We start from the raw sequence: 112714 nt of genomic DNA, 5'->3' as shown, positions 1-112714 counted from the left end.
TATAGGTAATTCCCTGTTTCCTTTGCCAGATTCAAGAAAGAAAATATCATCACTCTCTACAATACCTTCAAAACCATTAGGAACAGCCCCTTCAAAGGCACTTAATATCTTATGCCGCCAGTCAAATGAAGTTTGGAGACAGATACCTGTCTGTTCAGCACATTTCTTTATCGAATTGCCTAATAGCATATGGTACAAATAAACACTAAGCAAGTTCCCCTTTTTTAAACCAAAAGTAACTTTACCTGTAGTTTCCCTAAAATACTTCTTGCACGATTTACAAAAATAACGTTGCACACCATTAGCCTTGCCATTTGCACGGATATCGATGTCTTGACAATTAGGGCAATGTAGTGACTGGATTTGTTGCACCTCGGAATGAACAGTATACAAGTCAGGCTCTGAAGGATCGACCATAGATAATAGCTCCCTAATTACGGTCTCACGACCCGATTCATCTAGGCTTTTGAAAAATTCTGTGAAAGATTCTGGTACCATTTGCACTTGTTTTAAAACAAAGATAACTAGTTAAGTCGTATTATAGAATATAGCTTTATTATTCTAATAATCCAGAAAAACCCTTTTGCAAAAAATATATTGATCCTAAATTAAAGTTGCTAAAAGAGAAGTATTCTAAAATTGCTAAGTAGCCTACTAATCTATAGTTTCTTCTTCTATTTCTACCTCTTCTATCTCTATCCCATCATTGTTTAATGGTACCCCTTCTGTGTCGATCATTACTTTTTTACCTTTTAGCTTTACTTCTGCCTGTCCGTTCTTAAAGTCTTTTGCATAATTAAACTTGGCTGGGATCACTTCTTCTCCTTTACTATTGATATATCCATAGGTATAAGCATTTTGCGCATATACAGCTAGTCCTTCATGAAAATTGTTAAGACTATAATACTTAGGAGGCAATACTATTTTTCCTGTAAAGTCGAATACTCCGTATTTATCGTTTTCTTTAAAAGTTGCATATCCTTCATTAAATCTAGATATAAACTGATATTTTGGAGCCACTATTTCTTTTCCTGACACATCATATAATCCATATTTCTGATCTTTTATTACTGTAATAATGCTGCCATTGTCATGTTTTGAAGGATAATGTTTTATTCTATCAAAAATAATCGGGATTACTACATTATTTTCTTTATCGATGTATCCGTACTTCCCCTCTTTTTTTACACTGGCAATTCCTTTGGAAAAATTAGATACTTTATCATAAATAAACGGGATTACTTCTTTTCCCTTTTCATCAATAAAACCTCCTTTACCATTCTTTACTGCAGGGGTTATATCAAATAGAAATTCTCCAATATAGTTATACTTAACAGAGGAAAGTTCTTTCATACGTACAGCATCAAATAACGTATATTTATCATCATTTTTAATCGAAAATATTTTTTTACCAGCGATCATTGTCACATAATCATAGGGGCCTCCACTTATTTTTTCTTTATGGAGATCAAATAAAAACTCTTTCCTCTCTTTTCTTACTACTATAATTCCCTGATATGCATTTTGATACGTATGGATTGGACCATACTCTGGTTTTAGAATTAGAGTTCCTTCTGAACTATAAATCCCGTACTTACCTTCTCTATTTTTTACTACGAAAAAGTATTTTCCTTGATCTCTAAAATAAGATACTTTTTTATAGATTGTTGGTATAATTTCTGTTTCTTTTTTGCCAACAATTCCTTGTAATCCTTCTTTTTCTACTTTGTAAAATTCATTAGGCTCAATGATCTTTACCCTCTTATCATAACTATTAGATATTAGTGTATTTGCAAGTGTATCTACCACTCCATACTTTTGATCACTACTAAAGCTACTTAACCAACCTTTATACCTATCAAATCTAGGTGCATGATCAAAAATAAAATCGCTTTGCAATTCTCCTTTAGAATTAACAAAGGAGTATTTATCATCTTTTTTTACTGGAACATGTTTTTTATTCCCATATTCTACCTTATCGAAAATAAAGGGCTGTATGTTCTTACCCTCATAATCCAACAATCCCCATTTCCCTTCTTTTTTTGCAACCAAAAATCCTATTTTATTTTGTAATAGGTCTTCATATAACGTGGTATTAATTGTTTTTCCTTGCGCATTAATCAATTTCCAAGTGGTTTTGCTTTTAACACCTATAAGATTTTTATTAAAGATTTTAACGTCTTCGAATTTTTCTGAGGAAACCAAACTAAAATCTGTATTAAAAACAGTCCATTTTGAACCTTGACTTATCATATAAATCCCATCTTGAAAACTTAGATGGTTTGCATTAAAGGTTTTAATTTTTTTTCCTTCAATAGTAAAAACATCATACCCTTTTTTATTCTTTTTTTCTGCAATGATCCTATCATTCTTCAATGAGATAAATTCATATTGTAACGGTATGATCAACTTTCCTGTTTTTGAAAGTACTCCTTCAAAGTCGTCTATGGTTACAATTCGAATTAGTCCATTTTCTAAAAAAATTGAATCTCTAAGCGTACATTCTGAAATTACCTTTCCATTTTCATCAAAAAAAACAGATTTTTCACCTTTTCGTCCATCAAAAATTGTGTTATCATCATTGTTTCTCACATAATCAAACTCTATAGGTACTATGATTTGAAAAGTATCTGAAACTACTCCTGATTTTCCTGCATTTTCTACAAAGATTTTATTATCATCTCTCCATGTTCTTACTTTATCAAAAGCTACAGTAGATCTCTTATTTATACGTATGTTATAGATATAATTTTTCTGATGTCTTTCTAAAAAAAGAACATTTTTATTGGATATGTAATATCTGTCATATATAGGTTGTTCTATAATTTTGCCTTCAAAATCTTTTATTCCATAGAAGCCATTTTCAAAATAGATATATTCATCATCAAACACAGTCAAGAAGTTTGGTAACTGGTCTTTGATGGTATACTTAATCTTTCCTTGTTGATCGATAACAAAAATCCCCTTTTTGTTTTGTGCTACAGTTGTATTCCCTTTAAACTTCTCGGTTCTAGTGTATTTAAACGGGATTACCTCTTTTCCTTCTGTATTTATAAAACCCCATAAATTATTCTTTTTTACCTGCGCTAATCCTTGAGAAAATGGTCGCACAGCATCATAAATTACAGGAACAACCTCGACTCCTTCCTTATTAACAAAACCTTCTTTATGATTTTTGTTTTCTACTCTTGCAAAGCCATTTTCTAATGTAGAAACAAATAAGTATTTCTTTGTAAGTTCGTTTTTAATACTCTCTTCAAAATTGTTTTCATCTATGGTTTGAGCATAAGAGTTACAAAACATTAAGAAACACAATATCTTACCAAAAAAAATAATCTTAGCAATTCTCATTTGTACAAAGTATATATCTTATTAATATTCAAACACTCCAAACTCACTATTTATGGTAAGTTTTTTACTATCAGAAGCTTCTACACGTCCTACTATCTGAGCATCTACATTAAAGCTTTTAGAAATTGAGATAATATCTTCTGCTATTTCTGGAGAGACGTATAGCTCCATACGGTGGCCCATATTGAATACTTGGTACATTTCTTTCCAGTCTGTTCCAGAATTTTCCTGAATTAATTTAAATAAAGGTGGAACATCAAATAAATTATCTTTTACGATATGCAGATTGTCTATAAAATGTAGAATCTTGGTTTGTGCACCACCACTACAGTGTACCATCCCATGTATCGTTTTGCTATCGTATTGCGATAGTATTTTTTTGATTATTGGCGCATAGGTTCTTGTTGGTGACAACACCAATTTACCTGCATCTATAGGAGATTCTGTAACCTCATCAGTTAGATTTGTTTTACCAGAATATACCAGGTCAGTAGGAACTGATGGGTCAAAACTTTCTGGATACTTTTCTGCAAGGGTTTTATTGAATACATCGTGACGGGCAGAGGTCAACCCATTACTTCCCATTCCTCCATTATATTCTTTTTCATAACTAGCTTGGCCAAAAGAAGCCAATCCTACAATGACATCGCCTTCTTTTATGTTTGCATTATCAATTACGTCTTTACGTTTCATACGAGCAGTTACGGTAGAATCCACAATAATTGTTCGTACCAAATCTCCTACATCGGCAGTTTCTCCCCCAGTAGAATGAATCTCTACTCCAAAATTTTTAAGCTCGATAAGTAATTCTTCTGTTCCATTTATAATTGCCGAAATTACCTCTCCTGGAATTAGGTTTTTGTTTCTTCCTATGGTAGAAGAAAGCATAATATTATCTGTAGCGCCTACACATAATAGGTCATCAATATTCATGATTAGTGCATCTTGTGCTATTCCTTTCCATACAGAAACATCACCTGTTTCTTTCCAGTACATGTATGCCAAAGAGGATTTGGTTCCAGCCCCATCTGCATGCATGATAAGACAATATTCTTCATCACTGGTAAGGTAATCAGGAACAATCTTACAAAAGGCCTTTGGAAACAATCCTTTATCTATATTCTTAATAGCACTATGTACATCTTCTTTTGATGCAGAAACCCCACGTTGCGCGTAGCGTTTACTTACTTCTTCGCTCATGATATTGAAAATTAGAGCGCAAAGATAATTTAATTAATTACGAATTGCGAATTACGTTGTATGAATTATACTTCAAAAATTCATCTCTAAAAATTACTAAACAAGGCGACGTTCTTTGAGTAGTATACGTCTTTACAAAATCACTCCCAGTCTGGCATAGATGCTTTTTCTAATAAAACAGTTCTTCCATCTAAATCTAGAATAGATACCGTTTGTATAATTCTTTCTGAAATACCGTCATTAGAGGTATTTACATAAATCACACTAGCTTCGTTAGGAGAAAATCTAGCATCTAGATCATTGGTTCCTGCGGTTTTATCTGTAGATAAATCTGTACTTGTAGTCGTTCCAAAATCATAGATAAACATATGTGTATCTAATTGTCTGTAGTTTACATTTTCTGAACCTGATATGTCGTGGCTATACAATAATTTGGTTCCATCTACAGATAAATTAATACTTCCTACAGCTCCAGAAATACCTGTAAGCACAACGTCTTGTACTGTTCCTACCTCATCAATAGTAAAAACCTGCACTGCATACCCATCTAAATTACTGGTTTTTAACACAATAATTCCTGTGCTTTCATTTTTATCAACTTCTGTTATCAGATCTCCTGTAGTTTGATAAATTAGGCTCAAGCCACTTCCATCTATATTTATGCTATATAATTTATTTTGATTAGGAAACAATAGTTTTGCTCCATTGCCATCCCAAGAAAAATCAATCTCTTCAAGATTAAACCCTGAGACGCCAACTGTAGAGGTTACTTGTTTTACATCTGAACCATCTTCATTCATCACAAACAAATGGATTTGCGAGCCAACAGATTGTAAAAATGCAATTTTACCATTTGCTGTATTTCTTCTGGGTCTAAAGCTATTTTTTGAGATTGCAGTAAGTGCTATTTCTGTACCTCCACTCTCATCTGCAGAATAAATCACACTATTACCATCAACTAATCTGGTATAAATAATCCTATTATTGGGTGCTGGCTCTGTCTCAAAAGCAAAAACTGTACTATTTACTGGTTCATTAATATCATCATCTGTACTTACTTGCCAAAAGTATTTTGTACTATATGATAATCCTGAAATAGTATATGTTGTGTCTGTAATATTTTCAAATACTTCTTCTGTGGTATTTTCTTCATTTCTCAAACTTAGTTTATAAGTCAGTGCATCATCATCGGGATCACTACCACTCCAAACTAACTTTACTTCTACTGGTTGATCTATAGCGTTATCTATTGGTGTTGATAATATTGCTGCAGCAGGGGCACGATTGGTTGCTGTTGCTATATCCATTTCTAACACAACTTCTAACTCACTATTGGCAATCACAGTAATTCCTTCAAAAATTGCTAATAAGCCTTCTTTTTGTGCCGATAAGGAGTATTCTCCTGAGGGAACATCATTTAATTGATATACTCCATCTTTATCTGTAAAAACTGTACTTGAAGAGGGGTTTGTTGAAATTTTCACATTCTCTATAGGTTCATTGGTTCCTACTTTTACTACTTTTCCTTTTACAGCACCTAAACCTTCTAAATCAATAGTGTCTTCACTACATGAAACGGTAATTAAAATTACAAAGACAGCTATTATTTTTATGATTAACTCTTTCATCTGTTTATTTGTATTGTTTTCTTGCACTAAATAGAATTTACTATTGATTATTTTTGATTGTATTTTTTCTTACACTTCTATTTCTCTTCTTCAACTTATGCAATTCTTGATTTTTCTTTTTTTCTTGTTGTCTATTTTTTCTATCTGTCTTCATCTTGCTGCTCCCAAAATACCAATTAACTCCTAATGAAAAATTAAAGTATTGATCATCCCTTTTTCCTTGTACTACTCCATCTAATTCATCGCTGAGCACTAAGTTATGTACTGCATTTACTGAAACACCTACCTTATCTGATATCAAATATTCTATTCCTACTCCATATTGCAACTTAAATAAAGTGGTCTCAAAATCGTCATTATTAACCACTCCAATTCCACCATACATAAAAGGTGATAGTTTTTCAAAAGGCAATAAACTCAATTCTGTGTTAAGCTCAAATGCATTGAATCCTTGTGAGAATGAGTTTTGGTTAGTGAGTTCAAATTTATGCGCACTTGCATTGACATTGAGATATGGATTAAAATACCATCTTGCTCCTATTTCTGTTGCATAAGTGTATTCTGGTTTATTAAGATCGCCACTCATCAATGCTGTTCCTCCTTTTATAAAAACAGATGCTTTGGATCTTCTTTCTTTAAAATACCTATCGTATAATGCTGTATTTTGCGCTTCTTCTTTTTCTTCATTATACTTTTCTACTAGCGCATCTATTTCTTTGGGCTCAGCATTAACAGCCCATAATTTGTCTTCAATTCCTTCTACAATTAATGATTCTACAGCTTTTTCTATTGCTTCTGATACAGCCATTTGTGCTGGTTCATTTTTTGTAAAACCTGTTTCTGCCTCCAATAATTTCTTAAATCGTACATATCTAAAGAAATTTGCATCTAGTGCTTGTGACAATATCGTTTTGGATATATATACTGTTTTCAATATTTTACCGCTAGAGGTTGAAACAGCTCTTAAATAAATTGTTATTCTATCTTGTCTATATTGAGTAGACCCCCCTACTCCAAAATACCTTGCTCCTAATCCTCCTGTAATAATATTGGAGTCATAAGAAACAATTCCTCCTTCTAGAATAATCCCTGCATACAACAAAGGAGGCAATTGTGGTTCATTAGGGTTTTTATTTTTTCTGTACTCTTTTCTGGTAGAGCGTATAATATTACGTTCATTAAGCAAATTGCTCAAATTCTCTCTTTCTATGGGTACAAACCACTTAGAATCTTCTAGTGCTTTGATCAAAATTGTGGTAGCTCCTTGAGTGACTGCTGTACTAAATGTGCTTCCTGCTTCTGTTGGTTTGTATTGCCCAGTCTGATCTCTGAATTTATAAACTCCTACCACAACGGGGTCTTTTGGTGATGGGAAATCTCTTAAGGTTTTTGTTACTTCTGTATCTTCTCCAATTCGAGCGCTTTCTATAGTAATAGGCTGATTAAAATATGCGCCACATCCCGATAATAAAATTGCACAAGATATTGCTGTAAATATTCTATAAAACTTATGATGCATTAAAAAATTAATTAGGAATTATTACTTGGGACTGATCTCCTGTATTTGTATCTAAAATATTAATTACCAATCCTTCTCCTGATGGGAAAATTTCTACGAATAGTGTTCCAAAACTAAAGGTTCCTTCTGTGAGTCCTTCTTCTCCAAACTGTTCGGTAAATAAAGTCCTTGATATTTGATTTAATAACTGGCTATTTAAATTCTCTGTAAACCTCTCTATGTCTGACCTTTGATCTCTAGATGAGTCACTACCGTCTGTAAATTCATTCTGAGCTTCTGCAGAACTAAGAAGCCATTGATAATTAAATGTATCTCCTCCAAAAGCGGGGTTGACAGGCTTGTATACCAAATTTTGCCCAAAAGAAAAACTGGTAATGGAGCACATAACAAAAAATGTAATTATAACTGATTTCATATATTATTTTAATACTGAAAGATATTGTTCTTCTGTTTTTTTAAATCTTTGAAATATTTATATACTTTTCTTATTGAAACTTTTGACATGTGTTCTAAATATTCTAAATCTGGTTTTCCTAAAAATTCATGAATAACGCTATCTTCTATTTTTACCTGGATGATTGTGCTACGCCCAAAGCTTAATTTTTCATAAATACCTACAACTTTACTCCCGTTTATTTGATTATTTGAGTACATATTGAAAAAGAATTCATAAAAATCTCTTCCAGGCTTAGTCTTTGTTTCTTCTATAACTATTCCTTTTAATTCTATACCATCCTCAGTTGAACTCTCTTCTTTCTGTAGTTGTTTATTGGTTGCTCCTTCATTAAAAACCAATCTATCTTTACCTATAATTACATCTTCTTCATAGATTAATAAAAGCACTACTATTTTACTGGTCTCATCTACATTTATCACTCCTTTTGAGAGTTCTTTTCCTTCATTGGCTTCTAATGTAAACCTTCCTTCTTGTTTATTTTTGGATATATTATTATTGATATTTGTCTTAAAAACAGAGACGATATATTTTAGGCTCTTATTAACTTCTGTAGTGTTTGTAGCCGTTCCTACAACAGCAATTATATCACCAATGGTTTGTGTTTTGATCTTAGCAACTACATCAGTATTTGTGTACTGAGCTGTTACTATTTGAAAAAAAAATAGTGTAAGTATGACAAGCTTAAACTTCATACTAAATCTTCCTTTGTTATTAAAAACTTCTAACTATTATCGTTCTGGCATCACCAGACATTTTAAACTTCAAATTTTTAGATAATTCATTACTACCAAATCGTTCAAAAATAAGGTCATTCCCTTCTTGAAGAAGTTCTAGTTTTGTTGCTATATCAGAATTAAAAGAAAAATCTATTACAGAATTATTAGTTCCTGTTTGAGAAATTACTTTTTCAATCGTTCTTGCTGATTCATTAATATCTATCTTATTATGATCTCCTTTTTGAATTATACGAATATCCGAAGATTCTGCTACAACATTAGAAAATACTGTGTTATCTATTCCTATTTGTTGAATAAAAACTACATTATTTCCTGTAACAACTGATGTCTTATTTCTATCATTTTGAGATAATACGTCATTGACTTGAGATATTGCAATAAACTTATCTTGATTAGTAGTCAAAAATTGTCCTTCTTCTTTTACCTCTTGTGCATGAATAGCAAAAAAGGAGGAAAAAGAAAAAAACATGACCAACTGTATAACGATGATTTTATTCATTTTTAAGGGTTTTAAGAAATCAAGATAAGAGTTACACTCAATAATTGAGCACAACTCTTATCCTGACGTTAAGTTTATTAAATAAAATCTATTTTTTTATTTAGAACCGCTTTGAACTACTTCTGCCATATTATTAGTTCCTGTTTGTAAAATTACACTAGCATTCATATCTCCTGATTGAGTTACATTTGTCATATTCCCAGTTCCAAATTGAGTATCTTCTGCTACGTTCATAGTTCCGAACTGTAGTATATCACTTACATTCCCTACTCCATTTTGAGAAGAAATTGCAGTATTTTCATCTCCAAATTGAATTTGGCTTGTTAAGTTACTCTCTCCTCCTAAATTTAAATCAGAATATCCTTCTTGCGTAGCTTCTGCAACATTACCTGTTCCTATTTGGATTTGAGAAACTGTATTTTCTCCTCCTACAAACAAAATATTTTGAGTAGCAGAGGCATTGTTTCTATCTCCTAATTGCGCTTGTTGTATTGTATTATTGTCTTCTTCATGTCTAGCATAGGCATTATTATCATCACCAGACTGGTACTGATTTACATACCCTCCTCTTGATGTAAAGAAAAACCCTCCTTGCTCAGAAGTTGCAACATTACCAAATCCTGATTGATCTTGAACCAATACATTATCTGCTCCTGATTGTTCTCCTGAAGCAGTGTTTTGTTCTCCTGATTGAGCTTGATCAGAGATATTACTTGTCCCATTTTGCGATACTTCTGCTAGATTTGCACTACCTTCTTGTATTTGTATGGCAAAATTATTCCCTCCAAAAGATCCTAAATTCTGTGTTGCATTCGCTCTGTTTGCATCTCCTGTTTGGCTTTGAAGAATTGTATTATCATCTTCTTCATGATTGGCAAAGGCATCATTTTCATCCCCTACCTGAACTTGTTCTACTATTCCTCCTCTAGAATCAAAAACACTACTTCCTTGTACAGAATTTGCATTATTTCCTCCTCCTTGTTGATCTTGGCTCAAAGAATTATTAGTACCCCATTGCTCTGCTGTAGCAATATTAGCGTCTCCTACTTGAGATTGTGAAGAGAGGTTATTATCACCTTGTTGAATTATAGTAGATATATTAAGATTACCTTCTTGCGCCAATTCGCTATAGTTATCTACCCCCAACTGTTCTGCTGATGCAGAGTTACCATTACCATACTGAGCTTGGTTTGCAACATTGGTTTCTCCTTCTTGAGATACAGTAGCTTCATTCTTATCTCCTTCTTGAAGCTGTTCTGTGATATTACCTCCTCCAAAATATTGTAAATTCTGAGTAGCACTGGCAGAGTTACCATTACCTACCTGAACTTGATACACTTGGTTACCCGACTCTTCATGTTGTGCAAATGCCGAATTTTTGTCCCCTGTTTGTGATTGTTCTACAATTCCATTATTAGAATTAAACAAAGTACTCCCTTGAATAGCTTCAGCTGAATTTGCTGTACCTTCTTGTACCGTTAAAGAACTATTAGAATCCCCTATTTGTACAATGTTTGCTCCATTATCATCTCCTGTCTGATTAACATTACTATTATTTGATTGTGCGACCATTGCCGTAGTACTTAATAAAGTTACCAGGCCAAAAACTAGTTTTTTCATATGTGATATATATTAAAGTGATTAAATTGAGTTATTCTTTAAAAATTACAGCATAAGAGTTAACTAAGACTAGAAAATATCTAATCTTTTATCTTACTTTAAGTAAAAATATATTTTGGGACTTATAAAGGGGTGTATCAAAAGTATGACGACCATTTTGATACTATCAAATTTAGCAAAATATTAAGCTATTATTATGAATTTTTCAATTATTCGATGAAATACATACAAAAAACCCATAGAAAAACATTTTTCTATGGGTTTTAAAGGCTTCAGGAATAGTTAACTTTTTGTTAAATTATTTCCCAAAAAGAGTTAGTAAGTTAATTCTTACGCTTTTATCTAGTAAACAATAACTCTCTATATTTGGTTAATGGCCATAATTCATCATCAATCAATAATTCTAACTTATCACAGCTATACCGAATTTCATCAAACAAAGGCTTCACTTTGTCACAATAACTTGAAGCTTTTTTCTCTAGGTCGTCAAGTTTATTAGCTTTTTTTCGAGCCTCAGTCATTTCATTAACTTTTGTATTGATTTTTCCAATATGTTCAGAAATCTCTTCTATAATCTCCATTTGCTCCTTGGCATATTTTTTAAAATCTTTACCATATAATTCTTTTAATCCAGAAACATTATTTATCAGCATGTTTTGATAACGTATTGCTGTTGGAATTACATGGTTTCTTGCAATATCTCCAAGAACTCGGCCTTCTATTTGAATTCTCATCACATATTCTTCTACTTCTATTTCATATCGAGCTTCTGCTTCTATCTTATTCATCACTCCCATCTCTTCAAAAAGCTTCACGTTCTTTTTAGATATCTTTGCTTTTAAAGCTTCAGGAGTGGTTTTATTATTACTTAACCCTCTCTTTTTTGCTTCTTTTTCCCATTCTTCACCATATCCATTTCCTTCAAAAAGAATATTTTTGGATTGTTTGATATATTCTCTTAATACATTAAAAATTGCTTCATCTTTTTTGAGTCCTTTTTTATCAATTAATGCATCAACTTCTATCTTAAAATCAACTAGTTGTTTTGCAACTATTGTATTAAGTATTGTCATCGGGTTTGCACAGTTTGCTTTTGAACCTACTGCTCTGAACTCAAATTTGTTTCCTGTAAAGGCAAAAGGAGAAGTTCTATTACGATCTGTATTGTCTAGTAATATCTCTGGTATTTTCCCTACAACATTTAATTTTAAATCTGTTTTCTCTTGTGGAGATAATTTACCATCTGTCACTCCTTCTAATTCTTTCAGCACTGCTGTCAATTGTTCTCCTATAAACACCGACATAATTGCAGGAGGGGCTTCATTAGCACCCAAACGATGATCATTACTAGCAGACGCAATACCAGCTCTCATTAATTCTTCATTTTCATTAATTGCTTTGATTGTATTAATAAAAAATGTTAAAAATTGCAGATTACTCATAGGAGTCTTTCCTGGCCCTAATAAATTAACCCCTGTATTGGTTGCCAGCGACCAGTTATTATGTTTCCCTGATCCATTTACTCCTGCAAAAGGTTTCTCATGTAATAAAACCTTTAAATTATGGCGAGTAGCAACTTTATCCATCACATCCATAAGTAAAGAATTGTGATCAACGGCTAAATTTGTCTCTTCATAAATAGGAGCTAGCTCAAATTGATTAGGAGCTACTTCATTATGACGTGTTTTCACAGGAATACCAAGCAACATACATTCTGTTTCCAGATCTCTCATATAATCCAAGGCTCTGGTAGGAATGCTTCCAAAATAATGATCATCTAATTGCTGGCCTTTTGCAGGAGAATGACCTAGTAGTGTTCTACCTGTCATCACAATATCAGGTCTTGAGTATGCCAACGCACTATCAATCAAGAAATACTCTTGTTCCCATCCTAAAGAGGCATTTACTTTTTTTACATTTTTATCAAAATATTTTGCTACCGCTGTAGCTGCATTATCAACTGCCTGCAAAGCTCTCAACAAAGGTGTTTTATAATCTAGTGCTTCTCCTGTATATGCAACAAAAACGGTAGGAATAGAAAGAGTTGTGCCATAAATAAAGGCAGGAGAAGTAGGATCCCATGCGGTATACCCCCTAGCTTCAAACGTATTACGAATACCTCCATTAGGAAAAGAAGATGCATCTGGTTCTTGTTGAACTAATTGACCTCCTCCAAATTTTTCTATTGCTTGCCCATTACCAATAGTTTCAAAAAAAGCATCATGCTTTTCCGCTGTCGCTCCTGTAAGTGGCTGAAACCAATGGGTATAATGAGTTACTCCTTTAGAAAGCGCCCACTCCTTCATTGCAGATGAAATTTGATCAGCAATCTTACGATCAATCTTAGAACCGTGTTCTATTGCATCCATCACACTATTATAAGCATCTTTTGTTAGGTACTGAAGCATGGTCGTTTGATCAAAAACATTTTCACCAAACAACGCAGATCGTCGTTCATCTTCTGTAACTAATACAGGTTCACGATGTAAGGTCTCTTTTAGAGCTTGAAATCTAAGTGTTGACATAATTAATTAAGTTTTTACACAAAGATAAAAGAAGTTTCTATTATAGATATGAAAAATCTTTTCTTTTATATTAACAATTATTCAAAATGCCCTTAAAAAAAACAGGGTATCTTCAAAAATATATGCTTTTTTAGTTTTATCCCCCCTATTTTTTGGGCCTAAAATAAATATAGCCTAATTTTGGTTTTTGTAAGTGTTCAATTTATAAAGTAATAATTATGAATAAGACTAAATTAGAGTACATTTGGTTAGATGGTTACGAACCAACTGCTAATCTGAGAAGTAAGACAAAAGTTGTAGAAAATTTTAGTGGAAAACTTGAAGATTGCCCAATGTGGTCTTTTGATGGTAGCTCTACAAGACAAGCAAAAGGTGGTTCTTCTGACTGCTTACTAAAGCCTGTTGCTATTTATCCTGATCCTGTAAGAAAAAATGGTTATCTTATTATGACCGAAGTTCTGAATGCTGATGGAACTACTCACCCTTCTAATGCAAGAGCTACCATTGATGATGATGACAATGATTTTTGGTTTGGTTTTGAGCAGGAATACTTTATCATGGATAAAAACACCCAATTACCTTTAGGGTTCCCTGTGGGTGGTTATCCAGGTCCTCAAGGTATGTATTATTGTTCTGTTGGCGGAAGAAATACACACGGAAGAGAATTTGTTGAGGAACATGCTGATTTATGTATTGCTGCTGGACTTAATTTTGAAGGCATCAATCAAGAAGTAGCTAGTGGCCAGTGGGAATTTCAATTATTCGCCAAAGGTGCAAAAAAGGCAGGTGATGAAATCTGGATTGCTCGATACTTACTCGATCGTTTAACTGAGCACTATGGATATTATATTGATTATCATCCAAAACCAATAAAAGGAGACTGGAATGGTTCTGGAATGCATGCTAATTTTTCTAATGAACTTCTAAGAACTTGTGGCTCTAAAGAAGTATATGAAACTATTTGTGAAGCATTCAGACCTGTTACCGAAGAGCATATAGCTGTATATGGTGAATTTAATGACCAAAGATTAACTGGATTGCATGAGACACAATCTATAAATGAATTCTCTTACGGAATATCTGATAGAGGAGCTTCTATAAGAATACCTATCATTACTGTAGAGAACGGATGGAAAGGTTGGCTAGAAGATCGTCGTCCTGCTTCTAATGGAGATCCTTATAAGATTGCTGCAAGAATTGTTACTACTGTAAAAACCGCAGATGTAACAGCAGTATTAGCATAAAACATCTATTTACCAACTAAATTAAACGCAAAAGACACCTTTCTTGGAGTGCTCCAAGAAAGGTGTCTTTTTTTATCTCTATTTTTATTTGAATAAACTACCTCAGAGTAACGAAGCATTCCATTTAAACAGATCTTTAATTTCAAAGCAAACTTAAAACCAAAAAGTTTAAATAAGTTCAATGAGTAAAAAGAAAAAACATAGAATCATTCTTCTATTTCAGAAATACTAAGGCTATAAAAACACAATAAGCACCAAAGATTAAAATCCCTTTTGTACGACCAAGCACCATTCTCTTAGGTACAAATGCCAACGGAAGAAGAACCATTGCAAAACCAAGCATCCAATAAATGTTTACATTCATCAATGTCTCATCTTTTACTGCAATTGGCTGAATTAAAGAGGTTATTCCCAAAACTGACGCTATATTAAAAATATTAGACCCGATAAGGTTTCCTAAAGAGATTGCTTTTTCTTGTTTGAGTGCTGCAATAACAGATGCGGCTAATTCAGGAACACTTGTTCCTACTGCAATTAGAGTAACTGCTATAACACCTTCACTAATTCCCATATTAAAAGCAATAGTCTCTGCTCCTTTTACCAATAACTCCGATCCAAAATACAATGTACTACCACCAATAAGCAACCAAATAACAATCTTGAAATTAGAAGTTTTCTCTAAAGAATCATCAACTTCTTCTACTTCTACAGTAGATGCTTTTCTAGCTCTTCTTATTAATATAACAAGGTATACCAATAAAGATAATAATAACACCATTCCTTCTATGCGAGTCAGCACTCCATCATTTTCTAAAACCAAATACAGAGCAAATGACAACAGTACCATCACTGGCCAGTTAAACTTATAAAAATCTTTATCAATAGCCAGAGGACCAATTATTGCTGTGATTCCTAGCACCAATCCTATATTAGCTATATTAGACCCTATCACATTACCTAAAGAAATATCAGATAATCCGTCTAATGCTGCCTGAATACTTACCAATAATTCTGGTGCAGAAGTTGCAAAAGAAACTACTGTCAACCCAATTACCATACGAGATAATTTAAGTCGAAAAGAAAGTGCGACAGACGATCTCACCAAGAATTCTCCTCCTACTACAAGAAGTATCAGTCCAATAATAACATAAAATATGCTAGTAATCATAAATTTAAATTTTGTTTGCGAAGATACTATTATATCAATACTTTTCTTCAAAAAAAATAGCATCCATATTTCAGGATGCTATTTTAAAAACAGCTCTATTGTAGCAAATAAAACTAAGTTGTGTGTATTTTAATATAGATATTCTAAGGCAACGATATCATATTGTCCAAATTCACCTTCATTATAAGGAAAACATGCATTCATTATCGAGGAAGAATCCTGGCTGGCTCCTGGAGTTCCAGGAATATAAATAGCTCCTTCGGGAGCAGCCGGCTCTCCACTCTGACCACAAGATTGTCTTGTATTCCAATCTGTATGTCTTAATCCAAAACAATGCCCTAATTCATGAGTAAATAATCCTTCTAGTAATTGGTCATCACCATGTCTATTTGCGCCTCCATTAATTTTTACTCTCTTAAATGGTTCTCCTGCTCTAGGAAATCCAGCCACTCCTCTAACTCCATCTTGTGGAATTTCATTAGAGTTTACTTGCGTATAGGCTACAATATCATTTGCCGTAAAATTTGTTGAAAAAACTAATTCTATCTGAAAACCAATATTAATGGCATTGTAATTCGCTACTGCATATTGTAATCCTCTTTGGGCAACAGTACTAAGTCCAAAATTATCATTACCATTATATCCAACAACACGATATGTTCTTGGAGTGCTCACCAAATTATTAGTTCTATATTGTTTACTCTGTACTCCACCATAAAGGTCTGTAGCCATAATCTGATCATATGACATAGAGATATCCCCTTCTATAAGATACATTTCTTTTTGAGTACCATCTATATCAGTGATTATTTGTTTACGCACGCCATTTGAATCATAATGTAACTGTTCTATTTTTGCCAATACTTCTTTAGAAACCTCATTGGATACTTCTTCTGTAGTATCAAAAGAAGATTCTTTTTCACAGGATATAAAAACAGTTAGAATTACAGCATTGAATAATACCGTAAGGAATTTGAAATTTTTCATTGAATTTGTGTTTAAAGTTGCACTAATTTATTTGTATCCTTTATTAAAATTAAAACACATTACACCAACTGCTTATTTTTTTACACGAACCGTTACTTTTAACACATAAAACCAATAAAATCACAAAATATAAGTCAAAATTTTAATTCTTTTGTACATTCACTACCCATATAACACCAATATGATAATTAAAAAAACAGCTTTTCCACTACTTTTAACACTACTCTGTTTAATTACTACTCCTATGTCTTCTAGTAGTATAACAAATGTATATTCAAAAAAAACAACACAAGATTCGATACTCGCTAAACTTATAGAAAATCAACAAAAAGCTACGTTACTAAATAATACTGATAGCATTATCAAAAGTGAACTAGCCTTATTACGTTATTATACATACACCCAATTAAAAAGTACAGAAACTAAAGAGTTCTTTAATTTACTTAGCTATTGTAAAGACAATAATAAGGCGAATTGTATTATTGAAATTTACTCTATGTTTGCTTTCTACATGCAAAAAAATGATCAGTTTTTAAAAGCCTTAGAATATTATAGTATAGCAGATGAATTATCTCACGGGTATCCAAAAGGGAAGTTAAAATGGTCTATCCTACTTAATCAAGGTACATTATTCAGTGAATTACTAGAACCAGAAATAGCTAGAAAAAAATTTAAAAAATCTTTTGCATACATTCAACCTGGTAAAGATCACATGAAAGCTATTTCTTTATTAAACATCTCTACTACTTTTGAGAAGACCAATCCTGATTCGATGGCTTACTTTTCTAATCAGGCTATTCAGATACTAGAAAAAAATCCAGATCGTTTTAATTCATTAGAGATTGCAGCTAATAATGTAGCATACGGCTACATAAGACAAAATAAACTCAAGGAAGCTTCAGAGATTATTGATAAATATATTGATCTAGACAATATCTCTAACAATAAAAAGGAATCTTTTGTGTCGTTTTTTTTCAATACAATGGGAGAGTTAAATTATAAGTTAGGAAATTACGATACGGCTATAGAATATTACAAAAAATCAATACGCAAAATCAAAAACGAGCACCCTCCTTCTACTATTATGAGTTTAAACGATCTGGCAGAAATCTTTGAGATCAAAGGAGATTTAAAAAAATCTGTCTATTATTTAAAAGCAAAAGAAAAGTATCTTCAAAAGTTTAATAAAAATAAGCTAAAAAGAGAAATCGCCAGATCAGAGTACAATAAGGTTCTCAAGGAGAAAAATAAATTGATTACAAATCTGGAAACTAAAAATTTAAAAAACAACAAACAGGTTTACAATAGTAAAATTATCGCCTTGAGTTCTGGTATCATTACTTTACTATGTGCATTAGTCTTTTTTACTATTTATCAAAAAAGTAGATTAAAAATTTCTCAACTTAATGAAGAAGTAAGTATTACCAGATTGAAATCACTACGATCAATAATGAATCCTCATTTCTTATTTAATTCATTTAATACACTACAAAGTTTTATTCTTCAAAAAGATAAATTTGAGGCTAGTGAACATATGAGAGAATTATCACAATTAATTCGTAAGGTATTGTCGAACTCTGATAGTTTATACATAAGCTTTCAAGAAGAATTAGAAATTATAAAAACATACATCATTTTAGAAAACAAAAGATTTGACAATCAATTTAAGCTACATATAGACATTGATCAAAATCTAATTGGACTGAACCCAAAAATACCTTCAATGATCATACAACCTCATCTGGAAAATGCAGTTACTCATGGGTTAAGCACTAAAAATAAAAAAGAATTAAAACTATCTTTCATAAAAAAACATAACTGTATCCAATGTATTATTGAAGATAATGGTATTGGAAGAAAAAAAGCTGCTTCGCTAAACAAAAAAGCAAAAAGTAGAAACCATCTGTCTATCGCTTCTGAAAATACTGCCGAAAGAATAAAGCTTCTAAAAAAAATAGGTTATAAAGAAACTTCACTAGAGGTTACAGACTTATTAGATCATACTAATAAACCAAAAGGAACAAGAGTTATTCTTAATTTGCCAATTATAGATCACAATCATGAGTACACCACTAAAATGCGTTATCATTGATGACGAAAAAATGGCTCGTAACAGCCTAAAATTATTATTAAACACCTATTGCCCTTATGTGAAGATCACTGGAGAGGCTTGGGATCAAACATCTATAAAAAAACTATTTAAAGACCAAACTCCTAATGTTGTACTTCTTGATATTCAATTAGGAAACAGCACTGTTTTTGATATAATCCCTAACCTAGATCGTATAAATTCTAAAATAATTTTCACAACAGCTCATGAGGATTATGCTATCAAAGGATATAAATATGATGCTATTGATTATCTGCTAAAACCTATAGATCCAATAGAATTAAAAAAAGCTATGACTAAGGCCTCTCAATTTATCGAAAAAGAAAAAACACCTGAAAACAATATAGAAGAAAACTTAAAAAACTTTTTTCAATTAAGAGAATCCTCTCAAATTATACTATCAGATAGCAGAGGTTCTCACGTTATTAAGGTAAAAGATATTATGTATTGTATTGCAGAAGGTAATTACACTTCTATCATTTTAAATAACCAGCCTCAAATGGTGGTTTCTAAAAACCTTAAATTTTTTGAAGAAAAATTAACTCCTTCCAACTTTTTTAGAATACATAAATCCAACCTAATTAATACTCATTACCTTAAACTACTTAGCAATGATGGAGGATATATTGTAATGAGTGACGGAAAAACATTATCTATATCAAGAGATAAAAAGAGAGAACTATTGAATAGAATCTGATAGATCATCTGCATCTAAAAAAAATGACCTCACAAAAAAGAGATTCATTTTTTGTATTTTTGAATCATGCAACGACAATTCTTTTCGATGATCGCCAAAATTAATAAAGCAATACTTCCTAGCTTTACAAAAAGACATTTAGATATTAGTAAAGCTTCTAAGCTACAACTCCTTATTTTTGGTTGGAGACTTTATATTACTAAAAGAGCTCTTGGCTGATAAAAATATTTTTTTGCAACATCTCTGTCTATTTTTCGTAATTAAGAAAAAATCAATTGTATTTATAAAAACAACCAAAATTTATAGTATGAGAAAGTGGGTCTTTATTGGGATAGGCATACTAGGTATGTTTTCCTTAGCATCATTTACAAAACATCAAAATGATTATTTAACCGTTACTCAAAAAAACACTGATGAGGTAACAGCGATAATTAAGAAAAACACAACAGAAAAAGAATTGGAGGACATAAAAGGATTCTTTTTAGAAAATGATATTGAATTAATTATTAACAAAATAGATTTTAATAAACAAAAGGAAATTATTGGTTTAAGTATTGTTTTAAAAAAAGGAAATTCAAAAACTCAATATTCATCCTCCTCTAATACACCAATTTCAGAAATAAAATTAGGCTACAAAGATGGTGGTTTATACATTACAAACTCAGGAATGTCTGATATTATGGTTTTTAAAAAGCAATCTGGATTCAACAACCCTGCAATGGATATGGATAGCATCATGAGAGGTCATGGATTTGCTTTTAATTTTAATGATCATATGGATATTCAAAAGCTTAAAGATCAAATCATGAAATCCTTTGATTTTGATGAGGATGGAAGCGGAAACTTTATGTTTAATGGTCAGCATGCTACTCCTTTTCATAACTCAAGATCACAAAAATTTAATTTTGTGGATAACCCTGATATAAATAAGCTTATTATTATTGATGGTGAAGAAGCTGATTTTGATACTTTAGATAAACTTGCTAAATCAGATAAACTAGCCGAAGTAGATTTTTTAAAACCTACAACTGCAATTAGTATTTATGGTGACAAAGCAAAAGATGGAGCTATTATTGCAACTACAAAAAAATAGAAAATAATTCTACCATATTATTTAGTAGCCTTCATAAAAATGAAGGCTTTTTTTAATATTCCAAAAGTCTTGCTACAGGAACCCCTAGCTTGCCTCTTCCTTTTAGAAAGCTTAATTCCATAATAAAATTACACTGTACAACTACTCCTCCTAATTCTGTCACCAAATCACAAACCGCTTTTGCAGTACCTCCAGTAGCCAATACATCATCATGTATTAAGACATTCTCTCCTTTTTTAATTGCATCAATATGTATTTCTAAAATATCTTCTCCATATTCCAAGTCATAACTTTTTGATACTACAGAATATGGTAATTTTCCTTTTTTTCTCACGGGTACAAATCCAGCTTCTAATCGTTCAGCAATCATACTCCCCATTATAAATCCTCTAGCCTCTACCCCTATCACTTTATCAATCTTAATACCTTTTGGACTCAAATCAGCCAATTGATCCACGCACGCTACCAAAGCTTTATGGTTACTCAATAGTGGAGTAATATCTTTAAACAAAACCCCTGGTTTAGGAAAATCTGAAATATTCCTGATATAATCTTCTATATTCATCGTTCGAAAATACTGAAAATAAAAAAAGAGGCTAAAAAAAGAATCAACAAATTAATTGTTTTTACACTGGACTCTTCCTTTAACAAACGTACTATCAAGCTATTTGAATCATATTTTCAAACATTGCCTTTCTCAACCCATATAAACCGCATTTTTATCTCTAAAAAAATTAGCGTAAATTTGGTTAATACTATAAAAAACAGTTATATTTGCACCCGCAAAAAGGCCTCGTAGCATAACTGAATAGTGCACTTGATTACGGCTCAAGAGGTTGCAGGTTTGAATCCTGCCGAGGTCACTAAAAAACCCTTTAAAACATTGATTTTAAAGGGTTTTTTGATTTTATGGCAACAGATTTGGTGGCAAGAAAATTTCTAGGTAATTTCATTTCTGATTCGTTTAGCTATCAATTCTAAAATCATTTCCACCAAAAGAAATACGTTCCAACCGCGTCCTACAAAAGTTATATCTGATTCGGAATATATTATTTTATTTTCAATCTAAACCTCTTCTTTTTTAAGTAATTGCCTTCTCTTTACTGTTATAAAACACTAATTTAGTTATATCATAAAAGTATAAACCTATTTATAAAAAAACAACACATGAGTAATAAAGAAAAGGCCAAAGCATATCATACAGCTGTTAGCGAATATGATGAATCAACGATTAAAAAAATGGTTCATGAAGGTTATATCCAACATAACCCAAAGGTACCATCAGGAAGAGCTGCTTTTATTTCTATGATACCTAAGTTAAAAGCTTATGGTAGTAAAATTGAAAATATTCGCATGCTAGAAGATGGCAATCACATCATCATGCATCATAAATGGATAAATGCTATTCCTTTTGGTTTTGATGAAACAGCAGCTTTTCATATCATTCGTTTTGATAATACTGGTCTTATTGCAGAACACTGGAATGTTATGACAGAAATGGGTTTACCAAATGCATCCGATAGATCTTTACTAGATGGTAAAACAGAAATAAATGACTTAAATAAAACTGAAATGAATAAGTCTAAAATCATTGAGCTGTTTAATCTTCTAACAAATGAAGGTGTAGAAAAAATAATAACTACCATCCCTCAATTTTTTCAAACTGATTTTCATCAGCATAATATGATGCTTTCCGATGGAGTTGAAAGTCTTATTAAAGCAGTTCAAGAAGGTTCTCTTTTTCCTCGATACATTAAACAGCATGCCGTCTTTGGAGAAGGAAACTTTGTTCTCTCTATTAGTGAAGGAATGCTTTCAGAAAAAAAGACCGCATTATATGACTTGTTTAGATTAGAAGAGGGAAAGGTAGCTGCTCATTGGAGCATTAGTCAAGATATCCCAACAGAGAATCTTGCCAATAACAATACTATGTTTAATTTTTAGAATGTGTACAAAACAAGATCTTTGCGTATGGAGTCTCTGTTTTATAAGGAGCTTCTCCTTTGAAATCAATATAAAACAGTAAAATGAAAATAAGAAAACTAGTAGCTAACAACAAAGTAGTGACATTCCCAAATATCAAACTGTTAACTACTAGCCTCTTTACTTATTTTTTTAATTCTTTTTTCATTTCTGTTACTGTTTTCCCTCCAACAGCTATATCACCATCTGGAATTTCTTTTATTGATATAAAGAATAGCTCTTTTGGAATTCCAGTAATATCTACTGATACCTCTGTTAGTTGCTCAATTAATTTCTGCTTGATTTTTTTTTCAAGCTTACCTGATTCAAATGATATGTATGGCATATTGATTCTGTTTTTTTATTTGTAGTTACGTTTTATTTTGTTTCCTGTTCCATATTATATGTAACCTTTAGAATATTTAGCAACAAGACCTTTAATTAAAGTATTTATTTCGTTTAGTGTACCTACAGATTCAATATAAGCATCGGGCCTTACTATAATAACCTGATCTTTATAATGTTTACTCTCTGTCCAAAATCCATATTGTGAATTATTAGAATGAATTTGTAGTAAGTTCACAAAATCTGGTAATTCTAAATCTATTCTTTGATCACTAAAATAAAGAAGAGTAAATTTAGTATACTCAAGAAGAGAATAGAGTCGTTTCTTATCTTTTTCTTGGTGTACTATGAGATCATACACTCTTGTTCTAATTATTCCTTTTTCACTGTAGCGAATTCCCATCCCTGTAATATTTCCAGCTCTTTTCTCTACAATCTTCACATAATCTTTTGCATGAGTGCCAGAGTTTGAATATTTTGTAGAACGAACAAGTTCTCCAGAACTTTCAATTACACTTAAAGCGATTGGTTTTCTTTCACTTTCATATGAACTAAGCAGGCTTTGATGAGCTCCATGATTTTTGATCATACTCAATTTCCAAATTAAATTAAATGAATCTGCCAGTCCTGTATTTAAACCTTGTCCTCCATTTACTGAATGAATATGACAAGCATCCCCAGCTAGAATTACACGATCTTTAATGAGGTAGCTTTCGGCAACAGATTCTTTTACAGAAAATTGAGAAAACCAAACAAATTCTTTTATCTTAACTGTATGTGGAGCCATTGCAAGGTTTATTTTTTCTATAGCATCCTCCATAATAAAATCCTTGCGGTCCATTCTGACATAAAATCGGTCAATCTCTCCTTCTCTTGGAATCCAAGCAACATCTGATGTTTCTGCCTGAAAAACAATTATTTCTGGAACCTTTGGAAAATCGGTTTCAAATACTGCATCAATTACCGCCCATATAATTTGAGGGCGTGTGATTTCAAAAGGGATATTGAAGTAGTTTCTTACAAAAGAATTGGAACCATCTGCACCAATAAGATATGTAGACTTTATTATCTCTTTATTAGAGAGCGTACTTATACATCCTTGATCTGTGATTTGAATATCTTCTATTGTTGTTTGTCTAACTACAGGAGCATTAATTGATGTAAGCTTCTCGTCTAAGAGCTTCTCTACAAATGCTTGTCCTAACATTAAAAAATGTTTATGAAAACATCCTTCCAGCTCATTCCACCATGAAGATTGACGAGATACAAACTTCCCTTTTTCCCATACTGAACTTGTATTACAAGGCAAGCCCAACGGGTAAAGCTCTTTGAACAAATCAACAACCTCAAGTAGCTGTAATGTTCTTGCATTAAGAGCATCTGCTCTCCCAACTTCTAATGGGCCTACAGACGTATCTATTATGATAGTTTTCAATCCTGAAAGCTCTGCCAAATAAGCACATAATAATCCTACAGGTCCAGCTCCAATAATAAGAATATCTGTTTCTTTTCTAATCATTTTGTATATATTAAATGAGGATTATCAAGAGGAGTTTTTCCTAATAGCTGTACTCGTCTTATATGTCTGGGTGCCCCTTTAGTAAAAGCTTCTCGACCATGCAACAAAGTATGATTATCAGAAAATACTATATCTCCTGTTTTCCACTGGTGTGTGTATAGGTTTTCAGGAGAGTAGAGTATTTTGTTAAGGTTTTCAATAAAATTTTCTATCTCTTGTTTAGGAATACCTTCAACCTCAAAACCTGGATGATTAATAAAAGATTCATCATTATTATGAGGCGGTTCACAGTAACGAATTACTGAGAAATCTTTTTCAGGGTGTTTTGTAAGAAGTGGAGCAATCGTTTTACTGTCATAAAATTCCATTTTTCTTGAATAAGCGCAAGTAATCTTGTTCCATAACTCACGAACACTTTCAGGAGTTTTTTCTAAAACCAATTTTGTATTGACAAAAGTTGTTCCTCCTTTGTTATCAATACCAGGTGAGTTCACACAATGAAACACCTGAGTTTCTGGAACCTGTTCTCGATACATACCATCCCAGTGAAGAGGGATATAGGTATTATCAAAAATATGATCTTTAGGGTTGTCATGTTCGATCAGCTCCAGTATCTTTCCAAAAGGCCATAAACTAATTTCTCCATACTTTTCGCAATAGTCAGAAAAATCCTCTGCACTATCAAAACTTTGAAATCCCCTTAAAGCAATCAAATGCTCACGTGATAAAACATCTTGTAGTTCATTTACATCTATATCTCTAATATCTTCTTTCCCATTAATGGGCTCAATTAATAAACCAAATGGGTATAATTTTGTTGCTATAAAATTCATAACTTAACTATTTAATTTTTTTATTCTAAAATTGATATTCTGTTTTTAGTTCTTGTTTTTCTGAATAAGTTCATAGTGACTAGGACGGCCATTTACATCTTCAACCAATGTTACATTTAATTTTTGAGCTTCTTTATGCTTCATTAATATAAATTTATCACCAGTATTTACTGCGACTGCATGCCAAGGAGTCATCCATGTTTCTATACCTAGAAGTTGAATTCCAATTTTTTTAGAGCCACAAATCTGTGGATGTATGGATAAACGAATGGCCTCAGGGAATTTTTCTGCAATTAGATCAGTCCACGCATTACTTCTTATAATTGCTTGGTATGCTTTTATTTTACACTCTTTTTGAATGGAACTCTTAGACCTAGTCTGTCCAGGAAATAGTAAATCTTCTACTAGAAATCGTGTAAGCCCACAATAAAGACGATTCGCTTCTTTTTCTTCTGGATCGTTTGAACCGTTTCCTCCTTTTTTTATTTTAGTCTTTAAACTATCCAAATCTTGTCCATACTGTTCTATTAGTTCAGAACGCGCTTGATCAAAATTACCATCTACATATATATTATCAAGATTAAAAACAGAAAGCGCTGTTAGGTTTAATTTTTCTATAATACAATCAATTTCCATCTGGTAAGCTGTCACATCTTTTTCTGGAATCCCAACAACATCACTAAAAACCCTACCATCTGAGCATATAATTACCTCTGCCCCTGGTTCATGTTTTTTTTGAATTTGCTTACAGAGATTATTTAAAAATGTAAGCGCTTTTTTTTCAGCCATATCTGGGAGGTGTCCTAAAACTTTTGCTGGGTTTGGAGATTTACCAGGAAATGCAGGTAAGACAAACTTAATTTTCTTTTTTTCTTTAATTGCCGTAATAATCTTGTCTATATGTTGTTTTTGGCACCTTGTACATGAAGCCGAATCACAGATATCTTCAGATTTTACCATTCGCCGAAATTGCATGACTTCGGTTAAAATATATTTGGCTTGATCTCTAATTTGATCTAAGCTATTAGGCTTACTTGGTTCATTATTTAAAATCTTCATAATTGAGTTTGTGTTTTGAGTCTACTAAGTGAAAGTTAAGTAACTATTTAAAAGGAATTCTACTCTATTTGCGATGTTAACGCGACTTTAGTTCATGTTAACACTCTTTAATAAATAATGCTAAACATTAAGATCGGATTTTTGTATTCTTGGAATATTTTTAATGATTCATCTTCTTGGTATTAACAAAAAAAGTGCTGGGATTTTCAAAAACAAAAAGTCGTTTGTTGTTTAAAATTCTCTCAAAAGAAAAAATATTATTATGAGGGTATTTTTTATAATTTATTATAAAAGTTATAGTTATTGATTGTGAATCCTCTTTAGATATGTTTTAATAGATATAAAGTGTTTAGCAATATATATATTCAAAAACAATGCTTATAATAATATCTCATCTTCAATCCCGTTTTTTAAAATTCCTATTTCAGGAACTTCAACCGTTACAATATCTCCAGGAGTTAAGTATATGGGTGGAGTAAACCTTGCTCCAGCACCATTAGGAGTTCCTGTAGAAATCATATCTCCAGGTTTTAACGTCATGAATGTACTTAGATATGAAATAATATAAGCAAAAGAGAACATTAAGTTTATGGTAGAATCCTGTTGTCGGATTTCTCCATTAACGCGTGTTTCAATAGTAAGATTGGTATAATCTTTAATTTCATCCGCGGTTACCATCCAAGGGCCTATAGCTCCTGATTTTTCAAAATTTTTACCTTGAGTCACATTAAATTTTGCATGTCGAACCCAATCTCGTATAGTTCCTTCATTCATTAATGTTAGACCTGCGATATGTTCAAAAGCTTTATTTTCAGGAATACGTCTTCCTGGTTTTCCTATGATAATGACGATTTCACCCTCATAGTCTAATTGGTTTGATTCTGGTGGACGCACTAAGTTTTCTTTATGTCCTGTAAATGAATCCTGATATCTAAGAAACAAACTGGGATATTTTGGTACGTCAGAATTATCTTTGTATTCTGCATTTCTATTCGCATAATTCACACCAATACACGCAATTTTTTCTCCTGAAAGTATAGGCGACAAATAAACAACCTCTTTTTCTCTATAAGAGATTTCAGTATTTCTTGCTATAGCTATTAATTTATCTAATGCTCCTGTCTTTATCCAGTGACATAGATCATAACCATAATCTTTTCCAATATCTGTTAAGAAAATAGTGTTTTCTTTTTCTATTACAGAGCCGTACGTTATTCTGTTATTGATATTGTAAGATGCAAATCTCATAGGTAAATGTTGATTTTGAGTATCAAAAATAGCGCTCATCACCTTGTTTTTATTGTAATAAAGTGCAGTATTACTTTAGCTTATATGCAAAATACGTCTTAATCAAAAAAAGAAAAGAGCATACACTAAACCAAAAGGAATACTACACTTTTTGTAAAAAAAATTCATAACTAAATAACGAACTATGTACTATACAAAAAAGATATAGTATGCTCAGCAAACAGCAAATAGAAGAAGAAGCAAACCAATTGCATAGTGCAGAAAAAAATAGCTTACAAATAGAAGCTACAACTGTAAGGTATCCAGAAATGGTAATAAAAGATTCTTACGCTATTCAAGAAGAATGGATGAGACTTAAACAAAAAGAAGGACAAAAGGTTATTGGGTATAAGATTGGGTTGACTTCTAAAGTAATGCAAGTAGCAATGGCTATAGATGAACCTGATTATGGAACATTACTAGACAGTATGCATTTTGATCATGGATGTGAAATCAAAGTTTCTGAATTTTCAGACCCTAGAATCGAAGTAGAAATAGCCTTTGTATTAAAGAAGCCTCTGTTTGGTAAAAACTTGACGGTTACAGACGTTATAAACGCTACGGATTATGTAGTTCCTGCATTAGAATTGATAGCCGCAAGAACATATAGAGTACATCCTGATACTGGATATACAAGAACAATTAGAGACACTATTGCTGATAATGCAGCTAATGCTGCAATTATATTAGGAAATAAGAAAATAAAGCCAACCGCAGTTGATTTACGCTGGATAAGTGCTCTTTTATACAAAAATAATGTTATTGAAGAATCTGGAGTTGCTGCCGCTGTACTAGATCATCCCGCAAGAGGAGTTGCATGGCTAGCTCAAAAATATGCAAACCACAATATAGCGCTGGAACCTGGGCAAATTATTTTGGCTGGTTCCTTTACAAGACCTGTAAAAGTCAATGCAGGAGACACCATTGTAGCAGATTATAATGAGCTGGGTACAATTGAATGTAAATTCATATAACATTATGAAATGAGTCATAATAATTCGGCTAACATCAACTGAAAATGATTATTGGCAAATTCTACCTGAGTGATAACAATAAACAAAATAAATAGATGAAACAATTAGGAGATAACATATTCAAAAAAAGCGTTGTAAATAGAGAATTGACCTATGGTATATGGAATGGTTTGGTTGACACAGTAGTTGCAGAGATTATTGCGTGTGCTGATTTTGATTGGATATTGATTGATGGAGAACATGCCCCATTTGATATAAGAAAAATACAATTACAACTTCAAACACTATCAGCATATTCATCTCAGGTTATTGTAAGACCACCCGTTGGAGATTCAGTATTGATAAAAAATCTTATGGATATTGGAGTCCAAAATTTATTAGTGCCAATGGTAGAAACCGCAGAACAAGCATCACAGCTAGTAAAAGATATGCGATATCCACCAGAAGGCATTAGAGGGGTAGGTACTGCCCTAGCGAGAGCATCAAAATGGAACCGGTTGGAAAATTATTTTGCCAAAGCAAACAGCCAGATGTGTTTGATTTGTCAGGTAGAAACCATAAAAGGGCTTAACAATTTAGAAGAAATTTTAGATATAGATGGAGTTGATGGTGTCTTTATAGGCCCTGCTGATTTGGCTGCCTCTATGGGGTATTTAGGAAATCCAGCACACCCCGTAGTAAAAGAAGCTGTTGCCAGTGCACTAATCAAAATTAAAGAAAAGAAAAAAACAGCAGGGGTACTGGCCTTATCAGAAGAACTTATTGAGTTTTATAAAAACAAAGGAGCGAACTTATTAGGGGTTGGTGTAGATACACTAGTATTAGCCAATGGAGCGCAACAACTTAGAGATAAGCTAAAATAAACATACACAAAAGTATAATAATTCTTACACAAAAATACAAAGATGTTCGTTGTAACAAGAATACCTTTATCAAGTGAGCAATCCACACAATTTTAAAACTTTTAGACATAAAATGTTAGATACTAATTTAAAAATACTGAACCAGCTTTTACCTAAACTCAAAAAAGAAGGAATAAAAAACTTTATAAATGGAAAACAGTTAAAAGCTTCATCGGGAAATACTTTTGAAACACATTCACCTGTAGATAAAGAATTTATAGCTAAGGTAGCTTTATCTGATGAAAAAGATATTGATCAAGCAGCTACAGCAGCGATGACAGCATTTAAATCGTGGAAAAAAATGCCTCATCAAGAACGTAGAGATATCTTGTATGCAATTGCTGATAAAATAGAAGAGCATGCCGATAAAATTGCTGTTTTAGAGAGTTATGATACAGGGCAGCCTATTCGCTTTATGAAAAAAGCAGCAGTAAGAGGTGCTGCAAATTTCAGATATTTTGCTGATAAAGTTATAGATGCACCTAATGGATTATCCACTCCAGATACTCATCATATTAACTACACTATACGACAACCTATAGGCCCTATTGGGATAATTACTCCTTGGAATACGCCATTTATGCTTAGTACATGGAAAATAGCACCAGCATTGGCATCAGGCTGTACAGTAGTGCACAAACCTGCAGAATTTAGCCCAGTGACAGCAAGTTATTTGGTGAAATTGGCACATGAGGCAGGTTTACCAAAAGGAGTTTGGAATGTAGTAAATGGTTTTGGTGAAGTGGCAGGAAAATCATTGACAGAACATAACGATATCAAAGCATTAGCTTTTATAGGAGAAACAACTACAGGAAGTCTGATTATGAAACAAGGAGCTCCTACTTTAAAACGAGTACATCTCGAATTAGGAGGACAAAATCCAATTATAGTGTTTGATGATGCAGACCTAGATCGGGCTTTGGATACTGCTGTTTTTATGAAATACAGTCTTAATGGGGAACGATGTACATCTAGTAGCAGACTCCTTCTTGAAAAAAGTATTTACAAAGACTTCGTTGATCAACTTATTAAACGAGTTCAAAATATTACCGTAGGAAACCCACTAGACCCTACTACCGAAGTTGGACCAATGATACATCCTACTCATCAAGAAAAAGTACTAAGCTATGGTAAGATCGGAAAGAAAGATGGAGCGACACTTGCTGTGGGTGGTGGTACACCAGATCACTTAACAAATGGGTGTTATGTAAATCCAACACTTTTTATAAATGCGACCAAAGATATGCGCATTGCTCAAGAAGAAGTTTTTGGCCCTTTTCTTACTGTAATCCCTTTTGATACAGAAGAAGAGGCCATAGAGATTGCTAATAGTGTAAAGTATGGACTTACTGCCTATATATGGACCAAAGATGTAGGAAGGGCACATAGAGTTGCACATGATGTTGAAGCGGGTATGGTATGGATTAATTCTCAAAACATAAGGCATTTACCAGCACCCTTTGGAGGAGTAAAACACAGTGGTATCGGCCGTGATGGAGGCGAATATAGTTTCGACTTCTACATGGAAACTAAAAATATATCAGTTGCATTGGGAGATCATACCATTCCACAATTAGGTAAAAAATAACACATATGGATGCAAAAAAATTAAGACAAGTAGCAGGTGGATTTGCAACGGGAATTACCATTGTAAGTTCAGGGGATATAACTTCTGAAGTTAGAGCAATGACAGCTAATTCTTTTTTATCGGTTTCATTAGATCCACCATTGGTTTTGTTCTCTGTAGATACAAGAACTAAGCTGTTTGAAACGCTTGAAAAAGGAAAGAAAATTACCATTAGCATCTTGTCAGAAAAACAAGAAGAAATTAGTAATCACTTTGCAGGCAAAAATCATTTAGACCATCACGCATTATTTGAGAGTATTAAAAATTATCCAGTAATCAAAGATGCCTTAGGATATTACCTAACAGAGGTTGACCAAATTATTCCTGCAGGAGATCATTACTTGGTACTATGCAACGTAAAAGATTTACAAAGAAATGAAGATGTAAACCCTTTAATGTATTACTCGGGTAAGTATAGAACATATACAAACACATTAATCTAAATTTATTATGATTACAGAACAAAACACTGCACAGAATAAACCATTTTCAAAAGAATATGAAAACAAAATTTTTACAGGTCAGGAATATCTGGATTCATTAGATGATGGTAGAGAAATTTGGTTTAATGGTGAGAAGATTACCAATATAGCAGAACATAAAGCATTTAGAAACTCGGCAAGAAGTATTGCAAGATTCTATGATGCAATGCACGATGAAGAGTATCAAGATGATCTTTTATTGGTTGATAAAAACGGAATTGTAACTCATAAGTTTTTTGCTCCTAGTTATACATCAAAAGAACTAGATGATGCACGAAAAGCCATAGAGATTAGTCAGCGAATAAACTATGGTTGGATGGGTAGAACCCCAGAATATAAAGCCGCTTTTATGGCGCATCTGCAAGATAATGCTGGGTTTTATCAAAAAGAATTTCAGCAGAATGCTATTAATTGGTATAAAAAAGCTGCTGAAAAATGTTTATTTCTGAATCATGTGCTGGTAGATCCACCTGTAGATAGGTCCAAAGATCGAATCAATGTTAGAGATGTTTTTGTAAGCGTAGATAAAGAAGATGATAAGGGTATTTATGTCTCTGGAGCAAAAATGGTAGCAACAGGTTCAGTATTGACTCATGGCACCTTTGTTGGGCTGACAGGTAATATCACTTCTATGATGGAAAAAGATAGAGATGAAGACATGGCTGTCATATTTTTTGCAGATATGAATACACCAGGTCTTAAAATGATCTGTAGACCATCTTATGAGCATGATGCTAATAGCGCATATGATGCACCACTATCATCCAGATATGATGAAAATGATTCTGTAATTATTATGGATAATGCATTTATCCCATGGGAAAATGTATTGGTATATAGAGATATCGATAGATGTAAACAATTCTACAAAGAATCAGGTTTTTTTAACCGATATAACTTACAGGCGGCAGTTCGCTTAGCTATCAAATTAGAATTTTGTATAGGATTATTCTCAGAAGGAACCAAAGCATCAGGGACCGCTCAGTTTAGAGGAGTACAAGCAGGAACAGGGGAATTGATCGGTATAAAAAACACTTTGTGGTCACTAACCACTAGCATGGTAAATGATGTTGCTCCTTGTGGTACAGGAGTCGTTCCTAACGCAGAAGTTGCTGCAGCATTACGATTATATATGTCTAATTGCTGGGATAGAGTACGTGAGATTTTTGAAAGCGTATTAGGAGGTGCACCAGTATATACTATTTCTAGCAATAAAGATTTACAAAACAAAGAATTACGCCCATACATAGAGAGATACTATGTAGGAACAGGGTTAGATGCCAATGACAGGATCAAACTCTTCAAATTAATATGGGATTCTATGTATTCAGAATTTGCAGGTAGACACTCATTATATGAACGAAACTATTCTGGGAGTCAGGATTTACAACGCTTGGACATATTGAGGCAAGCAACTGTATCTAAATCTCTTGACAAATGCACAGAAATGGTGAAAAAATGTATGAGTGATTATGACATGAATGGCTGGACTAATACCTGGTTAACATAAAATAGTTATTAAAAAGATAAAAAAAGATAAAAAAAATAAAAGACAATGAAAATCCTGAAACACAATTTCAATCTTCCGTTCAATATTATTCGTTGTAGTCATGTTGAATACGGCGTTAAAGATTTAGATGCTTCCAGAAAATTTTATGTAGATACACTGGGTCTAATAGAAACCGAAAGAACTAATGATGCTTTGTATCTAAGGTGCCTAGAAGAGCAACAACATCATTCGTATATTTTAAGAAAAACAGAAGAGCCATGTGTCGTGGCAGTAGGATTCAAAGTAGCTTTTGAAAAAGATTTGGATGCACTCAAAAAACATCTGGATCATAAAAATATAAAAACCGAATGGGTAGAAAAATACGCAGAAGACAGAACATTAAAAGTAACCACTCCTCAAGGATTTATATTAGAATTTTATGCTAGAATGAAAAAAGTAGCTCATAAGCTTCGTGAATATAAATCATATCAAGGAATGCATCCACAGCGGTTTGATCATTTTAATATCTTTACACCTAATGCGCAGGAAACCTATGAGTTCTTCGTAAATGAGTTAGGTTTCCGTTTAACTGAATACACCACCACAGAAAAAGGAGAAATGTGGGCCGCCTGGATGCATCGAAAAGGAAATGTGCACGATATGGCTTTGACCAACGGAGATGGCCCTAGACTACATCATTCTGCAATATGGGTACCTACTGCACTAAATATTATCCATTTATTGGATGTAATGGCAACATCTGGTTTTGTTGATAATATAGAGAGAGGCCCAGGAAGACATGGAGTATCCAATGCTTTTTTCTTGTATATCCTAGATCCTGATGGACATAGAATAGAAATATATACCTGTGACTACCTTACAGTAGACCCAGATCTGGAGCCTTTGGGATGGGATTTAGAAAACCCACAACGCCAAACATTATGGGGCGCACCTGCTCCTAGAAGCTGGTTTGAGAATGGGTCTTCATTTATAAATACCCCTATAAGAGAAGCCAAGATGGAAGCAAGACCTATCATAGCAAACTAATACCTATGCCACATATAACCCTAGAATATTCTACTAATGTTTCTATAGATTTTAATCATTTTTTTGAAGAGTTGAAAAATGAACTTATCGCAACAGGTCATGTTTCAGCATTAGGAGTAAAATGTAGAGCTGTAGCAGCTACAGATCATTATATAATCAACGGAAATAATGCTTATAAAATGGTAAACTTATTATTTCGATTAAGAGAAGGCAGGTCACTTGAAATAAGAAAACAAATATCACAAATAGGAATGAAATTATTAGAACAATATTTTCAGATAGAGATCGATAAAAAAGAAATTATTTTGTCTACAGAGATAAAAGAACTTGTAAAAGGATTAGATATTACCAAAAATGCGATCAGATAAACTATGAAACTTAATAATAACGACATACTACAAACTAGAGCCTATATTGATGGACAATGGGTATCTGATTCTAATCATAAAACATTTGATGTCATAAACCCTGTTGATGATTCATTCATTACAGAAGTAGCAGATTTAGGGAAAGTAGCAACCAGAGAAGCTATTGATGCAGCCAATAAAGCATTTATTGACTGGAAATCAAAAACAGCTACAGAACGATCAGAGTTTTTACGTAAATGGTTTGATTTACAAATTGAGCATGTAAAAGATTTGGCAAAAATTTTAACCCTTGAGCAAGGAAAACCTCTAACAGAAGCAGAAGGAGAAATACGTTATGGTGCTTCATTTGTAGAATGGTTTGCTGAAGAAGCAAAAAGAGTGTACGGTGATGTTATTCCTGGTCATACTCGAGATAAACGAATAATCACCTTAAAACAACCAATAGGCGTTGTAGCAGCAATCACGCCATGGAATTTCCCTAATGCCATGATCACAAGAAAAGTAGCTCCCGCTCTGGCTGCTGGATGTACGATTGTAGTAAAACCTGCAAAAAACACTCCTTTATCTGCTTTGGCACTAGCCTATTTGGCAGAAAAGGCAGGAATACCAAAAGGGGTTTTTAATGTGGTAACCTCTAGTGATTCTAGAGCAGTGGGAGGAGAATTGACGAGCAACCCTATCGTTAGAAAATTATCATTTACCGGTTCTACTCAAGTAGGTAAAATATTGATAAAACAATGCGCAGACACTGTTAAAAAAGTATCTATGGAGCTGGGAGGTAACGCCCCTTTTATAGTATTTGAAGATGCAGATATAGATAAGGCAGTTGAAGGAGTTATAATTTCTAAATACAGAAATGCTGGACAAACCTGTGTTTGTACCAATAGAATTTTTGTTCATGAAAGTGTACAGATAGAGTTTACAGCCAAATTAGCCAAAGCTATACAGAAATTGAAGGTAGGAAATGGATTGGAAGAAGGGGTTGAGATAGGTCCAATGATAGATCATCAAGCATTAGAATTTGTAGAAGATTTGGTAAAAGATGCGGTACAGAAGGGTGCAGAATTAGTCTATGGTGGAGCAAGAAATAATAAAGGTATTAATTTTTATAATCCAACATTACTTTGCAATCTTGATACTTCTATGAAAATATATAAAGAAGAAATTTTTGGACCTATAGCTCCTGTATTTTCTTTTAAAACGGAAAAAGAAGTGATACAAATGGCAAATGATACTGAGTTTGGATTAGCATCTTATTTCTATGGTAAAGATTATGCAAAAATATGGAGGGTAGCCGAAGCCTTGGAGTACGGTATGGTAGGCATCAATACAGGGTTGATATCCACAACCCTGGCTCCCTTTGGAGGAATTAAAGAAAGTGGATATGGGCGAGAAGGATCAAAATATGGTCTAGATGATTATCTGGAGCTAAAATACTTGTGTATTGGAGGGATAGAATAAAAATAATACAAACGTTTTTTAATTAATAAGAAAATGGCAATAATAGTAGAACCACAGGTTAAAAATTATATCAACGGCAAGTTTGAAATTAACAATCAAGACATTATGGATATTGTAAGTCCACTAGATGGTAGTATTATTTCTAACTTACCATTGTCTACATATCAAGATGTAGATATAGCTGTAAAATCAGCAATAAAAGCATTTCCATCATGGTCTTCAAAAACACTGAAAGAAAGAGTGCAAATATTTTTTAGATACCGAGTACTTTTAGAAGAAAACATTGACGAATTAACAAAATTAATTCAATTAGAAAATGGTAAAACTTATGCTGAAGCTAAAGCAGAAATCGAAAAAGGAATAGAATTGTGTGAATTCGCAGTGTCAATGCCTCAAATTATAGTAAACGAAATACAAGAAGTTAGCAGAGGTGTTGAATGTAAAATTGAACGTAAACCATTAGGAGTTGTTGCCTCGATAACTCCTTTTAATTTTCCTAACATGGTACCACATTGGACTATGCCAAATGCTATTGTTTTAGGGAATACTATGATAATGAAACCATCAGAATTGGTTCCACTCAGTGTTACTCGTATGGCAGAATTACTTAAAGAAGCAGGGCTTCCTGATGGTGTTTTTAATATTGTGAATGGAGGTAAAGAAGTAGTTGAAGCAATATGTGATCACCCAGATATAGAAGCTGTTTCTTTTGTAGGCTCTACCAAAGTAGCAAAGATTGTTTACAAAAGAGCAACCTCTAATTTGAAACGTTGTGTAGCCTTAGGTGGAGCAAAAAATCACCTAATAGTGTTACCGGATGCTAACCCCGAAATGACAGCAAATAATGTAGTAGCATCTATGGCAGGCTGTGCTGGTCAACGCTGTATGGCAGCATCTGTAATGGTTGGAGTTGATAAGGTGCAGCATATTATAGATAAAATGGTTGAAGAAGGAAAAAAAATGGTTCCAGGAGAAAATCTAGGAGCAATTATTAGTGCTGAAGCTAAGCTAAGAATAGAAAAATATATTACAGAAGCAGAAAAAAATGGAGCGAAAATTTTATTAGATGGTAGAGACGCAACGGTAAAAGGTAAAGAAGGAGGTTATTATGTTGGACCTACTATCATAGATCAAGTAACGGCTGATATGTCTGTGGCAAGAGAAGAGATTTTTGGCCCTGTTATTTCTATCATTCGAGCTAAAAATATTGAAGAAGCTATAGAGATAGAAAATGGCTCTGAATATGGTAATGCAGCAGCGGTATTTACACAAAGTGGTGGGTTAGCAAAACAAGTCATAGAAAAAGCTAGTGCAGGGATGATTGGTGTAAATATTGGTGTACCAGTTCCACGGGAACCCTTCTCTTTTGGAGGATGGAACGAATCAAAATTTGGAATAGGTGATATCACAGGACGTAGTTCAATAGAATTTTGGACACAAAATAAAAAGACGACCACCAAATGGAATCCTCAAGCACAAACCAATTGGATGAGTTAATGGCTTTTTCTTGTGAAAATAAGAATGGATATGTCATGTGAACATGAATCTGAGTTGAACTAATAAATTTTATTTCTAAAAACTAAATATAAATGTCTGACAAAACTATACAAAACAACCTTGATTATACTTTATTTTCTTGGTCTAAACAAGGAGAGCTGAATCCTATTAACGCTTCTTGGGCCAAGGGATCTCATGTATTTGATGAAAATGGTAAAAAATATTTAGACTTTTCTTCCCAATTAATGAATGTAAATATTGGTCATGGTAATCAACGTATTACAGAAGCTGTAACTAAACAAATGCAGAAACTGAGTTTTGTTTATCCAGGTATGGCAACGGATGTTCGTGGACAATTAGGGAAAAAATTATCAGAGATTTCACCAGGTAACCTTAACAAAACATTTTTTACTCTTGGTGGCGCAGAAGCTATAGAAAATGCTATTAAAATAGCAAGAATGTATACTAAACGTCATAAAATTATTACTCATTATCGTTCGTATCACGGAGCTACTAATGGTGCAATGAGTGCAGGTGGGGATCCAAGAAAATTTCCTGTAGATAGTCAGGCAATGCCCAATGTAGTACATGTAGAAAATCCTTATGCCTATCGTTGCCCTTGGAATTCATCCTCAATTGATGAATGTGGTAAGCGTGCTATTGCTCATTTGGAACGAGTAGTACAGTTTGAAAACCCCAACGCTATTGCTGCGATTCTATTTGAAGGTGAATCTGGTTCTTCTGGTTGTATTAAATACCCTCCCATGTATCTGAAAAAAGTAAGAGATATATGTGATAAGTATGGGATACTTATGATTGATGATGAAGTAATGAGCGGTTTTGGTAGAACAGGAAGAATGTTTGGGATTGATCATCATAATGTAACACCTGATATTATGTGCATAGCAAAAGGATTAACCTCTGGTTATTTACCTCTTGGAGGGGTTATCGTTACTGATAAAATTGCAGACTACTTTAATGATAATCCTTTGACCATTGGATTAACCTATTCAGCACATGCAGTTTCCTGTGCTGCAGCATTAGAGAACCTAAAGATTATCGAAGAAGATAATTTAGTGCAAAAAGCTGCCGAAACTGGTAAATATATAGAAGCCCAAATAGAAAAAATGAAAGAGAAACACCCATCTATTGGTGATTTTAGAAATACTGGATTATTGGGATGCATTGAGTTGGTAAAAAACAGAGAAACCAAAGAACCCATTACTCCTTGGAATGCAAAGCCTAATAAAATGGAAGTGACCAATAAAATAGCTGCCAAACTCAAAGAGCTAGGTATGTTTACTTTTGTACGTTGGAACTGGATTTTTGTAGCACCTCCTTTAACGATTAGTAAAGAAGAAGTTGATCAAGGTTTAGAAATTATCTCACAAGCTATTTCTATAGCAGATAAATATTATAATAACTGATTATTTAAATATGCTAGCTCCTGAATTTTAATTTTTCGGGGCTTCGTATGGTAGATATAGAATTAAATAAACATAAAATTATGATTACCAAGTATAGTATACTATTTCTTTATTTCGCAATATTATTTCTAATAGGTTATTTTGCTTCTAAAAAAATAAAAGATACCAAAGATTATTATGTAGGTGGTAAAAAACTTGGTTTTTGGGTAGTGGCGTTTTCTGCTAGAGCAACAGGAGAATCTGCTTGGTTATTATTAGGACTTACAGGGCTTGGAGCTATGGTCGGAGTCTCAGCATTTTGGGCAGTTTTCGGAGAAATAATAGGAGTTATCATTTCTTGGTTTTTAATGGCAGAACGCTTTAAAGAGTTATCAGATAAATATCGATCAATTACCATTCCCGATTATTTGGTCAGCCGTTTTAAATCAAGATCAAATACATTACGAATAGTAGCAGCTACTGCTCTATCATTGTTTGTTGTTATTTATGTCAGTGCACAGATTGATGCAACAGGATCTGCTTTTGAATCCTTTTTAGGATGGGACTATTTTACTGGAGCAATTGTGGGGTTTATTATTGTCTTGGCATATGTATTTACTGGTGGTTTTGTTGCAGTTGCGTGGTCAGATCTATTTCAGGGATTAGTCATGCTACTAGGGTTGATACTTTTGCCGATAGTCGCTTATTTTTCAATAAGTTCTAATGTATCAATATCAGAAGAATTGACAAAGTTAGACCCTTCTTTTTTGAGTATTTGGGGTGGAGGTGAATTTACATTATTAGACTTTTTTACGATTTTAGGGTTTTTGTCTATAGGTATAGGCTTTATGGGGTCTCCCCAATTATTTGTTCGCTTTATGTCAATAAAAGATACAGCAGAAATTAAAAAAGGGCGTTGGGTTGCTATTGTATTTACACTCCTTACAGATTCATGCGCTGTATTAATTGGTGTCTATGGCAGATATTTACTCACTTCTATTGGGCAAGATCCAGAAACTATTTTGGGTAATGGAGCACAAAACGTATTACCCCTTTTGGTTGAACATATAATGCCCCTTACTTTGGTAGGAATTTACATTGCAGCCGTATTGTCTGCAATTATGTCTACTATTGACTCTTTGTTAGTGGTAGCATCCAGTGCTATCTCAAGAGATTTTTATCAGCAAATATTTAAACCAAAGAAAACAGAAAAAGAGTTGGCAAAAATTTCAAAAATTATTACGCTAATATTAGCTTTATTAGCATTAATGATAGCTATGATTGTTGCAATAACAATTCCAGGAAGAACCATCTTTTGGTTTGTAATATTTGGTTGGTCGGGTATTGCTGCTACCTTTTGTCCAACAATGATCTTGTCACTATCTTGGGAAAAATTTAATGAAAAAGGGGCTATTGCATCTATGATTACAGGGTTTTTATCAGTTCCTCTTTTTAAGTTTGTTTTTACTAATCTAGAAGGAGTAGGCGAGTATTTCGAGAAATTAGGAGAATTGGCACCATCATTTCTATTAGCTTTGATAGTTGGGATTATAGTTAGTTTTACTACATCTAGAAAATCATTTTAAAAAAAAGGGTTGATTATGTATGATAAATCCCAATCATCATTTTAAAATCATTTGTATATTTAGTTTCTATAATTACATTATAGAGTTATACAATAAGAATGATAGAAAAAAGAGAGAAAGGTTTGATTAAGAGAAATAATAGAGAAAGTACTTTTGCCATAGAACCTTTACCTACTGTTATTTCTGGTATAGAAAATAAAAATCAGGTTGATAAGCATTTATATAAAGAAATCATCTTTTTGTTTTCTGGAGAAGGTAAGCATAAGATCGACGATAAACTTATTGATTTTACTTCCGATACGCTATACCTTATAAATATTGGTCAAGTACATACTTTTATAGAAGGAAAAAATATAAAAGGCTATTCTATAAAATATAAAAATGAGTTTATCCCTTCTTCGGGATTGAGCTATAAGTCAAGTTTTTATTCTAAACTCAATGGGTATATAGCTGATCTTAATTATATAAAGTTATCCAAGAATGACATAGCAAATATAAAATCCCATTTTCAAAGTATCCTAGAGGAGTATAAACAACCAGATGAAGCATTCACAAGCAAAGCAATCGTTCAATACTTATTTGTGAGCTTTATGCTCAAAATAGAAAGGATAGCTCGTGAAATTGTTATTATAACTTCAAAAACAACAACCAGTAATCATAAAAAAGCATTGTATGTTAAGTTTTTGAGTTTACTCGAAGAAAATTTTATGACCAATCATAGTATGGACTTTTATACAGAAAAATTAAGCCTTTCTAGAAGGAAACTGTCTGATCTGGTTAAAGAATTTAGCGGGATCACTGCCAAAAGATATTTACTTAACCGAATTATCCTAGAAGCCAAGAGATTACTTGCGTATTCTAATCATAATCTAAAAGAGATTTGCTATGATCTTGGTTTTGAAAGCCCTGCTTATTTCTCGACATTATTTAAAGAAATGACAGGGAAAACTCCTAATGAATATCGTAAGATGCAACAGAAACAGTAGTTTTATCATTTTTATAACGATATTCATGCAATGCATGTTTTAAGATTGTAACCGCTTTTTTTATATCTTCCTGATTTAATACATAAGCGATTCTTACTTGATATCTTCCAAAAGATGAATTAGAATAAAATCCTGAAGCTGGAGCTATCATCACAGTTTCATGATTATAATGAAACTCTTCTAACAACCACTGTGCAAAATCGTCTGCATTACATATCGGCAGTTCTGCAATACAATAAAAAGCACCTTTTGGTTCTGCCACTTTTACATGCTTTATTTTCTTCAATTCAGTAATCAAAGTATCTCTACGCTCGCTATATTCTTGAGTGATTTTTTCAAAATATTCCTGAGGTGTATCCAGAGCTGCCTCACTGGCAATTTGTGCATAGGTTGGAGGTGATAACCTGGCCTGTGCAAATTTTAGTACAGTAGCCATAAAATCCTTATTTTTAGAAACAATACACCCGATTCTTGCTCCACACATGCTATATTTTTTTGAAACAGAGTCAATCATAATTGTATGATCTTTTATTTCTTTCTCTCTTAAGATCGAGTAATGCTCTGTATTGTCATAAATAAAGTCTCTATAAACTTCATCAGCAATTAAGAATAAATCATGTTTTTTTACCAATCGTGCTAATGTCCGTATTTCTTCTTTTGTATATAAATATCCTGTAGGGTTTCCTGGATTACAAATCAAAATAGCTTTTGTTTTATGAGTAATTAATTTTTCAAACTCTATAATTGGAGGGAGATCAAAATTAGTGTCAATTTTTGAAGTAACGGGAACTATTTTTAATCCAGATGCTACAGAAAAACCATTGTAATTTGCATAAAATGGTTCTGGAATAATGATTTCATCCCCCGCATCGGCAATACTAGAAAGGGTAAAAGATAAAGCTTCACTACCGCCAGTGGTTACCAAAATATCATCAGAAGATACATTGATATGATATTTTTTGTAATGAGCAGCAATTTTTTCTCGATAGGTTTCAGACCCTTCAGATCTACTATAGGCTAATATCTTTATGTTGTTATTTTTGACTGCATCCAAAGCTATTTGTGGAGTTTTTATATCTGGTTGCCCAATATTAAGATGATATACTTTTACTCCTCTTTTTTTAGCTTTTTCTGCAAAGGGAACTAGTTTTCTAATAGGAGACTGAGGCATAAGGTGCCCTTTTAAGGAAATAGTTGGCATGATAATCGTAATTAAAAAAGTATAATAACACTGGCAAGTGTAGTGGATAAATATATTTTATTTATGAGCCAGTGCTATTATATCTTGGATTAGTAATTAAATCAAATCTAGAGTAGTCTTTGTGGTATTATTCAGCTCCAATTTCAATCAAAGAAGATGTAAAAGCATCTATAAGAACATCCAATTCCTTTTTGTTTATAACCAAAGGAGGTGAAATGATAATTGTATTGCCAGAGGCTCTTACAAAAGCTCCCTTTTCGATCATTTTTTCATGAATTTTTGATACAATTTCCCTATTTGGTTTTTTGCTGGCTTTATCTTCAACAAATTCTATGGCTAGCATCAACCCTTTACCTCTGATATCTCCAATAGTTTTGTATTGGTTTTCTAGAGGTTTTAAGCTATCCATCAAATAAGTCCCCAATGTTTTTGCATTACCAGGTAAATCTTCTTTGATAACAATTTTTAGAGCTGCGATGGCTGCTGCACAAGCAACGGGATGTCCAGCATATGTATATCCATGTCCAATAGCTCCAAAAGAATCATTATTTTCTTTAAAAACATTGTCGATTCTCTCGTTGCATACGGTTGCTCCTAATGGAATATAACCTGAGGATATCCCTTTAGCAAGTGTCATAATATCAGGTTTCACTCCCCAACTTCGGCTTCCAAACATACTACCTGATCGCCCAAAACCTGTAACTACCTCATCTGCTATAAGCAATACTCCATATTTATCACAGATTTCTCTTACTAGTGGCATAAAATTATCAGGAGGTACAATTACTCCTCCAGCTCCCAATATAGGCTCCATGATAAATGCAGCAACAGTATCTGGGCTCTGAAATTGAATTTCACGCTCTAATAATTCGGCACATTTTTTTCCTAATGCTTCGGGATCTTCAGTATATGGATTTCTATAGGTCCAAGGAGCATCTATATGCGAGCATCCAGGTAATAGAGGTTCATAGTTTCTTCTAAAACGTGTATTACCATTTACAGAAGCGGCTCCAAAATGAGTACCATGGTATCCTTGTTTTAAAGAAATAAATTTAAACCGATCCTTCTGCCCCTCCATTTTCCAATATTGACGGGCAATACGCATTGCTGTTTCCATAGCATCAGACCCTCCTGAGCTAAACATAACACGTTTCATATTTTCTGGTTTCATCATTTCGATAAGCAAATGTGCTAGTTCGATAGAACGAGGGTGCGAGGTACCTTTAAATGTAGAGTAATATACCAATTCATCTAATTGATTGATGATGGCATCTTTTATTTCTTGTCGGTTATATCCGCAATTAATATTCCACAACCCAGCAACACCATCGATCATCTTATGCCCATTATTATCTTCTATGTACACACCTTCTCCTTTTTTGATAATTAAAGGTGGTTTTTTAAGCATATCATTTGGATGTCCCATAGGATGCCATTGTTCTTTACCATTCCATTCTTCTATATTTAATACTGTTGTATCCATTTCTATTTTTTTTAATTGTTGATTAAAACAGGTGTATCTATGTTCAATACATTTAGAATATATTGATAGCAAGCATCTGGCTGTGTAATATCAAAATGCAATGTTCTTAACCCACATTTCATAGCTCCTGCTATATTTCTTAATTGGTCATCTACAAACAATACTTCATTGGGTTGCAACTGTAGATTGTTTAAAGCTGTATTGTAAGCTCTAGGGTCTGGTTTTAAAATATCAGAATGTGTTGCGTCATAAAAGGTATCCAGATCATGTCTAAATGGGAGATTGTCTACAAAGTCCTTACCCGTAAATAATTCGATTTCATTGCTTAAAACACCCACTTTTAATCCTGCTTTTTTTACGATACTAATAACTTGTAATGCCTGTGGTCTTAATATTTCATTATAATTTGTTTTATCTCCCATAGATTTTAGTAAATCAAGCATGGACCAGTCTTTTTTTTCTATCAGTTCTCCGATTTCTTTGGCTCGGGTACCCCAATATTTACGTTCTGTGATCTCATCTTTTTGCATAGACATCCATAGAGGATCGCTTTTGGGGTCAAATGGCCCTTTCCATTTTAATATTCCTTTAGGTAAATTTAGATTATTTTCAATACTCTTTTGGCGTTCAAATAAGGATTTACTGATCACGCTACCAAAATCCAATAACAAAGCTTTTATATGAGTTTTCATGGTTGTTATATTATTTTAGAATAATTCCTTTTTCGATCCAGTCATCAAAAACATCTAATACTCTATCTGCAAATATTTGATCATTGATATGGCAATCTATCTCTTCAATATCTATGTTGGGTGTGTTCAGTGATTTCATCTCTTTAAAAAATACATTCAATGTTTCAGGGTCATATAACTCTTGTCCTTCTCTATCCCATTCTAATACACCTTTGAGAGGAAGTAATAATTTTGTTTTTCCTTTTGCTTTAGCAATTTTTTGTGTGATCTTTTTTGCTAGCTTTTGTAATTCTTTTTTATCCAGCACAACAGAAGAAATTAACCTGTTATGTACATGTGATGGCCTGTCTTTTAGTTTTTTTGGTGGTTTTTGCCAAGTAGGAACATCGACTATGTTGATAGAACCTGGTGCAATGATTTGAGGAATCCCATTCAATCCTGTGTTTTCTAAACGATCTTTCCCAGAAGTTACAATTGAATTAAACACATCGTTTACTACTTCTTGTAAACTGAAATCCAAAACGGCTGCAAATCGTTTTTTGCTCGCTAACCATTCTAATGCTCTTCCTCCTTGGCCAGTAGTATGAAATACAACCAATTCGAAACCTCGTTTTTCTAATTCTGGTTTTAAATACACCATGTATTTTAAGGCAGATTTACCCAAAGAACTCATGGCAACCAGTGGTTTATCTATTTTTAGTTTTTGTGAAGCTCTTGCAGCTCCCAAAACAGCACCACAAGCTTGCCTTAATACTGATTTACATATTTTGTTTATTCCGTATAAACCGCCAGACCAAAGCATCATTGATAAATCTGGAGAGATTCTTTCTGGAGGAATCAAGTGAGAAAAAGAGATTGTAGAAACAACGTATTTTGGAACTCCAAAAGGCAATGATGAAGCGACATCTAATGCCAAATCAGTACCCATAGTGCCTCCTAAAGCAATCATTCCATCAATTTCCCCTTCGCTATATAAGTAACTCACTAACTTAGAGGCTCCTTCAGCTGTTTTGGTCATTGCTTTATTTTCATCTCCTAATGCTATAATAGCTTTGTTAGTGGTATCAATGATTTTTGCAACATCATGTTTGCTATAATCTACTGTAAAATTAGGATCTCCTAAGACACCTACATCCATAACTTTAGGGGTTCCGCCTTGAGCTTCGATACAATTCTTCATGAATAATAATTCGTCAGATTTTGTATCTGCGGTACCAACGATAAGTATTGTTTTTCTTTTCATTACTTGTTTATTATTCGAGATTAAAAATAAAAATGATACAGAACTCTTCTTTACACAAAAGTGTAAGTAACATTTATGTTTTGTGTTTATTGACTAAGATTTCTTTCAAAAGTTTGTTAATGAGTATTCTTTTGTAGAACATCTTCTATCTTCAAAGGTGTCCAGAGTGGGACTCTTTGTTTATACTTGAGCCATATAAATGAATAGATGGCACATATAGAGAGTATGATAAAAAATGGGATATATATTTGTGATGGAGTCAAAAAAGGAGGTACCAAATAGAAAAAAGTGATAAACAATCCTGCAATTGCTAATAATTGAGGTATAGGATATAAAGGTGTTTTAAAGGGTCTTGATATATCAGGGTGTCTTTTTCTTAATAAAATAACTGATATGTTGATTAAAATATAAAAAAATATCCATGAACATATGGCGGCAAGAATCAATGCAAAAACACCATTTATGTCTGATCCTATGAGGTAAGACCCTAACATAGGTATTAGGGCGATAAAAATAATACCAACATAAGGGGTATTATATTTCTTATGAGTTTTTAAAAATAGTTTTGGTAAAACTCCGTCTAATGCCATTCCATAAAGGATTCTGGGAATGCTTGCTATAATAGTATTTATCAAGGCTATTGTTGCTATAAAAATAACCAGTACAAATCCCCATTTACCAATATTTCCTAAAACCGCATTGCCGTATACAAGAGCGCTTTCTGGAGTCTCTAATAATCTAGTATTTGTAGCACTATCCACAATCTCGTTTGGCACTAACCTAACGATACTAGTACCAAAAATAAGCATAGCTACTAATGACATGGTTAACCCAATAAACAAAGAATGTTTGATGTTCTTATTAGGGTTTTTCATGTCAGGAGCTAAAGGAGTTACATATTCTGCCCCTACAAAAAGGAATAACGTAAAGCCAACTAGTGTAAAAACAGCAGAGATATCATGACCAATTGAAGAATCACCCCACACAAAATCTAAATTGGTTTTAGGAATAATAATTAACCCAATAATTCCCAAAATTACCATTAAAATATACTTAGAATATGATAATACATTCTCTATGAGGGCAAACATATCAATTCCTCTAACATTTATAATTGCACATAGTATGACAATTCCCCAACCAATAACCCAGGAATTTTCAGGAGATATAAAAGAGGCGACTATAGGAAAATTACTTTGAGCAAATAACCCTGCGGCGGCTACTTCTGCAGATGATGCAAAAAAAGTTACAATCACATAAGATGCTAGTGTTGCGGTTACTCCCCAAAATCTACCCATAGCAATGGTAATATAATCATAGACTGCGCCAACAGTAGGTATAATACCTGCTAATTCTGCAAAACTGGTAGCCTGACACATCATTAATACATATGAAATTAGTAATGCAATAAAGAAAACATAGCCTCCCAAACTTATTCCTTGTGTAATGGTTAATAATGAAGATGCTAATAGCATCAACCCTAAAATAGATGCTATGCCTGTTGCTGTTCCTACCTTTTTATTGCTGTTACTCATATTATGCTAATGGTATTTTAAATTAATAAAAATAATGCCTATGGTAATATACTAATTTGACAGTAATCACTTAGTAAGCTATTACAACTGATTTTGATCTAGTAAAAGCTTCTATAGAAGCTTTACCTAGTTCATTGCCTATACCAGATTGTTTAAACCCTCCCAGTGGTAAATTAGGGTCTGATCGCACAGGAGAATTGACATAAATTATCCCAGCATTTAGTTTAGACAACACATGATGCATATTACTTACATCTTTTGTCCAAATACTTGCTGCTAACCCATAATGTGAATCATTTGCTTTTTGAATTAAATCATCTATCCCATCATAAGCAACGGCCACCAATACAGGTCCAAATATTTCTTGTTTCAGAATATCTATTTTATGATTATCAGGATTAGAAAATACAGTTGGTGCTACATAATACCCTTTATCATATAGTTTTTTCCCTCCAGCAATAACTTCTGCGCCAGCAGTTATCCCTGCATCTATATAATCCATTACATTATCCATATGAGTCTTGGATACCAGAGGCCCCATTTGTGAATTCGCATCCATACCATTACCTACTTTCATTGCCTTTGCTACTTCACCAATATCACTTAACAAGGTATCATATTTTTGTTTGGGCAGGTATATTCTTGATCCAGAAACACATACTTGCCCCTGATTATAAAAAATGCCTTTGGCGGCTCCTTTAGGAATGGATTCCATATCAGCATCATCAAGTACTAATACAGGGTTTTTACCTCCTAGTTCTAATGTAAAATCTTTTAAATTTTGCGCTGCTTGTGTACCAATGGTTTTTCCTACCTGTGTAGAACCAGTAAATGTTATTTTATGAACTTTTGGATGGTTGATCAAGTAATTTCCTACTGTTGCACCTCTACCATTAACAATATTAATAACTCCATTAGGAATACCAGCTTCCTGAGATAATTCAGCGAGTCGTAGTGCGGTTAAAGGGGTTTCTTCTGATGGTTTAAAGACTACGGCACATCCACAAGCGAGAGCTGGAGCTATTTTCCAAGCATACATCATCATAGGCACATTCCACGGAGCAATAGCAGCTACAACTCCGATAGGTTCTTTTTGTGTGTATGCAAAATGCTCTGCACCACTTAAAGATACTCCTAATGTTGATCCTTCGATTTTGGTAGCCCATCCAGCGTAATATCTAAAACAATTTACGGTTGCCCCTACTTCTTTTTGGGCATCACTCAATAGTTTTCCATGTTCTGTTACTAGTAACTGACTTAATTCTGTTGCATGCTGCTCCATAATATCTGCATATTTTAATAAAACAGCTTCTTTTTTATTAGGGAGCATTTTATGCCAGTCACCTTGATAAATTTGGTGGTGTGCAGCATCTATAGCCATGTCTATGTCTGACGTTCCTGCTTCAGAAATGGTTTGTATCTCTTCTTCGGTAGCTGGATTGTATATCGTAAAGGTAAAGTCTGATGAACCATCAACCCATTTACCGTTTATAAAATTTGATTTCATTGTTTATTTAGAGAATTATTATAAATGTCTGGTTTCTGTCATGAGTAGATAAATAGTATCTATCTCATTGTAAATTTCTTTTCTGCCACTATGGCTACTTATTTATACTGATAAGAAAAGGAATGTCTCTGCTCAGATATTATTCTAGTACCTAGATAGTGTAGATAAAATCTGAAAACATCTACATCAAACTTATTCAACATTCTCATAAAGAAACTACATAAAAATAGATGTTTTGTTTAGGTTTTGTGCATATTTTAAATATGCCGTATTATTTTGCTTCTTTTCGTTTAAATAGTAGGCTATATATTTTATTTGTTATCATAAGCAGTTGGTGTATTAGGGAGTATCACATTGTTTGTTTCTTCATATTCTTTCCATATATTTTTCATTTCTTTTATAATTTCTGGAGCTTCTGCTACGATATCGTTTTGTTCACTGATATCAGTTTTCAGGTTATAAAGCTTCCAATTTCCTGAGCCAAAAGGTTTTTCCATTTTATTAGCTTTCCAAAACCCTTTTCTATTCCTATTCCACCATATAGTTCCCATACATGAGCTGTAAATTCATAATGCGAACAGCATTATAAGAGTTCATAATATTTAATAGAGAAACCCCTTCTATTGGATGATTTTTTTTATGATTGTAGGTGTTATTAGCAGGAAAACCTACATTGGTTATTTCTAAAAATGTTGGGGCTAAATCTTTTATTGATACAAATTTATTATATACCTTGTTTTTTGTATCTGAATATGACAAAGGTGGTTTTATAACCATGGGGCAACCTACACCACCTTCTGTACTAAATGCTTTATAATATTTAAAATGAACACTACCTACATACGCCCATTCTTTGCCTAGTAAAGTATATGAATCTTTTTTGCCGATATTTTCGTAGCTGTTATCAAATGTCTGATCAACCCATTGTTTAGTATTTTTATAATTAAGGCTTGAATTCCCTTCGATACTGTTATCAGACAACATCTTTCTTTGATTGCATCTCCCATAATTACGCAAACAGTTGATTTAATTAATTTTCTAATCTGTTATATTTTCTCAGCACTTTTTTTAATAAATCATGAGGTAATGAATATGCTTTATTTCCATTAATACCTTCCATAGTTTCCGCTGCAATCATTGCATTTACAATTGCTTCTTCTACCGCTTGTATGGTTCCTTCAAAGAGAGGAGTTATCATATCATTGGGCAACGTGTATACTTGTGTAGTTTTTGATCTACTGAAAGCCTGTTCATTTGCTGTAGAAAAAGCCAAAAATATGTCTCCAGATCCATTGGCCCCTTTACCTCCTAAGCTTCCTATTCCTATAGGTACTCTATGTGCAATTCTTTTAAGTTGATGAGGTAGTAGAGGAGCATCTGTTGCCACAATCACAATAATAGAACCATCTCCTTCTTTTCTGTTTTTTCTATTGGATGGAGGTCCCTTTAACTCCAGATTAAGTGTATCTTTCAGTTCCTTGCCTACTGGAACACCAGCAATGGTAAGATTTTTTTTTGCCCCAAAATTAGATTGTACTAATACTCCTATTGTATATGTAGTGCTATCAATTGTTATTTTTCTCGAGGAAGTCCCTATACCTCCTTTAAATCCTAAGGTGAGCATGCCTGTTCCACCACCAACATTACCCTCTGCAACTTTACCTCCTGAGGCATTATCAATAGCTTCAATTACATTTTTTTCTTTTACATGAAATCCATAGATATCATTGAGAAAGCCATCATATGTTTCTCCTACTAAAGGGTAGGTATACCACCAATCTTCATTACCATACCAATTGGTATCTACATACCATTTTAAAACAGCATCTCTTACTATGCCTACACTATTTGTATTGGTTATCATAATAGGAGTTTCTAAAAAACCTGATTCAGTTACCCATGTAGTACCAGTCATTTCTCCATTACCATTTAGACTATACCAATTAGCATGTACTGGGCTAAATTTTTTGTTTTTCCCTCTGGGAAATATTGCTGTAACTCCAGTTCTTACAGGACCTTTACCAACTATATTATCTCCTTTTCCTAAAATTATAGTACTATGCCCAACTTCAACACCTTCAACATCTGTAATAGCGTTGTATATTCCAGGTGTCCCAGAAAAAGGAACACCCAAATCTCTTGCTCTTGGTTTTTGAGCGATAATAACCATGGTCTGTATAATCCAAAATGATACAGTAATAAAGAATTTTACTTTCATATTTTATTTATAAAATGAACGAATCGGTTTTCTTGTTATGCTCAAAATAAAGTTTTTTAGGCTATTAAATTGATCTTTTAACAATATTGCTTGAAATATTCTAAAATTTATATCTTAAGCTCATACCGTATGATGATGGTCTTCCTACTGCGTAACGATATCTTCCAAAAGGAATGGCTGACAATGAAGTTATATCACCAAAATTAGCTATTTCATTTGTAAGGTTTTTACCAAATATGGCAATATCAAATTTAGGAGAGGAATATCCGATTCTTGCATTTAAAATACTAAAAGCATCAAAGACAAATTGTGGTTCAGTCTCTGGAGAAAATGTATTTACCCGTTCTCCTGTATGTTGAAAATCTAATCTATAGAACATAGATTTATTAGACTTTATCTCGTGTGAGTATTGAATGTTTGCACTAGCAGTGATATCTGGTACATTGAGTACTTTGTCTCCTTTTTCTGATCCAGTGAGTATACTACCTTCTTCGACCTCGGCTTTTACATACCCTACAGCTCCTCCAATTTGTAAATTCCTAGTCACTTTTCCTTTTACTTCCAAATCAAAACCAGTAATAGTTGCTTTACCAATGTTATCTACAAAAATAAATCCTAAGGGAAGGAATACTCGTTGCTGTAAATCGTTCCATACAGTATGAAATATGGATGCATTTGCCACCAATCTGTTTTGTAAGAACGTATTCTTGCTTCCTACTTCATATGTCCATAAAAAATCTGACTCAAAAGTTCTGGGGGCTTCTTCTAACCCTAAAGCATTTAAGTCTGCTTCGGCAAAGATTACAGGTACAATACCATTTGCCCCTCCAAGACGATATCCTCTGGTAGCACTACCATAGAGTAAGCTTTTATCACTAATTGTATACGTTAAATTAAATTTAGGAGTAAACCCATCATCTGTAATCTCTTCATCAGTTGGGATCCCACCTCCTGCTGCGACAAAACCTCCTAATTTTTGTTTAAGATCTTGCTTATATGAAAAGTACCGTAACCCAAATGTTGCTTTTAATTTGGGGGTAATATCCCAATAGGCTTCTCCAAACAAAGCAAACTCATTTGTTTTAAAATCGGTATCTTGAGAAAACCATATAAAGTTTTCTGCTGCAATAATGTCTTGTAAATCGGGTAATCCTATATTACCAAAAAAGTTTGATAAAGCTCCTAAATATGCATTTCTAGGCTGTACTCCATTAAATTTAGAACTTTCTGAGCTAAAGAATAGTCCAGCTGTAAAATTAAACTTCTTATCTTCATCATTCAAAGAATATCTTAATTCTTCAACAACTTTGGTTAATTCTCCTGTACGTTCCATAAACTCAGGGTAGAAATACGCTTCAGACAGGTCGGCAAAATCTCCGTTTTCATCAAAGGGTGTTAATTCTGTGCTTGAATTACCAGAGTTTTCACGCTCTGTCACATCCTCCATATCAAATTGATTTACCTCACTAAAGGAGAAATTATTTGTTAGTTGACCATGTTCACCCAAAGAAAACTGTGTTAATAAACTACTATGTAATAGTTCTAATTCATATTTTTCGTCAATACCACCAATTCTGTATTGATCAAAATTATCTGGTTTAAAATCTGCAAAATCAAATCCATCTCCTTCAGTTTTTTGGTAGATGAATTTAGGTACGATTTTTATATTCTCATTTGGATATATACCAAGAGCAGCATTAACCCCATAACTAGTTTCATCATCTACATTTTCTTTTATTGCCTCTCCATCTTTCCACCCATGAGCGTCACTTACATCACTGTCTTGTAGCACTATGGGTATAGGTGCTCCAGAAAAAGGAATACGACCACCACTACCATCTGGATTATCCCATACAGCACCTGGATTAGCACCTGTTCCGTCTCCCGTATTTAAAGGGAAGCCATTAAAATGTGTTTGTCTTTTTCTATCAAATACTCCTGTCTCAAAAGCATAAAAAGTACCGAGTCGTAATGCTAATTTTTCTTTAGCAATAGGAATATTAAGTACTCCTTGAAAGCTATAATCTGCATCACCTTCTTTGACCGTAGCTCCTGATACATCAATAACTCCTGAAGTTTTATATGCATTGGGTTGATTAGTGACCACTTTTACTGCTCCTCCCATGGTATTTGAACCATATAATGTTCCTTGTGGTCCTCTCAATACTTCTATTCGATCGGTATCAAATAATCTGGGGTCAGCAAATTCAGGAAGAGGTGTTTCATCCAAATAAAAAGCGGTAGTGTTGGTTCCTGAAATTCCTCTTATTGCTATATTTCTTCCTGATGATCTCCCATCACCAAAACCTGCTCCTCCACCTCCAGAGGCACTCACACTAAGATTCGGAATACTCGGAAAATAATCTTCTGCTTTTACAGAACCTGTTCTTGCTAATTCTTTTGCTCCTACTGCGGTAATACTCAAAGGAACATCTTGTGATCGTTGCGTCGTTTTGTTTGCAGTAACAACAATGTCTTCTAATTGAAAAGCATCTTCTTCTAAAGCTACATTAACTGTAGTCATGTCGTTAGTTACACTTATTTCTTTTGTTCTAAACCCCAAAAAGCTAATGATCAACGTTGGGTTATTACTAGTTGATTCGATAGTAAAATTACCATTGAAATCAGAAGTTGTTCCAGTAGTAGTTCCCTCTATGATTACAGATGCTCCTGGGATTAAATTCCCCGAAATATCAGATACCTGACCAGTAATCGTTTTTTGTGACAATACAGTACTTGCCCATAGTAAGACAAGCATGAGTAATACTTTTTTCATAATGACAAATTATTTTCTTTTTTCTTAACAAAATATCATTTATAAATATCATAAATTATTTTACACATAAATAATAAGTTAAAAAAGTGAGTTAATCAAAACCAAACTTAGATAACTTTATCGCTGAGGCATTACACAAAAATGAATGTTTAATTTAAGTTTTGTGTTAAGCTGTAAGAATTAAAAATAGTAATTGTAACTCATGATATAGAACCCTATACCATTAATTACCTTATAATTCTTATACTTCTATATCTATCTTTTTTATGTACACCTAACCGAATATTGATAGATGATCGGTTATTTTGGGTCAAAAACTGTGTGAAACAATAAAAAAAGCTACTTGGAGTAATTCTCTACTGCAAAAACGCCCCAATTTGCTATTGACTGTATTACAGGGATCAGCGTTTTCCCTAACTCAGTTAGAGAATACTCAACTTTTAATGGTGGTTTAGATCTATATACCTTTCTTTTTATAATTTCATCTTCTTCTAATTTCTTTAGCTGTAAACTCAAAGTACGTTCTGTAACATTTGGCATCTTTTTTCTTAGTTCGTTGTATCGTAAGGTACCCTCAATTAGATAGAATAAAATTACTGTCTTCCACTTTCCTCCTATCACTCCCATTGTTAAACTTGTACAACAGGGGTATTCTTTTCCTTTAAATTTATTCATATTTTCAATTAAAAAATTAAACTATCCTTTTTGACCGTTATTGCAAGGGCAAATTACTATAATTACTTTTACAACTATAATAAGTATAGTATAAAAAATGAAATAAAAATGGATATACCAAATTTCTCTAAAAAAGACATTCTCAGCGCTTTTCAATTTAGACATGCTACAAAAGAGTTTGATCCTCATAAAAAACTATCTGATGATGATATCAACTTTATTTTACAAACCGCAAATTTATCTCCGAGTTCATTTGGGTTTGAGCCTTGGCATTTTATAGTAGTTCAAGACCCTGAATTACGTGAGTTATTAAAACCTGTAGCTTGGGGAGCTCCTTTAAAATTGGATACAGCAAGTCATTTTGTTTTAGGATTAAGTATGAAAACTCCAATGACCAAATGGGATTCTGATTATATTATGCAAATGATGAAAGAGGTAAAGCAATTTCCAGAAGATGTGGTTGAAATGTATTCTAAGTTTTATAGAGAGTTCCAAGAACGTGATTTTGATCTGGATACTGATAAAAAACTATTTGATTGGGCTTCAAAACAAACTTACATAGCACTAGGTAATATGATGACTGCAGCGGCCTTAATAGGAATTGATAGTTGCCCTATAGAAGGATTTCATCAAGCAAAAGCTGAGACTTTATTACATGACAAATTTGGAGTAGATACAGAAAAGTATGGTTTATCTTATATGGTCGCATTTGGTTATAGAAAAGAAGCACCACCACACCCAAAGTCAAGAAGAGATTTTAAAGATATCGTTTCCTGGAAGTAATGATTGTTTCTAAAATAGGAAATTATTATTATATAAACTTTTTCAATTAAACATAGAAAAAGAGGTTTCCCATTCATCATAAATCACTATTTATTTATTCATAAACAACACCATATGACTAACGAAGTTTAATAGTTATTTTATTACAGTTATTAAATCCTTTTAAAGCATTGTTTTTAAAGGGGTTTAATAGCATATTTTTCTTCCTTGAAGTAAAAAATGTACTCTTTTTTTGGTTCTTAAAGCTGATATTGATTTCTATTCATCTTCTCTACACTTGTTAAATAAAATATAATCCTCACAGAACAACTCTTTTTGTTTAATTTTTGTTTATTTTTGTTAAACAAAATACTATATTTTCTTTTTACGAGCATTTATTATGCTATGTCAAAATTATGAAAGAACCTAAACCATCCGTTCTTTATTAGTTTATAGATTTTACAATACAGAGTTGCCAATTCTTGATTCACATAGTATAGGTATTCTCTATTCATTTAATTTTTAACATCTTGAAAAAAGTTTTATGTTTAAAAACAAATTAGTTCGATTCTTTATTTTTTTGTTGTGCAACTTTGCTGCTCTGGGACTCGGTATTTTCTTGATGCAAGATGGTCCAAGAACAAATTGGTACCTAGAATTAAATAAAGCACCTTGGACACCTGCAAACTGGGTTTTTGGTACTGCTTGGTCTGCTATTATGGTTTTCTTTTCATTTTATATGACTAAACTTAGTTTTCAATATCAATTTCTAGACAAGAAACTAATCATATTATATACTATTCAATGGATATTAAATGTCGGATGGAACTTTTTGTTCTTTAATAAGCACCTCATAATAACAGCTTTGTTTGCTATTATTTTTCTTTGGCTATTAATTGGTTATTTTACTTTTGAGCACCAAAAAAAGCTTCGTTTTTATACTTTATTCATACTCCCTTATTTAGTTTGGATGACTATTGCCACTAGTCTAAATGCATACATTGTTTTTAATAATTAAATCAAAATTATGGCTCGAAAAAAAAATATAACATCAGAAAAGATCATAGAATTATACATGGATGAGGTGCTGACAGGTGAGACCTCTTCAACTGTTTATGCTTTTTCCAAAAAACACAATTTTGATGAAAGTGATTTTTACACCTACTTTAGTAGTTTTGAGACTTTAGATAAAAATATTTTTGCAATCTTTTGTTCAAAAACAATTGAAATGTTATTACAAAATGACGATTATAAAAATTATGATTCAAAAAGTAAATTGCTAAGTTTTTATTATACTTTTTTTGAACTTTTGACTGCCAATAGATCTTTTGTTTATATTAAACTCAAGACTAATAAAAACAAACTAGAATCACTAAAGTTATTATCCAAATTACGAGGAGAATTTACTGAGTTCATTCATAGAGAGATTCACACAGACAATATAGATTTTAAGAATAAGACAATTAACAAGATACAAGAACATGGTATTGTAGAAAGTTCTTGGTTACATCTATTATTCACACTCCAGTTTTGGCTAGAAGACGAATCTGTAAATTTTGAAAAAACAGATGTTTTTATAGAAAAATCTGTAAAAGCAAGCTTTGACTTAAAGGATACTACTCCTATACAAAGTGTATTTGATTTTGCTAAATTTTTGTGGAAAGAAAAAATGCCAGCAATATGAAAAACATAGATAATATTCCTACCTCAAAAATTCAACGTGCATCAAAATTGCTAACGACAGGATTAAAAGTCGGGGTTAATTATGCTAAATATTATGGAGAAAAAATTGTAAAAACAGAAGAAGAAGCAAAAGAAAACTTAAATGAAGCAAACGCTACGGATATTTATGATGGATTAAAAACCTTAAAAGGTTCTGCGCTAAAAGTAGCTCAAATGCTAAGTATGGAAAAAAATATTTTGCCAAATGCATATGTAGAAAAGTTTTCTTTATCTCAGTTTTCCGTTCCTCCATTATCCCCTCCTTTGGTCGTAAAGACATTTAAAAAGTATTTTAAAAAAACACCTCATGAAGTCTTTGACACTTTTACAGAAAAATCTGTAAATGCTGCAAGTATTGGTCAAGTACATAAAGCTACAAAAAACAAAAAAGAGCTGGCAGTAAAAATTCAATATCCTGGAGTAGCAGAAAGTATTTCTACAGATTTAGCAATGGTAAAACCTATTGCCATGAAAATGTTCAATATCAAGGGAGAAGGTTCTGATGAGTATTTCAAAGAGGTAGAAAACAAATTAATTGAGGAAACTAATTACGTTTTAGAACTTGCACAAAGTAAAGAAATGGCAGATAAGTGTAGTAAGATATCTAATTTAAAATTCCCTAATTATTACCCTGAGTTGTCTTCAGAAAAGATTTTGACCATGGATTGGATGGATGGCCTTCATCTTTCTGAATTTCTACAGAATAAAAATTCTACCGATGCTTTAAATAAAATCGGACAAGCACTATGGGATTTTTATATGTATCAAATGCATGTGTTAAAAAAAGTGCATGCTGATCCTCATTCAGGTAATTTCTTAGTATCAAAGAACAACGAGTTGATTGTGATTGACTTTGGGTGTATCAAAAAAGTACCAGACAGTTTCTATATTCCTTATTTTGAATTGGCTAAAAAAGAAAACATTGAAAATCCAGCCTTTTTTGAAAAGAAATTATATGAATTAGAGATTTTGAGAAATGATGACTCCCCAAAAGAAAAAGGTTTTTTCAAGTCCCTTTTTCATGAAATGTTATCACTTTTCACACAACCTTTTCATCAAGAAGTATTTGATTTTTCGAATGAAGATTTCTTCAATAAAATAGCGACATTAAGTCAAAAATATTCTAAAAGCACAGAGCTTAAAAAAATGAATGGTAATCGTGGTTCCAAACATTTTATCTATATCAACAGAACCTTTTTTGGGTTGTATAACCTAATGCATGATTTACAAGCAAAAAATATAAAAATAGATAACTACAAAAACTTATAATGCATTTTACAAGAGCGCATATTGATTCCTTAGAACATTTATACAAAATAAATTTTGTGAATAGTTTGTCTGGTTATAAATCAGCAAACCTAATAGCAACCAAATCCAAAGAAAAAATAAGTAATGTTGCTGTATTTAGTTCTGTAGTACATTATGGTTCTAATCCTCCAATTTTGGGTTTTCTACTTAGACCTACAACAGTAAAAAGAAATACATATGATAATATAAAACAAACATTATTTTATACAATTAATCATATCACTTCTTCTATTACAGAAGATGCACATCATACATCTGCAAAATACGCCTCAGAAATTTCTGAATTCGACAAAACAGAACTCTCAGAAGAGTATAAAAATGGATTTTATGCGCCTTTTGTAAAGCAAAGTTCAGTACAAATAGCCATGAAGTTTTTAGAAGAATATCATATAAAATCTAATGGAACTATATTGGTATTAGGAGAAATTATAGATGTGTACATAGATGATCATTTGGTTAAAGAAGACGGTTTCGTTAATCTTACTGATGCAAAAACGATGGCTATCAATGGGTTAGATACTTATGTGCTTCCAACAAAAAAAAACGATTACCATATCAAAGGCCTAAATAATTTAAATATATAAAGCTTGTTATTACTACCTTTATAAGGGATATATCCTTTTAATTAAAAAATTATAAAAGCAAGACAACAACTGTCTTGCTTTTTATTGATTATAGACTTCTATTCCAATCTAATTTTGGATAATGCTCACTTAGGTATTTTTTTACAATCACAATATCGTCTTTGGCTGTTAGGTCAGGTACATGCTCAGAAAGAGGTATTCCTATCATATTTTTGGGGTGATCTTGTAGCATATTCAAAAGAACTGTGGGTAGCTCTTTCTCGTCTCTTTGTGGGTGAATGGGACAATTTTTTAAATAAGGATATATAGTACTTCCATCTAGTTTAAATGCATTCATACTCACTCTCAATTTACCATCTTTATCTTTATACTTATCAGATTCACTGGTTGATGGCTTTTCTATAATATCCAGTAAATGGTCTGCTACATCTAATTTTGCAAGCGCAAATCGAGAAATTCTTTCTGTAGGAAACTCCATAGCATCTCTATCATAGCTAATAAGAGCATTTGTACTTACTGTGGTTCTTAATGAGTTTAATGCTTCATATGAGTATAAGTTATCACTATTACAAACCGTATAGCAATCAGTATTTAATTCAGGATATTGCTCTACCGCTTGAAACAATGCGTCTGCTGTTCCCAAAGGTTTGACTCTTCCTTCTGGTATGTATTGAATGGCATATGATATATTCAACCCATGAAAGTCATTATTCTTATTCTTATCGCCATAGAACTCTTTAAACAATTCTCCTTGCTCACTTATAACTATATATATATTCTTATATCCTGCGAGTTTTATATTATATAATAGATAGTCCATCAGAGGACGGTCATTTGGCCCTACACCAATAAGTCCTTTACTTCTTTTGTTTGCTTGCTCTATTTCTTTATCACTCAGTCCTGCTAACGATGTTTGTTTTTTCATTCTGGATGAAGCACCACCAGCTAGTATAACAAGGTTTGTATGCATTTGATTTTGTTTTTTTAGGGGTTATTCTTAATATATTTTTGCACCAGAGTCTACCTCAACCTGATACGCATCTTTAGCACCTGCTTTTATGATTCCATCAATAACCTGTTGTTCTTTGCCTTCTGGAGCAATGGCAACGATACAACCACCTCTACCAGAACCTACAATTTTGGCTCCATAGGCTCCAGCTTTTAAGGCTCCATAAATCATTTTATCTATTTTGGGTAATGAAACGTTCAAAAAATCTCTTAAAACGGTATGATGCTCATTCATTAACATGCCTATTTTTTCTATATCTAAATCATCTTTTTTAAACTCTAACAAGGCATTTTTGGTGATATGATGATTCGCTACTGCTGCATACAATAAAGGTTTCAATTTATCTGGCAAACTTGGCAACAACGCCTTTACATCTTCTTTTACAGCTTTTTTTATATCAAAGTTCTTTGCTTTTGTTACTATATTAATAGCTTCTCGAGTATTTTCTTTTAATTCGCTCAAGACACCTATGGTTTCTTTTGGAATACCTGATTCTCCTATTATCAACCGTGATAATGGATGATCAAATAACTGATAAGTACTATTTTTTCCTGTTTCTAGATACATAATAGTCCCCAAACCAATACTGTATTGATCCATCTTACCTCCTGGATTTTTATGTTCTAAAACCTCTATTTCATATGCTATCTGTGAGATCAACTCTGGTGTAATTTTGTGTGATGATCCAAAAGCTTTTAGTAAAAACTGAACCCACGACACCAGTACTGCAGAAGAACTAGAAACCCCTGCATTTATTGGTAGATTACCAGAAATAGTAATATCATATCCCGTATCTGGTGTACAACCATATCTCTTCAATACTTTGAGAGCTACTAGTAAATGATCTCCTTGTTTTATATGATCTACTTGTTGATCAATAGAAATAGTTCTTGTAGAATGAATATCTGGCATTGTGATAATGAACTTTTGCTCTTCATTTTCTACTGCCTTCAATTTAATATGCCTGTTTATTGCGCAAGCAATTACAGGTAGTTCTAAATAATCCTGATGGTCTCCAAAAAGACAGATTCTTCCTGGAGCCAATGAAGTTAATTTTCTTTTTTTGTCAACTTTGGCCAAAATCATATTGTTTTATACTATATACAGTTAGTTTAGTGCAACTAACCGAATAAAAAGCCTTTGAATGTTTTTATAATCATCAAAGACTTTAAATTCAGCTAATTCAAAAAAAACAGTATTAAATTTTATACTTCGTTAAATTTGATTACTACGTCAGAACATTATTTAACTCAAATTACAGTACTCTGACTTAGTGTTTTTATATCTTCTTATTTGGTTTTTATTTTGATTTCACTTTTGGTAATACTGATAAATCTATAGTAGGTATTATACCATTGGGGTTTCGTGAGAATTCTGAGTTTATGGTTGTATTCTCATTAAAGAACCCACAGTTTTTCATAAAAAATGCATTGCCCTCTACACCTCCTTTATAATCCAATCTGGCATTATCTCTAGCAGTGTTATCTGCCGTAAATTTGGCATTGGTAATCTCATGCCATTTACCCGTAGTATCATACACCCATTGATTTGCATAGGTTCCTTTTCTTGAGATATTTCCTGTATGAGGGTTGAAATTTTCTAAAAATGAATGAAACCTTTTTAAATATGTTGTTGTATTGGGTCTTTTGAAACTGGCAATTAGTTTCCAATCATTGTCTTCTGGGGCATAAAAATATGCTGTATAATCTGTTGAATTATTAGTTGAAGGTTCTCCTTTCAGTAGAAACTTATAAGTGTTTCCTGCTTTCCAATCAAATACTTTATAACTCTGTCCACCAGAGCCTTCTCCTCCAAAATTACCAGCTGTTACTCCTTCTCCTTTTCCCAAAAGAATTATTTTCTGATCATCAGGAATTGTACTAGGATCATCAGTAACAAAAGGGCTCCATACAGAAAATAATATCCTTCTTTCTGTATCTGAGTTTACCTGCATTCCAAAATATCCTTCACCAAAACCATTGGCCATAAAAAATGAACCTATCACATCCTCCTCTTGTGGTACAGTAATTTCGTTGTAAAAATAGATTATATCTTTACCCTCAGGTAATGTATAGTTGAGATGAACAGAGGGACCTCTTCTACCAAAATAAAAACTAAAATCATTAGGGACAAAGGAAACTCCTTTGGTAGTAGCTGTCCCCCCAATAAGAACTTCATTGATATCACCTATATATCTTCCCGTTTTTTTAAGCCCTTGGATTTCTATATAATTATATCCCGCGGTAGTGATATTAAATATCCCTATATCTATATTTTGATACTCTGTATTAGTGATAGTCACATCTTTGGTTATGTCTCCTACAGTTACACGAATAGTTGCGGGACCTTCTTCTGATTTAATGGTTAGTCCAAGATGTAATTCGCCCGTAGATTTTGTTTGAAAATAGGTACGAATTACATCATCAAAAGATGCCCAGTCATGAATCCCTGAGTCCTGAACAAGAACCGCATCTTGTTGTGTGTTATTAATAACCCAACTATTACCCCCAGAAGGAATGGCTATAGATAGATCTAACTTGTTATCAATTTCTGAATCTCTATTCTTTTTATCGGCATTGCAAGCAGATAAACAAATACTAATTACTAAAAACACATAAACTGATCTTTTATAATATTTTATTTTTTTTACCATGATGAGTTAATTATTTACTGTATATAATTGGGGGGTATCATTATTATTGACTACAATGACTACTTTCTTTTTGGCAGCATCTAGTACTACCATATTTCTAACATCTTTATCTGCATAAAATCCTATTTCATTATTCTTTTGAGGTTGGAACATTTTATTTTCTTTTCCTTTTAGATAGATTCCGATGCCCGCATCTGATCGAGTTGTTTCTACCTCAGCATGGTAATTATTTCCTGCCATGAGTAAATCTTTAATCTTATCATTATCAAAATCTTCATAAAGAATACTATTAATAGGATTCATTTGCGCTTCTATAGGAAATGGTTTAAAATCAAAACTATTATTAGTATTTATAAAAATCCCAGATCTAAACTCGGTAGCTTGGTAGTGGATTGCAGAAGTAAATTTTTCTCCTATAATTTGCTGAATATCACTGGTAGCAAAATCACTATATGTTTTTATTCTTTCTTTTAGATATGGTAATTGCTGTGCTGTACAATGTTTTCCTCGTACAGGAACTTGTTTGTTTTTATAATACTTTGCCAATATGATATCTTCTGTTCCGTTATTATCAAAATCATTTGTATAAACATGAAAGGGTTTTTCAACAGACGCTTTATGCTTGTAGTTTGCCCCCAGATTTCCCGCTATTATATCCTTATCACCATCATTATCAATATCGGCTATTAGAATCTTATTCCACCAACCTTTTACAGAGGCTAACTCATTATATGTTTCTTTTTTTGCAAGTACTCCATTGTTATTAATAAAAACCTCGATTCCCATCCATTCTCCTGTAACGATAAGATCAGGGTCATTATCATTATCGATATCACTCCATTGCGCACTGGTAACCATACCAATCTTTTTTATTTCGGGTGCCAAATCATCTGTTTTGTCTACAAATTGGTTATTTTCATTAAGTAATATATGACTTGATGGGGGGTACGGATATTTCCCTGGTATGATACGTCCTCCTATAAATAGATCAATATCCCCATCATTATCAAAGTCTGAAGCCTTTACCACCGACCCTGAGGTATGCATAATGGGCAGCATTGATGGTGATCGGCTAAAGGTAAAGTTTCCTTTATTTATATATAATCTGTCTTGTAACAGTGGAGAATCAGCATCAAACTCATAGCTCCCACTTACTACATACAAATCTTTATCGCCATCATTATCTGCATCAAAAAAACAAGCTCCTACATCCTCATAAATACTGTCTTTGATAAAATCCCGAACAGGCACCATACCATAACTACCGTCTTTTGAAACAATAATTAATTGCGCTGCCTGATTATGTGCTCCTCCTATAAAAAAATCTTCATAACCATCATTGTTAAGATCAGCCTTTGCTATTGCAGGACCTGTCTGGGATAGTTTCTGGGGTAATAATAATTGTTTATCAAAATCATTAAAAGAAGTTTCTTTATGTTTAAAATCAAACGTCTTTTGAGTAAACATTTTATTCACTTCTTTATCTGTATTTTGATCTGATTTCTCTATGCTTTTTGCATAATCAATATGTAGTAATTGATTTGTTTTTATATTGGTCAAAGATTGGGTATTACCATCGGGCCAAATGATTTCTATTTTGGGAATTATAGTTTCTTTTCCTAACCCAAAATGTAATGTATTTGACATAGAAGAAAGGTAGCCTCTTGCATTTATAAGTTGCCTGGTTTGTACTGTACCATTATCCTGATGGATTTTTACTATTGCTCCTACACCAAACCTATTTCCTTTTGATCCTTTAAAATCTATTTGTAAAAAGTTATGCTGCCCAATTTCTCTTGCATTATTTCTTAATATAGTCGCATCTTCATCTAGATTATTGGTTACAATATCCAAATCCCCATCATTATCTAAATCTACATATACGGCTCCGTTTGAAAAGGTTGGTTGTTGATCTGACCAATCTGTAGTTGTATTCTCAAATTGAAGATTTCCTTTATTCTTAAACAAGTAATTCGTTAATTTCTGTTGGGGTAATTTCTGAGTAAATTCATGGAAATCTTTTTCTTTCAGATTATTTTTTTTCTGATCTATCGTATTATTAATCTCGATATTCATATCTCGATCAACAACATCTCTATAAATACCGTTGGTAACATAAATATCATTTAGACCATCTAGATCAAAATCGGCAAAAAGTACAGACCAGCTCCAATCTGTTTGAGCAAGGCCAGACAAATGCGCTATTTCACTAAAAGTGTTGTTTCCATTATTAAGTTGCATTACATTATGCATGTATTGATGGTGATGATCTTTTTGAGTCATTTGATTAAATCGATCAATAGACATCATAGACATGGTTGTTTTTGATCGAATATGGTCTTCTGGGCTCATATCCAATACCATCAAATCATTAAACCCATCATTATTGATATCACCAATATCGCTTCCCATGCTGTAATAGGAAATATGCTTAAAGAGTGTATTTCTTTGTTCTGAAAAAGTCCCGTTTTTATTATTGATATACGCAAAATCAGGGCTAATAAAATCATTAGACACATAAATATCTGGCCAACCATCATGATTAAGATCCCCTACCTGAGCATTCAGTCCAAACCCCAGATCAGGTAATATGCCTGCTTGTATAGAAACATCTGTAAAGTTTCCTTTTCCATCATTGTTATACAATCGGTCACTGCTTCTGAATGTTTGTGTGTGTTTACTTTTCTGAATCTCTTTTATATCCAGTATTTTACCAGATAAATCAAAATCGGCAGGGGCATTTGCTATATAAACATCTAAATCTCCATCTTTATCATAATCAAAAAATGTTGACGCTATTGATCTATTGGTGTCTGCCAAACCATAGTCTTCTGCTTGTTCTGTAAATGTAAGATCTCCATTATTGATGTATAACATATTTGCTAATTTCTGATCTCCTTGATACCAACCAGCTCTATTAATATATATATCTAGAAACCCATCATTATTAATATCAACAACAGATACTCCTGTATCAAAACCTGCTCTTTTTTCTATTCCTGATGCTAGGGTAATATCTTCAAACTTAAAGTTTCCTTTGTTTAAAAAAAGTTTATTATGATAGATATTAGAGGTAAAGAAGAGGTCCTTTAACCCATCATTATTAAAATCTGCGGCGGCTACCCCACCTCCGATATAGATATACAGATATTTATAATAATGTAATTGTTCTGATTCTAATATCTTATTTTGAAAAGTTACTCCTGTTATTTCTGTGGGAACTTTGGTAAATAACTTTTCTGACGAGAGCTTATCTACAGCATTCTCACAAGAACACAAAAAGAATACTAATAAAAGTGTAATACAGATTTTGTAGGGGTTAATTAGCATAGTCTTGGTATAGATAAAGATAACATAGGTTCCTAAAAAAGGAACCTATGTTATTAAATGTTAATCATTTTGAATCAGCGAGGGTTGTAAAATAATCTGTTGTTCTGGAATGTATTCTACAATTCTGAGATGCGTAGCAGGGATTTCTAGAAAAGCATTCGTACCGTTTAAATGTGTTCCTGGATATTTTCTATCCATAGTACGGCCATTTCTATATACATCATATTTTCTATGTCCTTCATAAGCAAATTCTAATCTTCGTTCTTCTAGAACGATATCTAATATTGTTTTTCCTGCGGGAATATCTGCCAATGCATAGGTAGGAATACCTGCTCTTTCTCTAATAATATTTACATTATCTAGTGCTAATTGATCCATTCCTCTCTTTGCTTGTGATTCTGCAATATTCAGATACATTTCAGATAGGCGAGAAACCATAGGGGACCACATATGTATATCATCTTCTTGTAATGAAGCTTTGAGGATATAGAATTTTGGATGTCCATTACGCTTTTTGAGATCAAACCCTTTGGTAACATCTTGCCTTCCATCAGGGCCATTAAAATAATATACAGTTTTACCATCTACCATTTCAGAAGCTACTGTATATGTGGTTCCATCTTCTTCAAAAGTAACTATTCCTCCGCTTTCAGTTGTATTTCTAAACTCATAGGTATATTCATCATTTACCCAATAAACCGCAGGTATTTTCTCTTCGTTATCATCCTCTTCATATTGAGGTTCTATAAATTCTTTCCTTGCATCTTCAGGATTTTTATCAATGAGTTCCAAATAACTTCTAGAAGCATACATCTCTCCCCACCCATTACCATCTACAGTGGCATAAAAAGATCCTATGGTGTACCAGTCATCAAAATTGCCCAAAAGATCAGATGCAGAAGTTAATGTTACTGCAAAAATAGCTTCGTCATTCTGATCTGGTCTCAAAGTATTCATTTTAGAAAATTGACTTGTTGGTAGCAATGAATAGTTCCCTGATTGAATCACCTTATTTGCATATTCTTCTGCTCTTATATTATCCTCTTTATACAAATATACTCTAGACAACAGTGCTTCTGCTGCCTCCTTTGAGGCAAAAGAAGCCCCTTTATTTACTGTCATTAAAGATGCTGCTTTTTCTAAATCCTTGATAACTTGTGCATACACCTCTTCAATAGTGTTTCTATCTGGCCTGTCTTCTATATCAGATGTAAGTTTTAGAGGAACCGATAATCCAGAAGCTCCTTGATTATATGGTCTACCAAATACATTACCCATTTGGAAATAGGTAAGGGCTCTTAAATAATAATTTTCGCCCAATAATTGGTCAGTTTCAACAGATTCTCCTTCTATAATTTTTTCTATAATTATATTACAACCTACTACTATTTTATATGAATTACGCCAAAATCGTTCTACTCGAGAATTCGTTTTTATAGATTGGTAATTGTATAAAAAGAACAAATGATCGGTTGTCCCCCCGCTAAGGCTGATGTTATCTCCTCCATACTCTGATATTCTATGCAGATCATCTACCCAACCATCAAAACCTTTATCTCCTTTTAGCAATGCATAATTACCAATTGTAGCTGTTTCTATTGATTCTGGATCAGAAAACAGTTCTTCTACAGAAATCTCCTCATATGGATTTGTTTCCAAATCACAAGAGTGAAGTATCAATGCAAAAACTGGCAGTAGTATTATTAATTTTTTCATACTATTAGTTTTATAATATTTTTAAAATGATAAATTGACACCCAACACATATCGTTTTGGTATTGGATATGTTATTCCTGGGTTTCCTGATAAACCAATATTTGTACGGTCATTGGGGTTACCTGTAACTGCTGGATCTACGCCACTATAGTTTGTGAATGTCAATAAATTATCTCCTGAGACATATATATTAAGGTTGCTTATACCTATTTTTTTGAGTACATCTTGTGGTAAGTTGTATGATAAGGTAACATTTGCCATTCTCAGGTAACTTGCGTCTTCCAAATAACGAGAGGAGCGCTTGTTTGAATTGTTATTACCTCCTTCTATAGCCAATGGATGCGTAGCTATGTCTCCTGGTTTTTCCCATCGGTTCCAATCATTTATAAGAACTTGTTGATTAAAGGTGGAGTAGAATCCATCTGAGTCAAATAGTTCTCTGGCGCTATTATAAATTTTTCCTCCTTTGGTAAAATTAAAATTAGCAGAAAGCGATACATTTTTGTAGCTCAGTCTAGAATCGAAGCCTCCTGTAAAATCTGGTGATGATGTATCCACTACTTGCAGGGTTGCTTCGTTCCAATTATTGGTTTCTGTGCGTGCTCCTGTATCGGGGTCTACTACTTCCCAAAGCGGGTCTCCATTATCGGGGTCAACGCCAAGCCATTTTCTTATATACCATGCATTAGAATCTTCTCCTACTTTAAAAATTTTAGAGCCTCTAGGGATTTCTGTTTGCCCATCAAATAACTCTGTAATCTCATTTCTATTTACTCCAATATTAAATCCAAGATCCCAGTCAAAGTTTCTACTTTTTATGACATCTATAGAGACTGAGGCCTCAAAACCTTTATTAGTAAGTCCTCCTACATTCTCCCAAAATCCACTATACCCTGTTACATCTGGTAAATTCACAAAGTACAATAGGTCAGAAGTATCCTTATTATAATACTCAAATGTTGCACTTACTCTATTGAATAGCCTTGTGTCTAGTGCAATATTGGTTTCATAGGTTTTTTCCCAGCTTAGATCAGGATTTCCTAATTGATTTAGGATAGCTCCAGGGGTTCCTGTATAATGAGTATCCAATCGATAAGTTCCTTGATAAGGATATAACGATGATGGTCTATTTCCTACAGATCCATAACTCACTCGTAATTTAAGTTCATTGAAGGCAGAACTATTAAAGAAAGCTTCATTATGAATATTCCACCCTGCACCTAGAGCAAAGAAATTACCATATTGATTATCTAACCCAAAATTGGATGCACCATCTCTACGCACAGATGCTTTTAGAAAATATCGGTCACTATATCCATAATCAGCTGCAAGAAAGAATGATTGCAAAGCATAGTCACTCTTACTACCAACAATATCACCAGCTTCACTGGCAACATTTAATACTTCTGTACCTGCGATAATACCATTACCTGTCACTTCTACTTCTTCAAAATCATAATCGTTATACTCATATCCTGCCAGTGCTACTACAGCATGCTCGTCGAATGTTTTAGAATACTGTAGTGTTTGTGTAGTTAATTTGGTGAATCGTTCGTGTAAAATATCAGTGATATTTCCTTTAGTAGCTTCTCCTGCTATTGACCTAGGATCTATATATTCTTTTGATTTAAAACGGTAATAGGTAAAGTTGTTTACAGATCTAAATAATAGGTTAGGTACAATCTCATATTCAAAATCAAAGTTAGAACTTAAATTAAATACATCTTCTGATGAGTAATTCCATTGTTGATCATATAAGTAATTAACTTCATCTCTACCCAACCAATCAGAATCTTCTTCTGCATTGATTAGTTGTCCTTCTGCATTATATGGATTATCCCATGGTAAATTAAGATATAGTTGATATAGAGGAGCTTGAGCAATTCTATCTCTATTATCAAAACTAAACGATAATTTAGGGCTCAATTTTAAGCGTTTTGTAATATCATAATCCAGATTCATACGATAGGTATACCTATCTAGTTCATTACCTTTTAACGTTCCTGTTTCATTATAATACCCCCCATTGATATAGAGGTTTAGTTTTTCTGTTCCTGAGGTAAATGATACATTTACATCTTTTACAAAACCATCTTGAGTTCCATTACCTAACCAGTCATAATCTCTGTTTAACAATTCTGGGGTAAACCAATCTTGAGAATTTCCAAATTGAGTATGATATTCATATAGTTGTTGAGAATTCATCACCTCAAATTTCCCTGTATTAAAGGTATTTATAGCGGCTTTAGAACTTATTGTTATTTCTGATTTACCAGAAGTTCCTCGTTTTGTAGTCACTATAACAACACCATTTGCTCCCCGAGATCCATATAGTGATGTTGCAGAGGCATCTTTGAGTATCGATATAGATTGTACATCATTTGGGTTTACTATGGGTACGCTGGGTTGTATAACACCATCGACCACCCATAAAGGAGTTATGCTACCTCCCAAAGATGAAGCTCCTCGTATTAATATATTAGGTATCGAACCTGGGCTACCGCTAGATGCTCCCAAACGTACTCCTGCGACTTTCCCCTGTAACATTGTCGTTACATCGGGAGTAGTTATGTCTTTTAGTTCTTCTGATTTAATATTTACTATTGACGAAGTAATGGTTTCTTTCTTTTGTGTCCCATAAGCTACTACAATGATTTCGTCTAACATGCTTATATCTTCTTGTAATACAGCATTTATTTTTGTTTGACTGGTAACACTTATTTCTTGGGTAAGATATCCCATGTATGATATTTCAAGAATATCTGCTTTACTTGCTTCTATGGTATAGTTTCCATCAAAATCTGAAGTAACTCCTTCAGTTGTACCTTTAATTATGATGGAAGCTCCAACGATAGGCATATCGGATTTGTCATAGACAGTTCCTGTTATTGTTTTCTTTTGAGCTATTATGCTACTAGTAATTGTACACATAAAGATCAATAAAAGGGTCCTTAGTTTTTCCATATAGTAATGTGATTTAGTTATTTAGTACTTATTATTCACCCAGTTATGAGGGGTACGTTTTACCCACATACCTCTGGTGAAATCAGGAAAGTCCTGTGGTTCTCCATTGTTTTCGATGGATAGTTCAGAAAGAGGGGTAATTGCGCTCCATGCGGCAGCATCATACACATCAAGAGGCGGAGCTATATTTTCTTTTGCTGCTTCTACAAATGCATTGAGGACAAAGAAATCCATTCCTCCGTGCCCTGCACCCATAGCAAAATCTCCATATTTTTGCCATAAAGGATGGTCATATTTTTTCAGCCACTCATCAGCAGCATCCCATTGATGTGGTTTTGATTGTCCTTCTATATACATCCGGTTTCCATCTACCTCCCACAATCCATTGGCTCCTTGCACTCTAAATCCTAATGAGTAAGGTCTGGGTAAATTACAATCATGCGTTACAATAATGGTCTCCCCTTTGGCGGTTTCTATAGTAGTAGTAATGACATCTCCTTGCTTGAATTTTACTTTTGCATTTGGATGTTCTTTGCCCCCGTGTTTTACTATATAGTTGTGCAGTCCTATAGATTTGGAGGCATTTGAGCTTAACGATACAAAACGATTTCCTCTGTTTATATCACACATCGTGGCAACAGGGCCGACACCGTGAGTAGGATATACATCTCCGTTCCTTAAAACAGAATGCTGTGTTCTCCATTTGGATTCTGAGATTCCTTTTTCTCCAAACTCTACACCTTTACCATAGGCTGTTTTGCCATCGTTTAATTTTACAAAACGAAGATCATGCTGATAACCACACCTAAAATGTACTAGTTCGCCAAATACATTTTGCTTTACCATATTCAAAACAGCAAGTATATCTCTGCGGTAGTTTACATTTTCTAGGATCATCAAATGAGAGCCAGTGGCTTCATGCGTATTTACCAAATCCCAGCATTCTTCTATTGTATTGGCAGCAGATACTTCTAGACCAGTATATTTACCTGCTTTCATTGTATCTACAGCCATTTTGGTATGCCATAACCATGGGGTGGATATGATGACCGCATCTACATCGTCTAATGCGAGTAAGTTTTTATAATCGTAATCACTTTTCCCAAATACCTTTGGTTTAGAGAAACCAGCTTCTTCTATTTTTTTTAATGCTATCTTGATTCGCTCAGGGTCGATATCACAAACAGCTGTTATATCAACATCTTTTCTATTGATAGCATTGTTAAAATGATTCATTCCTCTTAATCCAACTCCTATAAAAGCAAGTTTAAGCTTCTCATCTGTGGAGTTCATTATCCCACCAAAAGATAAATTAGAAAGTAGAGATACTCCTGCGCTGGCAAGAGCTGTTTTTTTAACAAAATTTCGTCTGGAATTCATGTATGTTCTTTTAATATTAAACTACTGGAATTCAAATATGATGGTTACATTTTGTTAAAAAGATGATATTTTGAGCAATTAGGAGGGTTATTTGATATTTGAATCTATCAATGCTTATTTTGTCCCCCTTTTTGACGAATTAGACTACTACATTACATCGCTTTCCAATCTATAGCCTCTTTTTTTTGTAAAATTTATTAATATCTTTAACATTATTTCACACAATAATTTATCTTCTCTGTTAAAATCTTTATCAAAGAATATATATTCTTATTTTGTTTACATCGTTCATCATTGATATTATAGTAAATAAGTGATATACAAATGAATCGATGTAGTTCAAAAAGAAGGCTTACCAATTAAAAAAAGTCATTTTTATGTTCAGATCAAAGAACTTTTATTTATTGAGCATCTTCATAGGGTGTTTTGCTTTTTCATATAGTCAAAATCATACAAATTTCAAGCATTTATCGCCTGTCAACGATAATAGGTTTGTTCTTCCTTCCAAAACAATTCAGGATTCATTGGGTACTATATGGATATTATGTGATAATGGAGTATTAGTATATAATGGGTATGACTATAAATTGATTAATGACAGAGTCATTTTTCCTGATATTGAACATGATGATTTTATAAACAATCTATTTGTTGATCATGATAAGAATATCTGGATCACATCACAGTCTGGTTTGTTATCAAAATATACATCAAGTTCTGAGCAGTTTGAGGATATGACTCCTTGGTTGCCAGAAAATGAAATTATAAATTCTATTGTTGTAAAGGAGAATAATGTTTGGTTAAGCTCTAAACAGGGAAGTATATACAGATACACCAACTCCAAACTACATTACATTACTACTATCTCAGATATAGCACCTAATATCAAAAACATTACGGATATAGAGGTTATAAATTCCTCTGATATATATATGAGTACTAGTAAAGGCGCTATCTATAAGTATTCACTAATATCAGGACAGACAACCGAACTAATAGGTGCATTTTCTAATTACCCTGGGAGTATTATTCTTACTACAGATAACAATAATAAACTTTGGATAGGTACAGAAACATACGGGTTGTTTGTTTATGATCCCATACAAGAACGGTTTATTCAAGATTCTTTTTTTGAGCAAGAACGGTTTAATATTAATAAAGAAATGTTTCTTACCTTGTTTTGCAGTAAGGATGGATATATATGGGGAGGAACTGATGGTGGTGGGTTATACAAAATAAATAGTATTACTGGTGAGATCGATTTGTTTACACGGCAGTATTCTAATGAGTTTTCTTTAAGCAGTAATACTATCGTGAATGTAAATGAAGATAATCATAGTAATATATGGATAACTACTAATTATGGGGGACTTAATATTCTTCCTAATAGTAATAATGATATCAAATATCATGAAGGTTCAGAAAACAATACACCGCTTAGAGTATTGAGCATTTTCAAAAGCTCTAAAGGTGTATTGTGGGTAGGAACAGATGGCTCTGGATTAACGAGTATAACTTATAATAGTGATGGAACCACGCATGAAACACAATATTTTAATGATTTACCATTAAATAAAGGATTTTACATTCAATCTATTACAGAGGATAACCAATCAAATATTTGGTTTGGAACTTATAAAAATGGTTTGTGGCGTTATAGTACAGTCAATCATACTTTTCAAAAAGTAAACGTGTATAATTCTAATCAACAAGAAGCCAAAGATGTACGTACTGTTTTTTGTGATTCTAAAGGACGTATTTGGGTGGGATCAAACCTATCAATCAATTTATACACTCCAGATTTAAAGCCTATTGCCATTTTTGATCATAATGTTAATGGATTAAAAGGAAGTAATACAGAGAGTATTCTTGAGGACAATACGGGTCTAATTTGGCTAGGACAGTATAACGGAGGGTTGTTTCAATTTGATGAAAACACTACCAATATAGGTCTTTCTACATTTATTGATCATTCACAGAAAAATAAAAATTTAAAAGGTGAAATTCATGCTGTTAGATCGATGGTTCTTGGTGACATGGGGGAAATCTGGCTAATTAATGGACTCGGAAAACTATTGAAATTTGATATCAGTAATACGACCTATACTACATTTGAGGATATAGCGTCTATCAAAGAAAAAATATTTCATGCTATCCTCAAAGATAATGAAGGTGGTTTATGGCTTAGTTCTAAAAATAATGGTATCAACCATCTGGATATTAAAAACAAGTCTGTAAAAACCTATTATGATACAGATGGTTTTCAAGATAATATGTTTCTAGCCAGAAGTAAATTTAACGATACACAAGGGCATTTATATTTTGGAGGAGTCAAAGGGATCAATAGTTTTGATCCCAAAAAAATGAGAGAAAAGGTTGCCGATCCCCGATTGTATATCAATAGTGTAGAGATACTAAATCAACCTGTATATTCCTTATTACCATCTATGGTAAAGACTGAGATATCTGATGTTAACTCTCTAGAATTAGAGCATGATCAATCCTATTTCTCCTTTAGGTTTTATGCTATCGATAATATACTAAACCCTAGTTATTATTATGCATATCGACTTAAGGGGTTTGATGAAGATTGGATTACCAGTCAATCCGAACGCTTGGCTACGTATACAAATATCCCTCCTGGAAAATATACATTTGAGGTAAAAACAGGCACAAAAAAAGGAGTCTGGAACCTACCACAAAAAAGTATTGCTATTCAAATACACCAACCACTATGGAACACTCCTCTGGCATATATTTTCTATTTAGCCATACTCGTACTTATGGCATACGGGGTAAGAAGGTGGTATGTACTGAAAAAGAAATTGTTTCTAGAGAAAATCAATCATAAAAAAGAAAATGAATTACATGATTTAAAAATGAATTTCTTTGCAAAAATGTCACATGAGATTCAAACTCCTCTTACCCTAGTTTTAGGCCCCATAGATGACATGCTAAAAAAGGCAGAGAAAAACGGCAACCTATTATTAAAACAACGCTTGAATATTATAGCATACAATACTAAACGCCTTTCTAGAATTGCACAAGAATTAACATTGGTAAGAAATAAAGAATTAGAAACGCTAAGACTTACAGTTACCAAAAATGATTTGCATAAAGATATACATACCATTTCATTATCATTTAAGGAACTGGCAAGAAAAAGAAAAATTGATTTTGTCATCAATTGCCCCAAAAATTTACCAATGGCATGGTATGATAAAGAGAAATTAGAGCATGTGATATATAACTTACTTTCTAATGCTTTTAAGTTTACTCCCAAAGAGGGTAATATCTTTTTAAACATTGTACCAGTTAATAATAAGAAAAAAATAAAACTATCTGTGATAGATTCTGGGCCAGGAATTCCTGATAAAGAATTGAAACATATTTTTAAGTTATTCTACCAATCTGATATTGGTAAAAAAAACAAAGGTACTGGTATAGGATTAGCACTCACCAAAGAATTAATGAGCCTGCATAAAGGTAAAATCAAGGTTGACTCTAATCCTACAGAGGGTACGACATTTACCATCAAATTCCCTATTACAGAAGATGCATATAGTGATTCAGAAAGAATTACAATACACGAGACAGAAGAGGTTACTACTCACACCACTATAGAAGAGCAAACGTCTGATAATAAAGAAAAGGTAGACTACTCAAAGCAAACTATTCTTGTTGTAGAAGATAATTATGATTTGCAATCTTTATTAAAAGAACTTTTGTGTAATGACTATAATATTATTCTGGCAGAAAATGGCGAAGAAGGGTATTACTATGCCAAAACCAATATTCCTGACCTTATTCTCAGCGATATTATGATGCCAAAGCTAGATGGAATCCAAATGTGCAAAAAAATCCAAAAAGATCCTATGGTCATGCATATTCCTGTTGTTTTACTCACGGCAAAAAACTCTACCAATGCCAAAATTTCTGGATTAAAATCGGGAGCAATAGAATACATCAATAAACCTTTTAATACCAATGAGCTATTACTAAAAGTAAAAAATATCTTGTTATCAAGAGAACATATCATTTCAAAATATAGAAAAGAGATCATAAGCCGTCCCAAGGTAATTGTAGAAAAATCTTTGGATGAGATTTTTCTAGAAAATCTTATGACGCATATAAACGCTAGATTGGGTGATGCTGATTTTAAGATGGAAGAGTTGGCAGAATCCTTACATATGGGGTACTCTAGTTTATATCGCAAATGCCAAGCTCTTACAGGACATAGCCTAGTAGATTTTGTACGTTTGCTCCGATTAAAAAAGGCAGCTATTTTGATTACCCAATATGGATATAATATATCCGAGGCTTCTTTTATGACAGGATTTAATGATCCTAAATATTTCTCAAAATGTTTTAAAAAACATTTTGAGAAAACTCCTGGAGTATTTAAAAAAGAAGCCAAAGAAATGGGAGTTACCTTATATCTAAAACAACACCAAGTAGATAATACGTTTTAATTTTTTTTGAGAGGTAATACTATTTCAATTCCACCTACTAGTATAAAGGTCTCACTTGTTAGTAAATATAAAAACATCAAATTTCACACCCCCTCCCGATAAGGGGGTACCCCCTTATCGGGAGGGTTCGAGCTGATCCCGAGGTGGTTCGAGCTGATAAAGTATCGCTTCGATTTGATAAGTTGATCCTTTGAGCCGATACATTATCAAATCGAGTTGATCTTCTAACCCTTTGAGCTGATACATTATCGACTCAATCTGATATCCTGACCCTTTGAGTTGATAAATTATCAACTCGAACCACCTATATAGGTGGTTCGAATCACCTCAACCACGCTTCGAGCTACCTATATAGGTACCTAGAACTACCTTGATGACCCTTCGAACCTTCTGGAGGATACCTCAAAGGGGCTCAGCAAGGGGTAAAACCACTTATTGTTGGGTAGTGTTCAATTAAGCATATCACAAAGCCCTACTAAACAATCGATTACAAAGTAAAATTTGTGGTAAAACCATAACAATTATATAAATATCTATAAGCAAAGTAATTCTGCTTGTGTTATATTTACCTCATTATAAAATTTAAACACACATAACTCATTAAAATCTAAAGTCATAACATGCGAAGTAATGTAAAACTCTATATCGATGGGTATAGTATTCCTGTGCTGTCGTATACAGAAGTAGTACAACAACAAACCGATTGGAATGGTTTGCCTGCTACTGCACCACAAGGAGGATTCTACCAAATAGTAGTACCCGATATAGGCAGATGGACCTACCTGTTTGATAAGTGGGCATTAGCCCCCAATATGAGAAAAGGATGTACAATAGAAGAAAAATCCTTTGAGGGAAATAAGATGTTTAAAACACTAGAGTTTCAAGGGGCTTTTTGTGTAGGGCTAAAAAATATAGGATATACTATAGATGGGCCTGTCTATATTCTGCTAATCTCTACCCCCGTTGTAATACGCAATGGCGAACAAGTACTCTCTAAATGGTGGCGAGAAAATGACGCTACCTCTACAAACCAACCTATAGCCCAAGAGGAGGAGGAAGAACTTATAAAAAAATGGAAAACCGTCTTTAAACCCAACAAAGACAAACTTAACAAAGGAGTTTATGGTTGGGATGAGTGGAGCAAATCACTAGAACGCAACTGTACCTCAGACAAAACCAACTACCACAATGCCTATACCCGTATCGAGGTAGATAGTGAGGATTATGCTGTACCTATTCTTAGTATGAGAAAAGACCAGACCATTACCCTGCAACTAGATCATACCACCCGTAGTAGAAACGAATACAGCACTGTGCAGATAGAACCCCATCCTGATTTTGATATACACCCTACCGATATTATAGATGCCAAAGAGGTAACCATACGTTGCCTCAATAATGCTACTGATCTCTCACAGATCAAGATTACCGCAGATAACAACCCCGCAGGCATGCTAGAGATATATCACCCTAAACCCAAATCTATACAACTAAGATGGGTGTTTGTGGAGATTGAGGGAGAAAAAGAAGATACAAAAGCATTGCAAAGAAAAATCACAAAACAAAAACTAGAAAATTATCTAAAAAAAGCCCTAATCCCTGCCTTAATTGACTTAGATATTGTTAATAAGGAAGCAGATATACTGGATATCCATAAACTAAGAGCATTGACTGCCAAAAGTAAGCTAGATCAAAAAGGAAACTATATCAAGCAATCTCTAGCTGAGTTTGATACCACATTTCAAGAAGATGACCGTATCAAATTTACTGAGGCTGATAAAATTACATTTCTTAGAGAACTTCATCATCTCTATAAAGCCGATACCATAGGCATCACTAATGTTGCGAATGAGATTATTCTATTTCTTACCAACCTAAAGTGTAGAACCCCTAATGATAATGATGCTTATGATTATTCTAATGGAATCAGTTTAACAGCAAGTGGAGTCTCTGCCATGTTTATAAAAAACGAAAAGATACAATCTGCTGTAGAAATCCCTCATGAGGTCTTGCATGCTATAGGACTACCACATACCTTTATAGAAAAAGATAAAAAGGGCAAAACAATAAATAGGGGGCAAAAACATACCTTTACAAAAAAGAGTACCAAAAACTATATGGATTATAGTAGCATCAAAAAACAAACCCATTATTATCAATGGGAAAAACTACGTAATAGTAAATACGCTAACTAATGAAAACATATTGTATTACAATTATAACCACCTGTATATTATGTATTACTGCCTGTAATAGTACCAAACAGTTTACTACCAATGACAATTTTTGTAAGGAGAATGATCCCATATTTATTATTACTAAAGATGAAATGCGATTAGACATAGAAAAATATTATAATAATGAGACGAAGAGTGAGGGCACAATAATAATAAAAGATAACGCAACTTTTAATCAAGAATATTTTAAATGGAAAGATGGAGAAGTAACAAACAAACAAATAAACAAACAAACAAACATAGGTAAGTGGATAGATTATCACCCTAATGGTACTATAAAATCCATTTCTTTTATTTATTTAAAAGGAGATGTAAAGATCAATAAAAGAACCTATTACGATAGTATCGGTAATATCACCAAAGTTATTGACTATAGGCAAGCAGACAAATACCCTATTTGTTATAAAGAAGCTCTAAAGATTACAGAAGGATTAAAAAGAAAGAGGGATTCTATATTTGCTATTACCAGAGATAGTTTGGTAACTGATGCAAAAAAGACTTATGTATGGAAAGTCTTTATAGATGAGCCACAAGACCCAGAGGTTACACAACATGCCAAATCATGGTGCTATGTGATCAGTGCACAAACTGGTAAACTAATAAAAAAAATAAAGGTTACTGCAAACCCTGGGTAACAAACCCAAACTCATGATCGATTAGGATAAATATCTCATTTCAATCATCTCTACAAAGGTTTTTATGTTTATCCTTTAACCGTTAATCATTTTACCATAAGCACACCTATATTCAGTATTCGATATTTTTATTATATATTTCTGGTATACAATTGCATTGACATATAATATAAAAATCAGCTCCTTAAAGTTTTCTAAAAAATAGAATCTTTTAAATGTCGTATAGTAGAAAATATTGATTAATTAGTATCTTTATCAAATGAGATTAAAAGTTAGAAATACTACCATTTCAATTATTTTTCTTTCTACTTTTCTATTCTTAAGGATAGTTAATCTACATGCCTTTTCACACTTTTCTGAAGAAGATGAGACACCACATTGTGAGTTGTGTGAAATTATCGCAGCATCCCAACAAGACATTCCTTTTTTTGATCAAGCATTTGTTCTACCTGAACAAAAACCAACGATGGTTTTACAAAAAAAAGAAAGACTTTGTGAGTATGACACATCTCACTATTGTATAACGCTCCCAAGAAATATTTACAACAAACCCCCTCCCGTATCACTAGGGTAACTGTCTTTTATAGAAATAGTGTCTTTACTTATAATATAATTTTATTCATTTTGAAACTCCTATATATTAAGTTATAAACACACCTGCTATTATTACTCAATAGTCATCTAATTCTGTAAGCATATCAAGGGATTTTCTATCTTCTTAACAAGGCTTTTACACAATCATATAGCATAAAAAAGTAGGATTACAAATTGTGATAACTATCAACAATTTGAGTCAAGGTGTACATAAATTTTTAAGTATATAAGGAACAAAGATTTCTAATACCCAAAACCTGACAACAAACGTATTTCTGGTAGCTAATCAATATCCTCTTTCTGATGTAATATGATTGTATTAATTACTATAATCAACAAAATGTACAGGCTTATCAATTGTCATAGGGGTTGATATCTCTTTTTATTCTCCTTAATACATTGCCAAAAAGCCTCTATGAATTTATAATTACTAAAATTATTAAGAACATTAAATATTAAATACTAAAATTAAATTATCATGATTACAAAACAAGAAGTAGAAAACGCTCAGAAAATCTGGGGAGAAGGAGTAGTAAATATTGGAGCATTAGCATCTGAAAGGGAAAAATGTGAATCTTTTACTCAAAATTTTGTAACCCAACTTTATGATTTTGATACTAAAGAAGTACTATTTAAACCTACCAAAACAGCCATACAGCAATTTAGAATTACCAAAGAAGGGGCCATCTCTTATTTTATTGGAGGCAATACCAATTATAGCGAAGATAACGGATTTGCACTTCAACCATGGATCAAGGTTAGGTTTGAGAATGTTTCTTTAATTCTAGAAGAGAATCGTGCTTTGGCAATGGGGAATTACTTTTTTACTGATACAAAAGGAGGAGAAACAAAAGTAGAATATACTTTTGGGTATTCTAAAGATAAGAGTGGAAACCTTAACATCGATCTGCATCATTCATCCTTACCTTTTAACTTAGGAAAAAACGCATGAATTTTAAAAAATTGACATCAAGAAACTGCTTGTTTCTGATCTGCCCTTCGGACCATATGGAAAGTATTCTGAACCAATCTTTTAATTGTAGAGCATTTTTTTATATGGCCCTAGGGGCCAATTTTAACTGGGATGTAAAAACCCAAGAAAACCTTATTAATTTTATCAAAGATCAGGAAATCGAAGAAGTAATATTTATAGTCAAGGTAACAAACTTATTTTACAAAAAAACTTTAAAATTTACTGATCGTAAAATTTCTTTTCCACTCGAGAAAGCCTTAATAAAACCAGAATATGGCATATCTAGCCATTATAAAAATCAGAAAAATACTGTTTCAAAATTAATAAGTCTAGCATCTTACCATCTTCAAAAACAGAAAAAACATTTACTTAGTACCTTTCTTCTGGGTAAGGTCCTACGAAAAAATGACATTACTGTTAAAGGTTTTGTATATGACCCTGACTATAAAACATTTTACACACCATTGGTAGTAGAACAAAAAAAAATAATTTATGGTAAACTACCACTAAATTGATATCAACACTTAGAATACCTTTTGGAACATTGAATCCAAAAAATTATAGTTCCTAAAAAAAAGAGCACTACAGTAAACTTACCAAAAAGGCAACCTGAATCCTAGCTATAAACTTAAATATGTCTATTGAACTCACTTCAAAAAACAAACTTTAATATGATTTAAATCATAAAACTACTTTCTTTTATTCTCTAATTTTGAATCATTATAAATAATGTTTTAGACATATCAAGCATTAAAGATTTTAGTATGAGAAATAAAACAATTGACACTAGACAAGGCCATTGGATACTAGCTAAAATGGGGAAAAAAGTACTTCGGCCAGGAGGGAAAAAACTAACCTTAAAATTGATTGACACCCTTACAATAAATTCTAGTGATAACATTGTAGAATTTGCTCCAGGCTTAGGTTTTACAGCTTCTATAGCCTTAAAAAATAACCCAAAGACCTATACAGGAATAGAATTGAATGAGGAAGCAACTTCTATTTTGAGAAAGAGTATTAACGGTGTAGGAAGAAAAATAATTGTAGGAAATGCCAGTGATTCTACATTAGCAAATGAGTCTTCAGACAAAGTATATGGTGAAGCCATGTTAACTATGCAATCAGATCATAGAAAATCTGAGATCATTAGAGAAGCCTACCGAATTTTGAAAAAAGGAGGTTTATATGGGATTCATGAGTTAGGCTTATCTCCTGATAGTATTAAAGAGGAAACTAAGTCTCAAATTCAAAAAGAATTAGCCAAAGTGATCAAAGTAAATGCAAGACCTCTTACTGCCAAAGAATGGTCAACCTTATTAGAGAAAGAGGGTTTTGCTATAAAAAGTGTAGAAACCAATGCCATGCATTTATTAGAACCCAAAAGAATAATTGATGATGAAGGTTTTTTTAGAACATTAAAAATAATTTTTAACATCCTTACAAATTCATCTGCTCGTAAAAGAATAGTTGCGATGCGAAAAGTATTTAAAAAAAATGAACGCTATTTAAATGCCATCATTATCGTTGCCATAAAAAAATAGTCAAACCTCTGCAACCACATCTACACAAGGGTAATCAAGCATTTTTTCTAGTATTAAAACGATTTATACATTCTGATATCAGTTCTTGACACATCTGTCTTATATCTACTGTTTTTTAATAAAAACAACCTTGGTTATCAGCTTATTTTCTATTTCATAAATTGCGATAACCTCACTGGATTCTGCACCTTTTCTACCAGTCACTTTTTCGTGATCGATTACTTTGTTATCAAATACAATTCGAGTATCTATTATAGCTTTTAATTCTGGTGAACTATCAAAAACATCTTTATATACTGCTTTGAATTTCTCCATACATGTCAGATAAGGAGTAGATTCCTGAAATTTATAAACCTTAATATCATTAGAAAAGTAGGAAACAAATTTATCCAGATTTCCAGCATTGTATGCATCTAACTGTCCTTGTACAATTTGTTTTGTATTCATAATTTAAGTGATTGTTTGAAAAGAAACTAAACCCGTTATTACAAAGCTAATTTAACTTTATAAACTATAAATTAACATTAAGAAAGTTTCTTTTTTCTTTTTCTGTTTTTTCTTTTAACAAACTTAACCCCTAATCCAACTGCTGAAAAACTAAGGATGGTACCACCTAGTAACAATATAATTACAACGATATCCCATAAAGGCCTGTTCCATGCCAGAAAAGAAAAATCGAAACTGTGTAAGCCATGATAAATCCATCGTTGAATCCTGTTTTTGGTCCCGCATTTGTACACAACCTGAGCCGTTTTGGGATTAATATAATATGCTATATCATTTACTGTATATACTCTAAGTACAGGTAGTTCTTTATCGTTATGACGGCTATAATAATAGTTGTCATATTCTTTGAGTAAAACACTCTCTACCACCTTATTTTCTGGTGAGAACAAAGCTATAACCTTTTGGTAAGTATCTATCTCTAAATTAGAATTAGAATTATTTAAACTATACAAAGAGCTGTTATCCCCCATAAATACCTGAGCATACACATTGCCTTGAAAAAGGGTAAAAGAAATCTCTTTAAAATGCTGATTCTTGATTTGATTTTTAAAATTACTCCAATTATCCTCCTCAAAATCACTCAAGGTATATGGGTGCGTTTGCCATAGTAAGGTTTCTTCTTTACTTAATTCTGTACTAGGAGTCCAATTAAAAGGAGTCATACTCATCCACCCACTAAAAATCCAGGTACAGACAAATACTCCAAAAAATAACCCAAAATAATAATGATAGTTATACCATTTGTTTTTAAATCTTTTAAATTTTGCTTTTGGCTTCTTTTTATATCTAACTAAGCCAGTAACCATTCCTGTAATAACCATAATGGTTCCTAGAGCGGCCAACCATTTTATCAATTGTGACCATAGTGTATTATGAATCCTGATATCTCTAAAATAAATCCAATGTGGGATCGCTCCTACCCATGACCAAAATCTTTCTGAATAGGTGTTTATAGCAAGTAATTCTCCTGTAATCGATGAGATATAAACCAAAGTGTTATTCTTATCTTCAAACTCAATTTTATAGATAGGCATATGCTGTAAATACTTGGTCCTGGGTATCCACTGATCTAGTTCTGTTAGTTTCTGGATCGTAGCATTATTTGTTGTTTGTATGTTTTGTGCTGCTATTTTTTGTACTAGCTCTTTGTTTAAAACTATCTTTTTCCCATTATCTGCATATCTAGAAATAAGTTTGCCTTGGCTTGTAATCAAATGAAAAACAGGTCGATTAACAACATGATTCATTCTAAGTTGAAATATTTCACTAATACTATCTTTTTCAAAAACAGTTTTAGGAGATAATAACTCTTTATTTGATCCCCCAGATAGCATCTCTATTCTTTCTGCCTGACTCAGATAAGGGAATCCTTGATACATCATCACAAATCCCGATAAAAACCACAGTAAGAAAAGCCCACAAAAAAAGGTACCCAACCAGTGATGTAAAGAAATAATTTTTTTCATATATCTAAATAAATTGAAAATTATACAGCCTCATATTTTATAGATATAAAGGAGAATGTCTCATGATATTTAGCACGAGAGCATTCTCCTTATGAGATATATTTAAAACTTATACGACAGACTTACTTTATAATTCCTGCCTTGACCAGGAAAAAATTGATTTGAGTAAATTGCATCTGTAAAATAAAGCTCATCAGCAATATTATTGATATTCAACCCTATTCTTACTTTTTTTGCTTGATAATAAAGGGCTCCATCTATAGTTGTATACGATGGCAACTCATATGTATTGCTAGAATCCGTGTAGTTTTTGTCTACATAATTCATCCCTACTCCTATTCCTAAACCTTGTATAATACCTTTTTGAAACTCATAATTACCCCAGAAATTAGTAGAATTCTCTGGAGCAAAAGGCAATTTATTTCCTGCTGGTACAGTTTGTAAAGCCTCATCATAATCTCTTATTTTAGCATCTACAAAAGCATATCCTAATTTAAAATAAAGCCCAGCTACAGGCTCTGATTCTATATCAAACTCTATACCTCTAGAATCAGCAGAACCTATTTGCTGGTAGTTATCTACACTTGTTCTTTCTACTATATTATTTTTTAACATATAATACGCAGAGATTGTAGCTGCAATTTTATTATTTTTTTGAAATTTGACTCCTAATTCATTTTGAAATCCTGTTTCTGGATCAAATACAGTACCGTCTGGTGTTACTCTTCTTGAAGGTTTAAAATAATTAGAATATGAAGCAAAGATACTTACTACATCTTTGATCGGTTGGTATATCAACCCTGCACGATATGACAATGACGATGATGGTATTTTTGTACGATCTCCAGCAGTAATCAAATCCCTATTATTATCGATCGCATCCCTATAATATGTTCCTGTAAATCTATCATATCGCAGTCCTATTAATCCTTTTAATTTATCAGAAATCTTAATCCAATCCTGCAAATAAAATGCATACACCACTTCTTTTTTTACATCTACCCTAGTATCAACAGCCTCAATATGCCCTTGATTCAAAACAGGGTTTTGAACAGAGATAGTAGTAAAAGTTCCAGGTCCTACTACTTCTCCTCTAAAAGTTCTGCGATCCAAAATACTTACAGAATTCCCTAATAAAGCTTTATGCTCAATCCCCCCTGTTTTGAAAGTATAACTCAAATCCAACTGGTTCTGAAATGTTTTGGTTTGATGATTAAAATAAAAAGGGAAAGCTCTAGTGATAGAATCTTGCCGCTCATTTACTTCTAAAAACTCTGTAGACAGATAATCTATATCATCATCTGAATAGGACAAATGATCAGATAACTTTAAATCTTCACTAAAATGATGTGTATACTTGATTTGATAATCAAAACGTTTGTGTTTTAGGTGGTCTTGCGGGTCATTATATCTGGTTTCTGGATTCATCCCTTCAATTACATTACTGTCTTCATCTACAGGAATACCTGTATCTGTATCATAAACATCACTATTTGTCTGAAAATAAAAAGATAATTCATCTTTTGTAGAGGGGGTAAAGTCTAACATTAGAGATCCATTGTTGGTAGCTACACCATAATCTCTCCATCCACTAGTACGTGTCATCCCTAAATCTACTCTATATCGCAATTTATCAGAAATCGGACCTCCGACACCTCCTTCGATATTATAGGTATCAAAACTTCCATAGGTACTTTTGAAATTGGCTTTTTGAGTATAACTAGGTTTTTTACGAACAATATTTATAATCCCTCCCAATGCCGAATGACCATACAATACTCCTGCTGGCCCTTTTAGAACTTCTATTCGCTCTACATTGGATAAGTTTGTTGAAGGGGCACTGGTAGATAGGTTGTGTCTCTCATCTCTGACTCCATCAACCAACAATACAAAATTATTAAATCCTCGAATTCTGAATGTTTGAAAACCTCCATACCTGTTTATTGGGCGTACTCCTGTTGCACTCTTTACAGCATCTCCTAAATCAGAAACATTACGTTGCTCCATAACCTTTGCATTAACACTATAGGCAGTTACAGGAATATCTATACCTTGAACCCCTAACTTATTAACGTTTAATATTTCTTTTCCTATTTTATTAGGATCGCTATCGATGAGTACCTCATCTAATCCATTAATATTTTTTGTGAGGGTAACTTCTAACATGTGTGTTGCTCGAGATAAGCTAATATGTTTACTATTCTTTTGATAGCCCATTGCTGAAAAAAGTATCTCATATGCCCCTTTCTCTAATGAGATTGAATAGGTTCCTTCTTGATTGGTTGTTGTTCCTAAATTTGTTTCTTGTACACTGATAGATACATTAGGGATTCCTTTTCCTGTAATTTGATCTTTAACAGTTCCTGTAATTGTAATGCTTGATTGCGCATAGGCAGTAATAGCCAATAGTAATAAGGCACTGCATAATACTAATTTTTTCATTTTAAAAAATTGAGATTAAGCAGGGAAAATTGTAGAAATAAATAAAGACTCCCCCTTTGTTGAAGGTGGCTATTATTATTCTTACTCTTTACCCGAGAGTTAATAATGATTAATAATTTATGGCAGGTCTCCTGACTTGGCTCGGTATGTGTCTCCTTCCCATAGCCTTGCTACAGTGGTTTTATGACACTCCTTTTTATGAGTCTTACAGTTGCGGGAACAGTTTTGGATTTTCACCAAATTCCCTTTTAATTTTTACCAGAGGTAAAAAACCATGAATCGGGCGCGAAGATAGTTTTTATTTTATAGTACACACAATTAGAAATGATATAACTATATATTACAAGAAACTAACGGCTAATTATTAAATCCGATTTATACATTGAAAAATCTATAAAATCATTTTTATAGCTATAGGAGAACAGCTATAACTTGTATTTTTTTTGAATTTCTGTAGGAAGATAAAGTATCATCTTTTCTTCTTCTTCTTCATAATAACCAAAACACTTATATCTGTTTGGCAATTCATATAAAGCATACATTCCATATCCTTCGAGTATTTCTATTTTTGAAAATATTATTGGAGTAACATGAGTAGTAATATGTTTCTCTTCATAATCAGCATCCTCTTTTCTACCATATGATATCATACCATATAAACCATCATTTTTGATTAAGGTATGACTGGTATACTCCCCTTTTACTGTATACAAAGAATCATACGTTTTTTTTGTAATTTTCTCTTCATATACCAAATCAAACAGACCTTCCTTATTCCCTTCTTTATACACAGAAATCAATGCCATACGCTCTGATGGAATATTTTGTGAGTATAATAATCGATCAGGAACTATAGTAGATGCTATTTGTTTTTTATAAATGATTCTTGCTCTAACGTCTTTTATTTCGTATTTCTTATCACCTAATGCGTGTAATTTATATGGAGTATTTTTATAATCCCCAAAACCAATATAACTAAAAGAGTTGTCTGATACAAAATAATCTGTTTTTACAGCGCCATTCATATCAAACAATAAAAATTTATCTCCAGAAAACCGAGCGATGATATGTTTTTTCCCATCAAATAATTGGGATTCTATTTTTTTATACGAATCCCAGGGTATAAGAACAGCTCCATCTTTATTTATAACACTCTTTTTACCATTAAGTTCTACTATATATAAAAAATCAGAAAGCGTATAATCTGATTTCAACATATCATATGTAGGAGCTACAACACAAGTATGAGTATTCAGGTTATAAACACCGTACTTTTTGCCTTTCTTAATTCGTAATAATGGATATCGTAATACTGAGTAATCATCATATCCGTTAAGGATTGTTTTTTTATATGCATCTACCAAAAAAACAGTGTCTTTGATCACTACTTTAAAAATATCATTCCCTTGGGGTGATCCCATATATTTAGGTATATTATCATAACTAGGCTGTGTTAGTATCTTACCATTTTTTGCAACCAGCCCCCAACTTGTCCCATTATAATAGGGTACTTGTCCCCAAACGGTACAACATAATAAAAGTAAACTGGTCGCAAAAAACTGTTGTATCATTACAATTACTGAATTTTATATTTAGCTTTAATAGATTTTGGTAAATAGATCGTTTTCTTATCCTCTACTACCATATATCCTCTTACATTTTTTGGTAAGCTTATGATAAAAGTTTTATATAACTCTTTAGATTTTTCTATTTGTAAAAACAGAGGTTGAGTTATGGTGCGTTGCTCTATCTCACCATCATAATTTTTATACAGATATTCCAATCCAACATATTTTCCTTTTTTTCCTAAGAAATAAGATCCATCTTTTATTCTATCTAACTGATCATACTTTGCATCAACCACTATCTTTTTACTCAATATACTGTAGATACCAATTTTCTTTTTGTAAGAGATATATGCAAAATCAGATTCTAAGTTTTTCTTAGGGTTTAATAATGATTCTATTTTATATCCTTTCGGCAGGTCAATCGTATTACTTTGTTTACAAGACTTGATTTGGTATACGCCTTCTTCTGTAGTAATCAACTCATCCTTGTGTTTACATCTAAGACCACCACTAGACATATAATCTTCCTCTTCAACCATTTCTATAATTGTATCTTCAAAACTATCATCATTACTATCAACTACAGGTTTAGGCATTTTTTTTCCATCCATATACATGTATGTTGCATCATAATTATTATCATTCAGCTGGATTACATCGATTTCTTTACCGTCTTTTTGCATTTCTTCTATATAAATGCTTTTCCATTTTTTATCAGGAGTTACAATGGTTTTATATGCTGTATTTATAAGTCCTTTTGCTTTTTCAGCATCTTCTACTACAAAGAACAAGTTATCTTGCGAATCATATCTGTCTAATATTTCCTTATACACAGTAGGTATTACTTCTTTCTTTTTATCTAGATCATATATTCCTACTTTTTCTCCCTTACTACATAATACCACATTTTTGTTTAATTTATATCCAGAAAAACTATTGTAATCCTCATATCCTGTAACTAATACATTTCCTTTTTCATCTATTAGAGAAACAATATTTTTATTAAAACTTTTATATAATTTCTTTTTTTTAGTAATCTGAACAAAAATTGGGCTAATACTATCTGTATCTAAAATAGTAATCTCTAAGTCTGCTCCATCAGACAATCCCCAATTAGTCCCATCGTAAAAAGGAAACAATTGTTCTTTTTGAGAAAATAAGTTTTGGCAATTAATTACAAAAACAAATAAGATAATGTATCGCATAATCTAGAATTTTAAATCATTGTATATTCGTCAAAAATAGTATTATTTGATTATTTATTAGGGAAAAGTGCTTTATTGTTCTTTAAAAAACCTCTTGATAATTCTAATAGAATTCAAAAAAAAAAATAAAATCATTACTTTTTCATTCTTTTTCACCACATAAATCCTTAAAATTGCAGATAAAACACGCACAGTAATAAAGAATTTCTCTATTTAATTACTTCTTTTATAAATTTTATAAAGAAATCTTTATTTTTTTTTGTCTATTAGAAAAATTAAATTATTTTAATAGTAGTCACTAATTTTTGTTTAATTGCGCTTAAAAAGCAATAAGCGATTATATCTTTAATAAAAAGGTAAGTTATGGAATTAATAGAAAAAGCATTGGAGTTCGAAAATAGAAAAATGAATAATATGAGTACTAGTGATAGAGTTTCAGCCTCTAGAGAAGCTAAGGCACTTATATTAAGCATTAATAAAATCTATAAAGAAACTAAAGATCCAGACCTTATGGATCTTATGAAACGTATTACAGAAAAGAAAAAGAAAATCGAAAAGAGATTAAAAGGAATGCCCGATAAGGTATAACTATATTTATGCATCATATTAATCTGTATTGAATAAGTTCAATACAGATTAATATTGCTTAATATCTTGTATGCTAGAATACTTTGTTTCTCTAATTAGAGAAATACTAGTATTGTTTAATCTAAGTATACCAGTTTATAATTTTCCATCTTTTAAGTAACTAGGAGATATCCCGTATTTCTTTTTAAAAGCTGTAGAGAAATGCTGAGGGTTCTTATATCCTAAATAATCAGAAACCTCATTTACCAACATTTTCTGTATTAATAGTAAATCCTTGGCTTTACGCATTTTTATATTTTGGATGTAGCCAAATACGGTTGTCCCAAATACTTTTTTAAAACCTTTTTTAAGACTACATTCATTGGTTCCTATCTGTTTTGCTAAATCTGATAATGTCAAAGGGTCTTTCAATCTTTTCTCTATCAAATCTCTAGCTTGATTCATTAATTTTAAATTTACAAATACAGATAAATCAACCTGCTCCATACAATCTTGAATTTGTTTCATTTGTAGCATCAATAACTTTAGGACTCTAGATTCTAAAAACATTTTTCTATAATGCCCTTTTCTTTGACAATTGATGACCTCCTCTATAATAGCATGCATCTCTGCAGTAATAGGATAATTACAATCTCCTACAAAGCAAGAAATATCTTTCTGCATTTGTTTTCTAAAACCATCAAATAAATCACAATCTGGAGCATACTTCTCAAAAAACACAGGTTTTAGGCTTACTTCTAATATTTGACATCTCTCTGAGCATAATGAAGGTATCTCATTACTATTTGCATAAAATATATTATGCTCATTACAATAAAACAAATAACTATCTTCTAGGTTTCTTTCTTGTTTTTTTGATTCACCATCTATTACAAAGTACATTTTGACAACTTTGCAGGGTAAACTTCTTTTTTTACTCAAACAAGTACCATAACACACCTTAAAATCCTCTAACAAGACTTCTTTATAACACTCATCAACAATCGATTTGCAGTCAGAAGAGGAAGTAAACTCTTTAATACCTGCATTATCTTTTACATAATTAACGGTATCAAAATTCAGACAAATTTCTTTCATATTTTTAAGTCAATCTTATCAAAATTATAATTATTCCTTTTTGCGTATATAAAATTTCGCTTTGCGTAACTCTACGCATTGGCTAACTATCTACCTTTACTTGTCAATATTACAATATTTATTTAGACTAAATAAATATTAATAATATTTAAATATTAATTCATTGTATGAACCATAAGACTTATTCAACATTTTTCATTTTTTATTTTATTTTTTTTTATTGCCATTGTCAAAACAGCATAACTGGAACTGTCTTAACTGAGAACGGAGTACCCATTCAAAACGCTTCTGTATATCTAGAAAATACTAATATAGGAAGCTCTACTAATAAAGAAGGAACCTATCACATATCAAATGTTCCTGTAGGTGATTACACCTTAAACGCTTCTCTTATAGGATATAGTATTCAAAAAAAGAAAATATCTATATCCAATACTCCTTTGGTTATTCCTTTTATTCTTTCTCAGGAACAGAATGAGCTAAATGAAGTGGTCGTATCTTCTAAGAGTTCTTCTCAAAAACTAAAAGAGACTGCTTATAAACCAGAGGTTGTATCCTTGCAAAAAATGCAAATTACATCTACCTCTACCATAGATATTGTAGGGCAATTATCTGGGGTAAGAATTAGAAAACAAGGAGGAGTTGGTAGCGAATCAACCATTATGCTTAATGGAATTTCTGGAAAAGGAATACGAACATTTGTAGATGGTATCCCTATAGATTTATTAGGTAGTGGATTTAGTTTAAACAATATTTCTTCTAACATAATCAAGCAAGTCGAGGTATACAAAGGACTGGTTCCTGTAAAATTTGGTACCGATGCACTAGGGGGCGTTATAAACATTGAAACTCAAAACAGGTATAAGAATTATATAGATGCTTTTTATACTATAGGATCTTGGAATACGCACCAAGCTGGAATAGGAATAAAAAGGTATTTAGACAAAAACAAAAAACAGTTCTTTCAGGTAGATGGTTTTTTTAATCATTCTGATAATGACTACTGGATGCATGATGTAGATATTGTCGTAGATGAACTATTAAACACCGAAAAAGGAAAAGCAAAAAGGTTTAATGATAAATACACCTCTTTTCTGGGTAGAGCTCAATACGGATTTCAGAACGTTTCTTGGGCAGATGATTTTAGAGTAATACTCAGTTTATCTGATATTACTAAAGAGTGGCAACATGGTATCAGAGCCGTTTCGCCATGGGGAGAAGTTCATGGTGGCAACAGAGATTTTAATAGCATCATCTCATGGAAAAAAAGATATAACAACAACCTCAAAATTTCTGGTCTCCTAGGGTACAACCTACTCAAATGGGAGATTATTGATATTGCACCAAAAAATTACTTTTGGGATGGTACTTATACCGATAAGCCTACCAAGGGAGAAAGCGGATTTGATATAGAAGGACGAACTCCAAAAATAAATACAGAAAGTTTCTTTGGGAGAATAAATGTCAATTATAAATTAAATGATAATCATTCTGTTGACTTTACCAATCTCACTTCTTATAGAGAAATAAAAGGTCACGATAAAGCAGGAGCAGCAACTTACAAAGAAGATTTCTATACCAACCCTCAAAATTTCACAAAAAGCTTTTTTGGATTGTCTGTAGAAAGTAAAGCATTCAACAAAAAGCTCACCAATATTTTCTCTCTAAAGTATCACTATATGAAAAGTCATATAGCTAATTTGAAAGAAGATAATACGTTTACAAATTACATCGACAATCAATATAACTTATTAGGGTATGGTGATGTTTTAAAATTTTCTTTCTCCCCTAATATATCAACTCATCTTGGATATGAATACACACTCAGACTACCTGATAGTGATGAATTATTTGGTGATGGGATAACGGTTTCTCCTAACCCGAATTTAAACCCAGAGAAAAGCCATAATATCAATCTAGGATTAGAATATAAAGCACTACAAAACAAGCTTATAATAGCAACAACTGGTTTTTATAGAGATACCAAAGATCAAATGTTTCTAAACGCTGTTACAAGAGGTGTTTCTATATACGATAACCTATTACATACAGAAGCAAAAGGAGTTGAAGGAACAATAACTGCAATTCCAATAAAAAATTTAACATTGTTTTTTAATGCCACATGGCAGGATATCACCTTAAAAGATACCGATAAATACGGTAATATAGAAGCCCGACATATCGGTTCCAAAATACCTAACATCCCATATCTATTTGCCAATACAGGAACAACCTACAACATTCCTAATGTAGGCATCGATAATAGCCGAATAGAACTAAGTTACAACAATAATTATGTTCATGAATTTTTCCTTGCTTGGGAAGAAGACGGTATTGCAGCATCCAAAGCAAAAATACCTACACAATTTATACACAATGCTTCTATAGGATATGTTTTTCCTAATGACAAATATAGCATCAATTTAGAATGTAGAAATTTTACAGATCAGCTGGCATACGATAATTATTTAGTACAAAAACCAGGAAGAAGTTTTTTCCTAAAATTAAGAATGTATATCAATTAAAATAAAGTGAAATAAATAAATAAAATTAAAATGTTAAGATCAAAAACCAATTTAATAATAATCAGTTTTTTAAGCATCCTATTATATTCATGTAGTAGTGATGATGATAAAATTATTGAACCAACTAAGCCAGTAAAAGAAAAAGACACCTATGCACTTCTAACGGCAGTAAAAGGAGGAACTTTCAACTATAGCTTGTACTTACAAACTATGGATAATTTGACCAAAACCAAAGACCTTGATAATAAAAATGCTACTGAAATAGTTGCTGAAACTGTTACGGGAGTTTATCAATACGATGGTAATTTCTATACCAATCTATATTTTACCCCAGAAAGAATTGAAAAATGGTCTTTAAATGAAAAACAAGAATTAACAAAACAAGGTTCTATTAGCCTTGGAGAACTAGGGTATCAAGGAAATGTATATTTCAAAGATAAAAACACAGCATTTGTTGGAGGCCCAGCAGGTACCAAGATCGCAATTTTTAATCCTGAAACAATGACAAAAACAGGGTATATAGATTACAGCTCTGTTTCTCGTATCGGAGAAGTAACTAATTACCCTAATCAAGGAGATAAAATTAATATACAAGCACCTAGTGAAATGATCGTAAGTGGTAACTATCTGTATATTGGATTTTGTTTCCTTAACGACTTTCAAACCTATACACCAGCTTCTCCTACTGCAGACATCCTAGTAGTAGACCTTACCAAAATAGATCCTAGCTCAGCAGATAATTCTAATGCAATCGTAAAATGGATATCAAATGACAAAGGAAATAGTGTTGGATCATGGAACTCAGGTTTTGGAGCTAAATTTATGATCACAGATGAAAAAAATGATATCTACCTATTATCTCATAATTACTGGGGAGCTGTAAATATTGGCAAGCCAGCTTGTATATTAAGAATAAAATCTGGTCAAACCGATTTTGATGCAGATTACTACTTTGATCTAGAAACTGCAAGTCGAGGTATAGGAAATCCTGTTATGAATCTTGAATATGCAGGTAACGGTATTTTCTTTGCTACATCAAATGATATTACAGCAATAAACCCAGATGATCCATATTCTTATTACCAAGACCCAATTGCACAATGGTATAAGTTTGATCTACATGATAAAACTGCTACCAAAGTAAATGATGAATATACACAAGGATCATATGCTAGTTGTGTTTATTTTGAAGATGACAAAGCATATATCCCTTTTAAAACGAAAACAAAATCGTACATAAAAGAAGTGAATATAAATACCCTCGAGAGTAAAGATATTATTACTGCCGCAGGAATCCCTAGAGTTTTTAAACTCAAATAACCAACAAGATTAAGAATGATGAGCTACTACTCATCATTCTTAATCTATTAAAGTTAACCACAATGATAGTTATATGAAAATCGCCATCTACAGTATTCGTTTTTTATTTGCACTTCTTTTTATATATAATGGTATAGAAAAATTATTTATCCCATATGATTCATCTGCTTTTAGAGAAAGTCTTCCTGAAAATAGCGATACGTTTTTTGAATTTTATCACCTGTTACAGACTACAGGTTTTATCTGTTTTGTAGGTTTTTTTCAAATACTATGTGGAACTCTTTTAATATTTAAACGAACCTACTTTTTAGGAAGCATTATGCTCACCCCTATTCTTTTATGTATGGTAATGACGCATGTTTTTATTACAAGAAACCCATCATATCTAGCTTTTGACTCCCTCTTATTTTTATGTAATGTATATCTGATAGGGTCTAATTTCAAAAAAATAAAGCCAGCTATTTTACAACCTCAACAAGGATTGATATAAATCTCTGATTAGAGTGATTACCTTTTTTAAAAATTAAAATTATCGATCATGAAAAAAAACAACATATTCTTTATAGTAATATATATATTACTCATTATATCCTCTTGTTCTTCTGATAAAGATGAAACTTCTGCAAAATATCAATTAGCAAATGCAAAAAACAATGTTGAGTGGACAGCCTATAAAACAACAGAAAAAACACCAGTAAAAGGAACTTTTTCTAGCATAAAGATTACTTCTCATGGAGAAGGTAATACGCTCAAAGAAGCAATAGAAAATGTAGAATTCAATATCCCTATTAGCTCTATAAAAAGTGAAGGTAGAGAATATAATATCATCAATTTTTTCTTTAAAGCAATGGATAATACCAGTCTCTTATCAGGAAAAATAAAGCTAACTGATGATACCACTGGCTATGTAGAAATCACAATGAACGGAGCCAAAGAAAACCTACCCTTTACATACAATATAGAAGGAGAGAAATTCAAATTAAATGCGACCATGGACTTAAGTAAATGGAAAGCAGATAAGGCTATTAAATCATTAAATGATCAGTGCAAATTACTACACCAAGGAAGTGATGGTATCACAAAGCTATGGAACGATGTATCGCTAGAAATTACCTCCAATTTCAACCAATAACAAAGCCTCTATTATGAAACTAGAAATAAACAACTTATCAAAAAAATACCCTAATGGGGTAAAAGCATTACAAAATGTATCGCTATCTATAGGTAAAGGTATGTTTGGCCTACTCGGACAAAATGGAGCAGGTAAATCTACTCTTATGCGCACCATAGCAACACTTCAAAATCCAGACAGTGGAGCTATTCATTTTAATAATATCGATGTCTTAAAAGAGCCTCACGAAATACGCAAAATCTTGGGGTATTTACCTCAAGAATTTGGAGTATACCCAAATGTAAATGCATACGAAATGTTGATGCATATGGCTGACATGAAAGGAATCAGTAACAAAAAAGAAAGAAAAGAAATTGTAGAGGCATTGTTACATAAAGTAAACCTTTGGGATGCAAAAAAGAATACGCTAGGAGGATATTCTGGTGGGATGAAACAACGTTTTGGGATTGCTCAAGCATTACTAAACAACCCACAACTTATCATCGTAGATGAACCTACTGCAGGATTAGACCCTATGGAGCGTAACCGATTCTATAACCTTCTATCTGAATTAAGTGAAGATACTATTGTCATATTATCTACTCACATTGTAGAAGATGTAAGTACCCTGTGCAATGACATGGCTATCATAGGAAACGGAAAAGTACTACGCACAGGAAAACCTGATGTATTAGAAGTATCTTTAAAAGACATGCTATGGGAGCTACAAATTGATAAAGATCAATTGCACAATTACAAAAAAGAACACCTTGTGATCTCCAATCGTATTCATAGAGGAAAAATGATGATCACCGTCGTAGCAGAAGATATTCCTACCCCTCATTTTTTACCAAAATCTCCTACACTAGAAGATATTTATTTCTACGAAATTCAACCAGAACGTTTAACTAAAAAGGAATTGAGTTATGCTTAAAAAGATTATTAGTTTCGAAATAGGAAACCGTATAAAATCTCCCATATTCTATTTCTACATATTGCTAATGGTTTTACAAGTAGTTATATTAACCAAAGGCATATACGACTACTACATCAATGATGCTGTACTTATAAACTCTTCTACAGTATTGTACAAGGATTTTACTGGTGGAGGAATGATTCTTATAATACTCATTGCTATTATTACAGGAATGGTATTATATAAAGATATCGAGTATAAAACGGCAGAGACTATTTACACTTTTCCTGTTAATGAAAAAATGTTTTTTGTAGGGAAATTTTTGGCCGCTTTTCTCATCAATCTTATTATTACCTCTGGTTTTGTTTTTGGTATGTTCCTATTACCATACGCAGGCATAGGTAAGCCCGAAGACTTTGGCCCTCCCCCATTATTACAAATGGCACACGGGTACTTTGTACTTTTGGTTCCTAATATTTTTTTGCTAACAGCAGCTTGTTTTATTCCTATGGTATTTACAAGAAAACTATATTCTAGTTATTTAGGTATATTAACCATAACCATCCTTTTTGTAATTTTTGAAGGAGTTAGTCATACATCTACAAATATTGAATTGATAGAAATTTTAGACCCTATCTCTTATGTATATGTAGCAGAAGCTTTAGATGTTATACCCACCCATGCAAAAAACACAGCATTTTTACCACTTACAACCACCTACTTTATCAACAAAGGGTTATGGCTCTCGCTAGCTTTCATTGGGTTATTTTTGGCATACAAAAGGTTTTCTTTTTCCTATTTTATAGAGAAAAAGCCAGGAAAACTAAATTCTACCCAAAATACGCATAACAAAAATTTAGCCTCAGAAATAAGAACTAATGTGTTACCAAAAGTACAATTAGTCTATACTCAAAGAGAATACCTTGCCAAGTTTTTCCGTTTGGCAAAACTGGAATTTTTAAATCTGGTACGACCCAAAAGTTTTAAAATAGTTTTTGGAATCATTCTTCTACTTTTTCTATTACAAAATTTCTTATTTAATGCCTCTTACTACATTGGCCCAGAACACCCTATAACAACCAATATGACCCAAAACAGGCTTATACTGGGGGTATTTATAATTATCTTGATAATGTTCTGGACAGGAGAGCTTATTTTTAAAGAAAAGACCACTAATCTTTGGCAAATTACAGATACATTACCTATCCCAGTATGGGTAAGGTTATTATCAAAATATACTGCAATGGCAGGTGTTGCCTTTATCTTAGGACTTGCTATTGTAATTTCTGGTGTAATCACACAATTAGCATATGGGTTTACAAACATAGAATGGAGCTTATATGCAGAAGATGTATTTGGGTATAAATTTGGTTGGTTAACATACTTAAGCATGATGACCTTGCCTTTTTTTGTTGCAGGAATTACAGGAAAACGGTTTTTAACACATATAGTATCTATAGGTTTTTTCATCTTTACTATTATTGCTTTTGAATTAAATGTAATAGAAGACCATAGATTAGGACTTCTAGTCGGAGTGCCTGGATTAGAAGATTATTCAGAAATTGGCGGGTATGGTACCTATTCATCAACTTCCTTTTGGTTTTTCTCTATGTGGGGAGTAATCGCAATATTCTTTATGCTTTCTGCTATTTATTTTTGGAAACGAGGGAACAAACAAGATTGGATAAAAAAACTGACACTAAGAGGTGAACAGCTAAATTGGGGTGGAAAAATTGCATCCATTGGTTGCTTGATTCTCTTCTTTGTACTGCAATCTTTTATCTCAAAAAATATAGAAGACAACTATAAAACAATAGCCGCAGAAGAAGCAGAACAGGCTGCATATGAAACAAAATACAAATACATAGAAGCCTATGCACAACCTATTATAAATACAATAGATATAGCTGTTGATCTATACCCAAAAGATCGAAAAATTGAGTATACCACACACTATACCTTAAAAAACGAAAGCAATTCCTCTATCGATACGCTGTATATAAATCTATCTGATTATACAACCATTCAAGAACTGAGTGTAAATAGTACTATTCTCTCCTCTCATTGGGAAGATCAAGAACATTACATATACGCATATCCACTATCAAAAACTTTGTTGCCAAATAATGAAGTACAGTTCTATATCAAAGCATCAAAGCAATATAAAGGATTATCTACTATAGACCCTCAAACAGACATAACCTATAATGGTTCTGTTATAAATAGAGATCTTTTCCCTCAATTTGGATACAACCATAAAAAAGAGCTGGATGAGAATAAAAAAAGAAGAGGTGTTGGATTAGAAAAAATACAATCCAAAATGAATGCTGTAACAGATATCAAAGCATTGAATCAAAATTATTTTTCTAAGGATGCTCATAAAGTAACTGGTAAAATTACTGTAAGTACTTCTATCGATCAACAACCTCTATCTATAGGAAAAATAGAAAAAAGATGGAGTGATACCAATAGAAATTATGTGAGACATACTATAGATACTCCTACAGATTTCAACATCAATATTGCATCTGCAGCGTATGTCAATACCAAAGTTACCTATAAAGATATAGACACCTATATTTGGTATAAAAAAACCAATGGCTTTAATATTGACACCTACAAAAAAGCAATCATTGATGGGCTACAGTTTATCGAAAAAAATATAGGAAAACCTACTTACAAAGAGATAAACATAGCAGAAATATCATATTACAACGACCCTTTCTATGTAAATTCTAATCTAATTCTTATTTCTGAAAAAGATGGATGGAGAGCTGATACCAGTTTAAAAAAAGAAGAAAGTTATATTCATTTCTCAGTAATAACACAACTGATAAAACAGCAACTATTTTCTAAAACTGAAATCGCAAATGTACAAGGAGCAGAAATGCTAACCTCTGCATTACCTCAAGCCATTGCATTACAAATAATCAAGCAAAAATTCGGAAAAGAAATAATAGCTAATTATTTAAAGCAAAAGAAAAACACATATGAAAAAAATAGAGGTAATGAACCAAATACAGAACCACCATTACTGTATGCAGATGGATCAGAGTATCTAGAAAAAAACAAAGGAACTTATGAGCTTTATCATCTAAGTACTCTTCTGGGAGTAGATACTTTTAATCAAATTACAAATGATTACATAGATCGCAATTCAGGTTCATTACTTGTTTTCAAGAATCTCTATAAGGAACTTTATAAAGCTGTTCCCAACAACCAAAAAGATGCTATAAAATCAGCATTTGAAGAAGCAGGTATTACAATTGCCAAACAATCTTTATAAAAAAACAAATTAACCAACCTTTTCTCACCATACCAGAGATATCAAATAACAAGATATCTCTGGTAATTCTTAACCAGAAAAGAATTTGTTCTTTCAATCAAAAGAAAAAATGACAGATACCATTATAGATAAGTTAAAATCAAGAGCAGAGACATCTCCAAATGGGCTTGCTTATAGCTTTATTGACAAAGATTTAAATAGCACTGGTATTACGTACTCTCAACTATTGGATCAGGTACATCAATACGCATTACAATTAGTAAAGCATCAAATTAATTATGGAGATCGATGTCTTTTACTTTTTCCTCAAGGATTAGATTTTATTATCTCTTTTTTAGGTTGTAGTTGGGTTGGTGCTATCCCAATCCCTCTCAATATGCCAGGCAGAAATAAACCCTTAACCAAATGGGAGAAAATCGTGACCGACTGTGATGCAAAAGCTATTTTAACCAACATTCCAAATTTTGATTTTTTATCAAAATGTATCTCTCAATCTTCTATACTATCCTCTATTTCATTATTCTCTTTTCTGCCTCAAGAAAAAAATAATATCTCTGTTCCTGATAATGCTATTAATGAACTAGCCTTTCTTCAATATACTTCTGGATCAACAGGAAATCCAAAAGGAGTAATGGTTACGCAATCTTCTTTGGCCAACAACCTAAAAGAAGTAAAACTATTTCTCGATATAAAAGAAGAGAGTGTAATCATAAGCTGGTTACCGTTTTATCATGATATGGGACTTATCTTTGGTATACTACAAGGCTTATTCTCGGGTTGTAAAGTATATCTAATAAGCCCAACCGATTTTATGAGTCAACCCTTTATATGGGCAAAAGCTATATCTCAATACAAAGGAACTCATATATCTGCACCAAATTTTGCGTATGAATTAATTGCAGAAAAGTTAGAAAAGACAGCTACAAAAGATATTTCACTAAGCACATTGGTAAGAGCTGTTTGTGGGGCAGAACCTATCCATCTCAGTACCATGTATCGTTTTTATACTATTGCATCCAAATTCGGAATGGGGTCTACTACCTTATCACCAAGTTATGGATTGGCAGAAAGCACCCTCGCTATTTCATCCACATTTATAGGCAATAAAGTAAACTGGATAGAAGTAGAACGAAAAGAGCTTTTAAATAATAAAGTAACCATCATAAATCAAGGAGTACTACAAGATAGTACTGCGCCTATAGATAAAAAAGAAGATCACACCTCTTTTCTAATCAGCAATGGCACTATCATAAATGACAATCAGGTAACCATTATAAACCCAAATAACAACACTGTTCTACCACCTTATGAGATCGGAGAAATTTGCTTTTCTGGGCCTTCTGTAACCAAAGGGTATTGGAATAACCCTGAAGCTACCAAAAAAGCTTTTGTAACAGATCATTCTATAAGCACTACCCCTTACTTAAAAACAGGAGATTTAGGCTTTTTGGATACTCATAATGAACTATACGTAACAGGGCGAATAAAGGATCTCATCATTATCAACGGGGTTAATTATTACCCTCATGATATTGAGCGATCTGCCTTTACCTCTAATCAAAATTTTAGAACAGACGGTGCAGCCGCTTTTGCAATTAGCAAAGAAGGACAAGAAAAAGTGGTACTCATACAGGAGCTGACCAGAGAAGCCGTTAGAAATCCACAATACGACCTTTGGGTACAGCAAATCAAAGAAGAAATCATAAGAACACATGGTATATTATTAGAAGTAATTCTATTTATACCCCCAATGCATATCCCTAGAACAACCAGCGGAAAAATACAACGTAGTAAGTCTAAAGCTACCTACCTCAACAAAGAATGGAGAAAAATACTTTATAGCTATACCAGAACCTATAGAGAACATCATATAGATGATATTCATAATGAAGAACAAATAAATGAATACCTCACCCTATTAGTAGCAGATCAATTAGGAGTATCAAAAACAGGCTTTGATCGCAACATACCCTTTGTAGAACTTGGTATTACTTCTATGATGTCATTGCTCATTAGAGATACACTAGAAAATACGCTACAACAATCAATACCAGCTACTGTACTATTCAATTATAATACAATTGACCAATTAAGTAACTACCTCGCAAACCTTAAAACCGAAACCAAAAACACTAATAAAGTAGTAGAGATAGAAAATTCAACACCACAAGAATCTGATTATGATACCTACTCAGAAGATGATCTCCTTACCCTATTAGATAAAGAACTAAATGATTAGTCATGGAAAAACCAACACCAGATAAGACTCAAATTTTAAAAAAAGCGCTCACAGAAATAAAACGTTTAAAACTAGAAGTAAAAAAAAATTCAACTAACCAACAAGAACCTATTGCTGTCATAGGCATGGCATGCAGATTTCCAGGAGGTATCAATTCACCCAAAGAGTACTGGCAAGCTTTGCTAGATCAAAAAGACATGACCTCTAAAGTCCCCAAAGATCGGTGGGCCAATTATGATCAAGAAAAGATCAAAGAGCATCCTTTTTTACAAAAAGGAGGTTTTTTATTAGACGATGTTCATGCATTTGATCATCGATTGTTTAGGCTTTCTCCAAATGAGGTTGAGAAAATTGATCCGCAGCAACGTCTTTTCTTAAAAGTATGCTGGGAAGCAATCGAAAACTCTGGCTACGCCCCCACCTCATTAAAAGGTTCTAAAACAGGAATCTATGCTGGAGCCTCTGCTATTGATCATATCCAACAACTTACTCACTTACAAAATGAGAATACAGCTATTGATCCAAATGATGCTATGGGAGCAGGTTTTTCATTTATTTCGGGTAGAGCCTCTTACTTTTTTGGTTTTCAAGGACCTGGTATCACCACCGATACTGCTTGTTCTTCTTCTTTGGTATCTGTAGACTTAGCGTGTAAGGGACTACTATCTGGTGATTGTAATATGGCTATCGCGGGGGGTGTTAATCTTATGCTTTCTCCAAAAACAACAGAATTAATGGCCTCGCTTAATATCTTATCAAAAGACTGTCAAAGCAGAACTTTTGATGCTACCGCAAATGGTACTGTACGTGGTGAAGGGAGCGGTGTTGTAATTCTTAAAAAGCTTTCTGATGCCCAAAAAGATGGAGATCATATTCATGCTATTATAAAAGGTAGTGGCACAAATCAAGATGGATTAAGTTCTGGATTAACAGCTCCGTACGGACCTGCTCAAGAAAAATTAATTCGGGATGTATGGAAACGAAGTAATGTAGATGCTAATGATATTGATTTTATAGAAACCCACGGCACTGGCACAGCTCTGGGAGATCCTATAGAAATTACTGCTCTAGGTAATCTTATCACAGATACCCGAGAAAAACCAGTCTATCTAGGGGCTGTAAAAACCTCATTAGGACACCTTGAAGCCGCCGCAGGTATCGCAGGGTTAATAAAAGCAATACTAGCTGTAGAAAAAGGAAAAATACCTGGTAATCTACATTTCAAAAAACCATCTCCTCATATCAACTGGTCAGATCAAAAGTTTGCTATTCCTCAAGAAACAATCCCTTGGAGCAAAACCACTACCAGAAAAGCCGCCATCAGTTCATTTGGATTAAGCGGTACAAACGCACATATAGTTGTAGAACAACACCCTACAGAGTTAAAGCAATACAGTAGTCAAAAAAAAAATCTTCAAGAAGAAAAGAGTTGGCCTTTTAAATTTAGTTCAGTTACCAAAAAAGGAATCAAAGATCAACTAGCCTCTTTTTTATCCTTTATAGAAAAAAAAGAACCAACGAGATTATCTGGCATAAGCTATGCTCAAAATATAACAAAAGCCGACCTCAAAGAAAAAATAGTTGTGTGGGCTGATACCACCGAGGAACTAAAAATTAACTTAAAAAATGCAATCAAAGGAATATCAGATGCCAGTATAAATCGCGCTATATTCAACAAAAAACCAGTATTCTTATTTAGTGGTATCGGATCACAGTACCCAGAGATGCTAAAAGAGTTTTACTCTCAAAACAATACCTTCAAAAAATATCTAGACCGCTGTAATCAACATTATAAAGAACAAACCCAAAATGATCTTTTAGATATCATATTTTCTCCCAAGGACTTGGTTATCCAAATGCGATATACACAAGTTTCAATATTTGCTATAGAATATGCGCTATCAAAAATGTGGATGGATTATGGGGTCACCCCCAATCTATTAATAGGTCATAGTATGGGAGAATATGCCGCCGCTTGCTTGGCAGGTGTATTTAGCCTTTCTGATGCCATACGATTAATAACCGCCAGAGGAGAATTAATGTATGCCTTGCCAAAAAATGGTGCTATGGCAGCTGTATCAACCAATGAAGAGACGATACAAGAGGTTCTAAAAAGTGCAAAGCTAACGACTATTGCGGCTATAAACACCAATGAACAAACCGTAATCTCTGGATGCAAAATAGAGATTGATGAAATACGAAAAAAGCTGAAAGAAAAAAGAATTGCATCTGCCTTATTAAAAGTGTCACACGCTGCACATTCTCCGCTCATGAAACAAATGCTAGAAAGTTTTAATAGCATCTTAAAAACCATACAGTACAACAAACCCACAATCACTATTATTTCTTGTCTTACAGGAGAAAAAGCCACTGCAAATATCGCTTCTTGGCAGTATTGGAGTGATCACATTCTGGCTCCTGTAAAATTTTATAAAAGCATACAATCCATAAAAAATATAGAAGACAGCTTGTTTCTAGAAGTAGGCCCTACCCCAACACTTATTAATATGGTTGAGCAAATAAGTGATGTAGGTGTCGAGACTTTGGCATCAAACTACAAAGGTTTTAGCACCATTAATCAAATAGAAAAAAGTGTAGTTGACTTATATCTTAATGGTACTCTTATAAATTGGAGAGCATATTATGCAGATAGAAACCTAGAAAAAGAAGAGGTACCAAACTATACTTTTAGAGAACAGCACTTCAGTCTCAATACTTCACTTGAAACATATACCTTACCTCAAACTCATATTTGGGATAAGATCAAAGAAAATATCGATACTTCTTCTCTCACAGAGGAAGAAAAGAGACATACCCCAGCCATTCTAGAATTTATAAAAAACAACCCGCATACAACCCCAAAAGAGGAAGAAGATATAGAGGCCCCACAAGAAATCATCACTACCGCTTTTGGTAATCTAGAAGAGGTAAAAACATACATTAGAAAAATACTCATAAAAGAATGGAAAATAGAGGAAGAAGATTTACAAAATGATGAAAACCTATTACTATTAGGTCTTAACTCTATTTTGATAGCCCGACTAACAGCCTATTGGAAAAAAGATCTTCATATTTCTTTAAAACCTGCTACTTTTTTAAAAAATAGTACAATCAATCAATGGAGCGAACTTCTCTATAACCAATTACAGAGTGCTACAATAGAAAACAACTCGCTAGCTCCTGTATTTGAGACATCTCCAGAACAACGATATGAATCATTCTCTCTAAACGAGATTCAATATGCATATTGGGCAGGACGAAATCATGAAATGGATTGGGGAGGTGTAAGTTGTAGTACTTATTTTGAAATGGATGTTGATCATCTGGATATCCAAAAATTTGAGCAGGCACTATCTAACCTTATCAAGAGGCATGAAATGCTACGGTGTATCATTACTGAAGATGGTACTCAACAAATCATGGAGACTATACCTATACCGTTTACAGTCTATCCTATATCTGATTCTACCACTACCAATACGCATCTACAAAAGTTACGTAATGAGATGTCTACTAGGATCATCCCTGCAGGTACTCCAATGTTTGATATACGTATCTCTGAATTAGAAGGGCATAAAAAACGAATTCATTTCTCTATAGATTTTATCATTGCTGATGCCCTGAGTTTATTTATATTCTGGAAAGATTTATATCTATTCTATACAGACCATACCTTACCCTCTCTAGAGATATCCTACAAAGATTATTTGCAGTATCATGAGAAACGAAAATCAACCAGTCTATATAATAAAGCAGCACAATACTGGACAGACAGAGTTTCACAGTTTCCGCTTGCCCCCCAATTACCAGTAAAAGATGCTGGGCAGAAGCATGTTGATGGCAATTTTAAAAGAAGAGAACACTGGATAAATCCTACCTCGTGGAAATCCTTTGTAAAACATGCAGCAACAAAGAACCTCACCCCTTCTGCCGCATTACTTACGCTATATGCAGAAATTCTTTCTGCCTGGGGAGGTGGTAGTCATTTTGCCATTATGCTTACTGTTTTTAATAGAGATGACGTACACCCACAAGTCAATGAAATCATTGGTGATTTTACACAACTTACTCTAGTAGAAATCAAAAGAGAACAACAATCTGTAGCAGAAAATGGTACCAAAATACAAACACAAGTACATACTGATCTAGAAAACAGCACCTACTCTGCTCTTGAATTTGTAAAAACCTTAAATACTCAATCTGATATCAAAGATCGTATGTACCCTATTGTATTTACCAGTGCTCTGGGGGTTGATGATCTTAATCAAAATGAACAATTAGGCTTTTTAAACCAAGTAAAATGGTCTGTCTCTTCTACTCCACAAGTATGGATAGATCATCAGGTATATAATGAAAATGATGGTGTTACCTTATCATGGGACACCCTAGATGCTGTTTTTCCTGATAGTATGATCGATGCAATGTTCAAAAAATATGCTGAACTCGTTGAGCTTGCCATCGCAGATAATACATTCTGGGAGCATAGCTTAACTGATGTAAGAACGCATAAACAGCAAGGGCTTCAAAAAGAAGCGAATCATACTACTGCATCTTTTAAAAATGCAGTATTGCACAAACAGATTTGTACCAATGCCATACAAATACCCAATAAAACAGCGATCGTTTGTAATCGAGAAAAATTCTCTTACCAACAACTCAAAAAAAGAGCAGATCAAGTATCGCAACTATTACAAGAAAACGGAATCGATAAAGGCGATAAAGTAGCCATACAAATGGCTAAATCATTTGATCAAATTGCTATAGTAGTAGGAATTGTACAAATAGGAGCTATATACATTCCGTTTACACATGATCAACCCTCAAGCAGAACTGTTGAAATATTAGAACTATCTGGGGCAACCACTATATTTACAGATCGATTACTTGATATTAGCAATCAAGAAACATCCATATATACAATACAGGATATCGATGCCAAACAAGGAAATTGGAAAACCGTTTCTATCGACCCCTCTGCACTAGCATATATCATTTATACTTCTGGCTCTACTGGTACCCCCAAAGGAGTTTGTATTCAACATGAAGCCGCAATGAATACGATTCTTGATGTAAACAAAAAGCTTACAATTACAGGAAAAGATAGTGTTTTGGGGGTTTCCTCTTTAAGTTTTGATCTTTCTGTATATGATATATTTGGGATACTACATGCAGGAGGAACTCTGGTTTTACCTACAGAAGAAGAGCGTATTGACCCCAAATGCTGGAGAGCATTATCTTTTGAGCATCAAGTAACTTTATGGAACTCTGTGCCGGCATTAATGGATATTTATACAAACTATATCCTACAAAACCCAACCGTTGGCCAGGATCATTCTATACAACGCATTATCCACTCTGGCGATTGGATTCCGCTAGGGCTTATTCAAAAAATAAATACCGCAATTCCCAATGCCAAACTCACCAGTATGGGGGGCGCTACAGAGGCTTCTATTTGGTCCAACTATTATCATGTAGATACACTGGATCCAAATTGGAAATCAATACCCTATGGGTATCCATTGGCAAATCAAGAGTTTTATATCCTTGATGAGTTTAACAGGCCTTGCCCAGAATGGGTAGAAGGAAAACTGCATATCGCTGGCAAAGGACTCGCAACTGGCTATCTCAAAGATAAAGAGCGTACCGATAAAGCTTTCTTTTTTGAAAAAGAATTACAAAAAAGACTCTATGATACTGGAGATTATGGCAGGTATAGACAGGGTGATATTATAGAGTTTTTAGGGCGAAAGGATGCACAATTAAAAATTAATGGATACCGCGTAGAAATCGGAGAGATACAAGCTGCTTTTAGAAAATGCAAAGGTACTCTTGATGCTGTCATTGTTCCTATTGGGGATAAAATGGATCAGAAAAAACTAATTGCTTTTGTAAAATATCCAATCACAGAATTTTCTGAAACCGCTCTCAAATCACAATTAAAAACATACCTACCAGGGTATTTTATCCCAGAAAAAATATTCTGCTTAGATGAATATCCTATCACCTCAAACGGAAAAGTAGATAGAAAACAACTGGTACGTTATTATAATGAGTACAATACAGAGTATGCTTCTGTACACTCAAATACGATATCAAAAAATCATCCTGTATTAGACATTACCAGAAAAAGTCTGGGCATAGCACTAGAACCTCATGATAATTTTGCAGATCTAGGGGTATCATCAATAGATATCATAAAACTGGCAAACGAACTAGAAACACATTTTACAGATCGCCCCTCTGTTGGCGAAATGATTCGGTATGAGTCTATACAGGAACTCATAGCGTATTATGAGGATAAGAATTTTTCTTTTGACCAGCGAGTAGAAACACCTGTAGTAGCATCACAGTTTAGCTTATACACAAATGCACAAATAAACTACCTAAACGGTCTAGCCCCAATAGAGGATTATGAAGAGTATGTTTCTTTTAAAGAGCATATCGATGCACAAAGAACTGATTTATCAACAGAAAACAGTGTTGCCTTAGATCTTTCTACAGAAGAAGAAATTCATTCTGATAACAACTACAAAAGCTTTGGAAACTATCTAAACACTCCTATTGACACTATAGATTTTAAGCAATTTATTGCGTTGTATGTGCAAAAAAATATTTCAGGAAATAAAAACTATACATATAACTCCCTCAGTGAGACCTATCCTATACAAACCTATCTCACCGTTTTTAATAATGGGATTAAAGATATCGGGCCAGGTAATTACTATCTCGATATAAAAACGCAATCTTTGATAAAATTGAGCGATCTTAGAGAAGAAATATCGATCTCTTTTAGAAATATGGTTCCAAACGCTTCATTTTTACTTCATTTTGTAGCAGATATTGATGCTGTATACCCAATTCATCAAAACAAATCATTACAGATCTGTTATATAGAGAGTGGAATCCTTAGTCAATTACTAGAAACCAAATCCCCTTCTTTAGACATTGGGTGCGCTGCACTCACAGACTATGATTTTGATGAAGTAAAAGAAGCTTTTGATCTCTCTATTAATCACTTTTATCTACATACGATGGTTGGAGGAAAAATAGATTTTGCCAATGCGCAAAAAAACCTACAACGTATCCCAAATACAGCTCTCAACACAGATTCTCAAAAAATCTGTAGTAGTATTATAGAAACATGCAAAACCAAAGAGATACAACTGTATGTTGCTGATGGAGCATTAAAATTTAAGGCTCCAAAAGGAGCAATGACAAAAGAGATTCTAGAAAAACTAAAAGCCAATAAACCTGCGCTTATACAAACACTCATACAGCCCAAAGAGCAAGAACAGGTTACTCATATTCTAAGAAAACATCAGCCTTTTAGACTCACCCCTGTGCAATTGGCTTATCTGTTTGGCAGATCATCTAATTTTGAATTAGGAAACATCAATACACATTATTATCTTGAACTAGAATGTAATACACTAGACCCAGAACGTTTACAAAAAGCATGGAACAGTGTGATCAAACGACATGAGATGCTACGTACAAAAGTGTATGAAGATGCCACCCAACGATTGATGAAAGAAGTACCTTACTTTACCATTCCTGTAAAACAAATACAATCAGAACAAGAATTAATCGATATTAGAAACAAATGGTCTCATCGTAGTTATCAACTTGGTACCTGGCCGATGTATCATCTGCAATTAAGCCAGATTGGTGATCATACCTCTAGAATACATTTTAGTTTTGACTGCTTATTATTGGATGCTTCTAGTACAGAAATGGTGGTACAAGAAATCTTTGCTACCTATTCTGGTAGAGAAATTGAGAAACCACAATTTACTTTTAAAGAATATCTGAATCAGGAATCAAAATGGCTACATACACATAGCAATCTGGCAGAGGCCCAACATTTTTGGGATACACAGATAGATAGCATTCCTCCTGCACCAATTTTACCTTTGAAAACCAATTTTCAGGATATCGAAAAACCATTTTTCAAACGCTGGAAAATTATTCTAGATACAGATAAATCAAAGAGTTTATTAGACAAAATAAAGCAACATAGATTTACTCCCTCTGCGGTGGTATGTACCATCTTTATGAAAATCCTTGCACAATGGAGTGCCAATGATGATTTTACTATCAATCTTACCATCTTTAATAGGTTTCCTATACATAAGGATGTGCCCAAAATACTGGGTGACTTTACCAATATTACATTGATTTCTTATTTTAAGGATGACAACAAATCTATTTTACAAGAAATTGAGATGGTGCAAGAACAACTCTGGAAAGCTGTAGAATACCGTACCCAAGATGGAATGGATATTCTAAAAAGATTAGGAAAAGACACGCCTGGCAAAGCACTGATGCCTATCGTATTTACCAGCTTATTATTTGGTGATACCCAAGAAGAAGACACTCATTATCCACCAGAATTAAAAGAAGTATTTGCTATTAGCCAAACACCACAAGTAGCCATGGATCATCAGGTATATGAGCGCAATGGTTCTATTCATATCAACTGGGATATTGTAGAAGGAATTTTTGAACCTGAATGGATCGATGAAATGGTGGTAATCTATGAGAATATGCTATGCCAACTTATAGCGCTAGAGGATTGGAATGATACTCTTGAGGTATCTCTACTAGAAAAAATTTGATATACACAAAATAATATATAATGAATTATAACAATAAATGGTTCCCTTACGGTATTAGCAATTCAAAAACACCTGATGCAAAAGTATTCTGTTTTCATTACGCTGGCGGAAGCTCTAGTATTTTTAAACACTGGGTTACCAAAGAGAGTACAATAGAATTTATTCCTATAGAGCTTCCTGGCAGAGGGGGCCGAATAGGAGAACCTTGCATAGAAAACTTTAATACCTTGACACATGAGTTGATCAAAAATATCATTCCGCTACTTGATAATACCATTCCGTTTTTCTTTTTTGGTCATAGTATGGGAGCCGCCATTGCTTTTGAGGTCGCTTATCAATTAAAAAGTAAATACACTATTTCTCCTCAAAAAATTATAGTAGCAGGCAGGCATTCTCCTCATAAAATAGATACCTCAGAACTTCATAGCAGGTTAAGTAAAGATGAATTGATAACAGAATTAAGAGTATTAAACGGAACTCCAAAAGAGATTCTAGACAACAAGGAGATTATTGATTTTTTAATTCCTATGATTCGAAGCGATTTACGATTGCATGAGAGTTTTGTATACCAAAATCAAAAATTAAGCATTCCTATCATTGCACATGCTGCAAACCAAGATATCGATGCTACTCCTGCAATCATGAAGCATTGGCAAGAAGTAACTCGCGACGAATGTATTGTACAAGAGTTTGAAGGAGATCATTTTTTTGTACAAAATCTAGGAGAGACTTATCTCAACTCTCTAATAGAGGTTATAAAAGATGCTATTGCGGTACAAAAAGTAAGCTTATAACTATATAACAGATGTAAAAGAACAAAAGGAACAACTTTTTATAGTTGTTCCTTCTGGTTTAATAGGTCTATCTCTAATCAAAGAGACTAAGTCATCTCTTTTTCTCTAAAAATTCTGTGGCTATTATTGAAATATGTGGGCTTTCTAAAAACCTAAAATCAAGAAAAAACCTAAAAT

Annotated in this window: 80 protein-coding genes, 1 tRNA gene, 1 pseudogene and 1 riboswitch; of the genes and pseudogenes, 40 read left to right on the top strand and 42 right to left on the bottom strand. The window is 33.0% G+C overall.

Going from position 1 to position 112714, the window contains the following annotated elements; translation table 11 throughout:
• The 10 genes and pseudogenes from CVD18_RS00940 to CVD18_RS00895 all read right to left on the bottom strand — a co-directional run.
• A pseudogene (locus CVD18_RS00940) lies at positions 1-498 on the bottom strand (hypothetical protein); the annotation flags it as partial.
• Positions 499-654: 156 nt separating this feature from the next.
• Positions 655-3303, bottom strand: coding sequence for a WG repeat-containing protein (locus tag CVD18_RS00935; RefSeq protein WP_158250360.1), 2649 nt, complete (start codon positions 3301-3303; stop codon positions 655-657).
• 69 nt (positions 3304-3372) lie between these two features.
• On the bottom strand, positions 3373-4551 hold the full coding sequence (locus tag CVD18_RS00930; protein ID WP_103863571.1) for an AIR synthase related protein: 1179 nt from the start codon (positions 4549-4551) through the stop codon (positions 3373-3375).
• Between the two features lie 140 nt (positions 4552-4691).
• Positions 4692-6179 (bottom strand): carboxypeptidase regulatory-like domain-containing protein, encoded by a 1488-nt coding sequence (locus CVD18_RS00925; RefSeq protein WP_103863570.1) that lies wholly within the window; start codon positions 6177-6179, stop codon positions 4692-4694.
• Between the two features lie 40 nt (positions 6180-6219).
• Complete coding sequence (locus tag CVD18_RS00920; RefSeq protein ID WP_103863569.1) at positions 6220-7698, bottom strand: CsgG/HfaB family protein; 1479 nt, start codon at positions 7696-7698, stop codon at positions 6220-6222.
• Positions 7699-7705: 7 nt separating this feature from the next.
• A complete protein-coding gene (locus CVD18_RS00915) occupies positions 7706-8113 on the bottom strand; it encodes a curli production assembly/transport component CsgF (protein WP_103863568.1) in 408 nt (135 codons plus the stop codon).
• 8 nt (positions 8114-8121) lie between these two features.
• The gene (locus CVD18_RS00910; RefSeq protein WP_103863567.1) at positions 8122-8847 is read right to left on the bottom strand and encodes a CsgE family curli-type amyloid fiber assembly protein; all 726 of its coding nucleotides are present in this window, start codon (positions 8845-8847) and stop codon (positions 8122-8124) included.
• A 19-nt stretch (positions 8848-8866) separates the two neighbouring features.
• Complete coding sequence (locus tag CVD18_RS00905; protein WP_103863566.1) at positions 8867-9391, bottom strand: hypothetical protein; 525 nt, start codon at positions 9389-9391, stop codon at positions 8867-8869.
• 96 nt (positions 9392-9487) lie between these two features.
• Positions 9488-11011, bottom strand: a complete 1524-nt coding sequence (locus CVD18_RS00900) for a hypothetical protein (RefSeq protein WP_103863565.1) — start codon at positions 11009-11011, stop codon at positions 9488-9490.
• A gap of 338 nt (positions 11012-11349) precedes the next feature.
• On the bottom strand, positions 11350-13536 hold the full coding sequence (locus tag CVD18_RS00895) for a glutamine synthetase III (protein ID WP_103863564.1): 2187 nt from the start codon (positions 13534-13536) through the stop codon (positions 11350-11352).
• A 218-nt stretch (positions 13537-13754) separates the two neighbouring features.
• On the opposite strand from CVD18_RS00895, the gene CVD18_RS00890 reads away from it, so the two are divergent.
• Positions 13755-14780, top strand: a complete 1026-nt coding sequence (locus tag CVD18_RS00890; RefSeq protein ID WP_103863563.1) for a glutamine synthetase beta-grasp domain-containing protein — start codon at positions 13755-13757, stop codon at positions 14778-14780.
• A 214-nt stretch (positions 14781-14994) separates the two neighbouring features.
• On the opposite strand, the gene CVD18_RS00885 is transcribed toward CVD18_RS00890, so the two are convergent.
• Together CVD18_RS00885 and CVD18_RS00880 are read right to left on the bottom strand one after the other, a co-directional pair.
• A complete protein-coding gene (locus CVD18_RS00885; RefSeq protein WP_103863578.1) occupies positions 14995-15948 on the bottom strand; it encodes a calcium/sodium antiporter in 954 nt (317 codons plus the stop codon).
• Between the two features lie 129 nt (positions 15949-16077).
• Positions 16078-16935: a M57 family metalloprotease gene (locus CVD18_RS00880; RefSeq protein ID WP_103863562.1), complete on the bottom strand. Its 858-nt coding sequence runs from the start codon at positions 16933-16935 to the stop codon at positions 16078-16080.
• Between the two features lie 181 nt (positions 16936-17116).
• Here CVD18_RS00880 and CVD18_RS00875 point away from each other — a divergent pair, with 181 nt between their 5' ends.
• The 3 genes from CVD18_RS00875 (at position 17117) to CVD18_RS00860 (ending at position 20835) form a co-directional block, all read left to right on the top strand.
• Positions 17117-19027: a histidine kinase gene (locus tag CVD18_RS00875; RefSeq protein ID WP_103863561.1), complete on the top strand. Its 1911-nt coding sequence runs from the start codon at positions 17117-17119 to the stop codon at positions 19025-19027.
• Positions 18996-19742 (top strand): LytTR family DNA-binding domain-containing protein, encoded by a 747-nt coding sequence (locus CVD18_RS00870; RefSeq protein WP_103863560.1) that lies wholly within the window; start codon positions 18996-18998, stop codon positions 19740-19742. Before CVD18_RS00875 ends, CVD18_RS00870 begins: the two co-directional genes overlap by 32 nt.
• A 307-nt stretch (positions 19743-20049) precedes the next feature.
• Positions 20050-20835, top strand: a complete 786-nt coding sequence (locus CVD18_RS00860) for a hypothetical protein (RefSeq protein ID WP_146052670.1) — start codon at positions 20050-20052, stop codon at positions 20833-20835.
• Between the two features lie 52 nt (positions 20836-20887).
• Here the strand turns inward: CVD18_RS00860 and CVD18_RS00855 are convergent, their stop codons facing one another.
• Positions 20888-21400: an adenine phosphoribosyltransferase gene (locus CVD18_RS00855; RefSeq protein ID WP_103863557.1), complete on the bottom strand. Its 513-nt coding sequence runs from the start codon at positions 21398-21400 to the stop codon at positions 20888-20890.
• Between the two features lie 224 nt (positions 21401-21624).
• On the opposite strand from CVD18_RS00855, the gene CVD18_RS00850 reads away from it, so the two are divergent.
• Positions 21625-21698 (top strand) — tRNA-Arg (locus tag CVD18_RS00850).
• 304 nt (positions 21699-22002) lie between these two features.
• Positions 22003-22779: a nuclear transport factor 2 family protein gene (locus CVD18_RS00845; RefSeq protein ID WP_103863556.1), complete on the top strand. Its 777-nt coding sequence runs from the start codon at positions 22003-22005 to the stop codon at positions 22777-22779.
• 163 nt (positions 22780-22942) lie between these two features.
• Here the strand turns inward: CVD18_RS00845 and CVD18_RS00840 are convergent, their stop codons facing one another.
• The 5 genes from CVD18_RS00840 to CVD18_RS00820 form a co-directional block, all read right to left on the bottom strand.
• Positions 22943-23143, bottom strand: coding sequence for a tautomerase family protein (locus CVD18_RS00840; RefSeq protein ID WP_103863555.1), 201 nt, complete (start codon positions 23141-23143; stop codon positions 22943-22945).
• A gap of 54 nt (positions 23144-23197) precedes the next feature.
• Positions 23198-24661, bottom strand: a complete 1464-nt coding sequence (locus tag CVD18_RS00835) for an FAD-binding protein (protein WP_103863554.1) — start codon at positions 24659-24661, stop codon at positions 23198-23200.
• Complete coding sequence (locus tag CVD18_RS00830) at positions 24658-25494, bottom strand: TauD/TfdA family dioxygenase (protein ID WP_103863553.1); 837 nt, start codon at positions 25492-25494, stop codon at positions 24658-24660. Before CVD18_RS00830 ends, CVD18_RS00835 begins: the two co-directional genes overlap by 4 nt.
• Before the next feature lie 45 nt (positions 25495-25539).
• Positions 25540-26553, bottom strand: coding sequence for an L-tyrosine/L-tryptophan isonitrile synthase family protein (locus tag CVD18_RS00825; protein WP_199185027.1), 1014 nt, complete (start codon positions 26551-26553; stop codon positions 25540-25542).
• Between the two features lie 378 nt (positions 26554-26931).
• Positions 26932-27840: a fumarylacetoacetate hydrolase family protein gene (locus CVD18_RS00820; RefSeq protein ID WP_199185026.1), complete on the bottom strand. Its 909-nt coding sequence runs from the start codon at positions 27838-27840 to the stop codon at positions 26932-26934.
• 170 nt (positions 27841-28010) lie between these two features.
• Between CVD18_RS00820 and hpaH the strand changes: the two genes are divergently transcribed.
• From hpaH to CVD18_RS00760, 12 genes are all read left to right on the top strand, one after another.
• On the top strand, positions 28011-28814 hold the full coding sequence (gene hpaH, locus CVD18_RS00815; RefSeq protein ID WP_103863552.1) for a 2-oxo-hept-4-ene-1,7-dioate hydratase: 804 nt from the start codon (positions 28011-28013) through the stop codon (positions 28812-28814).
• Positions 28815-28909: 95 nt separating this feature from the next.
• Complete coding sequence (locus CVD18_RS00810) at positions 28910-29677, top strand: aldolase/citrate lyase family protein (protein ID WP_103863551.1); 768 nt, start codon at positions 28910-28912, stop codon at positions 29675-29677.
• 112 nt (positions 29678-29789) lie between these two features.
• Positions 29790-31304 carry a 5-carboxymethyl-2-hydroxymuconate semialdehyde dehydrogenase gene (gene hpaE / locus CVD18_RS00805; RefSeq protein WP_103863550.1) on the top strand — a complete coding sequence of 505 codons (1515 nt, stop codon included), beginning with the start codon at positions 29790-29792 and terminating at the stop codon, positions 31302-31304.
• Between the two features lie 5 nt (positions 31305-31309).
• Positions 31310-31786 carry a flavin reductase family protein gene (locus CVD18_RS00800; protein WP_103863549.1) on the top strand — a complete coding sequence of 159 codons (477 nt, stop codon included), beginning with the start codon at positions 31310-31312 and terminating at the stop codon, positions 31784-31786.
• Positions 31787-31793: 7 nt separating this feature from the next.
• Entirely contained in the window at positions 31794-33335 is a 1542-nt protein-coding gene (locus tag CVD18_RS00795) for a 4-hydroxyphenylacetate 3-hydroxylase family protein (RefSeq protein ID WP_103863548.1), read from the top strand.
• Positions 33336-33380: 45 nt separating this feature from the next.
• Positions 33381-34361, top strand: a complete 981-nt coding sequence (gene hpaD, locus CVD18_RS00790; RefSeq protein ID WP_103863547.1) for a 3,4-dihydroxyphenylacetate 2,3-dioxygenase — start codon at positions 33381-33383, stop codon at positions 34359-34361.
• A 5-nt stretch (positions 34362-34366) separates the two neighbouring features.
• The gene (locus CVD18_RS00785) at positions 34367-34729 is read left to right on the top strand and encodes a 5-carboxymethyl-2-hydroxymuconate Delta-isomerase (RefSeq protein WP_103863546.1); all 363 of its coding nucleotides are present in this window, start codon (positions 34367-34369) and stop codon (positions 34727-34729) included.
• Positions 34730-34732: 3 nt separating this feature from the next.
• A complete protein-coding gene (locus tag CVD18_RS00780) occupies positions 34733-36190 on the top strand; it encodes an NAD-dependent succinate-semialdehyde dehydrogenase (protein WP_103863545.1) in 1458 nt (485 codons plus the stop codon).
• 33 nt (positions 36191-36223) lie between these two features.
• Positions 36224-37687 carry a CoA-acylating methylmalonate-semialdehyde dehydrogenase gene (locus CVD18_RS00775; protein WP_103863544.1) on the top strand — a complete coding sequence of 488 codons (1464 nt, stop codon included), beginning with the start codon at positions 36224-36226 and terminating at the stop codon, positions 37685-37687.
• Positions 37688-37779: 92 nt separating this feature from the next.
• Positions 37780-39114: an aminotransferase class III-fold pyridoxal phosphate-dependent enzyme gene (locus CVD18_RS00770; RefSeq protein WP_103863543.1), complete on the top strand. Its 1335-nt coding sequence runs from the start codon at positions 37780-37782 to the stop codon at positions 39112-39114.
• Between the two features lie 80 nt (positions 39115-39194).
• Positions 39195-40679 carry a sodium/proline symporter gene (locus CVD18_RS00765; protein WP_103863575.1) on the top strand — a complete coding sequence of 495 codons (1485 nt, stop codon included), beginning with the start codon at positions 39195-39197 and terminating at the stop codon, positions 40677-40679.
• 98 nt (positions 40680-40777) lie between these two features.
• Positions 40778-41665, top strand: a complete 888-nt coding sequence (locus CVD18_RS00760; RefSeq protein WP_103863542.1) for a helix-turn-helix transcriptional regulator — start codon at positions 40778-40780, stop codon at positions 41663-41665.
• Here CVD18_RS00760 and CVD18_RS00755 read toward each other — a convergent pair.
• The 11 genes from CVD18_RS00755 to CVD18_RS00705 all read right to left on the bottom strand — a co-directional run bounded on the left by CVD18_RS00755 (position 41631) and on the right by CVD18_RS00705 (position 54995).
• Entirely contained in the window at positions 41631-42866 is a 1236-nt protein-coding gene (locus tag CVD18_RS00755; RefSeq protein WP_103863541.1) for a pyridoxal phosphate-dependent aminotransferase, read from the bottom strand. The genes CVD18_RS00760 and CVD18_RS00755 overlap by 35 nt on opposite strands.
• Before the next feature lie 127 nt (positions 42867-42993).
• Positions 42994-44349, bottom strand: a complete 1356-nt coding sequence (locus CVD18_RS00750; RefSeq protein ID WP_103863574.1) for an aminotransferase class III-fold pyridoxal phosphate-dependent enzyme — start codon at positions 44347-44349, stop codon at positions 42994-42996.
• Positions 44350-44360: 11 nt separating this feature from the next.
• Entirely contained in the window at positions 44361-45041 is a 681-nt protein-coding gene (locus CVD18_RS00745) for an HAD-IA family hydrolase (RefSeq protein ID WP_103863540.1), read from the bottom strand.
• Between the two features lie 10 nt (positions 45042-45051).
• Entirely contained in the window at positions 45052-46284 is a 1233-nt protein-coding gene (locus CVD18_RS00740) for a Tm-1-like ATP-binding domain-containing protein (RefSeq protein ID WP_103863539.1), read from the bottom strand.
• A gap of 116 nt (positions 46285-46400) precedes the next feature.
• Positions 46401-47819 carry an APC family permease gene (locus tag CVD18_RS00735; protein WP_103863538.1) on the bottom strand — a complete coding sequence of 473 codons (1419 nt, stop codon included), beginning with the start codon at positions 47817-47819 and terminating at the stop codon, positions 46401-46403.
• A gap of 70 nt (positions 47820-47889) precedes the next feature.
• A complete protein-coding gene (locus CVD18_RS00730) occupies positions 47890-49326 on the bottom strand; it encodes an aldehyde dehydrogenase (RefSeq protein ID WP_103863537.1) in 1437 nt (478 codons plus the stop codon).
• Between the two features lie 311 nt (positions 49327-49637).
• On the bottom strand, positions 49638-49877 hold the full coding sequence (locus CVD18_RS00725) for a hypothetical protein (protein WP_103863536.1): 240 nt from the start codon (positions 49875-49877) through the stop codon (positions 49638-49640).
• Entirely contained in the window at positions 49855-50310 is a 456-nt protein-coding gene (locus CVD18_RS00720; RefSeq protein ID WP_103863535.1) for a hypothetical protein, read from the bottom strand. The genes CVD18_RS00725 and CVD18_RS00720 overlap by 23 nt, the downstream gene beginning before the upstream one ends.
• 46 nt (positions 50311-50356) lie before the next feature.
• Positions 50357-51544 carry a P1 family peptidase gene (locus CVD18_RS00715; protein ID WP_103863534.1) on the bottom strand — a complete coding sequence of 396 codons (1188 nt, stop codon included), beginning with the start codon at positions 51542-51544 and terminating at the stop codon, positions 50357-50359.
• Positions 51545-51644: 100 nt separating this feature from the next.
• Entirely contained in the window at positions 51645-54320 is a 2676-nt protein-coding gene (locus CVD18_RS00710; protein ID WP_103863533.1) for a TonB-dependent receptor, read from the bottom strand.
• 339 nt (positions 54321-54659) lie between these two features.
• On the bottom strand, positions 54660-54995 hold the full coding sequence (locus CVD18_RS00705; protein ID WP_103863532.1) for a helix-turn-helix domain-containing protein: 336 nt from the start codon (positions 54993-54995) through the stop codon (positions 54660-54662).
• 108 nt (positions 54996-55103) lie between these two features.
• Between CVD18_RS00705 and CVD18_RS00700 the strand changes: the two genes are divergently transcribed.
• The 5 genes from CVD18_RS00700 to CVD18_RS00680 all read left to right on the top strand — a co-directional run bounded on the left by CVD18_RS00700 (position 55104) and on the right by CVD18_RS00680 (position 59371).
• Positions 55104-55778, top strand: a complete 675-nt coding sequence (locus CVD18_RS00700) for an NAD(P)H-dependent oxidoreductase (protein ID WP_103863531.1) — start codon at positions 55104-55106, stop codon at positions 55776-55778.
• A gap of 523 nt (positions 55779-56301) precedes the next feature.
• Positions 56302-56775, top strand: coding sequence for a TspO/MBR family protein (locus CVD18_RS00695; RefSeq protein WP_103863530.1), 474 nt, complete (start codon positions 56302-56304; stop codon positions 56773-56775).
• Between the two features lie 9 nt (positions 56776-56784).
• Complete coding sequence (locus tag CVD18_RS00690) at positions 56785-57441, top strand: TetR family transcriptional regulator C-terminal domain-containing protein (protein ID WP_103863529.1); 657 nt, start codon at positions 56785-56787, stop codon at positions 57439-57441.
• Positions 57438-58748, top strand: coding sequence for an AarF/ABC1/UbiB kinase family protein (locus tag CVD18_RS00685; protein ID WP_103863528.1), 1311 nt, complete (start codon positions 57438-57440; stop codon positions 58746-58748). The genes CVD18_RS00690 and CVD18_RS00685 overlap by 4 nt, the downstream gene beginning before the upstream one ends.
• A complete protein-coding gene (locus CVD18_RS00680) occupies positions 58748-59371 on the top strand; it encodes a flavin reductase family protein (protein ID WP_103863527.1) in 624 nt (207 codons plus the stop codon). Before CVD18_RS00685 ends, CVD18_RS00680 begins: the two co-directional genes overlap by 1 nt.
• Before the next feature lie 88 nt (positions 59372-59459).
• Here CVD18_RS00680 and CVD18_RS00675 read toward each other — a convergent pair whose 3' ends face one another.
• The 7 genes from CVD18_RS00675 to CVD18_RS00645 all read right to left on the bottom strand — a co-directional run bounded on the left by CVD18_RS00675 (position 59460) and on the right by CVD18_RS00645 (position 72423).
• A complete protein-coding gene (locus tag CVD18_RS00675; protein WP_103863526.1) occupies positions 59460-60341 on the bottom strand; it encodes a sugar phosphate nucleotidyltransferase in 882 nt (293 codons plus the stop codon).
• Between the two features lie 27 nt (positions 60342-60368).
• Complete coding sequence (locus CVD18_RS00670; protein ID WP_233194443.1) at positions 60369-61460, bottom strand: mevalonate kinase; 1092 nt, start codon at positions 61458-61460, stop codon at positions 60369-60371.
• 220 nt (positions 61461-61680) lie between these two features.
• Positions 61681-63033 carry a DUF3472 domain-containing protein gene (locus tag CVD18_RS00665; RefSeq protein WP_103863524.1) on the bottom strand — a complete coding sequence of 451 codons (1353 nt, stop codon included), beginning with the start codon at positions 63031-63033 and terminating at the stop codon, positions 61681-61683.
• A gap of 6 nt (positions 63034-63039) precedes the next feature.
• Positions 63040-66363 carry a VCBS repeat-containing protein gene (locus CVD18_RS00660; RefSeq protein ID WP_103863523.1) on the bottom strand — a complete coding sequence of 1108 codons (3324 nt, stop codon included), beginning with the start codon at positions 66361-66363 and terminating at the stop codon, positions 63040-63042.
• A gap of 60 nt (positions 66364-66423) precedes the next feature.
• A complete protein-coding gene (locus CVD18_RS00655) occupies positions 66424-68079 on the bottom strand; it encodes a RagB/SusD family nutrient uptake outer membrane protein (RefSeq protein WP_103863522.1) in 1656 nt (551 codons plus the stop codon).
• Positions 68080-68100: 21 nt separating this feature from the next.
• Positions 68101-71043, bottom strand: a complete 2943-nt coding sequence (locus tag CVD18_RS00650) for a TonB-dependent receptor (protein ID WP_233194442.1) — start codon at positions 71041-71043, stop codon at positions 68101-68103.
• A 21-nt stretch (positions 71044-71064) separates the two neighbouring features.
• A complete protein-coding gene (locus tag CVD18_RS00645) occupies positions 71065-72423 on the bottom strand; it encodes a Gfo/Idh/MocA family protein (protein ID WP_103863520.1) in 1359 nt (452 codons plus the stop codon).
• A 377-nt stretch (positions 72424-72800) separates the two neighbouring features.
• On the opposite strand from CVD18_RS00645, the gene CVD18_RS00640 reads away from it, so the two are divergent.
• The 7 genes from CVD18_RS00640 (at position 72801) to CVD18_RS00610 (ending at position 82875) form a co-directional block, all read left to right on the top strand.
• Entirely contained in the window at positions 72801-76895 is a 4095-nt protein-coding gene (locus tag CVD18_RS00640; protein WP_103863519.1) for an ATP-binding protein, read from the top strand.
• 620 nt (positions 76896-77515) lie between these two features.
• The gene (gene tssD / locus CVD18_RS22460) at positions 77516-79090 is read left to right on the top strand and encodes a type VI secretion system tube protein TssD (RefSeq protein ID WP_158250359.1); all 1575 of its coding nucleotides are present in this window, start codon (positions 77516-77518) and stop codon (positions 79088-79090) included.
• A complete protein-coding gene (locus CVD18_RS00630; RefSeq protein WP_103863518.1) occupies positions 79090-79767 on the top strand; it encodes a hypothetical protein in 678 nt (225 codons plus the stop codon). Before tssD ends, CVD18_RS00630 begins: the two co-directional genes overlap by 1 nt.
• A gap of 259 nt (positions 79768-80026) precedes the next feature.
• Positions 80027-80341, top strand: a complete 315-nt coding sequence (locus tag CVD18_RS00625) for a hypothetical protein (protein ID WP_103863517.1) — start codon at positions 80027-80029, stop codon at positions 80339-80341.
• A 498-nt stretch (positions 80342-80839) separates the two neighbouring features.
• Positions 80840-81313, top strand: coding sequence for a hypothetical protein (locus tag CVD18_RS00620; RefSeq protein WP_103863516.1), 474 nt, complete (start codon positions 80840-80842; stop codon positions 81311-81313).
• Entirely contained in the window at positions 81310-81849 is a 540-nt protein-coding gene (locus CVD18_RS00615) for a hypothetical protein (protein WP_158250358.1), read from the top strand. The genes CVD18_RS00620 and CVD18_RS00615 overlap by 4 nt, the downstream gene beginning before the upstream one ends.
• Before the next feature lie 249 nt (positions 81850-82098).
• Positions 82099-82875, top strand: a complete 777-nt coding sequence (locus CVD18_RS00610) for a class I SAM-dependent methyltransferase (protein ID WP_103863514.1) — start codon at positions 82099-82101, stop codon at positions 82873-82875.
• A 105-nt stretch (positions 82876-82980) separates the two neighbouring features.
• Here CVD18_RS00610 and CVD18_RS00605 read toward each other — a convergent pair whose 3' ends face one another.
• The 5 genes from CVD18_RS00605 to CVD18_RS00585 form a co-directional block, all read right to left on the bottom strand.
• On the bottom strand, positions 82981-83322 hold the full coding sequence (locus CVD18_RS00605; protein ID WP_103863513.1) for a nuclear transport factor 2 family protein: 342 nt from the start codon (positions 83320-83322) through the stop codon (positions 82981-82983).
• A gap of 77 nt (positions 83323-83399) precedes the next feature.
• Positions 83400-84848 (bottom strand): PepSY domain-containing protein, encoded by a 1449-nt coding sequence (locus CVD18_RS00600; RefSeq protein ID WP_103863512.1) that lies wholly within the window; start codon positions 84846-84848, stop codon positions 83400-83402.
• A gap of 102 nt (positions 84849-84950) precedes the next feature.
• Positions 84951-87290 carry a TonB-dependent receptor gene (locus CVD18_RS00595; RefSeq protein ID WP_103863511.1) on the bottom strand — a complete coding sequence of 780 codons (2340 nt, stop codon included), beginning with the start codon at positions 87288-87290 and terminating at the stop codon, positions 84951-84953.
• A 103-nt stretch (positions 87291-87393) separates the two neighbouring features.
• Positions 87394-87582: riboswitch (cobalamin riboswitch) on the bottom strand.
• Positions 87583-87715: 133 nt separating this feature from the next.
• Entirely contained in the window at positions 87716-88861 is a 1146-nt protein-coding gene (locus CVD18_RS00590) for a hypothetical protein (RefSeq protein WP_103863510.1), read from the bottom strand.
• A gap of 5 nt (positions 88862-88866) precedes the next feature.
• Positions 88867-90063: a hypothetical protein gene (locus tag CVD18_RS00585; protein ID WP_103863509.1), complete on the bottom strand. Its 1197-nt coding sequence runs from the start codon at positions 90061-90063 to the stop codon at positions 88867-88869.
• 363 nt (positions 90064-90426) lie between these two features.
• On the opposite strand from CVD18_RS00585, the gene CVD18_RS00580 reads away from it, so the two are divergent.
• On the top strand, positions 90427-90651 hold the full coding sequence (locus CVD18_RS00580; RefSeq protein WP_103863508.1) for a hypothetical protein: 225 nt from the start codon (positions 90427-90429) through the stop codon (positions 90649-90651).
• 135 nt (positions 90652-90786) lie between these two features.
• Here CVD18_RS00580 and CVD18_RS00575 read toward each other — a convergent pair whose 3' ends face one another.
• Positions 90787-91728: an AraC family transcriptional regulator gene (locus CVD18_RS00575; protein WP_103863507.1), complete on the bottom strand. Its 942-nt coding sequence runs from the start codon at positions 91726-91728 to the stop codon at positions 90787-90789.
• Between the two features lie 167 nt (positions 91729-91895).
• On the opposite strand from CVD18_RS00575, the gene CVD18_RS00570 reads away from it, so the two are divergent.
• The 9 genes from CVD18_RS00570 to CVD18_RS00530 all read left to right on the top strand — a co-directional run bounded on the left by CVD18_RS00570 (position 91896) and on the right by CVD18_RS00530 (position 112537).
• Positions 91896-94253: a TonB-dependent receptor gene (locus CVD18_RS00570; RefSeq protein WP_103863506.1), complete on the top strand. Its 2358-nt coding sequence runs from the start codon at positions 91896-91898 to the stop codon at positions 94251-94253.
• Positions 94254-94283: 30 nt separating this feature from the next.
• Positions 94284-95573, top strand: a complete 1290-nt coding sequence (locus CVD18_RS00565) for a DUF4374 domain-containing protein (protein ID WP_103863505.1) — start codon at positions 94284-94286, stop codon at positions 95571-95573.
• Between the two features lie 73 nt (positions 95574-95646).
• Positions 95647-96063, top strand: coding sequence for a DoxX family membrane protein (locus tag CVD18_RS00560; protein ID WP_103863504.1), 417 nt, complete (start codon positions 95647-95649; stop codon positions 96061-96063).
• A 48-nt stretch (positions 96064-96111) separates the two neighbouring features.
• Entirely contained in the window at positions 96112-96705 is a 594-nt protein-coding gene (locus CVD18_RS00555; RefSeq protein WP_103863503.1) for a YceI family protein, read from the top strand.
• A gap of 13 nt (positions 96706-96718) precedes the next feature.
• Positions 96719-97618: an ABC transporter ATP-binding protein gene (locus CVD18_RS00550; RefSeq protein ID WP_103863502.1), complete on the top strand. Its 900-nt coding sequence runs from the start codon at positions 96719-96721 to the stop codon at positions 97616-97618.
• Positions 97611-100886: an ABC transporter permease gene (locus CVD18_RS00545; RefSeq protein WP_146052668.1), complete on the top strand. Its 3276-nt coding sequence runs from the start codon at positions 97611-97613 to the stop codon at positions 100884-100886. Before CVD18_RS00550 ends, CVD18_RS00545 begins: the two co-directional genes overlap by 8 nt.
• Positions 100887-100995: 109 nt before the next feature.
• A complete protein-coding gene (locus CVD18_RS00540) occupies positions 100996-103125 on the top strand; it encodes an AMP-binding protein (protein WP_103863500.1) in 2130 nt (709 codons plus the stop codon).
• Positions 103126-103127: 2 nt separating this feature from the next.
• Entirely contained in the window at positions 103128-111743 is an 8616-nt protein-coding gene (locus CVD18_RS00535; RefSeq protein ID WP_103863499.1) for a hybrid non-ribosomal peptide synthetase/type I polyketide synthase, read from the top strand.
• Positions 111744-111763: 20 nt separating this feature from the next.
• Positions 111764-112537: a thioesterase II family protein gene (locus tag CVD18_RS00530; protein WP_103863498.1), complete on the top strand. Its 774-nt coding sequence runs from the start codon at positions 111764-111766 to the stop codon at positions 112535-112537.
• Positions 112538-112714 lie beyond the last annotated feature (177 nt).

The organism is Aquimarina sp. I32.4 (assembly GCF_002924285.1).
Taxonomy (GTDB): Bacteria; Bacteroidota; Bacteroidia; order Flavobacteriales; family Flavobacteriaceae; genus Aquimarina.
Note: the sequence above shows the minus strand (reverse complement) of the source record. Positions and strands in the feature narration are given on the sequence as shown.

Excerpts from the sequence above, each read along its gene's own strand:
- CVD18_RS00755 (WP_103863541.1), bottom strand. The coding sequence starts at position 42,866 with ATGCCAACTATTTCCTTAAAAGGGCACCTTATGCCTCAGTCTCCTATT.
- CVD18_RS00575 (WP_103863507.1), bottom strand. The coding sequence starts at position 91,728 with ATGAAAGAAATTTGTCTGAATTTTGATACCGTTAATTATGTAAAAGAT.
- CVD18_RS00685 (WP_103863528.1), top strand. The coding sequence starts at position 57,438 with ATGAAAAACATAGATAATATTCCTACCTCAAAAATTCAACGTGCATCA.
- CVD18_RS00810 (WP_103863551.1), top strand. The coding sequence starts at position 28,910 with ATGAAACAATTAGGAGATAACATATTCAAAAAAAGCGTTGTAAATAGA.
- CVD18_RS00560 (WP_103863504.1), top strand. The coding sequence starts at position 95,647 with ATGAAAATCGCCATCTACAGTATTCGTTTTTTATTTGCACTTCTTTTT.
- CVD18_RS00585 (WP_103863509.1), bottom strand. The coding sequence starts at position 90,063 with ATGCGATACATTATCTTATTTGTTTTTGTAATTAATTGCCAAAACTTA.
- CVD18_RS00905 (WP_103863566.1), bottom strand. The coding sequence starts at position 9,391 with ATGAATAAAATCATCGTTATACAGTTGGTCATGTTTTTTTCTTTTTCC.
- CVD18_RS00535 (WP_103863499.1), top strand. The coding sequence starts at position 103,128 with ATGGAAAAACCAACACCAGATAAGACTCAAATTTTAAAAAAAGCGCTC.
- CVD18_RS00600 (WP_103863512.1), bottom strand. The coding sequence starts at position 84,848 with ATGAAAAAAATTATTTCTTTACATCACTGGTTGGGTACCTTTTTTTGT.
- CVD18_RS00565 (WP_103863505.1), top strand. The coding sequence starts at position 94,284 with ATGTTAAGATCAAAAACCAATTTAATAATAATCAGTTTTTTAAGCATC.
- CVD18_RS00920 (WP_103863569.1), bottom strand. The coding sequence starts at position 7,698 with ATGCATCATAAGTTTTATAGAATATTTACAGCAATATCTTGTGCAATT.
- CVD18_RS00675 (WP_103863526.1), bottom strand. The coding sequence starts at position 60,341 with ATGCATACAAACCTTGTTATACTAGCTGGTGGTGCTTCATCCAGAATG.
- CVD18_RS00570 (WP_103863506.1), top strand. The coding sequence starts at position 91,896 with ATGAACCATAAGACTTATTCAACATTTTTCATTTTTTATTTTATTTTT.
- CVD18_RS00625 (WP_103863517.1), top strand. The coding sequence starts at position 80,027 with ATGAGATTAAAAGTTAGAAATACTACCATTTCAATTATTTTTCTTTCT.
- CVD18_RS00915 (WP_103863568.1), bottom strand. The coding sequence starts at position 8,113 with ATGAAATCAGTTATAATTACATTTTTTGTTATGTGCTCCATTACCAGT.
- CVD18_RS00730 (WP_103863537.1), bottom strand. The coding sequence starts at position 49,326 with ATGAAATCAAATTTTATAAACGGTAAATGGGTTGATGGTTCATCAGAC.
- CVD18_RS00775 (WP_103863544.1), top strand. The coding sequence starts at position 36,224 with ATGGCAATAATAGTAGAACCACAGGTTAAAAATTATATCAACGGCAAG.
- CVD18_RS00770 (WP_103863543.1), top strand. The coding sequence starts at position 37,780 with ATGTCTGACAAAACTATACAAAACAACCTTGATTATACTTTATTTTCT.
- CVD18_RS00785 (WP_103863546.1), top strand. The coding sequence starts at position 34,367 with ATGCCACATATAACCCTAGAATATTCTACTAATGTTTCTATAGATTTT.
- CVD18_RS00540 (WP_103863500.1), top strand. The coding sequence starts at position 100,996 with ATGACAGATACCATTATAGATAAGTTAAAATCAAGAGCAGAGACATCT.
- CVD18_RS00925 (WP_103863570.1), bottom strand. The coding sequence starts at position 6,179 with ATGAAAGAGTTAATCATAAAAATAATAGCTGTCTTTGTAATTTTAATT.
- hpaE (WP_103863550.1), top strand. The coding sequence starts at position 29,790 with ATGTTAGATACTAATTTAAAAATACTGAACCAGCTTTTACCTAAACTC.
- CVD18_RS00740 (WP_103863539.1), bottom strand. The coding sequence starts at position 46,284 with ATGAAAAGAAAAACAATACTTATCGTTGGTACCGCAGATACAAAATCT.
- CVD18_RS00590 (WP_103863510.1), bottom strand. The coding sequence starts at position 88,861 with ATGATACAACAGTTTTTTGCGACCAGTTTACTTTTATTATGTTGTACC.
- CVD18_RS00650 (WP_233194442.1), bottom strand. The coding sequence starts at position 71,043 with ATGGAAAAACTAAGGACCCTTTTATTGATCTTTATGTGTACAATTACT.
- CVD18_RS00640 (WP_103863519.1), top strand. The coding sequence starts at position 72,801 with ATGTTCAGATCAAAGAACTTTTATTTATTGAGCATCTTCATAGGGTGT.
- CVD18_RS00660 (WP_103863523.1), bottom strand. The coding sequence starts at position 66,363 with ATGCTAATTAACCCCTACAAAATCTGTATTACACTTTTATTAGTATTC.
- CVD18_RS00700 (WP_103863531.1), top strand. The coding sequence starts at position 55,104 with ATGGATATACCAAATTTCTCTAAAAAAGACATTCTCAGCGCTTTTCAA.
- CVD18_RS00830 (WP_103863553.1), bottom strand. The coding sequence starts at position 25,494 with ATGAATTTTATAGCAACAAAATTATACCCATTTGGTTTATTAATTGAG.
- CVD18_RS00760 (WP_103863542.1), top strand. The coding sequence starts at position 40,778 with ATGATAGAAAAAAGAGAGAAAGGTTTGATTAAGAGAAATAATAGAGAA.
- CVD18_RS00580 (WP_103863508.1), top strand. The coding sequence starts at position 90,427 with ATGGAATTAATAGAAAAAGCATTGGAGTTCGAAAATAGAAAAATGAAT.
- CVD18_RS00750 (WP_103863574.1), bottom strand. The coding sequence starts at position 44,349 with ATGGATACAACAGTATTAAATATAGAAGAATGGAATGGTAAAGAACAA.
- CVD18_RS00715 (WP_103863534.1), bottom strand. The coding sequence starts at position 51,544 with ATGAAAGTAAAATTCTTTATTACTGTATCATTTTGGATTATACAGACC.
- CVD18_RS00725 (WP_103863536.1), bottom strand. The coding sequence starts at position 49,877 with ATGGGAACTATATGGTGGAATAGGAATAGAAAAGGGTTTTGGAAAGCT.
- hpaH (WP_103863552.1), top strand. The coding sequence starts at position 28,011 with ATGCTCAGCAAACAGCAAATAGAAGAAGAAGCAAACCAATTGCATAGT.
- CVD18_RS00875 (WP_103863561.1), top strand. The coding sequence starts at position 17,117 with ATGATAATTAAAAAAACAGCTTTTCCACTACTTTTAACACTACTCTGT.
- CVD18_RS00900 (WP_103863565.1), bottom strand. The coding sequence starts at position 11,011 with ATGAAAAAACTAGTTTTTGGCCTGGTAACTTTATTAAGTACTACGGCA.
- CVD18_RS00860 (WP_146052670.1), top strand. The coding sequence starts at position 20,050 with ATGAGAAAGTGGGTCTTTATTGGGATAGGCATACTAGGTATGTTTTCC.
- CVD18_RS00620 (WP_103863516.1), top strand. The coding sequence starts at position 80,840 with ATGATTACAAAACAAGAAGTAGAAAACGCTCAGAAAATCTGGGGAGAA.
- CVD18_RS00545 (WP_146052668.1), top strand. The coding sequence starts at position 97,611 with ATGCTTAAAAAGATTATTAGTTTCGAAATAGGAAACCGTATAAAATCT.
- CVD18_RS00610 (WP_103863514.1), top strand. The coding sequence starts at position 82,099 with ATGAGAAATAAAACAATTGACACTAGACAAGGCCATTGGATACTAGCT.
- tssD (WP_158250359.1), top strand. The coding sequence starts at position 77,516 with ATGCGAAGTAATGTAAAACTCTATATCGATGGGTATAGTATTCCTGTG.
- CVD18_RS00910 (WP_103863567.1), bottom strand. The coding sequence starts at position 8,847 with ATGAAGTTTAAGCTTGTCATACTTACACTATTTTTTTTTCAAATAGTA.
- CVD18_RS00690 (WP_103863529.1), top strand. The coding sequence starts at position 56,785 with ATGGCTCGAAAAAAAAATATAACATCAGAAAAGATCATAGAATTATAC.
- CVD18_RS00710 (WP_103863533.1), bottom strand. The coding sequence starts at position 54,320 with ATGAAAAAAGTATTACTCATGCTTGTCTTACTATGGGCAAGTACTGTA.
- CVD18_RS00665 (WP_103863524.1), bottom strand. The coding sequence starts at position 63,033 with ATGGTAAAAAAAATAAAATATTATAAAAGATCAGTTTATGTGTTTTTA.
- CVD18_RS00930 (WP_103863571.1), bottom strand. The coding sequence starts at position 4,551 with ATGAGCGAAGAAGTAAGTAAACGCTACGCGCAACGTGGGGTTTCTGCA.
- CVD18_RS00820 (WP_199185026.1), bottom strand. The coding sequence starts at position 27,840 with ATGAGCGCTATTTTTGATACTCAAAATCAACATTTACCTATGAGATTT.
- CVD18_RS00605 (WP_103863513.1), bottom strand. The coding sequence starts at position 83,322 with ATGAATACAAAACAAATTGTACAAGGACAGTTAGATGCATACAATGCT.
- CVD18_RS00705 (WP_103863532.1), bottom strand. The coding sequence starts at position 54,995 with ATGAATAAATTTAAAGGAAAAGAATACCCCTGTTGTACAAGTTTAACA.
- CVD18_RS00615 (WP_158250358.1), top strand. The coding sequence starts at position 81,310 with ATGAATTTTAAAAAATTGACATCAAGAAACTGCTTGTTTCTGATCTGC.
- CVD18_RS00890 (WP_103863563.1), top strand. The coding sequence starts at position 13,755 with ATGAATAAGACTAAATTAGAGTACATTTGGTTAGATGGTTACGAACCA.
- CVD18_RS00550 (WP_103863502.1), top strand. The coding sequence starts at position 96,719 with ATGAAACTAGAAATAAACAACTTATCAAAAAAATACCCTAATGGGGTA.
- CVD18_RS00845 (WP_103863556.1), top strand. The coding sequence starts at position 22,003 with ATGAGTAATAAAGAAAAGGCCAAAGCATATCATACAGCTGTTAGCGAA.
- CVD18_RS00870 (WP_103863560.1), top strand. The coding sequence starts at position 18,996 with ATGAGTACACCACTAAAATGCGTTATCATTGATGACGAAAAAATGGCT.
- CVD18_RS00555 (WP_103863503.1), top strand. The coding sequence starts at position 96,112 with ATGAAAAAAAACAACATATTCTTTATAGTAATATATATATTACTCATT.
- CVD18_RS00630 (WP_103863518.1), top strand. The coding sequence starts at position 79,090 with ATGAAAACATATTGTATTACAATTATAACCACCTGTATATTATGTATT.
- CVD18_RS00655 (WP_103863522.1), bottom strand. The coding sequence starts at position 68,079 with ATGAAAAAATTAATAATACTACTGCCAGTTTTTGCATTGATACTTCAC.
- CVD18_RS00855 (WP_103863557.1), bottom strand. The coding sequence starts at position 21,400 with ATGAATATAGAAGATTATATCAGGAATATTTCAGATTTTCCTAAACCA.
- CVD18_RS00825 (WP_199185027.1), bottom strand. The coding sequence starts at position 26,553 with ATGAAGATTTTAAATAATGAACCAAGTAAGCCTAATAGCTTAGATCAA.
- CVD18_RS00595 (WP_103863511.1), bottom strand. The coding sequence starts at position 87,290 with ATGAAAAAATTAGTATTATGCAGTGCCTTATTACTATTGGCTATTACT.
- CVD18_RS00765 (WP_103863575.1), top strand. The coding sequence starts at position 39,195 with ATGATTACCAAGTATAGTATACTATTTCTTTATTTCGCAATATTATTT.
- CVD18_RS00530 (WP_103863498.1), top strand. The coding sequence starts at position 111,764 with ATGAATTATAACAATAAATGGTTCCCTTACGGTATTAGCAATTCAAAA.
- CVD18_RS00840 (WP_103863555.1), bottom strand. The coding sequence starts at position 23,143 with ATGCCATACATATCATTTGAATCAGGTAAGCTTGAAAAAAAAATCAAG.
- CVD18_RS00895 (WP_103863564.1), bottom strand. The coding sequence starts at position 13,536 with ATGTCAACACTTAGATTTCAAGCTCTAAAAGAGACCTTACATCGTGAA.
- CVD18_RS00695 (WP_103863530.1), top strand. The coding sequence starts at position 56,302 with ATGTTTAAAAACAAATTAGTTCGATTCTTTATTTTTTTGTTGTGCAAC.
- CVD18_RS00885 (WP_103863578.1), bottom strand. The coding sequence starts at position 15,948 with ATGATTACTAGCATATTTTATGTTATTATTGGACTGATACTTCTTGTA.
- CVD18_RS00795 (WP_103863548.1), top strand. The coding sequence starts at position 31,794 with ATGATTACAGAACAAAACACTGCACAGAATAAACCATTTTCAAAAGAA.
- CVD18_RS00935 (WP_158250360.1), bottom strand. The coding sequence starts at position 3,303 with ATGTTTTGTAACTCTTATGCTCAAACCATAGATGAAAACAATTTTGAA.
- hpaD (WP_103863547.1), top strand. The coding sequence starts at position 33,381 with ATGAAAATCCTGAAACACAATTTCAATCTTCCGTTCAATATTATTCGT.
- CVD18_RS00780 (WP_103863545.1), top strand. The coding sequence starts at position 34,733 with ATGAAACTTAATAATAACGACATACTACAAACTAGAGCCTATATTGAT.
- CVD18_RS00745 (WP_103863540.1), bottom strand. The coding sequence starts at position 45,041 with ATGAAAACTCATATAAAAGCTTTGTTATTGGATTTTGGTAGCGTGATC.
- CVD18_RS00800 (WP_103863549.1), top strand. The coding sequence starts at position 31,310 with ATGGATGCAAAAAAATTAAGACAAGTAGCAGGTGGATTTGCAACGGGA.
- CVD18_RS00720 (WP_103863535.1), bottom strand. The coding sequence starts at position 50,310 with ATGTTGTCTGATAACAGTATCGAAGGGAATTCAAGCCTTAATTATAAA.
- CVD18_RS00735 (WP_103863538.1), bottom strand. The coding sequence starts at position 47,819 with ATGAGTAACAGCAATAAAAAGGTAGGAACAGCAACAGGCATAGCATCT.
- CVD18_RS00880 (WP_103863562.1), bottom strand. The coding sequence starts at position 16,935 with ATGAAAAATTTCAAATTCCTTACGGTATTATTCAATGCTGTAATTCTA.
- CVD18_RS00680 (WP_103863527.1), top strand. The coding sequence starts at position 58,748 with ATGCATTTTACAAGAGCGCATATTGATTCCTTAGAACATTTATACAAA.
- CVD18_RS00835 (WP_103863554.1), bottom strand. The coding sequence starts at position 24,661 with ATGATTAGAAAAGAAACAGATATTCTTATTATTGGAGCTGGACCTGTA.
- CVD18_RS00645 (WP_103863520.1), bottom strand. The coding sequence starts at position 72,423 with ATGAATTCCAGACGAAATTTTGTTAAAAAAACAGCTCTTGCCAGCGCA.